We start from the raw sequence: 115,343 nt of genomic DNA, 5'->3' as shown, positions 1-115,343 counted from the left end.
GGCGCTGGGCGGAAATCCAAACGGATTCGAGGAAGGCTCCTGGATTCCCTACCTGATCGTGAAATACGAAGTGAGCAAGAGCGGCTCCAGCCAGAAGGTGAGCGGCGAATTCATGCCCATGGTCGCCAACGACGGTCCGCATTACGGCGACAACATCAAGCTGTTTGGCCCCGGCAAGTATCACGTCAAGTACACCATTCTTCCGCCGTCGGAAAACCAGCACGCGCACTTCGGCCGCCATACCGACCGCCTCACCGGCGTGCGACCATGGTTCAAACCCTTCGACGTGGAATATGACTTCACGTACGTGGGAATCGGCAAGAAAGGCGGCTACTGAAAATGGGCCTGCGTTTCCAATTGAAGCCGCTGGCCGTCGCGGTCGCATTGATCTGTGCCGCAGGCGGCGTCCATGCGGCCCCGCAGTCGCAAGCCGAATTGATCAAGCTGATTGAAAAGCTCAACCAGCGCATGGAACGCCTGGAACAGCGCAATGCAGCACTGGAACGCGAGCTGCGCGACAGCCGCAAGCAGTCGCAGCAAGCCCCCGCAGCCGAGGTGGAAAAACGCCTGAAGGCGCTTGAGCAACATCAGGAAGGCATCGCCATGGGTCTGGAAAGCGACACCATCAGCGAAAAGGAACCGGAGCTCACCAGCCGCCTGAAGGCTGTCGAGGTGCAGGCACAGGGCATGCAGTCAACGGTGAAGAAGGTCAGCGCGCTCGACGGCCTGACGGCCGGGCTCAGCCTGACGACGGTAGCGCAACGGCCGTCGGGTATCGCAGGCTTTGGCAGCCAGCTCAACTACCGCGCCGATGCCACTGTGGAACTGCCGCTGGAGGCCATTGGCGACATTGAACACAAGATCTTTGCCCATGTCCGCCTCGGCCAAGGCGCCGGTCTCAACGACCTGCCCACGTTCTCCAAGGCGAATGCAACGGCCTTCCGGCTGGACAGCCTGCGTCATGACGACGCGGTCGCCTTGCTGGCGGAAGCCTGGTATCAGGCCAATATCCCCCTGCCCTTCGGCGGATTCAAGCCGCAGTCGAAGGAAACGCTGGAAGTCACGTTCGGCAAGATGGACCCGTTCGGATTCTTTGACCAGAACGCAGTCGCTGGCGACGAAGCGCGCCAGTTCATGAATCTGGCCTTCGTGCACAACCCACTGCTCGACGCGGGTGGCGACATCGGCGTGGATGCGAACGGATTCACGCCGGGCTTGCGCCTGTCGTACGTCAATGCCACGCAAAAGCCGCAAACCTGGCGCGTCTCGATGGCTGTGTTCGGCGCGGGCGACAAGGGCTCCAACTATCAGCGCAGCCTTGCCTCGCCGGTGGTGATGCTGCAAGCGGAAACGGAGCAGCGCCTGTTCGGCGGCCTGCCCGGCAATTACCGTGTCTATGCATGGAACAATCCACGCGCCAGTCATTTCGACGCCAACGTTACCGACACCGAGCGGCACAGCGGCTGGGGCATTTCCGCCGATCAGCGCGTCGGTGACGGCTTCACGCTGTTTGGTCGCTACGGTCATCAAATGCGAGGAAACGTGAGCTTCGATCGCGCTCTCACGCTCGGCGCGGAATTGAACGGGTCGTACTGGAACCGCGGCGGCGACGTGTTGGGCCTGGCCGCCGGTTGGCTGAGAACAAGCCGGGATTACCGGAGCTTTGCAAGCGTCGGCAATGCGGAACGTGTCGGTGAACTGTATTACCGCTATCGCATCAGCAAACAGTTCGAGCTGTCGCCGAATCTCCAGTACATCGGGCATCCGGGCGGCGACAGTACCGCCGAAGCCATCAAGGTCCTCGGGCTGCGCGCCCAACTCAACTACTGAGGTACGCAATGTCTCTCTCTCCGCGCCGATTTTTCGGCTCCTTGCTGGTCCTGATCGCCCTGCTCGCACATGCCTCATCGTTTGCCGCGGACCTGCCGACCTTCAGTCTGGTGATCCGCAACGGGCACTTCGTTCCGGAAACCACGGAAGTGCCGGCCAATACCAAGTTCCGCTTGTTGATCAAGAACGAAGGGCCGGGCGCGGAGGAGTTTGAAAGTGCTGAACTGCACAAGGAAAAAGTGCTGGCACCCGGCGCCTCCAGCTTTCTCATTTTCCAGCCGCTCAAGCCGGGAACCTACAAGTTCTTCGGCGAGTTTCATCCGGACACCGCACAAGGCCGGATCATCGCCAAGTAAGAACTGATCCGCATGCACATTCCTTCTGTCTCAAGCGGCTGCGCAAGCGCCGCGCGGCCGGCCCCCGCCCGCCGCGGCCTGGTCGCGAAAATCGGCAGCGCGATGCAGCGCAATCGGCGCGTGATTCTCGCGATTCAATGGGTCGTTGTGTTCTTTTATCTGCTGTTGCTGATCGTACCGGCTTTCATGCCGATCCCGCCGGACGACGCGCATATCTACAACAACCTGCGCTTGTTCGCGCAATTCCTGTTCTGGGGCATCTGGTGGCCCTTCGTCATGCTGAGCACCATGCTGCTGGGCCGCGTCTGGTGCGGCGTGTTCTGCCCGGAGGGAGCGCTGACGGAAATGGTGAGCCGGCATGGGCTCGGCCGTCCGATCCCGCGCTGGATGCGCTGGGGCGGCTGGCCTTTCGTCGCCTTCGTTTGCACGACCATATACGGCCAACTGGTCAGCGTTTACGAATATCCGCAAGCGGCCTTGCTTGTATTGGGTGGCTCGACCGTGGCGGCCGTCGCGGTCGGCTTCGTCTATGGCAAGGGCAAGCGTGTCTGGTGCCGTTACCTGTGTCCGGCCAATGGCGTTTTTGCGTTGCTCGCGAAAATCGCGCCGCTGCATTTCCGTGTCGATGAAGAAGTATGGAAGCGCAACACAGAGCGCATGCCCATGGTCGATTGCGCACCACTGATCGACATCCGGCACATGAAGAGCGCATCGGCTTGCCATGCCTGCGGGCGTTGCAGCGACTATCGCGGCGCGGTGCAGCTTGCCGTCCGCAATCCGGCCAGCGAGATCCTCAATACGCGCAGCAAGGATGTGAACCACGGCGAAGCGTTGACGCTCATTTTCGGCGTGCTCGGGATTGCCACGTCGGCATTCCAATGGTCTTCCAGCCGGCTGTTCGTGCACATGAAAACTGCCGCGGCAACCTGGCTGGTGGAACATGATGCGTTCGCGCTTCTGCAAGACAATGCGCCGTGGTGGTTGCTCACACACTATCCGCAAGCCAATGACGTCTTTACCTGGCTCGATGGCTTGTGCATCCTCGCGTACATCCTCGGCGGCGGTCTGGCCCTGGGCTCGGCTGTGCTGGCACTGATCTGGCTGGCAGCACGCATTGCCAACCTGCCTGCACTACCCTGGCGGCGCTTGGCAATGGGCTTGGTGCCGGTGGCCGGAATGAGCGTATTCCTCGGGCTGTCCATGCTGACACTGGGCCATCTGAAAGCCGAAAGAGTGTCGCTGGAATGGGTGGCGCCCGTGCGTATCCTGTTGTTGACGGCGGGAAGCGGTTTTTCGGCCTTGCTCGGCTGGCGCCTGCTTGCATTGCGGATTTCGGTCCGGCGCTTGCTGGCCTTCGCCGCCTATCTCTTGCCGGTTGCCTTGATTGTGCTGGTCTGGGTGATTGCGTTTTTCGTCTGAGGCTGCAAGGCGGCCCTGATCGCAATCACCGATCATTGACCGCACGTTCCTCCATTGTTATTACAAGGAAGAACAATGTTGTTACCGGGAACTCACACGGCCTGCTGACGAGAAATGTCGCAGGCCGATCAATTCCACTTTCCGCCGACTCCGAAACGGCCGCCGCCAAGCAGCATCACGGCAATGGCGACAATGAAGTACATGCCCTGCAGTTCAAGCGCCCAGCCGCCCGTCTTCGACAAAGTGAAAAACTGCGTCGTGTGCGCCAGCAGCACCGCGACAACCATGTTGACTGCAATCACGAATGCAGCCGGCCGCGTCCATGCGCCGACCAGCACCAGCACAGGCGCCAGCACTTCTCCGATAAATACCAGATAGCCCAGCGCCGGCGGCATGCCCACCTTTGCCACCATGCCTGTGATCGGGCCTATCCCGCCCAGGATTTTTGACACGCCATGAAAAAGAATGAGGATTGCGAGCGAAACCCGCAGCAAGAATTTCGCCATGTCCTCCGATATGCCGCCTGCCTGGATCCTGTACATGGAAGTTCCTTTCGATTTGTTGTTCTCCGTAGATTATGCCTTCGAAATTATTCCCGCATCGGTTCAGATACTTTTTGAAATGAAATAGTTCTGCGCGCTGAATATGCCGGCGCTGATCGAATCGGACCGAGCGCTGTCTATGTTGATGTGTATGTCAGGTCAACCAGCCGTCTCAAACCGAAAGGATCACTATGAGTACCAGCAAGAACGTTGCCATTTTCGTCGGCAGCCTGCGCAAGGAATCCCTGAATCGCAAGCTGGCCAATGCGCTGATCGCCATGGCGCCGGACGGACTCAAGCTCGACATCGTCGAGATCGGCAATCTGCCGCTGTTCAGCCAGGACTTTGAAGCCGATCCGCCGCAGACCGTGCGCGACTTCAAGCAGCGGGTGCAGGATGCGGACGCGGTGCTGTTCGTCACGCCGGAATACAACCGTTCGGTGCCGGGCGTATTGAAGAACGCGATCGACGTCGCGTCGCGCCCCTATGGTCAAAGTGCATGGAGCGGCAAGCCGGGAGCGGTGATCAGCCTGTCGCCCGGTGCCATCGGTGGCTTCGGTGCCAACCAGCACTTGCGCCAATCCATGGTGTTTCTGGATGTGCCGATGATGCAGCAGCCCGAAGCCTACATCGGCAACGCATCCAAACTGTTCGATGACAAGGGCGAAATCACGAACGATTCGACGCGCGAATTCCTGCAGAAATTCCTGCAGTCCTTCGCGCAATGGATCGAGCGCAATTTGCCGAAAAAGTAAGGCCTGTTATCTCAAGGAGAAATGCTCAGGCTTCCAGCTTCGCGTCCATCGTTATCTTCGCGTTGAGCAGTTTGGAAACCGGGCATCCCTCCTTGGCTCTGTCGGCCGCTGCCTGAAACGCCTTCGGGTCAGCGCCGGGAATTTTCGCTGTGAGGTTCAGGTGGATGGCGGTGATTGCAAACCCGTCGTCCACTTTGTCCAGCGTCACTTCGGCACTCGTGCGCAAGCTTTCCGCCGTCATGCCGGCCTCACCCAATTGCGCAGACAAAGCCATTGTGAAGCAACCTGCATGGGCCGCTGCAATCAGTTCTTCCGGATTGGTGCCCGGCTCGTTTTCGAAGCGCGTCGTGAAGCCGTAGCGCGTATCTTTCAAGATGCCGCTTTGTGTCGAGATGCTGCCTTTTCCATCCTTGAGGCCGCCAGTCCATGCGGCCGATGCTGTGCGTTTCATGTCACCTCTCCTAACGTGAGAAAACCTTCGATAGCACCGTCTTTCGTCATCGGCGCCGCTTCTTCTTTTTCGGCGGCGAAGCAAGCCATGCACCGCTCCAGAGATCGGTAATCTGCTGGACATTCTTCTTCATCACGGTTGCGGCCTGACGTTTGCCTTCGGCCGTGGCACGGCTGCGCGCCGAACCGGCGATCGCGTTGGCACCGCTCAACCACATGCTCATCCAGGGATTCTTCTTGGTCCACGGATTCTTCATCGCTGCTCCTTGCTGTCCGGCACACTCGCTGCGCATTGTGCGCTGCGAAATGTGCAATTCATTAGGACACAGGCGAACGCGAAAGTTCGACCGGCCCCGGCAATGCACCAGAGCATGAATAGAAACTTTTGGTTGATAAGCTGCGTCGAACGAATGTCGTTCCATAAGTTGATCGGAGGATTCGCGTCATTTGTTTTTTTCATGCACTTTAATCAGGCAACACGTATTCGGAGACACGCAATGGGATTTGCAAACAAGAACAAATTGTTGATTACCTTGGCTGCGCTCTCTTTCTGCAGCACCGTCGCAAGCGCGCAGCAAACGCCCTCACCCGACGCCAAGCCAGCGGCAAAACAAGCTTCAAAGAAATCGAGTATCGACCATTCGGGCAAGGCACGCCGTGGCAAAGCCTCGTACTACGCGAAGAAATTCCACGGCAAAAAGATGGCCGACGGCACGCCGATGAATCCGCAATCGAATGTGGCCGCCAGCAAGACACTGCCGCTAGGCACCAAGGCGAAAGTCACCAACCTGGAAAACGGCAAGAGCGACGTCGTCGAGATCCGCGATCGCGGTCCCTATGTGGATGGCCGCATCGTCGACCTGTCGCCGAAAACCGCCGAGAAGCTGGGCATCAAGGAAGAAGGCGTTGCCCCGGTGGAGGTCAAGCCGCTTGAAGTGCCACAGCCCGACGGCAGTGTGAAGCTGGGTGTAGCGGAATCCGAGAAGAGCGAACCGAGCGAACACTGAAGCTCGCGCGCCGCGTTCATTCCACCTCAGAATGTATTGAAGAGGAACTTTGCCGTGCCCGCGATATCGGGCAGGAGATAGATGGAGAGCGCGGCGCAATTGAGAACGACCGTCAGCCAGAAAATGCTCCGGAACGATCGCTTTGCCGATTTGTGGCGGAACAAGCCTTGCGCGATCATCGCGCCCGGCCAGCCGCCCGCCAGGCCGAACAGGTGGAGCGTACGCTCGCTGGTGCGCCACTGGTTCCGCTGGGCCGCCGATTTGTCGACGGCATACACGACAAAGGTCGCCATGCTCATGGCGAAATAGGCGATCAGCACGAACGACGGCAACTTGTCCGAAACGACAGCCGCGAGCATCACTGCGAAGAAGGATGCGGCGAAAATCATGCGCGTCGTCGGTCCGTTTCACAGGCTTCAGGTGTTAGTGCGAATGGTCCCATTCCGTATTCCTCCTGTTATCGTGCAAACAAGGGCAGCACGATCACCGCCCACGTCACGCCGGCGAGCGCCAATGCAAGAAACACCGCCGCACTGCCAAAGTCCTTTGCGTTCTTTGACAAGGGATGATGTTCGAATGAAACGCGGTCGACCACTGCCTCGATCGCCGAATTGAGCAACTCAACGATCAACACCAGGATCAGCACGGCAATCAGGGCAAGCTTCTGCAAGGCCGGCAGCGGCAGCAGCAATGCAATCACAACACCGGGAACCACGAGCATGAGTTCCTGGCGGAACGCGTGCTCGCTTCGCCATGCGGTCCTGAATCCATGCATCGAATACAAAAGAGCGGCGTAAATTCGCTTTACGCCGCTCTTGCTCTTGAATTCGCTGGTTTGGTGATGTCCTGTCATCTTCGTTCTTTATATAACTCGCGGAATGTCTTGCCGGACGGCGCGGGCATCTCGCGGTAATCGGTCCAGCCGCTGGCACCTGGAAGCTTCGAAATCGTCTTCTTGCCGCCAGCCATGAAGCGCATGAAGCGTACACCGATTCTGGTTGCGAGTCGATACAAGGCCGGCCGCTTGGCGACAAAGGCCCAGATCATCAAGCCGAGGCGCTCCGATCCGGGGCGCAAGTGCTCGTCGACCTGCTTTTCACGCAACTTGCGCAGCAAATCGGGCAGTGGGATTTTAACAGGGCAGACGACATGGCATTCGCCGCACAGCGTGGATGCCTGCGGCAGGTCGAGAGCGTTTTCAATGCCCGCATAGGAAGGCGTGAGCACGCTGCCCATCGGCCCTGGATACACCCAGCCGTAGCTGTGCCCGCCGATTTTCTGATACACCGGGCAGTGATTCATGCAGGCGCCGCACCGTATGCAGCGAAGCATTTCCTGGAACTCGGTGCCCACCAGTCCGGTACGGCCGCCATCGACCAGGACGTAATACATGTGCTGCGGACCGTCGACGTCGCCTTCGCGTTTCGGGCCGGTCAGCAACGAGACATAGTTCGAAATCGACTGGCCGGTTGCCGAGCGCGGCAACAAACGCATCACGGTCGCGAAATCTTCCAGCGTCGGCAGCACCTTTTCGATACCGGTGACCACCACATGCACCTTGGGCGGCAGGATGGTGCACATGCCCTCGTTGCCTTCGTTGGTGACAATCGCCACCGACCCAGTTTCGGCAATCAGGAAATTGCCGCCGGTGATGCCCATGTCGGCCGAAAGAAACTGCGGGCGCAGCATTTCCCGCGCCTCGCGCGTCATCTCGGGGATGTCGGTCAGACGCGGCCTCTTGTGCACGCGGGCAAACAGGTCGGAAATCTCTTCCTTGTCCTTGTGCACGACCGGCGCGATGATGTGCGACGGCGCTTCGTTGTTGTTGATTTGCAGGATGTATTCGCCGAGATCGGTTTCAATCGCCTGCACGCCGGCTGCTTCCAGCGCATGGTTGAGCGCCATTTCTTCCGACACCATCGACTTCGACTTGGTCGCCTTCTTGACGCCGTGCTTCTTTGCGATCTCGACTACCAGGCGCGAGGCCTCTTCCGCGCTCTCCGCGAACAGCACGGTCGCTCCGCGGCGCGTGGCCTCGGTTTCGAAGGTTTCCAGCCATACGTCGAGGTTTTCGATGGCACGCATGCGACGTTCGATGGCTGCATCGCGCGTGCCTTCGAAGTCATCGAGTTCGGTGATCGCGGATGCGCGCCCGGTGACGAATTTGGTGGAAAGTTTTTTCAGGTTTTGCTGCAAGCGCTTGTCGGCCAGTTTTTCACCGACACGGGCCTTGAAGTGCATCGATTGAATCTGCATTACGCGTCTCCTGCCAGGACTTGCGCGACGTGCAGCACCTTCGTTTTGTCATCCCCGGTGCGGCGCAGTCGGCCTTCGATATTCAACATGCAGCCAAGGTCGCCCAGGACTACCGCTTCCGCACCCGATTCATGGATGTTTTCGCATTTCTCGTCGACGATGGCCGAGGAAATGTTGCCGTATTTGATGGCAAAGGAACCGCCAAAGCCGCAGCACTGACGGTGGTCTTTCATTTCCGTGACTTCCACGCCGACCTTTTCGAGCAGCGCGCGCGGCTGTTTTTCAACACCCAGTTCGCGCAAGCCGCAACAGGAATCGTGATAGGTCACCTTGCCCTTGATGCTGCATTTGCCTTCGCCGGGAAGCTTTTCAAGCTTGACAACGTTGCACAGGAAATCGGTCAGCTCATAAACACGCGGCGCCAGGCGCTGCATTCGTTTCAGCCAGGCAGGATCGTCCGAAAACAGGTCAAGATAGTGCACCTTGACGTTGCCTCCGCAGGAACCTGACGGAATAACGACATAGTCGAATTGTTCAAACTCCTCGACGAATTTCTCTGCCAGCGCGCGCGCGGCCTTGCGGTCGCCCGAACTGTAGCCTGGTTGGCCGCAGCAGGTTTGCGATTCCGGCACGACGACTTCACAGCCGGCCGCTTCCAATAGTTTGAGCACCGAAAAACCGATTTCCGGACGCATCATGTCAATCAGGCAAGTATGAAAAAATCCGACGCGCATGACGCTGTCTCCTCAGGTTGGCATGGCTCTCATTATGACGTGACCGGAAAGAAAATAAACGACGAATACGGATGAAATAAATTCGAGCTTGGTCCCCAAAATTTTTTGCACGACTTTTTCATTTTTTCACAATGTGGTATAAGATATCTTATTGCAACGCACCAAGCCCGATATGAAACCTGAACAACCATCCGAGAACAGTCAAATTTCGATCCAGGTGATCGAGCGCATGATTTCGCTTCTGGATGCGCTCGCGCAGTATCCGGATCCGGTCAGCCTGAAGGAACTCTCCAGCGTCACAGGGTTGCACCCCTCAACCGCCCATCGCATTTTGAATGACCTGGTGGTCAAACGCTTTGTCGATCGCGCCGAGGCCGGTTCATATCGCCTCGGCATGCGACTGCTGGAACTGGGAAACATCGTCAAGAGCCGCCTGAACGTGCGCGAAGCGGCGCTCGATTTCATGCGCGCCCTGCACCGCAAGACGCATCAGACGGTCAATCTGTCCGTTCGACAGGGCGACGAAATCGTGTACATCGACCGCGCCTTTTCGGAACGCTCGGGCATGCAGGTGGTTCGCGCGATCGGCGGCCGCGCTCCCCTGCACCTGACATCGACCGGCAAGCTGTTCCTGTCGATCGACGACCCCAAGCTGGTTCGCTCCTATGCGACGCGCACCGGCCTGGCCGGTCATAACAAGAACTCGATTACCGATCTTGCAAAACTGGAACGGGAATTGAGCCTCGTGCGTGCACGCGGTTTTGCGCGCGACAACGAGGAGCTGGAACTCGGCGTTCGCTGCATCGCAGCCGGCATCTATGACGACTCCGGCAAACTGATTGCCGGCCTGTCGATTTCCGCACCGGCCGATCGTCTGCAGGAAGAATGGGTGGAAGATCTGATCACCACTGCGAACCAGATTTCCGCCGTACTCGGTTACGTACCGGAAGGCGCGGCGGCCTGAAGCCCGCTTCGCGCTGTTGACAAGCCCACAAAGAACCGGGGGGAGCCAGCCTCGCCTCCGTATTTCATCGGTCAGTCAGACCACACGCCGATAAAGCCCCTGCTCCGGCGCGATCGCCTTGTAGCGCGACGTCAAGTGCGCGGCATCCAGCCCGCCATCCGCGTCGACACTCAGGATTCCGAACAGCGGCATGCTGTCGTAAAAGAGCTGTAGCGCGCGACCGCGCAACATGGTGCCAAAATCGGCCAGCGCCTGCCTGCAGATAATCAGCTGGAATTCATTGAACGACGCATTGGTGGCAAGACTATACTGCGCCCAGGTGATATTGCTGCGCAATGTGTCACTGAAGACGGCTTGCCCGTCTTCTTCACGACAGTAACCGCGCAAGTCCGACTTGCCGCCGCTCTTGCGATAGCTCTCCGCATATTCCTCCAGGCGGTTGATCGCGAACCGTCCGCTGCTCGCTTCCTGCACCAGCGATTCGTTTTCGGCCGTCGCAAATATCTGCGTCTTCTCCAGGAGATCTTCGTCGGCCAGAAGAACCGACAGCGCGCAGGCATCCTCGGCGGACAAGCATTCCGCGATCCATATTCTGGGTGAAGCGCACGAGCGGAGCAAAGGCACCAGCGCTGCCCGCAATGCATGCAGATAGCCCGGATCGTCGAGCAAGCCCGCAGAGCGCGCGCTCAGTTCGCGCAGCAAGCTGTCCGCCGCCCCCTCCTCATGCATCACGCGCTCCTGGAGCGCAGACACAGTCTGGACGCCAAGCCTTTGCATCAGGGCGTGCAATTTGCGTTGAAGGGCCGCGCGCCGGTAGCCTCGGAAGTCGTGCCCGAAGCGTCGGAAAACGCCTTCGAGCAAGAGGTCCGTCTCGAGATCCTCGATCGACTCCACGCGGGCCGCCAGGGCTTCTACTGATGCAGCCATACGCGCATCAGAGACAGCAGTTGCACCACGTCTACCGGCTTGGTGATGTAATCCGATGCGCCGGCAGCCAGGCATTTATCGCGGTCGCCCTTCATCGCTTTCGCGGTCAGGGTAATGATCGGCAGCGACTTGAACTTGGGGATGGAACGAATCACGCGCATCGTGTCGTATCCGTCCATTTCCGGCATCATGATGTCCATCAGGACGATTTCAATGCTCGGATCCTTTTCCAGCACTTCGATGCCATCCTTGCCGTTCTCGGCGAACAGCACTTTCATCTGCTGACGCTCCAGCACCGAACTCAGCGCGAAAATATTGCGCAAGTCGTCATCCACGATCAGCACCGTGCGCCCGGCCAAACCGCCATCGGCCACCTGGATGTCTTCCAGCATGCGGCGTTGCAGCTCCGGCAGGCTGGTCGGCGAACGATGCAGGAACAGGGCCGTTTCATCCAGCAAGCGCTCGGGAGAACGCGCATCCTTGACCACAATCGTCTTGGCGATGCGCTTCAGGCGCGTGACCTCCTTGCGCGTCAGATCCTTGGCGGTGTAGACGACGACCGGCAGGTCGCGCAAGGCGGCATCGTCACCGATCTTGTCGAGCAGTTCAAAGCCGTTGATGTCCGGCAGCGTGAGATCCAGCACCATGCAGTCGAAGTGCGTGGAATGCAATGCGTCGAGCGCTTCCTTGCCGCTTCCGACGGCAACGATGTGCACGTCGTTGCTGCCGATCAGATCGACGATGGCGCCCTGCTGCAGCACATCGTCCTCCACCACCAGCAGGCTCGACTTCCCGCGCATCAGGAATTGCTGAATGCGCGTGAATTCTTCCTGCAGTCTGTCGAGGCTCACCGGCTTGTGCAGATACGAGATCGCTCCCTGTCGCAATACGCGCTCACGCTCCTTCAGGTTGGTCAATACATGCACCGGGATATGGCGTGTCGATGGATCGCGCTTGAGACGCTCAAGCACCGTAAAGCCGTCAATGTCCGGCAAATCGATATCGAGCAAGATTGCCGCCGGCAGGTAATCGCGTGCAAGCGTGAGTGCGGAATCCCCTTGATGGGTAACGATGCCCTTGAAATTCTTCTCGCGCGCGTGGTCGAGCAATATGCCGGCAAAGCGCGTGTCGTCCTCCACGATCAGCACCGACGGATCGCCCGGCGCAATGAGAGCCCGGTCGTCCGGCGAAGCTTCGTATGGCAGGCGCGGCGGATCGATATTCACCGCGGAAACATCCAACTCGTCGACGTCCGACACATCTGCCGCTTGCGTCATGCGCGATACGCCGGATACGCGCGAAGGCGACGTGGACTGGTCATAATTGACGAAGCCGGCGCGGTTATGCGGGAGGAACAGCGTAAAGGTACTGCCCACCCCGATCATGCTCTCCACCCGGATCTCGCCGCCCAGCAAGCGCGCCAGCTCGCGGCTGATGGAAAGGCCGAGGCCGGTGCCACCGTACTTGCGCGCGGTACTGCCGTCGGCTTGCTGGAAGGCTTCGAAAATCAGCTGCAGCTTGTCGGCCGCGATGCCGACGCCGGTATCGGCCACCGAGAAGGCAAGCACGGCATCGGCCTGATTGAGATACGGGTGATCCGCCGACCAACCGCCGTTGGCCATGCCGATGCGCAGCGATACCTCGCCGTGGCTGGTGAACTTGAACGCGTTCGACAGCAGGTTTTTCAGGATCTGTTGCAGACGCGTGGTATCGGTCATCATCGCCGTCGGCAAATTGTCGGCCAGCTCGACCGAGAAGTTCAACTGCTTGGCCTCGGCCATGTGACGGAAGGTGCGCTCCACGTAAGCGCTCAGCGTGCGGAAGCGGTATTCGCTGACTTCCAGCGTCACCGTGCCCGACTCGATCTTCGACAAGTCGAGGATGTCGTTGATCAGAGTCAGCAGGTCGCTACCCGAACCGTAAATCGTCTTGGCAAACTCGACCTGGCGTTCGGTCAGGTTGCCTTCCGGGTTGTCGGAAAGCTGCTGCGCCAGGATCAGCAGGCTGTTGAGCGGCGTGCGCAATTCATGCGACATGTTGGCGAGGAACTCGGACTTGTACTTCGACGACAAGGCGAGCTGCGTGGCCTTTTCCTCCAGCGCCAGCTTGGCCTGTTCCACTTCGCGGTTCTTGCGTTCCACCTCGATGTTCTGCTCGGACAGCAAGCGCGCTTTTTCCGCCAGCTCCAGGTTGGTCTGTTGCAGCTCCTGCGCCAGCGACTGGGACTGCATCAGCAGGCTTTCAGTGCGACTGTTGGCTTCGATCGTGTTCAGCACGACGCCGATGGTTTCCATCAACTGATCGAGGAAAGACAAATGCGTTTCGGTAAAGCGGTCGAGCGATGCGATTTCAATGACCGCTTTCACCTGCTGTTCGAACAGGATGGGCAGCACCACGATATTGTTCGGCGGCGCGGCGCCAAGGCCGGACGATACCTGGATGTAGTCGCGCGGAACGTTGGTCAGCCAGATACGCTGCTTTTCCAGCGCACACTGTCCCACCAGTCCCTCGCCCCGCCGGAATGAAGTCGGCAACCTGCGGCTGGAACGGTAGCCGTAGCTGGCGATCATGCGCAAGCGCTCATCGTGGTCCTGCGAGTCCATCATGTAGAACACGCCATGATGCGCGGAGACCAAGGGCGCGAGCTCGGAAAGAATCAGCGTCGTCACCGCCGTCAGGTCGCGCTGCCCCTGCAGCAGACGGGTAAAGCGCGCCAGGTTGGTCTTCAACCAGTCCTGCTGCGCGTTCTTCTGCGTGGTTTCCTTCAGGTTGCGGATCATCTCATTGATGTTGTCCTTCAGGTCCGCCACTTCGCCGCGCGCCTCCACCTGGATGGAACGCGACAAGTCACCGCGTGTCACCGCCGTCGCCACTTCCGCGATGGCACGCACCTGCGTGGTGAGAGTCGCCGCCATCCGGTTCAGGTTTTCGGTGAGGTCCTTCCAGGTACCGGCGGCGCCCGGCACCGATGCCTGGCCGCCGAGTTTGCCTTCCACGCCCACTTCGCGCGCCACCGTGGTCGCCTGGTCGGCGAACACGGCCAGCGTGTCGGTCATTTCATTGATGGTGTTGGCCAGTGCCGCAATCTCGCCGCGGGCCGCCACGGTCAGTTTCTTCTTCAGATCGCCGTTCGCCACCGCCGTCACCACGCCGGCGATACCGCGCACCTGCGCGGTCAGGTTCGCCGCCATGAAGTTCACGTTGTCGGTCAGGTCCTTCCAGGTGCCGGCTGCACCCTCCACCTGCGCCTGTCCGCCCAGCTTGCCCTCGGTGCCCACTTCGCGCGCCACGCGTGTCACTTCCGACGCGAACGACGAGAGCTGGTCCACCATCACGTTGATGGTGTCTTTCAGCTCGAGAATTTCGCCCTTCACGTCCACGGTGATCTTTTTCGACAAATCACCGCGCGCCACCGCTGTGGTCACTTCCGCGATGTTACGCACCTGACCCGTCAGGTTCGAGGCCATGAAGTTCACGTTATCTGTCAGGTCTTTCCACGTACCCGACGCGCCAGGCACATTCGCCTGGCCGCCGAGACGGCCTTCGGTGCCCACTTCGCGCGCCACGCGCGTCACTTCCGACGCGAATGATCGCAACTGATCCACCATGGTGTTGATCGTGTCCTTCAACTGCAGAATCTCGCCGCGCACGTCCACCGTGATCTTCTTCGACAAGTCGCCATTCGCTACCGCCGTCGTCACATCCGCGATGTTGCGTACCTGCGATGTCAGGTTGCCCGCCATCGAGTTCACCGAGTCGGTCAGGTCCTTCCAGGTGCCGGCCACACCCGGCACGTTCGCCTGTCCACCCAGCTTGCCCTCGGTGCCCACTTCGCGCGCCACGCGTGTCACTTCCGACGCGAACGACGACAACTGGTCCACCATCACGTTGATGGTATTTTTCAGCTCGAGAATTTCCCCCTTCACGTCCACGGTGATCTTCTTCGACAGATCGCCGCGCGCCACCGCCGTCGTCACTTCCGCGATGTTACGCACCTGGCCTGTCAGGTTCGAGGCCATGAAGTTCACGTTGTCTGTCAGATCCTTCCACGTGCCGCCCACACCCTTCACCTGCGCCTGTCCGCCCAGCTTGCCCTCGGTGCCCACTTCGCGCGCAACGCGCGTCACTTCCGAAGCAAAGGAGTTCAACTGGTCCACCATCACGTTGATGGTGTTTTTCAGCTCAAAGATTTCGCCGCGCACGTCCACGGTGATCTTCTTCGACAAGTCGCCATTCGCCACCGCGGTTGTCACGTCCGCGATGTTACGCACTTGCGATGTCAGGTTGCCCGCCATCGAGTTCACCGAGTCGGTCAGATCCTTCCAGGTGCCGGCCACGCCCGGCACGTTCGCCTGTCCGCCCAGCTTGCCCTCGGTACCCACTTCGCGCGCCACACGCGTCACTTCAGATGCAAAGGAGTTCAGCTGGTCCACCATCACGTTGATGGTGTTTTTCAGTTCGAGAATTTCACCCTTTGCGTCGGCGGTAATCTTTTTCGACAAGTCGCCGTTCGCCACTGCGGTCGTCACGTCCGCGATGTTACGTACCTGCGATGTCAGGTTGCCCGCCATCGAGTTTACCGAGTCGGTCAGATCCTTCCAGGTGCCTGCCACGCCCGGCACGTTCGCCTGTCCACCCAGCTTGCCCTCGGTGCCCACTTCGCGCGCCACGCGCGTCACTTCCGAAGCGAACGACGACAACTGGTCCACCATCACGTTGATGGTGTCTTTCAGCTCGAGAATTTCGCCCTTCACGTCCACGGTGATCTTCTTCGACAGATCGCCGCGCGCCACTGCAGTCGTCACTTCCGCGATGTTCCGCACCTGGCCTGTCAGGTTCGAGGCCATGAAGTTCACGTTGTCTGTCAGATCCTTCCACGTACCGCCCACACCCTTCACCTGCGCCTGTCCACCCAGCTTGCCCTCGGTGCCCACTTCGCGCGCCACGCGCGTTACTTCCGACGCGAAGGAGGAAAGCTGGTCCACCATGGTATTGATGGTGTTTTTCAACTCGAGAATTTCGCCCTTCACGTCCACCGTGATCTTCTTCGACAAGTCGCCGGTTGCCACTGCCGTCGTCACGTCTGCGATATTGCGCACCTGCGATGTCAGGTTACCCGCCATCGAATTCACCGAGTCGGTCAGGTCTTTCCACGTACCCGCCACGCCTTTCACCTGCGCCTGCCCGCCCAGCTTGCCCTCGGTACCCACTTCGCGCGCCACGCGTGTCACTTCCGATGCAAACGAGGAAAGCTGGTCCACCATCACGTTGATTGTGTCCTTGAGCTGCAGGATTTCGCCTTTTGCATCCGCGGTAATCTTCTTTGACAAATCGCCATTGGCCACCGCCGTCGTCACTTCCGCGATGTTACGCACCTGACCCGTCAGGTTCGAGGCCATGAAGTTCACGTTATCGGTCAAGTCCTTCCATGTGCCGCCCACGCCGGGAACATAGGCCTGGCCGCCCAGCTTGCCTTCCGTACCCACTTCGCGCGCCACGCGCGTCACTTCCGATGCGAACGATCGCAACTGGTCCACCATGGTGTTGATCGTGTCCTTCAGCTGCAGAATTTCGCCGCGCACGTCCACCGTAATCTTCTTCGACAAGTCGCCATTCGCTACCGCCGTCGTCACATCCGCGATGTTGCGCACCTGCGATGTCAGGTTGCCCGCCATCGAGTTCACCGAGTCGGTCAGGTCTTTCCACGTACCCGCCACGCCCGGCACGTTCGCCTGTCCGCCCAGCTTGCCCTCGGTACCCACTTCGCGCGCCACGCGTGTCACTTCCGATGCAAACGACGACAACTGGTCCACCATCGTATTGGCGGTCGCGGCCGCGCGCAGGAACTGCCCCTTGAGCGGGCGTCCGTCCACATCCAGCGCCATGGTCTGTGACAGGTCGCCCTTCGCGACAGCACCGATCACGCGCGCCATTTCGGTTGTCGGCCGCACCAGGTCATCGATCAACGTGTTGACGGACTTGACGATGGTCGACCAGCCGCCTGCCACGCTAGGAACAGCCGCCCGTTGCGTCAGCCGCCCCTCACGCCCCACGACACGACTGACCTCGGTGATTTCCTCGGTCAACTGCTCGTTGGTTTCCATGATGTCGTTCAGCGTATCGGCGATCTTGCCCGCGAGTCCTGTCCAATCGGAGGGCAGGCGAACGGTAAAATCGCCTTTCTTCAGCGCTGTCAGTACGCCAAGCAACAGCTTTGCGTCCACTTCATCGTGCAGGCTCATTGTCAAATCCATGTGTTCGTCTCCATTTTTTGATTCTGGCACAATCTTTTAGTCGTGTTCAGGCAGGCTGCGGGCATTGAGTTCATCGCGAAAAAAGCGAATGCTGCCGCGCTGCTTCTTCTTTGCCTTGTACATCGCTATGTCTGCGTTCTTCAGCAATGCCTGGGCATTGTCTCCATCCCGCGGATAGAGACCGATGCCGATACTGGTCGAAACCGATATCCTGTGTTCTCCGATCTCCCGTATCTCGGTAATCTCCTGCGCAATTTTCTGCGCAACAAGGCCGGCGTGAGAAGCGTCTGGCAAGCTTTCCAGCAACACCACGAACTCGTCGCCACCGAGGCGTGCCACCATGTCGGATTCGCGCAGGCAGGACGTAATGGAGATGGCAGCCCGAATCAGCAATTCGTCTCCCGCTTCGTGGCCAAGCGTATCGTTGATTTCCTTGAACTTGTCGAGATCGAGAAACAGCAATGCCAGGCATTCGCCATGACGCGCAGCGTGCGCAATCGCATGCGTCAAGCGCTCGATCAGCGAGCGCCGGTTCGGAAGTCGCGTCAGGGCGTCGCGGGTCGCGAGTTCATGCGCGCGCTGTTCCGCCCGCCTGCGTTCGATGACTTCGGCTTCCAGCGCGGCGTTGATGCGTTTGAGTTCCCTCACCTGTTGCACGCGCAGATCCCGATTCAGCATTTCAAGCGCCTGCGTCTTGAACTGCAATTCCAGCCGGGTCTTCGCCATTTCGACAAACACCGACACCTTGGTTTGCAGTACCTGCGGAATGACCGGGGCCAGTAGATAATCGACCGCGCCGCTCTGGTAGGCCCTCAGGCGGTGATATTCATCGCCCGAGTAGGCCGTCGTAAAAATGATGGGGACCGATGCCGAGCGCGGGTGCGAATGAATCGCTTCCGCTGTTTCAAAACCGTCCATGCCCGGCATCTTCACGTCCAGCAGGATGACTGCAAATTCATGCTGCAACACCTCGCGCAGCGCTTCCTCGCCCGAATGAACGCACACTGTCTGGTAGCCGTCCCGATTCGCGGCGTCCGTGAGCAAGGACTGCAGCGCCAACAAGGTGGCAGGATCGTCATTGACGACAAGGACTTTTGGCGTAAGCACGTCGCGCACTCGGGATGATTAAACGAAATTGCGGCGAAGAATGTGCCGCAATCAGATGCGGGTTTCGAAAGTTCCCCGAGAGAAACAGGGAAAATATTGTGTTCCGAAACATCAGAGGTAAGCAATCGCTAAAATCCGCATTCTCAAGGGGATGTGAATCACTGTTGAGAAATATCAAACCAACGGCCTTGGCGCGTTGGAAACGCGATGAGGATTTAGCAACTCCTGTGCGAACAGCGAACGCGCCATGCGTAGTGTGCTGAATGAAGTCCTGTCGCCGTGCAGTCGCTCAGGTCAGCTCATTTAGCTTGGCCGGAAACTCTTTTTCTTTCCTGCGCCTGGACGTAGCCGGTGCTTTGATCGACGCTGCGATATGTTTCACACCGTCCGAAGCTCGCCTTTCCATGAACGGATACTCGTCCTCGGCAAAACCGCCATCCAGTCCGGCTCCCGGCGCATCGCCTCCAAGCGGAATCGAAATCTTGATGGATGTGCCTCTGTCCTGCGCGGTGTCGAGCACAAATTCGCCGCCCAGCGCGCTGACACGCTCCTTGATGCCAACCAGTCCGAAGGAGTTGGCCTTTCTCCGGCATCCAGGGAAGATGCCGACCCCGTTATCAGCGACGGTCATGATCAGACGGTTATCCTGCGTATGAAGCTCGATGGTGGCCTTGCTTGCCCTGGCATGGCGGAACACGTTATTCAGGGATTCCTGCAAGATGCGGAACAGCGCGGTCGCACGATTGTCATCGACCATCAATTCTTTTTCCGACATCACCAGTTCGCAGCTAATGCCGGTGCGCCGCTGGAATTCCTTCACCTGCCACTCGATTGCCGCGCTCAAGCCGAGATCGAGCACCGTAGGCCGCAGGTTGTTGATGATCGCGCGCATGGCTTTCATGGTGGCGTCGATATGATCGAGCACTGCATGCACCTTCTGGTTGAGCTTGGGGTGAGTCGAACCGGTGCGCGCATGCAGCATGGCGATGTCGATACGCAGTGCAAGCAGGTTCTGCCCCAGTTCATCGTGAATCTCGCGTGCAATGCGCTTGCGCTCATCTTCCTTGATGCGTTCCTGATAGCTGGCAAGCTGGCGCAATTCTTCCTGCGATTGACGCAATGCTTCTTCGGCTTGCTTGCGCTCATTGATATGCAAGAGATCCTGCTTGCGCTGTTCCTGCAGCGTCGCATTCAAGCGTTCGAGCTCCAGCGTCTGTCGTTTCAATTGCAGGTTCTTCTTCGCAAGATCGACAAAAACCGCCACCTTGGTTTGCAGTATCTGCGGAATGATCGGCGTGAACAGATAATCGACCGCCCCGCGCTGATAGCCCTTGAGACGGTGCATTTCGTCAGCAAAATGTGCCGTGACGAAAATGATTGGAACGGATGCCGAACGCGGATGGGAGTGGATTGCTTCAGCGGTTTCAAAGCCATCCATTCCCGGCATGCTGACGTCGAGCAGAATAACTGCGAAGTCGTATCTGAGCACCCAACGCAATGCCTCTTCGCCGGAACGTGCGGTAATGACCTCAAAGTCGCCGCGACCTGATAAAAGGCTCTCCAGCGCGAGAAGATTGGCCGGGTCATCGTTAACAAGCAGAACTCTTGGCGTAAACATGGGCGGGATTACTCTTTGAAGAACGCAAGCCCCTGTCTTGTCGGCAATCAGCTACGTCAAGCTGCACACCGTCCCCGAGGCCGTCATTCCAGGACTGTTAATACGAGCCGTTCATCTATTTCCGCGCGCTCGCGCCAACTTTCATGTCGCTTCGGCATGCTGATTTGCAAACATGCCGTGGATCAGTTCAAACCCCAATGTAGCATAGAACAATAAAAACGGCTGCGCCAAGGAGCGCAGCCGGGAAATATGCAATGTCGATTGCCGGCAGGACAGAAACTACCTGTCATCTTTCATGCGAAACCGCTCGTCAGCCTTGATGCGCTGCTGCCGGTGTCAATGCTTGCGGCTTCGAGATTTCCAGCCACCTGCGTACGCGACCTGCGTCGGCAAGACGCGAGTCCTTGCCCTTCGAATCGAGGAACACCATGACCACGCGGCGGCCATTGACCGTCGTCTGCATAAGCAGGCAACGCCCTGCTTCCGCAATATAGCCGGTCTTTTGCAAGCCGATCTCCCAGCCCGGATTCATGACCAGGCGATTCGAATTGATATATTGCAGTTGGCGATGTCCGCCGGTATCGACCACATAACGCGTATCGGTTGAATACTCGCGAATGATCGGATGCTGATAGGCTGCAACAACCAGCCTGGACAGATCACGCGCGCTGGACACGTTCTGGCTGGACAAACCGGTCGAATCCACATAACGCGTGTCGTTCATGCCCAAGGCTTTTGCTTTCGCATTCATCGCGGCAACAAAAGCCGGCAGGCCGCCCGGATAGTTTCGTCCAAGGGCCGACGCCGCACGATTTTCAGAACTCATGAGTGCGATATGCAGCATGTTCGAGCGCGTCATCTTTGAGCCGACTCGCAGGCGCGAAGTGCTGTTCCTTTCACGGTCGATGTCGTCCGAAGTCACTTCCAGCACTTCATCCATGTTCTGATGCGCTTCCACCACGATCGTCGCGGTCATGAGTTTCGTCAGCGATGCGATCGGAAGTGCAACTGCGGAATTCTTGTCGAACAAGACTTGTGAGGTAGCCTGGTCAATAACGACCGCTGCATTGGATCTGAGCGCAAGCGGATCGTGCGTCAGATTCAGTCCGGCCAGGTCGCCTGCTGTCATCACCGGCGGTGCGGCATGAACTTCAGGCGCCGGAGAGAAGGCAACGTGCTGGTATCCGGATTTGTGATTGCCGTGGGCCGTTTTGGCTGCTTTCGAACTCCCGGAGGATGTCCTGGCGCTTGCGTGGTGCGCGTGCCCGGCTTTGTACCTTGCGTGCGACTTTTTGACGGAGTGCTTCTTTGATGATGTCTTGGTGGCGGAACTGGTCGCCGCCTGCGCTGCAGGGGCAGCAACAAGCAACGCAACGACAGAAACGGCTATCCCTAGCGCGGACTTGATCATCAGCACTCCTCCCATATTCTTGCAAAACGATTATATCTTGCAGTCTAGCAAAATAATGAAATTCAGCAAGTGAATTAGAGAGTTAGCGCTGGAAATTAAACAATTTTCTTATCGCCGTTTGAGGACACGCAAAGCCGTTTCCGGGCTTCGGGCAATGACACCTCAAAACTCATGATTAATTGATAACAATCGTCGAGTCGTCCGCAGTCCGGCCGCCGTCGCGCCTTCAAGAAAAACTAGTCCATGAATTTCGCAAATCCCGAAACAGGCACGCGTTCCGTCACCAGGGTGTTTTCGATCTTGCTGTTGTCCGCAAACCCGAGAGACATACCGCACACCACCATTTCATTTGCTGGCATTTGCAGTACGTCGCGAATGATCCGATGGAACTGCGCGAACGCTGCTTGGGGACAGGTGTCCAGGCCGCGTGCGCGCGCGGCGAGCATGACGTTTTGCAGAAACATCCCGTAATCCAGCCACGAACCCTGCTCCATGATGCGATCGATGGCAAAGATGATGCCCACTGGTGCATCGAAAAACCGGTAATTGCGGCCTAGCTGTGCATGCATGCCGGCCTTGTTTTCACGCGTAATCCCGAGCAGCGAATAGAGATCCCAGCCCACCTTTCGGCGACGCTCGAGAAAAGGCGATGTCCATCGGTTCGGATAGTAGTTGTACTCCTCCGTGTGCTGCCGGCTGATCTCGGGGTCGTTATACGCGCGCAGTATTTCCAAAGACAGCTTTTCCTTGCTGGCGCCGGTCAACACATACGCCTTCCACGGTTGGGTATTGGTGCCGGAAGGTGCGCGGGCGGCGATTTCCAGAATGGCCTCGACATCTTCACGCGCTACCGGCGTGGGCAGAAAGGCGCGAAGCGAACGGCGCGAAGCGATGACAGCATCCACAACTTTCTGCTCGGGCGTCTCGATCATGGCTGCGACACTTCGATCGTTTGCAACAGACTCCGCATGTCGTCCGGAATCGCACTCGGCTTGCGCGAGTCACGGTCAACGTAGACATGGACGAAATGACCTTGCGCGGAAGCGCTCTCTTCGCCTTCGCGAAAAATGCCAACCTCGTAACGCACGCTCGACTTGCCCAGTTTCGTGACGCGCAATCCTGCGGTCACGCGTTCAGGAAACGCCACTGATGCGAAGTAATTGCATTGTGTTTCAATGACCAGTCCGATCACCGGGCTGCGTTCAATGTCGAGCACATTGTTAACAATCAAGAACTGGTTCACGACTGTATCGAACCAGCTGTAATACACCACGTTATTGACATGCCCGTACGCGTCGTTGTCCATCCAGCGCGTCGTAATCGCATGAAAATATTTAAAGTCGCTTCGACTCTTTGCCTGCGGTCGCATAAATCACTTTCTCACTACCAAAGCCACACCGATAACGGCCAGCGCCATGCCCAACATGCCGACAACGCTGAATGCCTCCCCAAACATGACCCACGCCATCACTGCCGTAGTGGGTGGAGTCAAGTACAACAAGCTTGTCACCTGTGTCGCGGCGCTCTTGCGAATCAGCGCAAACAGCAGAAAGATCGCACCGATCGACAACGCGAGAACCGCCCACAGCAAGGCCCCGATGAAACGCGGCGTCCACTGCACCGTCTCCAGGGCCGGCGTCAAGTGTTCGAATGCGATCGCAAAAGGCAGCACGACGACAATCGACGCCGCAAACTGGATGATGGTGCCGGTACGCAGATCGAAGCTCGCGCAATAGCGCTTCTGATACAGCGTGCCGATGGTGATCGACAGCAGGGCGAACACACATAGCGCAATGCTCTGCCATGACAGGCCCACCAGCGAAATCTTGTTGGCGACAACCAGCCCGACACCGCACAGACCAAAAATCAGCCCAATCCATTGACGCCGCCGCACGGACTCACCGATAAACGGCGCCGCAAACGCCGTCAGAATCGGTTGCAAGCCGACGATCAAGGCAGACAAGCCGGCGGGCATGCCGAGCTTGATTGCGCACCACACCCCCGCCAGGTAACCCGCCTGCACCAGTACGCCAGCGATTGCGATGCGCCAGATGCGCCCGAACGGCCACGGGGCGCGCATCACCAATACGATGGGTAACAGCACCACGAGCACGCCGGCGAAACGCAGCAACAAAAACGTCAGCGGCGGCGCATAGGGCAGCCCGAATTTCGCGACGGTGAAGCCCGTACTCCAGATGAGCACGAAGAGAAAAGGCATTGCCGTGGTCCATCGGGCCGGAACGCTTTGCTGAATGCGGGAAGATGAGGATACGGTCGTCATTGAGTTGCAATCGCAGGCTTGCGAAAGGAGTAGTGAGAAGCGATGGCAATAGTCTGCACGTGTACCGCGACAGTATCTTGGATGTTCTTGCCATAGCCGCCGGCCATGGCAAGCGCGACTGGGATGTCTCGTTCGCGCGCGCGATCGAGCACCATGTGGTCGCGCGCGGCCAAGCCGTCGAGCGTGAGCTTGAGCCGGCCCAGGCGATCGCCTTCGTGCGGATCCGCGCCGGCAAGATAGATCAGGAGTTCCGGTGAAAAGCGCGCAAACATCCCGTCGAGCGCGGCGTGCAGCGCACTCAGATAATCCGCATCGCCCACTCCGTCGGCCAGCGCAACGTCCAGATCGCTGCGCTCCTTCTTGAACGGGTAGTTGTTTTCCGCGTGCAGCGACAAGGTGAATATCGAATCGTCCTGTGCCAGGATCGCAGCCGTGCCATTTCCCTGATGGACATCCAGATCGACAATCGCGACTTTCCGGACGCGTCGTTCGGCCTGCATCAGGCGCGCGGCAATCGCCGCATCATTGAATACGCAAAATCCCTCGCCGTGATCGGAATACGCATGATGCGTCCCGCCCGCGAGGTTGGCCGCCACCCCGCACTCCAGCGCTGCACGGCACGCTGCAATGGTGGCGCCGGCGGAGCGGCGTGAGCGCTCGACCATCTGCGAGGACCAGGGAAAACCGATCGCTTTCTGCTCCGGCGGAGTGAGTTCGCCGCGCGACACGCGCTCTATGTAGGACGGATGATGCGCAAGCGCCAGCACGCCGTCGCTCGTAAATGGTGCCTCATGAAACGCAATTTGAGGGACGGTGGCAAGCACGGCTTCACGCACCATGCTGTATTTCTGCATCGGGAAGCGATGGCCCTCGGGAAGCGGCAAGACAAAATGATCGCTATAGAAGGCTTGCACGAGTTGACGTGTACGTAAAGTGGAGGAGCGAGTTTAGCATGCACCAAATTTCCCGACCGAGAAGCCTGGCGTTGCAAAACCGCCAAGAAAAAGTTGCCTCATTCCAATTTCTTGATCTGGATGCCATCTTTTTTGTGCTACGCAACAATATTTGTTGACACGACACGATTTGACCGTAAAATATGCATTGTTGCGTCGCACAAAATACCTTGTGATGCCTATCGCAGAATTATCTGGCCAATAACCTTTTCCCGAAGGAGATCAACATGTTCACGATTCCCGAGCAATTTTCCGCCGCATCGAAAGCCAACCTCGAAGCCCAGCTGGCGCTCCTCACCAACTTGACCAACAAGACGTTTGAGGGTGTCGAGAAAATGCTTGATCTGAATCTGAACGTCGCCCGCGCATCACTGGAAGAATCCAGTGCTGCAGCGAAGCAATTCCTCTCGGCCAAGGATCCGCAAGAGTGGATCGCGGTCGCTGCTGCACAAGCACAACCGAACGCGGAAAAAGCGCTTTCCTACGGCCGTCATCTGGCCACCATCGCTTCCGGCGTACAGGCCGAGTTCAACAAGGCCACCGAAGCGCAAATCGCCGAAACCAGCCGCAAAATGCTTGAACTGGTTGAGGAAGTGACCAAGAACGCCCCGGCCGGCACGGAGAACGCAGTTTCCCTGTTGAAGTCCGCCATCGGCAATGCCAACGCCGGCTACGAGCAGCTGAGCAAGTCCACGAAACAAGCCGTGGAAGTACTGGAATCCAACCTGAACAACGCCGTCGGCCAGTTTGCGCAAGCGGCTCCGAAGGCAGCTTCCCGCGCCAGCAAGAAGTAATTCCCGATTCCCGGCGTCATTGATCGATGCCGGGAATCTGCAGTTTTAGCAGCGATCTCCTCGGTACCTCACGCACCTCCTCCAATCTGGTACCGCTTCGAATGCCTCGGTTTTCCGAGGCATTTTTTTATCCGAACCGGTCGTTCGTCATCGCGGCCGACGCCAGCCGCGAGCGTGCTGCTCAGATGCGCTGATATTCGGCCTTGAATGCATCCAGGCCATTCAACATCTTTTCAAATGCGGCATTGACTTGTAACGGCTCGCCCTTCACGCCGAGCTCAATATGTCTGCGGACGGTGGCGCTGCCCACGCTCGGCAGGCTGAACACTTTGACCTGCGGGAATTCCGCCTCGATGGTTTCCATCAAGGGCGTCAAGGTTGATTCCGCAATTTCGTAAACGAGTACCGCCTTCTCCAGCCGCGGCACACGCTGGAACAGATGCGGGTACTGCGTTTCGAGAACCCACTCGATCATCGGCCAGGCCATTTCCGGAAATCCTGGAACGAAATAGTGTGCGCCGCCGCCATGACGTACGGAGAATCCCGGAATCTTGTTGTATGGATTGGGAATGATTTCGGCGCCTTGCGGGAACTCTCCCATCTTCAGACGATGCGCCATGTCCGGCTTGCTGAAATCAGGCTCCTTGCCCGCTTCACGCGCCATGTCCGCAATGCGTTCCTGAATTCTCGCCTTTGCTTCCGGATGCAGCACCAGCGGAACGCCCAGCGCCGCTGCCGCGCATTGGCGCGTATGGTCGTCCGGCGTGGCTCCAATGCCACCGCAGGAAAACACGATGTCGTTGCTTGAAAAGGTACGCTGAAGGACCGAGGTGATCCGTTCCCGATCGTCGCCGACATATTCCGCCCACGATAATTGCAGGCCGCGCGCATTCAGCAGTTCGACCACTTTGGGAAAATGTTTGTCGGTCCTTTTGCCGGACAGGATTTCGTCGCCGATGATGATGAGCCCGATAGCCATAGGAATGAATGCGATTGACAAAATCGCATTATGCCTCAGGCGACGCATTCCTTCCGCGCTACTACCTCAATTGATGTCCTTGATCGGCTGCGAAGCGTCGACGCGCGTCGCTTTCAGAGCGCGGTACTGCGCGAGTGCTTCGAGACAGTAGTACTGGAACCACAAGCCGGTAAACACGAACACCAGTACATACAACCAGATGGCGCCGGCGGCCAGCACGGGGAAGAAGATGACTGACAGCGCACCACCCAGCCACAGCAAGGTCGGCGCCGCGCCCATCGCGCCGGTGATTGCGCCGATCACGAACAAGGGCCATCGATGGATGTACAGGAGGTCCTTGCATTCCTGCGCGCTCGCGTGCTCGGCGAGTGCGTCGTAGGCCATCACGCGATAGGTCAGCCATCCCCAGAGCGCAGGCTGCACCACGAAGGTCAGTGGTGGAAACATCGACAGCGGCAAAGTGATCAGCCATAACACGGCAAACACAATGAATGATGAGATCGCAATCCAGACGCTGCCCCATACGCTGCCACCCCTGCGGCGCTCCAGATCCGGATAATGCCGGTTCCCCACATGCCGGACGATCATCGGCATCGCCATCGTTCCGACGAAAATCAGTGCTGTCAGGATCATCAGCGGCAGCAGCACCCACATCGCAATCAGCGGAACCAGAACGGTCTTGATGGCCCCCAGCCCGAACCAGCCAAGCACGTCGCCCGCGACACTGAAGCCGCCATGATCGGCGAAGTATGCGTGCAGCCAATCGATCATGGGCTGCAACCCGAGCCACAGCAACACGCCCCACAGTACGACGGACAACACAAATGGCAGCACCGTCAGCAACAGCATGCGGAAATGCAGTTGGGACAATACTGCTCGCCCGAAGGCAATCAATACAGGACGCATCAGGAAACCTTTCTCTTTGCGAAGTTCAACATGCGCGGCAGGTCAGTTCAACCCAAGAATCGGACGCTGCTCATTCATCGCCCATTCGTCACGCATGATTGCGCCGGCGTGGATGATCCGCTTCGAGGCAGCCTTCGTCAAGCGAGTACCCGAGCCCGGCGCTGGCATCGCGTCTCGGAATCCCATGCAGCCCATGCTGTCAAAGCGCTGCGGCGGAGGCTCGTGACAATGGAATTCGGCAACACTTGCCTACGCCTGCTTGTTATGGCGTTGGCACGCATCCTACCTGCTAGAATTTCTATCTTTTCAACGAAACAACAAAGGAAAACCATGTCCACCATCATGACCGCCTCCGGCCTGCAATATGAAGACACCACGATCGGCTCCGGCGACGAAGCCAAGGCGGGCCAGCACGTCACCGTGCATTACACCGGATGGTTGCAAAATCCCGACGGCAGCGCAGGCCGCAAGTTCGACTCGAGCAAGGATCGCAACGATCCCTTCGATTTTCCGCTCGGCGCCGGCCATGTGATCAAGGGTTGGGACGAAGGCGTTCAGGGCATGAAAGTCGGCGGCGTGCGCAAGCTGATCATCCCCTCCTCGCTCGGTTATGGCGCGCGCGGCGCCGGCGGCGTGATTCCGCCAAATGCAACATTGATTTTCGAAGTGGAACTTTTGGGCGTGTAATGACTCTTTCTCGAGAGCATTAAATGTCCTGAAGCCGGTGGAATGAAGGCTGGCCTCATCTGAATTGCCTGGCTGGCTATGCGGTAGCTACCAGCGACGTGACAAACAGCTTTCACCACATAGCGGTCGCAGCGCGATCGCTCACCGGATTCAGGGTTCATGCATTCGAAAAAATTTCTTGTCGGCGGCGCTTGTGCAGCGCTTCTGCTTTTGGTCAGCGGATGTACGGTGATCACCGTCGCCACCACCGCGGCATCGATTGCCGGCACCGCGGTGAGCGTCGGCGTGACGGCGGGATCCGCGGCAGTCAGCGCGACTACCGCGGTTGCCAAGGGAGCGGTAAACGTCGGCAGTGCCGTCGTCGGTACGAGTGAGGACTAGCCGGCGGAGAATCCTGCCGTTGCGCGGGCTACCATTCCGACATCAACGCAAGCAGCACCAGCTTTTCGAATTCCGGCGCAAACCGTTGAATGATCGCATGCGGATCGCTCGCAATGGCATCGTCGGTAACAAGGCCAAACTGCACGCATCCGTTGTAGCTCAGAATGGATACGCCCAGGCCGATATCACCCGACTGCGGCACCCAGAACATGATCTGGTCAAGCTGGCTGCCGGCAAGGTATAGCGGTGTCTGCGGCCCAGGCACATTGCTCATGACTGCAGTCGCTTTTTTCGCAAAATAATTCTGGATTTCGTTTTGCATCTGCTTGGGCGTCGCACCCAATACGCCGAGCACCGCCATCGCGACCAGTGCCTGGTACCCGCCTTTCAGCTCATCCATGCGCCGCCGTACTTCGTTCAGGCGCTCGATCGGATCTTCCATGCCGATCGGCAAAACCAGCGGCACCAACCCGAACGCGTTGCCGAGTTTATGCTCATCGCCTGCCTTGCGCAGGTTCACAGGCACCATCGCGCGCAAATCGGTTTTTCCCGGCACAGAGTCGCCCTTGGAACGCAGATACGCTCCGATCGCGCCGGCGACGCTGGCCATCAGGATATCGTTCACCGATCCGCCAAGCGCCTTGCCGATCACCTTGATCTCATTCAATGGCACCGGCTCGCTCCAGGCGACATGCTTGGTTCCCTTCGGTTTCCCTTTCAAGCGGGTGCGGGAATCATCCGGCATGGCCAGAAGCTTGATCGCATCAATGGTCAAGCGGCCGGCCTTGTTGCCCATGTCCGACAGACGGCCCATCAGCTTGTTCGAATCGGCCAGCATCCACATGTATTTGCTCCACACGCTCGCCGACAAGTTGATCGCAGTGACCATGCTCTTGGTCACCGGCTGCATGAGATGCATCCAGGGATTGTCTTCCTCATCAAGGGCGACCGCGCTCTTTGGCGCACGGCGGTCGACGGCATCCGGCGCCTGGTCGAACATCGACAGCAACACACCGACCAACGCAATTCCGTCGGCAATGCAGTGATGAATGCGAATGACGATGGCCTGCCTGGTCTTGCCGTCCTCGCCAATGCAGTTGTCGATCAAATGCATCTGCCACAAAGGCCTGGCGAGGCTGAGGGGTGTTGCCGACAGCCGGCTCACCATCTGCTCCAGCAATGCCTTGTTGTTCGCACCTGCGGATCGCAAGCGGTAGTGCAGGATGTGATGATCAAGATCGACCCGCTGCTCCTCCCACCACGCACCGCCGGTCATGTCGCGCACGACCTTGCTGCGAAAACGGCTGTAGGAAAGCAGGCGCGTCTGAATGATTTCCCGGAAGCGGCGCGTGTCCATCGGCTTGTCGAACATCAGCACCGCAACAATCATCATCAGATTGCTGTCCGAATCCATCCGCAACCATGCGGTATCGACAGTGGACATCTTTTCCCGGCGCAGCGCCGGCACAGCTTCAGACAACATCGAGTACCCCCTCTAGAGCTTTTCTTTTTTGGCAGATTTTTCTATGTTATGTTGTTCCGCACTCTCGGCGCTTTTAGATAACGCAAGAGATACGACACTAACACCGTTTTATTTACATCCACAAGGAGAACGTGATGAGCCTGCAGGCCCTCTTCGACAAGGCGGTAGCCGAATCCAAAAATCTGCCCGAACGTCCGGACAACATGACGCTGTTGAAAATCTACGCCTTGTTCAAGCAGGCCAGTACGGGCGATGTCGAAGGCAAGCGCCCCGGCTTTACCGACATGGTCGGCCGAGCAAAGTACGATGCATGGGATGGACTCAAGGGGACGTCGAAGGAAGAAGCGATGCAGCAGTATATCGACCTGATCGCGGAGTTGAAGGGTTGAGATCTCCAGCGCGCAAATGATGCTTGATGAGCGATACAGGTGCGTGCCTGCCTCATGAGATGTCAGGCCTTTCCGCTGAAGACCTTCTTCATTTTCGCTGAAACTTTTTCTTCGATCGCCGGCGCGAATGCCTTTAATAGAAATCCCAGCTGGATTTCGATTGTCGCCTCCTGCGAGGAGATCGTCAGCGATCCCGAGATCCCGGTGCGCCTGAAGATCAACACGTCGCCCTCCCACTCGGAAGCCATGTCGTATTCCTCGGCCAATTGTTCGGCCACTTTTTGCGCTGCGGCTTTTGCTTTCTTGTGGGGTAACTTATGCGTGTGGGTGATGTTGATATCGGCCATGCCCTATCCTCTTGATTAAACCCTGTTAAGGATATTCGGAGGAGCATAGCCAGTCAACGCGGCGATCGGTTTATCCGTCGGCCGCGTTGTTCGCCGGCGTACCGGCAAGTCCGTCTTACTGTTTGATTCCCGAGGCCGGTGCTGCCTGCACAGTCGTGCCACCACCCAGCGCCGAGACCGTCTTCGCCTCATGCGCCGGCTGCACCGCGCCGCGCAACTGCGAACCCGGATGCCAATGCCATACCGTCAGCAGCACAAAGAAACCGACCACGTAAGCAGCCAGAACGTGCCAGCCATGCTTGAGCCAGAGCGTTACCGATTTTGCTTCCGGGTACATGTTGGACAATGCAACTCCCGCGGACGAACCGAACCAGATCATCGAGCCGCCGAAGCCGACGGCATATGCCAGGAAGCCCCAATCGAAACCGCCTTGCTTCAAGGCCAATGCCGTCAAGGGAATGTTGTCGAACACCGCGGACACGAAACCCAGCGCCAACGCGCTCATCCAGGAAGCTTCGGGCAGTTTCTCAACCGGCATCATCGATGCGCACCACACCAGCGACAACAGAAAAATCGAGCCGCGCAAGGCACCCGGCAACTCGTTCCAGTCGGGGCGGCGCAGCGGCGCGCTCAGCAAGATCGCGAGCCAGACCGCGAGGCCGAGGAATGGGAACGCATCGGACCATTCATTGAATTTCAAATTCAGCAACAGGTTGGCGCAGATCGCTGCAACAAGAATGAAGGCAACAATCGCCACGCGAGTCCAGTCAACGCGCGCGCCTTTCTGCGCATCCTTCGTGATCGGCGAATAAGCATGCTGCTGCAGCGATGCCGGAATAGCGGTGATCAGCAGGGCAACGGTCGCCGCGATATAGGCTTCAAACACTTCGGCTGGCGCAACACCGGCAATCCACATCATTGTGGTGGTCGTGTCGCCGACCACGCTGCCGGCTCCGCCGGCGTTCGACGCTGCGACAATGCCCGCAAGGTAACCGATGTGCACCTTGCCGCGGAAGACGGTGTGCGCGACCGCACCGCCGATCATGGCCGCCGCGATGTTATCCAGGAAGGATGAAATGATAAACACGAGGACCAGCAATACGAACCCGCCCTTCCAGTCGTCCGGCATGTAGTTGGGCAAAACAGCGGGAATCTCGCTGCGTTCGAAATGCTTGGCCAGAAGCGCAAAGCCCAACAGCAATGCGAGCAGATTGCCGAGGACGACCCATTCATGCCCGAAGTGTGCCACCAACCCGCCGACGCCAGTGCCTTCGCTGAATGGCGAGAACACGATCTTGTAGACGGAAATGACCAGCGCGCCCGTCACTGCTGTCACCATCGTGTTGACATGCACGAATGCGATGAAAAACAGGACAGCCGCGAACAGGATGAATTCCATCGGAATGTTCGCGACGACGGGCCCCGTAAACCCTCCTGCGGCGAACGCGACAGACGGACAGGCAAGCTGGGCAAGCAGCAGAACGCAAAAGGCTGACAATGCAGTGAAATGTCGCAAGACCGGTCTCCTTGGAATCATTGGAATATTTATTCTGAGAAATGACAATTTTAGCGGGAATGTCTTTGCGCGCAATCAGCAATAACGCGTACACGCGGCCAGCGCAGCGCCTACTCTGCCCCGAGGTCCTGAAACCGGCCTTGTGTTCCGCAAGTCACCGGGCCTGCGTGCCAGCGATGAACGCCGGCCGGGTTTGCCGGTCAGGCGGCGCTAACGACGATGACGTGAACGCGGTAAGGACCATGCGCGCCCAGTACGATGGTCTGCTCGATATCGCCGGTGCGGGACGGTCCGGAAATGAAGTTGACGGCACGCGGCAATTCACCGTGTTCGTTGCGGGCCAGGGCAAATGCATCCTCCATGGCGCCGACGATGCGGGATGCAGCGACGATCGCAATATGCGTCTCCGGCAAGAGGCTGGCAGACGAATAGGTGTCAGGCCCGGACAGCACCATCAGGCTGCCCGTTTCCGCGACGGCGCAAAAGGCGCCGGTGATGCCGACCAGGTCTTCGTTGCGCGGCGCGCGAAATTCCACCTGCACCCCGGCCTCGCCCCACGCAAAACTGTCGAGGGTTTTCCATGCAATCGCCTGCTTCGCCACGCCGACACTGTCCAGATAGCGCGCGACCGCGGCCGGCACCTCATTGAGAGATACCACTTCATCAACCGTGTCTGACATGCGGAGCGCTTGCTGCTTGAATCGCTCGATCAGATCGGAGCCGATCGACGGCCGTGGACCTTGCGAATGCGCGTTGATGTAGTCGCGGACGGCATCACGCTCGGCTTGTGTCGGCTCGACAGGTCGATTCTGCGCCTGGCGAATACGGCTGAAAATGGCTTTGCGTGCTGCTGAAGTGTCCATGAATGTCCCCTTGATGACAGGTTTCAGAGTCTACCCCAATCGCACCGGCATCATGTGCGCTTTCCGCTTGATTTAATTTCAAATGGCCACAGCAAATAATTCAACTGTATGGAGGTCTCGATGTCCATGTTTTCTGCCGATCTTGTAGGAGGATTGCCGACTTGCGACAAATAAAACGATGCGGAATTGTCATAGCTGCAAAAAAAAGCGCGATGGACAGGACCCCGCAGGCAACCAATAACCCTTTTCGCCTTGGTAGCTTCCCGAATTCGTCACATTTGCTTATTCGTATTCTGTCTAACTTCGGTTTGTTAGAAACACCCGATTGTCTTAAAATACAAGGCTTTGCAGCGGGTTGTGTGTGCAGGGCATGGTTATGTCCCTATCGTCCCCGTCCTTCACCCCGGCTTCAAATCAGACCAGTTTCAAAAAATTTACAGATAGGACTGTTATGACACACGTTGTGACCGAATCCTGCATCCGCTGCCGTTACACCGACTGCGTGGATGTATGCCCGGTAGACTGCTTTCGCGAAGGCCCGAACTTTCTCACGATCGATCCCGATGAGTGCATTGACTGCGCCGTATGCGTAGCCGAATGCCCGGTCAATGCCATCTTCGCTGAAGAAGATGTGCCGGCAGACCAGCAGCAATTCATCAAGCTCAATGCCGAGCTCGCCCGCAAGTGGCCGTCGATTACCAAGACGAAGGATCCGCTGCCGGACGCCGACGACTGGAAGGACGTCAAGGACAAGATGCAGCATCTGGTCAAATAGCTGTTTGCCGTTCCGGGCTTGCAGCAGACAGGCTCAGAATAACAACAGGGCAAAGCCCACAAGCCGATCGCCGTCGAAAAGGAGCGCCGGCATTTTGTGGAAACCTTGAAATGAAACAGGAACTGAATAGTCGTATGGAAACCAGCAACGGCATCAACGCATCCACCCAAGTCCCCGATACCTCGAACAAGGCAGGTAAAGGGCCGATCGAGACCGATGCGGTGATTGTCGGCGCCGGGCCGGTGGGCCTGTTCCAGGTATTTGAACTGGGACTGCTGGAGATCAAGGCGCATGTGATCGATTCCCTGGCTGCAGTCGGCGGACAATGCGTCGAGCTGTATCCGGACAAGCCCATCTACGACATTCCGGCTGTGCCCATGTGCACGGGTCAGGAGCTGACCGACAACCTGCTCAAGCAGATCGAGCCGTTCGGCCCGACTTTCCACTTGAACCAGGAAGTGACCCTGGTTGAAAAGCGCGACGACGGCCGCTTCAACCTCGAAACCTCGGCCGGCACCCGTTTCATCACCAAGACCATTTTCATTGCCGCCGGCGTCGGCTCGTTCCAGCCGCGCACCCTCAAGGTCGATGGCATCGAACAGTTCGAAGGCAAGCAACTGTTCTACCGTGTCAGGGATCCGTCCCGTTTCCATGGCAAGAACCTCGTCATCTGCGGTGGCGGCGATTCGGCACTCGACTGGACGCTGGATCTCGTCGGCAAGGCGGAATCGATCGTCCTGCTGCACCGTCGCGAAGAATTCCGCGCTGCTCCTTCATCCGTCGCAAAGATGAAGGAATTGTGCGAAAACTTTGAGATGCAATTCCTGGTCGGCCAGGTGACCGGCTTCGAATCGAAAGACGACAAGCTCACCGAGATCAAGGTTACCGGCGCCGATGGCGTGACCCGCCGCCTGCCGCTGGATGACCTGTTGGTCTTCTTCGGCCTGTCCCCGAAACTCGGTCCGATCGCCGAGTGGGGCCTTGAGATCGAACGCAAGCAGTTGAAGGTCGATACCGAGAAGTTTGAAACCAGCGTACCGGGCATTTTCGCCGTCGGCGATATCAACACCTATCCCGGCAAGAAAAAACTCATCCTGTCCGGCTTCCACGAAGCCGCACTGGCCGCGTTCGGCGCTGCGCCGTACATCTTTCCGGAGAAGAAGATCCATATGCAGTACACCACGACCTCGCCGAAGTTGCACAAGATTCTCGGCGTGGAAAGCCCGGTGTTCGATTAAGCGCTCCACAAGACGTCAAAAAAGCCCCGCACCTGCAACGGCCCGGGGCTTTTTTTCGACCAGCAACTTTTCCTCGCGCTGATCGTAGAGATTTCAACACCTCGGGACAGCGAGCGTGCATCGACGCTCCACCACGTAATTTTTACACGCTCCGACTCCTGCCCTTCCCCGATTGCAGATTCGCACAGCTCCGTTCGGCTGATTCATTCATCGCTTCCACATACAGTTCCGGCAGAGGCTATCGTCTGCTCTCTCGCCGCCGCATGGCCCGGCACGCTTAATGCTTTGCTTTCTATGCAGAACACGCTGCTTTCACACACCGGACAAACAGCTCTCGCAAGCGCGTTTTAACCTGTTCCGGTGGCCTCATTGTTGCGCTGGTCGACACTTTGGAGAGCGCCCCAAAAAGGGCGTGATGTCGATTCTTTTGCCCGGATATTTCGGTGCATGCGCGTGTGAGGGTGAAATCGGGTAAGTGCGGCATATCTGCCACGCGCAGATGGAAACCTTCAAGAATCTGTAACGTATTCGCCCGCAGGAACGCCTAAGTAAGGCATAAAGTGATCAAGAGCCTGTTGTTTTCGTTGAGCATGCATATATACGGAAAGAGCGTTGCAGCCGATGCGACAGGTGTGCCAACAGTCGCTTCGTGACAAACAGATGGAGTTTGTGCGATGTTTCTCATTTGCAAATTCGAACCATGATTTATTGGCAGGAATACAGCCGAAAGCCGAAAACAGTCACACTCGACAACACTTCGGAAATATTTTTCTTGCGGAAATTTCCGAAAATTGCATATGATGCATTGCAGCAACGGATGTTTATCTGGAGAATCAAGCGCCACTGGTACCACTAGAAAGAGGCCACTATGCTTTACCAATTTCACGAGCTGAACCGTACTTTCCTGAATCCGCTCATTCAATGGGCGGAGGCTTCTGCCAAGCTGTTCACGAATCCGGTTTCCCCGCTCGCCCACACGCCGTTCGCGCAGCGTATCGCGGCTGGCTACGAATTAATGTACCGACTCGGCAAGGACTACGAAAAGCCGGAGTTCGGAATCAAGACCGTTCCCGTCAACGGCAAGTCCGTCGGCGTGTTTGAAGAAGTCGCGGAACAAAGACCCTTCTGCCGTCTGATTCACTTCAAGAAGGACATGAGCGACAAGCAGGTCGCACAACTGAAGCAGCCGACCGTGCTGCTGGTCGCTCCCTTGTCGGGCCACCATTCGACGCTGTTGCGCGATACCGTGCGCGCCCTGCTGTCGAATCATGACGTGTACATCACTGACTGGACCGATGCGCGCATGGTGCCGGCGAGCGAAGGCGCGTTCCACCTGCATGACTACATCTACTACGTGCAGGACTTTATCCGTCGCCTCGGCCCGGATCTGCACGTGATCTCGGTATGCCAACCGACCGTGCCTGTGCTCGCAGCGATTTCGCTGATGGCCACCGCCAACGATCCCAAGTTGCCGAAGACCATGACCATGATGGGCGGCCCGATCGACCCGCGCAAGTCGCCGACCGAAGTCAACGACCTCGCAACCAAGCGTCCGTATTCCTGGTTCGAGAATCGGGTGATCTACAGCGTGCCGCCGAATTACCCCGGCTTCGGCCGCAAGGTCTATCCGGGCTTCCTGCAGCATGCCGGCTTTATCGCGATGAACCCGGGCCGTCATGCACAAAGTCACTGGGACTTCTACATGCACCTGCGCGAGGGCGACAACGAGTCGGCGGAAGAACATCGCAAGTTCTATGACGAGTACAACGCCGTGCTCGACATGCCGGCCGAGTACTACCTCGAGACCATCAAGACCGTGTTCCAGGAGTTCCGCCTGCCGCTCGGCACCTGGGAAGTCGAAGGCAAGCTGGTGCGTCCGCAGGACATCAAGAACGTGGCGCTGCTGACCATTGAGGGCGAACTGGACGATATTTCCGGCGTCGGCCAGACGCAGGCGGCGCATGATCTGTGCTCCAGCATTCCGAAGTCGAAAAAACATCACTTCACTGCGGAAAAATGCGGTCACTACGGTATTTTCGCCGGCCGCCGCTGGCGCGAAATCATTTGCCCGAAGATCGGCGAATTCATCAAGACGAATTCCTGATCAGTACTTCCTCGCAGGAGAAAGCCGTTCCCCGACCGGGCGAACGGCTTTTTTATTTATAGCCTGCGTGGTTTGTCGGATAATCCTGCTTTTATTTCCTGCAAAACCTGCCGTGTCATCAAACGCCAAATCGCTGGCCGACCAGATCGAAGACCTGTTGCCGCAAACGCAATGCACCAAATGCGGCTATCCTGCCTGTCGTCCCTACGCGGAGGCTGTCGCGAGCGGCGCAGCGGGATACAACCAGTGCCCTCCCGGCGGCGCCGAGGGCGTCGTCCGGCTCGCCAAACTGCTGGGCAAGCCGGTCATTCCACTCAATTCCGTCAATGGCGTGGAACGGCCGCGCCCGGTCGCCGTCATCGATGAATCCTTGTGCATCGGCTGCACACTCTGCATCCAGGCCTGTCCGGTTGACGCCATCATCGGCGCAGCCAAGCAGATGCACACCGTCATGGCGGACCTCTGCACCGGTTGCGACCTGTGTGTTGCGCCCTGCCCGGTCGACTGCATTGCGATGGTCGATGTCACGCCAGGGAAAACCGGCTGGGATGCATGGTCTCAGGTGCAGGCGGACGCGGCACGCGCGCGCCACAACACCCACGTGTTCCGCCTGCGGCGCGACAAGGAAGAAAACGATGCGCGCCTCGCTACCAAGGCCGCAGCCAAACTCAAGGCGGTCGAAGCCGAATCGACGCTGACGCCGGATGAAAAAGCGGCACAGGAGCGCAAGAAAGCGATCATTCAGGCGGCGATGGAACGTGCACGCCAGAAGAAGGAGCAGATGGCCGCACCGGCCGCAGGCGCGACAGGCACCATAGGCGTAAGTGATGTCTCGCGCTCGGTGAGGAAGCAGATCGAAGAAATCAACGCCAAACTCGAAGAAGCGAAAGACAAATCATGAACGCCGAAAAGCGCCTTGAGATTTTCAAACGTTTCCGCAAGGCGAATCCGCATCCGACAACGGAGCTGGAATTCACGACGCCGTTCGAACTGCTGATTTCCGTGATCCTGTCGGCGCAAGCGACTGACGTCTCGGTCAACAAGGCCACGCGCAGGCTATACCCGGTTGCCAACACGCCTGCGAAGATCCACGCGCTGGGAGTCGAGGGACTGACCGAATACATTCGCACCATCGGCCTGTATCGCACCAAGGCGAAGAATGTGATCGAGACCTGCCGTATCCTGCTTGAACAGCATCATGGCGAAGTACCGCGCTCGCGCGAAGCATTGCAGGCCCTGCCCGGCGTAGGCCGCAAGACCGCCAATGTGGTCCTCAATACCGCGTTCGGCGAGCCGACCATTGCTGTCGATACGCATATCTTCCGGGTATCCAACCGCACCGGCATCGCGCCGGGCAAGAACGTCGATGAAGTCGAGCAAAAGCTGCTGAAATACGTGCCGGAAGAATTCCGGCACGACGCACATCATTGGCTGATCCTGCATGGCCGCTACATCTGCATTGCACGCAAGCCGCAATGCTGGAACTGCCTCATCGCCGATCTATGCGAGTACAAGGACAAGACGCCCTTGCCGGAGAAAGGCGTTTGACCGCGCAGACCGACACTGCAAGCTTCCCTTAATCGATCCTGCACGCTTCCTCGAACGCGAGGCGCGGTCCTCTGAGGTGCAGCTTGCTTGTGTCGCCGTAGCCCAGGCTGCACACGAAGTTCGCCTTGATCGAGGTGCCGGAGAAAAAGGCTTCATTGATCCTGGCCGCGTCGAAGCCCGACATCGGCGCGCAATCCAGTCCGACCGCCCGTGCGGCCATGATAAGGTAAGCACCCTGCAACGATGAATTGCGCATTGCAGTGCTCGCGATCACTTCCGGTTTGCCCGCGAACCACGAACGTGCGCCTGGATTGTGCGGAAACAATTGCGGCATTTTTTCGTAAAACTCCATGTCCATGCCGATGATCGCGGTGACGGGCGCCGTCCTGGTCTTTTCAAGGTTTCCCGAGTCCATGCAAGCCAGCAGTTTTTCCTTCGCCTCCGGCGACTTCACGAAGACGATCCGTGCCGGGCTGCAGTTGGCCGAGGTCGGCCCCCATTTCATCAAATCGTAAATCTGGCGCAATTGCTCGTCGGAGACCGGCTTGTCGCGCCAGCCATTGTGGGTCCGCGCAGTGCGGAACAGAGTATCGAGTGCAGTGTCATTCAACATGATGAGTTCCATTTTTGATGGTTCGGATTTCCTCGCGCTCGTGATGCAAGGAATGTTTCCCATGTTATAGGAATCCGCGCTGCCGGGCTTGTGCCGGTACAATATGCGGCTTTCCTCAGCTCCATTTTCCTGAACGATGTTTAACCCTTCGCAGCACGACGTTCGACGCTTTTTTTGCGAAAGCTATCGCAAGGCCAGAGCCAATGAGATCCTGACGCCCATGGAGGCCATCGCGCGCGACTGGATCATGCAGCACGAGGAATATTGGGAAGCGCTGGCCGAGGTGGATGCGGCATTGGCGAAGGATTACTCTGTGGAGAGCGGGCAAACCAATCCGTTTCTGCATCTGGCGATGCATTTGTCGATCGCCGAACAGATCTCGATCGACCAGCCCAAGGGTATACGCGCCGCCTTCCTGTCGCTGGCGCAAAGGCTGGGTTCCGAGCATGAGGCGCATCACCAGATGATGGAATGCCTCGGCGAGATGATCTGGAATTCGCAGCGCAACGGTATGCCTCCGGATGGCGTCGCTTATGTCGAATGCGTGAAGCGCCGCTGAGCACAGCTCGGCGCAACAAGGGCGCTCCCGCAGGAACGCCCTCTGCAAACGTTTATCAATCGACCTTCACCGTCCACTTTTGCGGTTTGTCTTCTTCCATCTTGGGAAGTTCCACCCGCAACACGCCATTCTTGTAACTGGCCTTGGCCTGGTCAGCCAGAACAGGAGCATGCAGGGGGACGACACGCCGGAAGCTGCCGTACGCGCATTGCAGCACGCGATACCGCCCTTCCGTGTCTTCCCGCTCGAAGCGTTTTTCGCCTCGCACGATCAGGGCATCTCCCTGTACTTCGATGTCCAGGTCGTTCTTGTCCAGGCCAGGCACCTCAATGCGCACAACCAGGCGCTTGTCGTCTTCGAACACATCGCCGCCGAGCATCGACCAGCCCATCGAAGGAATGAAAAACGCATCGTCGATATCGCTCTTGGCGGGAAGATTGGTCTGTGCGCTGGGCTTGAATCCGGTAATCGCACTGGAGGCCGATTGACGCAGATGCTGCCAGCCTTCAGCGACCGAATCCCAGAAAGTCGACCAGCCTTGCTTGATCTCTTCGAGTCTCATCGCTTTCCTCCATTGAATCAAAAGACTGCCGCCGCAACGGCCGTCAATCAAGCAACCTTGATGTCGATCTTGCGCGGCTGGGCATGTTCGGCCTTCGGAATGCGCAACTTGAGCACGCCGTTCTTGAATTCCGCCGATGCCTTTTCGCTGTCCAGTTCGCGCGACAAGGTAAACACGCGGCGATAACGCGGAAGCCTTACCTCAACGTGGCTCGATTCGATTTCCGTTGGTGCGTTCAGCTCCACTTCGCCTTCGATCGTCAACGTTTCCGCTTCCAGCTGCAGGCTCAGCTTTTCCTTCGGCACACCCGGGAGATCGGCAAACAAGGTGATGCCGGAAGCGTCTTCGATCACATCGACCGGAGGCAGTAATGCCGCCTCGGAACGGACATTTCCGTTCGTCGTTTTCGTGACATTCGTGTTCTCGTTCATGATGTTTCCTCCTTGCTTACTGAATGGAAATACGGCGCGGCTGCGTCGATTCACGGCGCTTGACGCTGATGTGAAGCACGCCATCCTTGTATTGCGCGGAGACGCCGCTCGGATTGACATCGTCTTCCGGCAGACTGACCACACGCCGGAAAGGTCCGGCAAAGCGTTCGTTGATGTGTACCGCGGCCTTCTGGTCTTCGCCAGGCAGATCAGCCGCACGCTCGCCTGAAATCGTCAGTACGCCGCGCTCCAGCTGGACCTCGATGCTGGCCGGATCCAGCCCGGGCGCAAATGCGTACAACTCCACCGATTGCTGCGTGCCGCCCACGTTCAGGGCCGGGAAACCGCCTCGGCCGATACCGCGGATACTCGGACCGGTTTCAATCGCCTGCTGCATTTCACGTTGCAGCCGGTCAAGTTCGGCAAACACGTCGCGAGGGAATATCGATCGATACATCATTTCGTCCTCCTGTCATGTCGGGTTTCGTAAAGATGGCCGACTTCGCAGGCAGTCGACCGGTATGATCAACATATGTACCGATGAAAGGAATTCAATACCTTGATTTGAGGCTGGTCCGGCACCATTATGGAAACAGGCGAAGCAACAAAAGTAGAAGGAGAATCCGCTTGGAATTCAAGGACTACTACCAGACACTGGGCGTTGCCCGGGATGCGACGGCGGACGAGATCAAGAAATCTTTCCGCCGTCTTGCGCGCAAATACCATCCGGACGTTTCAAAGGAACCGGATGCGGAAGCGCGCATGAAGGAGCTGAACGAGGCTTTCGCGGTGCTGTCGGATCCCGAAAAACGGGTGGCCTATGACCAGCTTGGGCAGCGCCATCATGCCGGAGAGGAATTCCGTCCACCACCGGACTGGGATGCCGGCTTCGAATTCTCCGGACGAGGCTTTTCCGGCCCGGAAGGTGCCGATTTCAGCGACTTCTTTTCCGAGTTGTTCGGCGGCCGCATGCGCGGTGCAGGCGGTGCGCATTTCCACGCTCGCGGTGAAGATCATCATGCGAAGGTCATGCTTGACCTGGAAGACGCCTACCACGGTGCCTCGCGGACATTGTCACTGCGCGTACCACGCGTGGACCAGCACGGCCGCGTGATGCTGGCGGAACACACGCTCGATGTTCGCATTCCGAAGGGCGTTCGCGAAGGCCAGCTCATCCGTCTTGCTGGACAAGGAGCGCCTGGCTCCGGCGGAGGGCAAGCGGGCGATCTGTACCTGGAAGTGCACTTCAATCCGCATTCGCGCTATCGCGTCGAGGGACGGGATGTTTATGCAAGCCTGCCGATTGCGCCCTGGGAGGCGGCTTTGGGCGCAAGCGTCAAGGCGCCAGTTCCGGATGGCACGGTAGAGATACGCATTCCCGAAGGATCGCAGTCAGGCCGCAAACTGCGCCTGAAGGGCCGCGGAATCCCGGGGGCGCCGCCGGGCGACCTCTATCTTGTGATGGAAGTCGTCGTGCCACCCGCCGACAATCCAAAGGCGCGCGACTTTTATCAAACCATGGCACGCGAACTCGCGTTCAACCCACGTCAGGCATTGGGAGTGTGAACGATGGCGCAAGAACTGATTGGACTGCTCATGGAGGATGTCCGGCTCACGGTGGACGAGCTCGCGGCGAGTTGTACCGTCAGCCGGGAATGGATCGTCGAGCATGTGCAGGCCGGCGTGCTTGCTGCCCAGGGCGAGCAGGATCCGAGCCGCTGGTTCTTCACCGGACAAGACCTGCTGCGGACGCGCCGCCTTTATGAACTGGAGCGCAATTTCGACGCCAATCCCGAATTGGCCGGATTGGTGGCCGATCTCTTCGACGAACTGGAACGGCTGCGCGCGCGCCTGCGGGGAGCCGGATTGCCGATGGATTGAGCTCCCGCACGCTGCTCATTCCAGAAAACAAAAAGCCACGACAAGCGTGGCTTTTTGCTTAACAGGTGTGCGCGGACTTACTTGCGCAAGACCAGCGAGCCCGGCAAGCTGTGCAGGTAGGCGGCGATATTCTGGATATCCTCCTTCGACAGTTGCTTGGCTTGTCCGCCCATGATCGCGTTGCCGCGTCCATTGGCGCCGTCCGCGCCGCGCTGGTAGGCGATCAGCGCATGCTCCAGGTAATCCTGGTGCTGACCTGCCAGTTTCGGATAGCTCGGATCGACCGGCGAGTTGAAATCCTTGCCATGGCAGGCGGCGCAGTTGAATTTTTCCGTGGCAGCCTTGCCGGCGTCGATATGGCCGCCCGCAAAGGCGTTAAACGACATCAGTACGGCCGCGCCTGCGAGAATCTTCTTCATCATGGGTCCCCTTATTTCTGCTGTGCGTAATAAGCCGCGACGTCGGCGATATCCTGATCCGACAGGCCGGCCGCGATGCCGCGCATGCTGGGGTTCTTGCGATCGCCTTTCTTGTAGGCGTTGAGCGCGCTTTGGATGTACTTGGCGTTCTGGCCGCCCAGCATCGGAACCTGATAGACCTCCGGGAATGAGGCCTTGTAGCCCGGGATGCCGTGACATCCGATGCACATTGCAACCTTGTTTTCTGCTGCCTTGGCATTACCGACGACGTCCGCGGCTGCGGCGACGCTTGCAACACCTGCGAGCGCGAGGAACGCAAATAGTTTTTTCATGGTAGCTGGGAATAAATTAATACGAAATTCATAAACTTATCCGCAAGAAATCCGGACCGCGAAAACCGGATCGAAGCACTTACGGATAGGCTTTTGGCGCGTTTTGTAGGTGTTGCTCCGACGCACCAAATCGCCTAATTCTACATTGATATTGCCGGATCGTCCACGGCGCCCCTGATTCATGAGCGCCCGCTCTTGGATTGCCTGAGGTCTTCCTCCGCTTCGGCGGGAGCTACCGGGGCTGGCGGCGTTGGAAGCGCCGTCACGCTTGCCACGCTCTTCTCGGGAAGCAGGAAGAAACGCGGTGAGCCGAAAAAGCGCTTCAGCACTGCACGAAAAGCCACGCGCCTGACCCGCATTGGCACGTCGCGCGCATGCAAAGCCAGTCCCAATGCGCAGCCGAAAGCCACGCCGATGTTCAGTATTCCGGTCAGGGTAACGCCACCGACGGCCAGCCAGAAGTCCGCCGTGGTCACGGCACTCCAGCCAAGACTGCTGACTGCGGCTGCAAGCGTGCCCGTCGCCAGCGTCACATGCCGCACGTCGAGCGGCAGGCCGAAGAATTGAAGCAGTACCGGCGACATCCCCAATAGCAGCGCCAGAGAGACATTGCCGACAATGCCGGCCACATGCCGCTCCAGCCAGTTGGCCAGGCGCTCTGCCCTCACCTGACCGAGCGCGTGAACCAGGCGCCGATGATGCGCCAGCGCTTCACGCATGTTGCGCAGCGCGAACCAGTTGTCGGCGAATCCGGCGCTCAGGCTTGATAGCCAGAGCAATACGCCAGTGAAGGCGGCAAATACCGGCGTGACGCCAAACACCGACAGTCCCTGCAGGCTGGCATGGGCCTTTTCCGGCTGCATGATCGTACTTCCAGAGACCAGCCAGAACAGCAGGGAAACCGCGGTCATGGCAGGGGCGATGGACACCACGTTGCCGAACACCGCAGCCGCCTGCGCGCGCAACAGGCCGGCGATTTCACCGAGAAGCTTGCGCATGCCGTCTGCAGTGCCGAGTGCCTGCATCTTTGAAGCGAGCGTCGGTGCGGTAATCGCCGGCTGCCTGGCGGCCAGCGTCCCACCAAGCGCGGAAATTGCAAGAAAACCAGCCGCATAGTTCAGTGAAGCGAACACACCTTCGAAGAAACGAGCAACGCCGGCAGCGGGAAGCGCAGCCTTCAGCAGCACGGTACACACGCTGACCACGCCGCCGCGGCAGGCAGCCTTGAACATCGCCCAATACTCGGCGTGATCGCGCGCGACATATTGTTCGCCGTGGTCGGCATTGCGCTCGACCATCTTGCGTGCCAGCAGGGAAAAACTGCGGCTAATCAGGCCTCGAACCGACGAGCGCCGGTGATGCGCCTCGATCAGGTCGACCAGCAGCCCCTGCGCCGGCGCTGTTAATTGCGCGTCCGGCGGTGCCGAGCGCAAGTCGATCAGCCGCGCCATTCGCGTGAGCTGCGCCCGCATCCGCTCGACTCGATAAACCAGTCCGACCGATACGCCGTATTCGTCAAGATGCGTGTAGATGCGATCGGTTTGCGCCTGACATACAGCGACCAGCATGCGCACGCTGCGCAATGCCGCTTCATCATTCGCTCCGGCCATCAGGTATTTTTCCAGTTCGCGCTGCAGGGCCATGAACGGGGTCGCCTTCAAGGGTACGTGCGGCTCCAGTCGCTGCCGGAATTCCGGGCTGATGCCGACCGCGATGATCATCGATACCAGGTAGGTCAGCGCTTCATCGATCTGTTGAACAAAGTTGTGCGCGATGCCGTCGTCGGCGCAGAGCTTCCAGACGCGCGCCAGGGTCTTGTGGTCCAGTCCGATCAGCCAGTCGGCATCGGACGGGTCCGGGAACATCGCCGTAAACAAGGCGGACAGGTCACGCCGCGACGGCGCTTTTGGCAGCATCGCCTTGGCAACGCGTTCCGACAGTTCGCCAAAAAATGCCGGTTCGTGCGGCAAACCCGTGGCGCAGAACAGTTCCGGACCGACCGCTTCGCGCAAGGTCTTTTGCAGAGTCGTCTGCACCACGCGTCTTACCTCGCGGTGGCTGTCCAGCCAGTCGAGCAGGAAACGCGTGCGTTGATGCTTGATGCGTCTCCACGCGTGCGTATCCAGGTTCGATCGCGGCGGATCGCGTCTGAGCCAATCGGCCACATCGATCATCCAATTCGCGCGTTCAGTCCACGCGGCGAATGGATTGGCGCGCCGCATCAGTGCCTCGATCTGCGCAATGTATTGCAGATGATGCTCATTATGACGGGGTGATGTCCGGCGAAAACGTCGCCACATCACCCATAGCTTCAACAGGGAAATTTTCATGGAGTGCTTAAAATGCAGGGAAAAAAGGCGTGGCTGCGGTTCCAGCCTGGATTATCTTTCTCGCTTATACTTGCTTTTATTTTCATCTTGATGACACAACGCTATGCGACAAGAAACTCGCTTCGAAGGTTCCCAAAATTACGTTGCAACCAACGATTTGAAACTTGCAGTCAATGCTGCATTGACGCTGCAACGTCCATTGCTGATCAAGGGTGAGCCCGGCACCGGCAAGACCATGCTGGCCGAGGAAGTGGCCGCGGCGCTCGGCATGCCGCTGCTGCAGTGGCATATCAAATCGACGACCAAGGCGCAGCAAGGCTTGTATGAATACGATGCGGTATCGCGCCTGCGCGACTCGCAGCTGGGCGACGAGCGGGTAAAGGATATTCACAACTACATCGTCAAGGGTGTGTTGTGGCAGGCATTCACGTCGGAGCAGCAAGTGGTGCTGCTGATCGACGAGATCGACAAGGCCGACATTGAATTCCCGAACGATCTGCTGCGCGAACTCGACCGCATGGAGTTCTATGTGTACGAAACGCGCGAACTGGTGAAGGCGAAGAATCGCCCGTTGGTGATCATCACATCGAACAACGAGAAGGAATTGCCGGACGCCTTCCTGCGCCGGTGCTTCTTCCATTACATCCGTTTCCCCGACAAGGACACGATGCAGCAGATTGTTGATGTGCATTTCCCGCAACTGAAAAAGGATCTGCTGGCGCAGGCGCTGCAAACCTTCTACGAAGTTCGCGAAGTGGCCGGCTTGAAGAAGAAACCGTCCACCTCCGAGCTGCTGGACTGGCTGAAATTGCTGCTGGCCGAGGACATTCCTCCGGAAGCCCTGCGCAGCAAGGATACGAAAACCATCGTGCCTCCGCTGCATGGCGCGCTGCTGAAGAACGAACAGGATGTGCATCTGTTCGAGCGCCTGGTCTTCATGTCGCGCACGAATCGCTGATCGGATAGCAGTCATGGCCTTTGTCGATGCGGTCACGCTGAGCGGCCGGCATGCCACGCTGGAACCGCTGGCACTGGAACACGAAGAAGAGATCAGGCTGGCCGTTGCCGATGGCGAGCTGTGGAACCTCTGGTTCACGACTGTGCCAAGGCCGGAAGGCGTGCGCGACTATATCGAGCAATTGCTTGCGCAGCGAGAACGAGGCGAGGTGCTCGCCTTCGCGGTGCGCGACAACGAGAGCGGCCGGATCGTGGGCGGAACACGCTATCTGCATATCGACGAAAACAATCGTCGCCTTGAAATAGGCGGCACCTGGTACGCGCAACGGGCGCAACGCACGGCCATCAATACCGAGTGCAAGTTGATGCTGCTGGCGCATGCATTTGAAAAGCTGCGCTGCATTGCGGTGGAGTTCCGCACCGACTGGTTCAACAAGCGTTCGCAGGCGGCGATCGAGCGGCTCGGCGCCAAGCGCGACGGCGTATTGCGCAACCATATCATCATGCCCGACGGGCGCATTCGCGATTCGGTGGTCTACAGCGTGATCCAGAACGAGTGGCCCGGCGTGAAAAAAAACCTGCTGTACAAACTGGAAGCCGGAGGGCTGACATGTTGATCGATTTTTTCTTTACCCTCAAAGACGCGAAGATTCCGGTGTCGATCAAGGAATTCCTGATCCTGCTGGAAGCCATGCAGAAAAACGTCATCAGCCCGTCGCTGGACGATTTCTACTTCCTGTCGCGCACCACCCTGGTCAAGGATGAAGCCCATTACGACAAGTTCGACAAGGCATTCGGACTGTACTTCAAGGGCATCGATGCGATCTTCGAGAAGCATCCGGACATCCCGCTCGAATGGCTGAAGAAGCGCATGGAGCGCGATCTCACGCCCGAGCAGATCGCGGCAATCGAGAAGTTCGGTTACGACAAGCTGATGGACCGGCTGAAGGAATTGCTGAAGGAGCAGAAGGAACGCCACGAAGGCGGCAACAAATGGATCGGCACCGGCGGCACTTCGCCGTTCGGCAATGGCGGACAAAACCCGGAAGGCATCCGGATCGGCGGCGAAGGCGGCAATCGCACTGCGGTGAAAGTCTGGGAGGCGCGTGCTTATCGGGACTACGACGATGAGCGCGAACTCGGCACACGCAACATCAAGGTCGCCCTGCGCCGCCTGCGCAAATTTGCGCGCGAAGGTGCGGACGAAGAACTGGCGCTCGACGACACGATACGTGCGACCGCCAACAATGCCGGCTATCTTGACATCAAGATGCAGCCGGAGCGCAAGAACAACATCAAGGTGCTGATGCTGCTGGATGTGGGCGGCACGATGGATGACCATATCGCGCGTACTGAAGAACTGTTTTCGGCGTCGAAAACCGAATTCAAGAACATGGAATTCTTCTACTTCCATAACTGCGTTTACGACTACTTGTGGAAGAACAATCGGCGCCGTCACGCGGAACGTTTTCCGACCTGGGACATCCTGCGCAAATACACGCCGGATACCAAGCTGATTTTCGTCGGCGACGCGACGATGAGCCCGTATGAAATCCTGCAGCCGGGCGGCTCCGTGGAATACAACAACGAGGAAGCCGGCGCCGAATGGCTGCAGCGTTTTACCAGCACCTTCCCGAAATTCATCTGGCTGAATCCGGAACCGGAAGGTTTATGGCAATACCGTCAGTCGATCTCGATCGTCCGGCAACTGATGAACAATCGGATGTTCCCCGTCACGATCGAAGGGCTGGAACGCGGAATGCGCCTGCTGAGCAAGTAGCTGGATTGTCCACGGAAAGCACGGAAGACACGGAAAGAATTCAAGGCTGCGGATTGTGGCGATGCTCCGTACCCTGCGTCACATGCGGCGGCCTGGTCTTCCTTGAATATTTCCGTGTCCTTCGTGTGCTCCGTGGACCAATAACTATCAACGCGGAAACGGAAGAAATTTCCTCAGCGCAGTGATCAAGTGATGGCTGGCGAGCGGCTTGTTGAGGAAGCCGTCCGCGCCAACGTAATTCGCCTGCTGCAGGTCGTAAACAAAGGGTTTGCTGACCAGGAAAATCACCGCGATCTTGATCGGCGAGTCCTTTTCCTTGATGGCCCAGGACAGGCGGTAAGGATCAATACCGGGCGTGGAAGTATTAATGAGTACGGCCGAGATCGGCTCTTGCTTGCACAATTCAACCGCCTCGACTTCGCCATTGACCCACACCACCCGCGTCTGCTGGCGCGCCAGCAGGTCGGAGAGGTAGTCGCGCAGCGCGGGACTTTTATCGACAACCAGTACAACCCCGTCGCGGCGCACCTTGGAGCGCATTTTTTCGTATTCGGCGGGGTCGGTGAGATCCAGGTCCAGACGGTCGCGCCGCCGGCGTTCCGGCACGGTCACGATATCGGATGCTTCCAGTCGCGACAGCGCGTCGGCCCGCTTTTCGACCAGATTGTCGAGCGCTTCGAACAGCACCGGCCATTCGAACGGACGATCGATCCGCGCATACGGCAGCTCCACGCCTGGCCGGCCGATCAGCAGGGCCGGCCGGACATCGCTCGGTCGCAGGTCGGCAAGGCTGACCAATGCCTTCAATTCGTCCGCATTGGCGACATACAGGTCTGGATCCTGCAAGTTGCCGTCCTCGAGACGAAAATAGCCGTAGTTCTTGCCTTCCTCGTTTGCAAAGGCGTTTTCGAATGCCAGTATTTCCTGCAAGGAAAATCCGATCAGACGTACGGCGAAGGGAAAATTATGGGACGACATGGGCTTTCATTTTATAAAGATTTTGCCCTGTTGCACTACATTAATTGCAGGACAAACACCGCACCGGCCATATTCTTCGGCCAGAGTTTCCAAACTACAACATCGGGTCGCTCGCCGGCCTCTGGTCGGCACCCCGCCTCGCGGCTTTTCCCGTCCGTATTGGAAGTGGCGTCTTTGCCCCCACATTAGTTCACGCGCAGCCAGCTCTGATTTTTCATTAGAATGCTGTGACTTATGTTTAAATACATTCCCTCAAGCAATAACAGCATTTTTGGCATCCTCATCTGAATGGCAACTAGAAAATCCTCCGCATCCGACTACAGCGAATCGTCCATCCGGGTCCTGAAAGGACTCGAGCCGGTCAAGCAGCGCCCGGGCATGTACACCCGCACCGAGAATCCGCTGCATATCATCCAGGAAGTGATCGACAACGCGTCGGACGAAGCGCTGGGCGGCTTTTGCAAGAACGTCTCGGTGACGCTCAATACTGATGGCAGCGTCAGCGTCGAAGACGACGGACGCGGCATCCCGGTCGGCTTGCATCCGGAAGAAAAAGTGCCGACAGTAGAAATCGTGTTCACGCGCTTGCACGCGGGTGGCAAATTCGACAAGGGATCGGGCGGCGCATATTCCTTTTCGGGCGGCCTGCATGGCGTCGGCGTCTCCGTCACCAATGCACTATCCTCGCGCCTGGAAATCACTGTCTGGCGTGAAGGCGGCGAGCACAAGCTCACCTTTGGCGATGGTGACGTGATTGAAAAACTGAAGTCGCGCCCCCTGTCGAAGGACGAGCGGCGAACCGGCACGCGCGTCACGGTCTGGCCGAATCCGAAATACTTCGACTCATCCGCCATTCCGGGCGCGGAATTGCAGCGGCTGCTGCGTTCCAAGGCAGTGCTTCTGCCCGGCGTCAAGGTGACCCTCACCAATGCCAAGACCGGCGACACGCAAACCTGGCAGTATGATCAGGGCCTGCGCGGTTATCTGGTCGAATCGCTGGCGCAGTCCTCCAACGCCGACCCGCTGATTCCTTTGTTTGAAGGTGAGCAATATGCGAGCGGCGAGACCGATGGCTTCGCGGAAGGCGAAGGCGCGGCATGGGTGGTCGCCTGGACGGAAGAAGGCAATGTGGTGCGCGAGTCCTACGTCAACCTGATTCCGACACCGGCCGGCGGCACACACGAAGCCGGCCTGCGCGAAGGCTTGTTCGGCGCGGTGAAGAGCTTCGTCGAAATGCATTCGATGCTGCCCAAGGGCGTGAAGCTGTTGCCGGAAGATGTGTTCGCACGCGTATCTTTCGTGCTGTCGGCCAAGGTGCTTGATCCGCAGTTCCAGGGCCAGATCAAGGAACGACTGAATTCGCGCGACGCGGTGCGCCTGATTGCGACCTTCACCCGGCCCGCGCTGGAATTGTGGTTGAACCATCATGTCGACTATGGCAAGAAGCTGGCCGATCTAGTAATCAAGCAGGCACAATCCCGCCTGCGCTCGGCGCAGAAGGTCGAAAAGAAGAAATCTTCCGGCGTCGCGGTTCTGCCGGGCAAGCTGACCGATTGCGAATCGGATGACGTGAGCCGCAACGAACTCTTCCTGGTCGAGGGCGACTCGGCAGGCGGTTCGGCCAAGATGGGCCGCGACAAGGAATTCCAGGCCATCCTGCCCCTGCGCGGCAAGGTGCTCAATTCCTGGGAGACCGAACGCGACCGCCTGTTTGCGAACAACGAAATTCATGACATCGCGGTGGCTATCGGCGTCGATCCGCACGGACCGAACGACACACCGGACCTGACCGGTCTGCGCTACGGCAAGATTTGCATCCTGTCCGACGCGGACGTGGACGGCTCGCACATTCAGGTCTTGCTGCTGACCCTGTTCTTCAAGCACTTTCCGCAACTGATCGCGCGTGGGCACATCTGCGTTGCGCGCCCTCCGCTGTTCCGGGTCGACGCGCCAGCGCGCGGCAAGAAGCAGGCGCAAAAGCTGTACGCGCTGGACGATGGCGAACTGACGGCGATCGAAGACAAGCTGCGCAAGGACGGCGTGAAGGATGGCGCATGGACCATCTCACGCTTCAAGGGTCTGGGCGAAATGAATGCCGAACAGTTGTGGGAAACCACGATGAATCCGGATACACGCCGCTTGCTGCCGGTATCGCTGGGCGACTTCGATCTCGCTGCATCGGAGTCTCGCTTCAATATGCTGATGGGCAAAGGCGAGGCAGCCGCACGGCGCGCCTGGCTGGAAGAACACGGCAACGAAGCCGAAGCGGATATCTGATCCGATGCGACTGAAAAAGGCCATCGCCGCGCTATGTCTGGGTATCGCGTCCGCATTCGCGCACGCCGATATCTATGGCTATATCGACGCGAATGGCACGGGGCATTTTTCGACCGAGAAGATCGATGAGCGCTATCGGCTCTTCCTGCGCGGCAACGCTTCTTTCGATTCCTCGCAACTTGCGCCATCCGCTGTGCCTTCGCAACAAACACCGCTGTTTGGATATCTGTCGCGGCATCCGAATCTGCAAAAGTACGAGACGCTGCTCAATGCGGCGGCCCAGGAATTCGAAATCGATTCCGCGCTGCTGAAGGCGGTAATGGCTGCCGAGTCCGGCTTCGACACGCACGCCGTGTCGGCGAAGGGCGCCGTTGGCCTGATGCAGATCCTGCCCGCGACGGCGGAACGCTATGGCCTGCAGGGCGACAAAAAGAAAACGCTTGAGCAGAAACTGACCGATCCGAAGACCAACATCCGTCTCGGCGCACGCTACCTGCGCGACTTGCACAAGCTGTTTCCGTCCCGGCCGGAACTGGTGATCGCATCGTATAACGCGGGCGAAGGCGCGGTGCAGAAGTACAACAATGCGATTCCTCCGTACCCTGAAACCCGCAGCTACGTGCAGATCGTGAAACAGTTTTATCAGCTATACCGGCCCGCGGCGCAGGCGCTTGCCATCGCCGCGCTCACCGACAATGCGACGACCACCCGCCGTATCCACATGACGATTCCCGGACGCCGGAACATGCCGGCGCCCACACTCGAATAATTCGCACAACCGCAATGACTGAACAAGCCAACCTGTTTGAAGACATGCCGTCCGGAGACGGCGAAGCGCTGACTCTTGCCACCTTTGCCGAGCGCGCCTATCTCGACTACGCGATCTCGGTGGTCAAGGGCCGCGCCCTGCCCGATGTATGCGACGGCCAGAAACCGGTGCAGCGCCGCATCCTGTACGCGATGAACGAGCTCGGCCTGAATTCGACCGCCAAGCCGCGCAAGTCCGCGGCAGTGGTCGGCGATGTGCTGGGCAAATTGCATCCGCATGGTGACCAGTCGGTGTACGACGCGCTGGTGCGCATGGCACAGGATTTCTCGCTACGTTATCCGTTGATCGACGGCCAAGGCAATTTCGGCTCGCGCGACGGCGACGGTGCGGCGGCAATGCGTTATACGGAAGCGCGCCTGACGCCGATTTCCCGCTTGCTGCTCGATGAAATCGACATGGGCACCGTGGATTTCCAGCCGAACTACGACGGATCGACCGAGGAGCCGAAGCTGCTGCCGGCGCGCCTGCCCTTCGTGCTGCTGAACGGCGCATCGGGCATTGCAGTGGGTCTTGCCACGGAAATCCCGTCGCATAACCTGACTGAAGTCGCCAAGGCTGCGGTCGCGATGATCCGCAATCCGAAGATCACGCATGCGGAGCTGATGGAAATCATTCCAGGTCCTGATTTCCCCGGCGGCGGGCAAATCATTACGCCGACCTCCGCGATTGCGGAAATGTACGAGAATGGCCGAGGCACCTTGAAGGTGCGCGCTCGCTGGAAGATCGAAGACCTTGCGCGCGGCCAGTGGCAGGCGGTGGTCACCGAACTCCCGCCAGGCACCTCTGCGCAAAAAGTGCTGGAAGAAATCGAGGAGTTGACCAATCCGAAGGTCAAGCTGGGCAAGAAGTCGCTGCTGCCGGATCAACTGACGATGAAGCAGATGATCCTGTCGGTGCTCGACACCGTGCGCGATGAATCGGGCAAAGATGCGCCGGTGCGCCTGGTATTCGAACCCAAGTCGAAGAACCAGGACCAGACCGAATTCATGAACATTCTGCTGGCCCATACCTCGCTGGAGACCGGCACCTCGATCAACCTGGTGATGATCGGCGGCGACGGCCGGCCGCGTCAAAAGGGACTGGGCCATATCCTGCGCGAGTGGATCGAGTTCCGCTTTGCCACGATGACCCGCAGGACGCAATTCCGCCTGCAGAAGGTCGACGACCGCATTCATATCCTCGAAGGTCGCGAAGCTGTCCTGCTGAACATCGACAAGGTCATCAAGATCATCCGCGAATCGGATGAGCCGAAGCCCGCGCTGATGAAGGCATTCAACCTGTCCGACCGGCAGGCGGAAGACATCCTCGAAATCCGGCTACGTCAGTTGGCGCGCCTTGAAGCGATCAAGATCCAGCAGGAACTGGCCGAATTGCGCAACGAGAAGACCGGCTTGCATGATCTCCTCGACAATCCGTCTTCCATGAAGCGTCTCGTCATCAAGGAAATCGAAGCGGATGCAAAGCAGTTCGGCGACGCACGCCGCACGCTGATCGAGGAAGCCGAGCGCGCCGTGTTCGAGCAGAAGGTGCAGGACGAACCGGTCACCGTCGTCGTCTCGAAGAACGGCTGGGTGCGCGCACGCACCGGCCATGGCCACGACCCCGCACAGTTCACTTTCAAGGCTGGCGACAGCCTTTACAGCACCTTCGAATGCCGCACGGTGGATAACCTGCTCGCGTTCGGTTCCAACGGCCGCGTCTACTCTGTCGCCGTCTCTGTCCTGCCGGGCGCGCGCGGCGATGGCGTGCCGCTCACGAGCCTGATCGAACTGGCCAGCGGCACGCGTTTGCTGCATTACTTCGCCGGTCCGTCGGATACGCTGCTGATGCTCGCATCGACTGCCGGTTATGGCTTTACTGCAAAGGCGGGCGACATGGTCAGCCGCGTCAAGGCCGGCAAGGCATTCATGACGCTGGATGAAGGCGATGAGCCGGTGACGCCGCGCATCGTCGCCGCCGATGCCAGCGCCATTGCCTGCCTGTCCGAGAAGGGGCGCCTGCTGGTCTTCGGCCTTGATGAAATCAAGACCCTGTCCGGCGGCGGACGCGGCGTGATCCTGATGGAACTGGAGAAAAATGAAAAGCTGCTCGCCGCACAAGCGATCAGCCAGAAAGGCGTGATCGTGTCCGGCATCGGCCGTGGCGGCAAGGCACAGGAAGTCACACTGTCCGCTTCATCGCTCGGAAATCATATCGGCAAGCGCGCCCGCAAGGGCAAGGCGCTGGAGTCGAAGATCAAGCCGGCTGCGCTGGCGGCGGTGAAATAAGGGAGTACGCCTCGGCGATGCGCTGAACGGCGCGTCGCCGGTATTGCCGTTCAGGCGTAGGGTGTGTATTCGATGCCGTTCTGGATCACGCCGATCACCTGTGCGACGTTTTCAGCGCTCTCGCTGAAGTCGACAAGCACTTGAATCGGTGTCGCCTCCTGGTGGTCCAGCTTGTCCAGCCACCATGCATACCCGCCCGCATCGGGCGCGCGGTGGAGTACGTTCTGATAGTAGTGGGTAAGCAAGTCGGCGTTTGTTGGTGAAGGCCCATACAAGGATTTGAATTCCGCCGAGCTGTAGAAATCGTTCGCTACGCCCTGCAAGGTGGCGCCAACGTCCAACGCATTCATCCAGAAACCGATGCCAGGCAGATCCGGCGCGCGGTCAAACGCCGCTTGGTAGAGCCGGTATGCCTTCCCAGCATTGCCATCGATATCGAACGCCATTGCAGTGTCACTGAAAATAATCCGCTCGATATTGCTCAGTGTCGCCGTTTCCTGTGTGCCGCTATTGGCACCAATTATGATCCCGCCAGCATTCTTGCTGACCGCATAGTTGCTTCGCGCGCCAGAGAAGGTGGCGGAGTCTACGCCACTCCCCCCATCCATGATGTCATTTCCGCCTTGTCCAATCAGACGGTCATTGCCCGAATTTCCCGATATGCTGTCATCTCCCGCACTGCCAAAAATTGTGTCGTTCAACAAAGATCCGGTGAAAGTCTGACCGACGCTGGAATCGCTTGCCAAGACGAGAGACATGTTGGAAAACTGAACCGTTTCGACACCAAGCAAGGAATCGCTTCCTTCGGTGCCTGCCCGGTCAATAACTTCATATCCGGCAGCAGTTCTGACCACAGTGAAATTGCTTCGCAGTCCGTTGTAAACTGCGGCGTCGGCACCAGTCCCACCGTCAATGACATCATCACCACTTGCGCCTGTAATACTGTCATTTCCACCTGAACCCCAGAGATGGTTACCAATCGAATTTCCGATGATGATGTCGTTTCCACTTCCACCCTTTGCATCTTCGATCACAGTACCAAAATTCACTGTGATCTGGCCAGCGGATGAAATCAATGAGGCCTTCGAACCGATATAGCCCCAATAGCCTGGTTCAAGGTACAACGTAATGGGCTGAGCAATGGCCGTACCGTCAATGGTATCGCTGCCGCCGCCGTCCCAAAAGAAATTGGCGCTGGCGGTCCGCAGGGTGAATACATTGTTTGTTGTAATGGCAGTGCTCGGACCGTACAGATACTGAAGCGCGGCGATATCGAAGGAAGAATAATGCAGGTGATATTCCTGTGGTCGATCGGTATAGCTCATCACAGACCACTGCGTGCTTTCCTCCGCTGATGGTAGAAACGGACCTTCACCGTACGAACCATCTGCCGAAACATGGGAGAAGGTGTGCTTGAGGCCGAGGGCATGCCCAATCTCGTGAATCAAGGTTAAAGCGGAGTACTGACCGTCCTGTGGCGCCAGATTCCCTGGCGTCGTGTTATCCAGCAGGACGTCGCTGCCTGCCGAATCATCGTAAGGATAGTACGCGTAACCGACCGAAGTGCTCTGGATGTTATTTGCAAAAACGATGGTATTCAACGCGCTCGCATCGGTCGTTTCGACAAAATGCAGATCGATTACGCTCGATATGTAAGCCAGCGCCTGTTTAGCAAATGCCTTTTGCTGCTCGTTGAACGGCGTGAACCCATTCTTGTCTTCCGCCGAAAATTGTGATGGTGCCGATGTCGGAAAGGCGTAGTAAATTGTCTTGCTGCCCTCCAGCAGTGGCTGGAACCATGGAGCATCTCCAGGCAGCAAAGCGTCGATCCAGTATGGCAGACGCTGCACACCCGATGCCCATGACCAGTTCTCTACATCCGGATTGGTCTTGTAGAAATCCACATAGACAACGCCACTGTCCGTGCCCGCGCTGTCGTAAATACCTGCGTGCAGGTCACGAATGAGGTAAGTGTCATTCCCGGAGCCACCGGCGAGCAGATCGTTGCCGGTTCCGCCATCAAGTGTATCGTTGCCGGCCCCTGCCTGCAGGTAGTCGTCGCCACTTCCTCCTTGCAGCAGGTCATCGCCGCCCGCTCCGTAGAGCTCGTCGTTTCCGTCACCACCGTTGAGTGCGCCGCTCGCAGTGCCGGCAAGCACAAGCCTGTCATCACCTGCATCGCCATACAATGTGTTGATACCAGAGTCGTCGTACAGATAGTCGTTACCAAAACTGCCATACAAGACATCGTTTCCGCCACCGCCGTTCAGCGTATCGTTGCCGTTTATTCCATATAGCGAGTCATTCCCGTCGTAGCCGAAAAGCTGGTCGTCGCTTGCGGTTCCGACAAGCGTTTCACTTGAGTTTGTGCCTGAGATATTCATATTCGGACTTGTTTCTTGACGGCTTGCGACGTACCCCGTCGAGAGACGGGAAGGATGCACAACTCACAGTCGCAAAGCAACTCGGTGCACAGTTGCGCACTTGTGCGGGAAGCAAGTCACTTGAATGTTACTACAAGGGAAGAAAGAGCCGCAATTGAAGCAGGGCCGGGGCTCGGCCGAGAATAGCCGGTGTTGTATTCCCGCCTAAACAAAGTTGTACGGAAAGAAGGAAGTCAACGAGGAAGGTGCAGCGAACGCCGCAGCAATTACTTCACTGCGGCGAGATTCAACGAACGGTAGCGACGATCGATCGCGAATTTACATTTTCGCGGCAATCAATTTGCCAAGCCGTGCCACGCCTTCGCGAATTTTTTCAGGCGGGGTGACGAAGCTCAGTCGCAGCGTGTTGGCCTGCGGCGCGTTGGCGTAGAAGGGTGCACCGGGAACGAACGCGACATGCTCTGCAATCGCTTCATCCAGCAGTTTCATGCTGTCGATGTGCTTGGGCAGCGTGACCCAGATGAACATGCCGCCTTCCGGCTTGGTCCATGTCACCGACGAGGGGAAGAACTCCGTCAGCGCAGCCAGCATGGCGTCGCACTGATCCGAATACAACTTGCGTATCGTGGGAATGTGGTCGGTGAGGAAACCATCCTTCACGACTTCGTGCACCACCATCTGCGTCAACTGTGCAGTGTGCAGGTCGGCCGCCTGCTTGGCCTGCTCCAGCTTGCGGATCAAGGGCACCGGCGCCACCACATAGCCGAGGCGGATGCCGGGGGTCAGCACCTTGGAGAAGGAGCCCATGTAGATCACGCCATCGGGATTCATCGTCAGCATCTTCGGCAGCGGTTCGCCGCGATAGCAGAGCGCGCCGTAGGGATCGTCCTCGATCAAGGGCAGGCCGAGCCGCGCGCAGGTTTCGACGAGCGCAAGTCGGCGATCGACCGAGAGCGTGCGGCCGGTCGGGTTCTGGAAATTCGGCAATGCATACAACAGGCGCGCGCCCTGCCCGACGCTCGCCACCTGGTCCGGCAAGAGCCCGTGATCATCAGTCGCCACCGAGACAAATTGAGGACGATACAAGGAGAATGCCTGCAGCGCGCCCAGATAGCTCGGCGTCTCGACCAGCAGCTTGCTGCCCTCATCGACCAGCACCTTGGCCAGCAGATCGAGGCCTTGCTGCGAACCCGACACCATCAACACCTGTTCCGGGACGATCTTTGCACCATTCACCGACAGTGAATTGGCAATCCATTCACGCAATGGAGCATAGCCGTCGGTCGGGCCGTACTGCAGTGCGACCTTGCCCTCTTTCGACAATACCGTGTCGAATGCCGCGCGCATGCGCTCTACCGGAAAAGTCGCCGGGGACGGCAATCCACCCGCGAAGGAGATGATTTCCGGCCGCACGGTAACCTTCAGGATTTCGCGGATGGCCGAGCTTTGCAGTTGTTGTGCGCGCTCGGAGAATTGCCACTGGATGGGTGTCGGATTTTCCATTTTCATTGCTTGTCTCACTTTGTTGATGGCGGCATGTGCGGTGCATTGCGAATGGTGGTACACATCACATTGGCCTTGTTTTCAGGTTCGCTTGTGGCGACCTGCCGAAAAACGGCATCGGATACATGCCGTAAAAATACCGGATTGTAACGGCGTCCCGCGATCACGGGTTCTAGATTTGTGCGTCCGCGCCTCGTACGAAAAATTTTTCCGAAAGGCCTTTCTCGAGTTCGGCAATGCCCGACGGCAGGTCGAGCACCGCGCCCGCATATTGCATGCTCGATCCCAGCGCGTGCAGCGTCCTGAACAGATTGTGCGCGCGGCTCTGTTCGCCCATTTGTCCGATGCGCACGATGTTCAATCCGAAGGAGCCGGAAATTTCCACGCGATGCACGCGCGACATATGGGTTCTGACCGCGTCCGCCGACACGCCGTCGGGAATAGTGATGCCGACGACTGAATTCAGGCGCACGGGTTCCGGCACAAGCAGTTTCAGGCCCATGGCTTCGATGCCGCGCTGCAGGGCCTTGGAACAGAGTTCGTGACGGCGGAAACGGCGCGTCAGCGTTTCATCGCAAACCAGGCGCAGCGCCTCGTGCAGCGCGAGGATGCCGGATACCGGCGCGGTGTAGTGATAGGACTTCTGATTCCAGAATTTGTCGGCCAGCAGCGCATCGAGGCACCAGTGCGTAATCGGCTTCTCGCGCGCCTCAATGCGCTTCCATGCATTTTCCGAAAACGCGAGCAGGGAAACGCCGGGGATCGATGACAGGCCCTTCTGCCCGCCGGTGATCACGGCGTCCACCTTCCAGCGGTCCATCTCGAGCGGCATGGTGCTCAGGGTGCACACCGCATCGACGATCACCATGCAGCCGTACGAGTTGGCGAGGCGCGCAATGGCTTCCAGATGGCGGTTGAAGACGGTGTTGGAGGTCTCGCCCTGCACGATCGTGAGTGTCTGGTAATCGCCCTGCTTCAGGTGTTGCTCGATGATGTCCGGCTGGGCGGCTTCATTGTCAGGCACGGTCACGACGGTGACTTCCGCGCCGACGCGTGTTGCCATCTCGGCCATGCGGCGGCTGAAATAGCCGTTGCAGACAGCCAGCACCTTGCTGCCCGGCGCGACCAGATTGCAGATCGCCATTTCCATGGCCGCCGAGCCGGGGCCGGCGACGCCGAGCACATGTGTCGATGCGGTCTGGAAAACGTAACGACCCATTTCCTTCACCTGCTCGATTACCTTGTTCATCGTCTCGCCGAGATGATTGATGACGATCGAATTGGCGTAGGCGACCTTGTGCGGAATGGGCACCGGTCCGGCGCCCATCATCAGCAAGGGTTCTTCGGGAAGGATGTGGTCGAGCGAGACGACTGAGGGCGGATGATAGGTTTCCATGGAGCGGGCCGGTCAATAAAGGGGCGATGTGGTTGTTGCGGTTCAGGCGACTTCTGCGATCAGCTCGATTTCGACGCACGCGCCGAGCGGAATCTGCGCGACGCCGAAGGCGGAACGCGCATGCCTGCCCTGCTCGCCGAATACTTCGCCGAACAGCTCGGACGCGCCGTTGGTGACCAGATGCTGCTCGGTGAAATCAGCCGTCGAATTCACCAGGCTCATGACCTTGACGATGCGCTTGACGCGATTGAGGTCGCCGCCGCAGGCTGCCTGCAAGGTGGCGATCAGATCGACGGCGACAGCCCGCGCGGCCTGCTTGCCTTCGTCTGTGCCCATGTTCTTGCCGAGCTGGCCGACCCAGGGCTTGCCGTCTTTCTTTGCGATATGACCGGAAATGAATACCGTGTTGCCGGTTTGCACATACATCACATAGGCAGCCGCAGGTGAAGCGACAGCCGGCAGATCGATGTTGAGGGCTTTGAGTTTTTCGTAGACTGACAAGATGCACTCCAGGAATAAATGTGGCTGGCGCCGGTTACAGGCGTAAAAAGAGGATGATTTTACCTCTTGATCGTCATGCGGCGTCCAACGGCGACGACTGCAACGACGGCAATGGCGAACAAGACGGTATTTGCATCCATCTTCTCGCCGAGAATGAGTGCCGCGCCAATCAGCGTCAGGAAAGGTTGCAGCAATTGCACCTGCCCGACCCGCGCAATCCCGCCCAGCGCCAAACCTTTATACCAAAAGAAGAACCCAATAAACATCGAAAATAGGGAAACATAACCGAATCCTAGCCAGGCTTTCGGCGATGCATCGATGCCGTAGCGCCAGCCGAGCCAGACCGTGACCGGCAACAGAATCGGCATGGAAAGCAGCAATGCCCAGGAAATCACCTGCTGTCCGCCCATGGTTTGCGACAGGCGGCCGCCTTCGGCATATCCCATCGCTGCCGCGACCACCGCGCCGAACAGGGCGAAATCGGCGGCATGCAATGTGCCCCCGCCTTGCCACAATGCAAAGGCAATCACGAGGACGCTGCCCGCGATCGCTGCAATCCAGAATCCGACGGATGGCCTCTCACCGAAGCGCAATGCGCCGAACAAGGCGGTTGCCAGAGGCAAGACGCCAATCACGATCGCGCCATGCGAAGCTGGCACGTAACGCATCGCAATCGACGAAAGCACGGGGAAGCCGACCACCACGCCCAGCGAGATGACGGCAAGCGCACGCAGTTGGCTGCGCGTCGGACGCGGCGCACCCAGCCACCAGAGCAGCAAGCCCGAACCGATTGCAGCCACGACCGCGCGGCCGAGTGCCACCAGCACGGGATTCAGTTCCGCCACCGCCATCCGGGTGAACGGCAGGGTGAGACTGAAAATCGCGACGCCGATGGTGCCGAGCCACATGCCGCGGCTTTCCTGCCTGATGACTGCACTCATGCATCGATCTCCATCTCAGGAAAGGGAATCCGCAGCGAGGATCCGTGCGAACTGATCATGGTCGACATTGCCGCCGCATAGCGGCACGCCGATCTTGCGGCCGCGCAGGCGATCCTTCATCTGCATGGCGGCGGCCAGCGGCGCGGCGCCGGCGCCTTCGGCGACATTGTGCGTGGCGATGTAGTACAGCCGCATGGCCGCGGCCACTTCATCGTCGGTGACGGCTACGACGTCGTCAGCGTACTTCATGATGATGGCGAGCGACTCTTCGTCCGGCACACGACAGGCCATGCCGTCGGCGATCACCGCAGTCACCGGCGATTCGATCTTGCGCTTCTGATCGAAGGACAGCTTGTAGGCAAGCGCATGCGCCGACACCACGCCGATGATCCGGGTGCCGAGCCCCAATGCGTTGCGGGCGGCAATAGCAGCGCAAATGCCGGAGCCCTGACCGATCGGCACGAAGATCGTGTCGAGCTCCGGTTGCGCGCTCAGGAATTCCATCCAGTAGCTTGCGACGCCGCTCACGAGGTCATGGTGGAATGAGGGAATCATGTGCAGTTGCTGCTCGTCGGCGAGCCGCGCCGCATGCTCGCGACTCTCCTGGAACTCCTTGCCGTGTTCGACCAGGTTCACGCCGAGCGCGCGCATGGCGGCATTCTTTTCCTTGCTGTTCCCATGCGGAACGACAATCGTCGCTTGCAGTCCCTGGCGGCGTACCGCAAAGCCGACCGACTGACCATGGTTGCCGCGCGTGGCGGAAATCACGCCCTTGACCTGCGGAGCGCGCCTGGCAAGTTCGTGCATGTACACCAGCCCGCCGCGCACCTTGAAGGCGCCGGTCGGCGTGTGGTTTTCATGCTTGACCCAGACCTCGGTGCCAAGCGCTTCGCGCAGCAGCGGCCAGGCATATTGCGGCGTGGGCGGCATCGCGCGATAGATGATTTGCGCGGCGGCTTCAAGCGCGTTCCGGTCGGGAAGTTGATGTGTCATGGTCGAGGTTGCAGTTTGTTTGTGGTTGAACTATCCTAATCGACATCACCGATACAGTACCAGTACAGTTAATCAAATAAATTTGATCACTGTCACGGCAAAATGACCAATACAGCCCGCTCTCGTAAAGCTCCCGCCGAACTCAGTCTCGCTGCGCCGCAAGTGCTGTCGCGCCAGGCGGGGGAATCGCTGGTCGATCAGATCGTGCGCTCCGTCGAGTCGCGCATCGATGACAAACTGTTGCGCAGCGGCGCGCGCATGCCCTCGATCCGGCAATTCGCGGAGACCCACCGCGTGTCGCGCTTTACGGTGGTCGAGGCCTATGACCGCCTGGTAGCGAAGGGCTATCTGGAGTCGCGGCGGGGTTCGGGCTTTTATGTGCGGGAGCGCTCGCCGATGGCCGTGACGGGCAGCAGTCCACGCGCGATCGACGCGCTGCCGCAACAACTGGACGTGGTCTGGCTGGTGCGCAACATGTTTCGCCAACATCCTCCCGAGAAGATGCCGGGCTCCGGCCTGCTGCCGAGCGACTGGCTGGATGGCGAGCTGATCGCCAACGGGCTGCGCGCGATCAGCCGGCAACACCAGAACCTGCTGCTGCAGTATGGCAATCCGCAAGGCTTCCTGCCGCTGCGCCAGCAATTGCAGCTGAAGCTGGCCGAGCTGGAAATCGCTGCGATGCCGGATCAGATTGTCACGACCTCCGGCATCACGCAGGGGCTGGACCTGATTGCGCGCCACTTCACCCAGCCGTGCGACACCATCCTGGTGGATGATCCGGCATGGTTCCTGATGTTCGGCTCGTTCGCGACGCTGGGCGCCAAGGTGGTCGGCGTACCGCGCCTGCCGGACGGGCCCGATATCGCGAAGCTGGCCGAACTGGTGGCGGCGCACAAGCCGAAGCTGTATGTGATCAACTCGGTGCTGCACAACCCGACATCAACCTCGTTGTCGGCGGCAAAAGCCTTCCAGATCCTGAAGATCGCCGAGCAGCACGACGTCACCATCGTGGAAGACGATATCTACTGCGATCTGCACCCCGGCAGCGCGGTCCAGCCCGCAACCCGCATCGCGGCACTCGATCAGTTGAACCGCGTGATCTACCTTGGCGGTTTTTCCAAGACGCTCGCAGCCAATTTGCGCGTCGGCTTCATCGCCACCTCCGAGGAAATGGCCAAGCGCCTGTCCGACCGCAAGATGCTCACGACGCTGACCACCTCCGACCTGGGCGAGCGCATCGTGTACAAGATCCTGTCCGAGGGCCACTATCGCAAGCACGTCGACCGCCTGCGCGGCAAGCTCGACGCAGTGCGCGACAAGACCATCAAGCAAATGGAGCGCATCGGCGTGAAGGTCGACATCATGGCGCCGGCGGGAATGTTCGTCTGGGCGGATGCCGGCTGCGACACCAATGTGCTGGCCGAAAAGGCATTGCAGGAAGGCTACCTGCTGGCGCCCGGCAGCCTGTTCTCACCGAGCCAGCTGCCCTCCACGCGCATGCGGATCAATGTCGCGAACATGGCGCAGGGCGGCGTGCTGCGCATCCTTGAGCGGCATATCGGCGAGATCACCTGAACGCGTTTTGTCATGGTTCGGCGTGCCATCCGCCGCCCAGTGCCTGGATCAGTGCGATGGCGGCAGTCTGCCGGTCCGCCTGTGCCTGCACCAGTGCACGCCGCGAATTCAGGGCAGTCGCTTGAGCGCTGACCACTTCCGAATAAGAAACCTGTCCCGCGCGATAGCGATTCAGCATCAGTCGTTCCGCCTCGTCCGCAGCCTGCGATGCCTGCCGCCGCAAGTCCTGCTGACGGGCCAGCACCTGGGCTGCCGAGAGCTGATTCTCCACATCCTGGAACGCGACAAGCACCGTCTGCCGGTAGCGTGCCGCGGCCTCTTCCTGCGCGGCTTGCGCGCCCGCAACGCGCGCGCCGGTCGCGCCAGCATTGAACAAGGTCTGGGCGGCGGACAATCCGAGCGACCAGACCGTGGTGCTTGCGCTGAACAAGTCCGCGACGCGGCTGCCGGCCGAGCCGTAGGAAGCGTTCAGTCCGACATTCGGGAAGTAGGCGGCCCGCGCAATGCCGATCTGTTCGTTGGCTGCCGCGACGCGCCGTTCGGCGGCGGCAATGTCGGGCCGGCGTTGCAGCAGCGTGGACGGCACACCAGTCGGAACCTGCGGCACGACGGCCGACCATGCGGCTGGCGCGAGCGCAAAATCGGCCGGTGCCTTGCCGAGCAGGACGGCAATGGCATGCTCCAGCGCCGCACGCTGGCGCGTGACGCCGGCTTCATCTGCCTGCGCATTGGCGAGCTGCGTTTCTGCCTGCAGCACATCCGTCTTTGTCGCGACGCCGGCAGCATAGCGATTGCGCGCGATCTGCAATGCGCGCTCATAGCCGGCGATCGTGTCGCGCAACAAGGCTCCCTGCGCATCGGCCAGACGCAGTGAAAAATAGTTCGCCGCCAGTTCCCCCTGCGCAGACAGCCTGGCGGACGCAAGATCGGCGGCGCTGGCCTGCGCGCTTGCGCTGGCGCTGTTCGCTGCTCCGCGCAAGCGGCCCCAGACGTCGGGCTCCCAGCTTGCACCGATACTTACTTGCACATTGTTGCCGCTGCGGCTGCTGGCCGTGCGTGCGCTAGACGGTGCGCTCGAGGTGCCACCGCTTCCGGAGCGTGTCGCGCCGGCGTCCAGCGAAACGACCGGGAACAAGGCCGCGCGCTGCTGCTGCACCAACGCGCGCGCCTGCGCATACGCAGCGGTGGCAGCGGCGATGTTCTGATTCGACACTTCAACTGCTGATTCCAGCTCGTTGAGCACCGGATCGTTGAACAAGGTCCACCATGTGCCGCGGTCGAGCGCGTCGGACGGCGTGGCAGCGACCCAGCCCTGTGCTTCCTTGAATGCTGCGGGAGCCGGAGTAGCCGGACGTTCATACACCGGGCTGAGCGCGCAGCCGCCAAGCAGGAGTGGCAACAGGCTCAGGCAAAGCGTACGGCGGCGCAAGGACGGGAAAGAAGATGGCATGGTCGATCACTTCAAGTTGGTTCGGAGCCGGGCGACGGCTCGTTGGCGATCCGGCTCAGTTGGCGTTCGTCGGGTTTGCGGCGGCGCAGCTTGTCGAGCAGCAGATAGACGACCGGCGTGGTCAGCAGCGTCAGCACCTGGCTGGCGATCAGCCCGCCAATGATGGCGACGCCCAGAGGCCGGCGCAGTTCTGCACCTTCGCCGAATCCGATCGCCAGCGGCAGCGCGCCGAGCGCCGCCGCCAGCGTCGTCATCAGGATCGGCCGGAAGCGCAGCAGACAGGCTTCGCGCACCGCTTCGATCGAGGAGATGCCGCGCGCACGCTCAGCTTCGAGCGCGAAGTCGATGATCAGGATCGCGTTTTTCTTCACGATGCCGATCAGTAGGAATACGCCGATCAGCGCGATGATGGAAAACTCCATGTTGAACATCAGCAGCGCCAGCACTGCGCCCACGCCGGCCGACGGCAGCGTCGACAGCACGGTGATCGGATGCACCAGGCTTTCATACAGGATGCCGAGCACGATGTAGATCACGATCAGCGCAGCCGCAATCAGCATGGGCTGCTGCGATTGCGACTCCTGGAAACTGCGCGCGGTACCCTGGAAGCTGCCGCGCACATTGATCGGCACGCCGACATCCGCTTCGGCCTGCTGGATCGCCAGCTGCGCATCGCCGAGCTTGTAGCCGTCGGCGAGATTGAAGGAGATCGTCGTATCGAGTTCGGCATCCTCGTGCGTGATCGAACCGGGCGTGGCACGCTCGGAGAAGCGGGCAAACGCGGACAGCGGCACCATGGTGGACGGCGCGGTGCTGATCGCCTGTCCGCTGGATTGATCGCGCAGACCGGGATTGATCACTGGAGTCGCATTGCCGTTTGCGGCACTCACCTGCGCTGTAACGGAAGCATTGGCCTTGGAGGGCACGTAAATATCGCCGAGCGCCTGCGGACCGCGCGCATATTCCGGGGCGATCTCCATGATGACGTGATACTGGTTCAGCTCGTCATAGATGGTCGCGACCTGGCGCTGGCCGAATGCGTCGTACAAGGCATTGTCGACATCGCGCGAGTTGATGCCGAGCCGCGCCGCACTGTCGCGGTCGACATCGACGAAGCTTTCGACGCCATACTCCTCCTGGTCGGTATCGACATCGATCAGCGCCGGCTGCTGCTTCATCGCGTCGGCCAGGCGCGTCGCCCAGCGCTGCAAATCGGCCCGGTTGTCGCTCTTCAGGCTGTACTGGTAGGTGGACGTGGTCATCCGTCCGCCCATGCGCACATCCTGCACCGGATTCAGGAACAGGGTGACGCCGGTGACGCGCGCCAGTTGCGGACGCAGCCGCGCGATCACCGCCTGCCCGCTGTCCGTGCGCTCCGAGGCCGGCTTCAGATTGACGAACATGAATCCACCCCCCGTCCTTCCGCCTCCGGTGAAGCCAACCACCGTATCGACGGCGGGGTCCTTGCGAATGATGTTGACCAGTTGGCGCAGCTTGCCTTGCATCGCTTGAAAGGAAATGCTGCGGTCCGCGCGCAGGCCGCCGTTGAGCTGGCCGGTATCCTGCTGCGGGAAGAAACCCTTCGGCGCGGCAATGAACAGATACACGTTCAGCCCGATCACTGCCGCCAGGATCAGCAGGATCAGCCAGCGGTGATACAGCGCCCACTCCAGGCTGTGCGCATAACCACGATGCAGGTGACCGAAGCCGCGCTCGAAAAAGCGCGCAATCCTGCCCTGCGGTCTGTCTCCGGCATGGGGCTTGAGCAGCCACGCGCACATCATCGGCGTGGTGGTCAGCGAGATCACCATGGAAATCAATACCGCCGCCGACAGCGTCACCGCGAATTCCCGGAACAGTCGCCCGACCTGCCCGCCCATGAACAGCAAGGGAATGAAGACCGCCACCAGCGACAGGCTGATCGAGAGCACGGTGAAGCCGACCTCACGCGCGCCCAGCAGTGCCGCGCGGAAGCGGTCCATCCCGCCTTCGATGTGGCGTGCGGTGTTCTCCAGCACCACGATCGCATCGTCCACCACGAACCCGGTCGCCACCGTAAGCGCCATCAGGCTCAGGTTGTTCAGACTGAAACCCAGCAGGTACATGACGCCGAAGGTGCCGAGCAGCGATACCACCGTCGCCACTGCGGGAATGATGGTGGCGCGCGCGCTGCGCAGGAAGGCGCTGACCACCAGCACTACCAGCGCCAGCGCGATCAGCAAGGTGATTTCGATTTCCTTGAGCGAGGCGCGAACGGAGATGGTGCGGTCGGACGCAACCTGCAAGCGCACATCCGGCGGCAACTGCGCCTGCAGCGTCGGCAGCAATGCGCGCACGCTGTCCACCGTTTCGATCACGTTGGCGCCCGGCTGGCGGGTGATCAGCACGATCACCGCCGGCTGGCCGTTGAACAGGCCGAGCGTATGCGTATCCTCGACGCTGTCGATGACTTGCGCCACATCGGCCAGCCGCACCGCCGCGCCATTGCGCCAGGCCACGACCAGGCCGCGATAATCCGCGGCAGTGGGCCGGCGGCTGCCCGCGCCGGCCTGCGAATAAATCTGCAGCCGTCGCCCCTCGCCTTCTACTGAGCCCTTGGGCCGGTTGGCGGTGCTCGCCTGGATCGCCGCGCGCACGTCTTCCATGCTGATGCCGTTGCGGTTGAGCGCGAACGGCAACAGTTCCACCCGCACCGCCGGCAGCGAGCCGCCGCCGAGCTCCACATCGCCCACTCCCGGCACCTGCGCCAGCTTCTGTTGCACCAGGTTCGAAACTTCTTCATAGATCTGGCCGGGCGAGCGTGTCTGCGAAGTCAGCGCGAGGATCAGCACCGGCGCGTCGGATGGATTGATCTTGCGATAGGTCGGGTTGCTGCGCAGCGTCGCAGGCAGGTCGACGCGTGCCGCATTGATCGCGGCCTGCACTTCGCGCGCGGCGGAATCGATCTTGCGATTGAGGTCGAATTGCAGGCTGATGCGGGTCGAGCCGGTGCCGCTGCTGGACGTCATTTCATTGACGCCGGCGATGACGCCGAGCCTTCGCTCCAACGGCGTCGCGACGCTGGACGCCATGGTTTCCGGGCTGGCGCCGGGCAGCCGCGCGCTCACCGAGATGGCCGGGAACTCGACTTGCGGCAGCGGCGAGACCGGCAGCACGAAGAAGGCGGCAATGCCCGCCAGCGCGAGGCCGATGGTCAGCAGCACCGTGGCGACCGGGCGGCGGACGAAGGGCGAGGACAGGTTCACTGCGTGTCTCCGGCTGCCTCGGCGCGCGGACGCGACCAGCGGCGTCCGAGGCGGTCGAAGCCAAGGTAGATCACCGGCGTGGTGAACAGGGTGAGCATCTGGCTCACGATCAGGCCGCCGAAAATCGACAGGCCCAGCGGCCGGCGCAGCTCTGCACCGTCGCCCCAGCCGAACATCAGCGGCAAGGCGGCAAACAGCGCGGCCAGCGTTGTCATCAGGATAGGCCGGAAGCGCAGCAGCGCCGCCTGGTGAATCGCCTCGCGCGGCGACCTGCCCTCGTTGCGCTCGGCATCGATGGCGAAGTCGATCATCATGATCGCGTTCTTCTTCACAATGCCGATCAGCAGGATGATGCCGATGATGCCGATCACGCCGAGGTCATGCCCGGCAATGATGAGCGCTAGCAATGCGCCCACTCCGGCCGAGGGCAGCGTCGAGAGGATCGTGAGCGGGTGAATGTAGCTTTCATACAGCACGCCGAGCACGATGTAGACGCACACCACGGCCGCCAGGATCAGCCAGAGCTGGTTGGTCAGCGACGCCTGGTAAGCGCTGGCTGCGCCGAGGAAAGTGAGGCTGACTGAAGGCGGCAGCTTGACGTCTTTTGCAGCCTGCCGGATGGCATCGACAGCCTGGCCCAGCGATGCGCCGGATGCAGTGTCGAAGCCGATGGTGGTGGCCGGGTATTGCGCAACGTGCGTGATCTGCAAGGGAGCGCTCTGCTCGCTGATGCTGGCCACGGCATTGAGCGGCGTGGTCTTGCCGGAGCCGGTGCGCAGCGGCAGTTGGCCGAGCGAGCCTGGCGTCGCGATGTCGGGCCGCGCCTCGAGGATCACGCGGTACTGGTCGGTTTGCGTGAAGATGGTCGAGATAATGCGCTGGCCGAAGGCGCTGTAGAGCGCGTCGTCGATGGTGGCGGCCGAGATCGACAGGCGCGATGCGGTATCGCGGTCGATGTTGATATTGGCAGTCGTGCCGGTCACGCCGGCGTCGGACACCACGTTGCGCAGCTCGGCGCTTTCGCGCATGCGCTGCGCGAGCCGGCCGGCCCATTGCGTGACCGCGGCATTGTCCGCGCCTTCCATCGAGACGCGGTATTGCGTCGGCCCGGTCTCCGCATCGATCGTCAGATCCTGCGTCGGCTGCAGGTACAGCTTTAGGCCGGCGATGCGTCCGACGCGCTCGCGCAGCCTCTCCATCGTTTCCTGCTGAGGATCGCTGCGGCCGCGCTTGAGGTTGATCAGCATGCTGCCGGTATGCAGCATCGTGTTGCTGGCGGCATCGACGCCGACCAGCGAGCTGAGCGAGGCAACATCGGGGTCGTCGAGAATGGTCTTGGCTGCTTGCTGCTGGAGCTCGGACATGCGCGCGAAGGACACGTTTTCGGCGGCCTCGACCCGTGCCTGCAATTGTCCGGTGTCCTGCACGGGGAACAGGCCCTTCGGGATCAGCACATACAGCAGCACGGTGACCACCAGCGTTGCCAGCGCGACCAGCAGCGTGAGCGGCTGGTGCTCCAGCACCCATTGCAGCGCGGTGTCGTAACGATGGATGATGCGTTCGAAGGCCGCTTGCATGCGCGCGCCGAGGCCGTGACGACGGCTTTCCGGGCCGGAATACCAGCGCGCCGACATCATCGGCACCAGGGTCAGCGACACCACCGCCGAGATCAGAATGGTGATCGCCAGCGTCACCGCAAACTCGCGGAACAGCCGCCCCACCACGTCGCCCATGAAGAGCAGCGGAATCAGCACCGCGATCAGCGACACGGTCAGTGAAATGATGGTGAAGCCGATCTGCGCCGCGCCTTTGAGTGCCGCCTGCATCGGCGCTTCGCCGCGCTCCACGTAGCGCGCGATGTTCTCGATCATCACGATCGCATCGTCCACCACGAAGCCGGTCGCGATCGTCAGCGCCATCAGGCTCAGGTTGTTCAAACTGTAGCCGAGCAGGTACATCGCGCCGCAGGTGCCGATCAGCGAGATCGGTACCGCGAGGCTCGCGATCACCGTGGCGCGCAGGTCATGCAGGAAGGCGAAGATGACCAGCACCACCAGCACGACGGCGAGAATGAGCTCGATCTCCACATGCTCGACCGAGGCACGAATGCCGGCGGTACGGTCGCTCAGCACGTCGACACGCAAGGAGGCCGGCAGGCCGGCTTGCAGCTCAGGCAGGCGCGCCTTGATGGCATTCACGGTCGCAATCACGTTGGCGCCCGGCTGGCGCTGCACGTTCAGGATGATGGCCGGCTTCAGGCCCGACCACGCGGCCAGACGGACGTTTTCCGCGCTGTCGACCACTTGCGCAACGCTCGACAGCCGCACCGGTGCGCCGTTGCGGTAGGCAACGATCAGATTCTTGTAGTCATCGACGGTCAGCAGCTGGTCGTTGGCATTGATCGAGAAGGCGCGGGTTGGCCCGTCCAGGCTGCCTTTCGCGCTGTTGGCGTTGGCGGCACTGATCGCAGTGCGCAGGTTGTCGAGGCCCAGTCCGTAGGAAGCGAGCAACTGGGTATCGGCCTGGATGCGCACCGCCGGCCGCTGGCCGCCGGAGAGCGTGACGAGGCCGACGCCGGACACCTGGCTGATCTTGAGCGCGAGGCGCGTATTGACGAGGTTCTGCACTTCGGTCAGCGGCAGCGTGTCGGATGTGATCGCCAGGGTCAGCACCGGCGCATCGGCCGGGTTGACCTTGGCGTAGACCGGCGGCGCGGGCAGGTCGGCCGGCAGCAAGGAGCCGGATGCGTTGATGGCGGCCTGCACTTCCTGCTCGGCCACATCCAGCGTCTGACCCAGCCCGAATTGCAGGGTAATGATGGAAACACCGGCGGCACTGGTGGAACTCATGCGCTGCAGGCCGGCCATCTGGCCGAACTGGCGCTCCAGCGGCGCGGTCACGCTGCGGCTCATGACTTCCGGACTGCCGCCCGGATACAGTGTCTGCACCTGGATGGTCGGGAAATCGACCTGCGGCAGCGCCGACAGCGGCAGGAATTTGTAGCCGATGATGCCGGCCAGGACGATGGCCAGCATCAGCAGCGACGTGGCAACCGGCCGCAGGATAAAGGGACGGGATGGACTCATGCTGTCAATTTGTTCGGAAAGGCGCTGCGCACGGCAGGGGATCGATCATCGCGCGGCCGCTCCTGGCCGGCTGCGCGGCTCGCCGGATGCGGGCGAGGACGAATTGCCGGAGCCTGCGCGGTTTCTTCCCTGCCCTCCCTGGCGTCCGCCCCGCTCGCCGCCTGGCCGGTCGCCCGGCAGACTTACATGGGCGCCATCCTTGAGACGATCGGCGCCTTCGGTAATGACCTGCTCGCCGGCATTCAGGCCCGAGACGATCTGCACCTTGTCGCCCGCGACCGCTCCCCGCGTCACCGGGCGCTGTGCGACGGTACGCTCGGCGGAATTGAGCACGTAGACGTAATCGCCGCTGTTGCCGTGCCGCAGGGCATTGATCGGTACCAGGATCGCGCCCTCGACCTGGCGCACCAGCAGGCGCACGTTGACGAACTGGCTGGGAAACAGGCTGTGTTCGCGGTTGGCAAAGCGTGCCTTGGCCTTCACCGTCCCGGTCTGTACATCGACCTGGTTGTCCATGGCGAGGAAGCGCCCGGTTTCCAGTGCCACGCTGCGGGTGCGGTCGAGTGCCGTGACGGGCATTTTTGCATCCTCGTTGATGCGGGCACGCAATTCCCCGATGCGGTCCTGCGGCACGGCGAATTCGACATCGATCGGCTCGGTCTGGGTTATGACGACGATGCCGTTGGCGTCGCCCGGCCCGACCACGTTGCCGATGTCGACCACCCGCAAGCCGACACGACCGCTGATCGGCGCCGTCACCCTGGTATAGCCCAGGTTAAGGCGGGCGGTGCCTTCATTGGCGCGATCGCTGATGACGGTGCCTTCCAATTGCTTGACCAGCGCGGCCTGAGTCTCGACGTCCTGGCGCGCGATCGAATCCTGCCCGAGCAGCGTGCGATAGCGCTCCAGCACCAATTTCGCGTTTTCCAGCTGCGCTTCGTCGCGCTGGCGCTGCCCGCTTGCCTGCATCAGCGTCATTTCGAACTGGCGCGGGTCGATCAGCGCCAGCAGCTGGCCGGCCTTTACCATCTGCCCCTCGTGGAAGTGCACTTCTTTCAACACGCCCGACACCTGCGGACGGACGGTCGCGGTGGCGGCCGCCATGACCGTGCCCAGCGCCTCGACCGTAACCGGCAGGTCGGTCCGTTCGGCGCTTGCCACGCCCACCGTGGTCGGCGGCGGCCCGCCGCGACGTCCGCCGGATCCCGCACCGCCTTGCGCGGACGGGTGCGTGAGGTGCCATGCCAGCCAGCCCAGTGCCGCCAGTGCCAGCAGCGCAAGGAGCACGCCGATGAAGGATTTCCGCCCGGCGCGCCTGGATGGCGATCCGGCCCGGTGTTTTTCTGCTTGTGAATCCATGAAATTCCCTTAAATACGGCGGACGGACACCATGGTATCGCTGCGCCTGGAACTTGCGTATAGGCATGTGTCTGTTTCGATCCGCAAAACTTGCCTAATATTCTCGTCCTTTTGTATCCGGCACTTGTCAGCCGGTCAGAGATTTGTATCGAAATGTCCGCTTCCGATCGGCAACACGCTGAACTTGCCCGGCGGGCCTTGAAATATTTCAACCTGCCCCAATAATTGGTAAAAAATTATCGTTCCATCATCGACTTTTGAGGAAAAAATGGCTGTCACCGAAAAGCAAACCCTGGGTTTTCAGGCAGAAGTCAAGCAACTGCTGCAACTGATGATTCACTCCTTGTACTCCAACAAGGAAATTTTCCTGCGCGAATTGATCTCCAACGCGTCGGACGCCACGGACAAGCTGCGTTTCGAAGCAATGAACAACGCCAGCCTGTTTGAAAACGATCCGGACCTGAAGATCAAAGTCACCTTCGACAAGGCCGCGCGCACCATCACCATTTCCGACAACGGCATCGGCATGAGCCGCGAGGAAACCATTGAACACCTCGGCACCATCGCCAAGTCGGGCACCAAGGAATTTTTCTCGAAATTGTCCGGCGACCAGCAGAAGGACGCGGCGCTGATCGGCCAGTTCGGTGTCGGCTTCTATTCCGCCTTCATCGTGGCCGACAAGATCACGGTGGAAACCCGCCGCGCCGGCCTCACCGCCGCACAGGGCGTACGCTGGGAATCGGCCGGCGAAGGCGACTTCAGCGTCGAGCCGATCGACAAGCCGTCGCGCGGCACCGACATCACGCTGCATCTGCGCGAAGGCGAGGACGAATTCCTGTCGTCCTGGAAATTGAAATCGATCATCCGCAAGTATTCCGACCACATTTCCCTGCCCATCCTGATGCAGAAAGAGGAATGGGACGAGGAGAAGAAGGAAACCGTCATCAAGGACGAGTTCGAAACCGTCAACCAGGCCAGCGCCCTGTGGTCGCGCAGCAAATCCGACATTACGCCGGAGCAGTACGAAGAGTTCTACAAGCACGTCTCGCACGATTTCGAAGGCCCGCTCGCCTATACACACAACCGCGTCGAAGGCCGCAGCGAATACACCCAGCTGCTGTACATTCCGAAGCGCGCCCCCTTCGACCTGTGGGACCGCAACAAGCGCAGCGGCATCAAGCTGTATGTGAAGCGCGTATTCATCATGGACGACGCCGAGCAGCTGATGCCGATCTACCTGCGCTTCATCAAGGGCGTGATCGACTCGGCCGACCTGCCGCTGAACGTCTCGCGCGAGATCCTGCAGGAGTCGCGCGACATCCGCGTCATCCGCGAAGGGTCGACCAAGCGCGTGCTCGGTTTGCTGGAAGAACTGGCCAACAGCGAGGACCAGGAACAGAAGGACAAGTACACCACTTTCTGGAAGGAATTCGGCCAGGTGCTCAAGGAAGGCATCGGCGAAGACCAGGCCAACAAGGATCGCATCGCCAAGCTGCTGCGCTTCGCTTCCACGCACAACGACAGCGACGTGCAGAACGTCTCCTTCGCCGACTACATCGGCCGCATGAAGGAAGGCCAGGACAAGATCTTCTACATCACCGCCGAATCCTACGCGGCGGCGAAGAACAGTCCGCATCTCGAAATCTTCCGCAAGAAAGGCGTCGAGGTACTGCTGATGACGGATCGCGTCGACGAGTGGATGCTGTCCTTCCTGCATGAAGTGGAAGGCAAGGAACTGGTGTCGGTGGCCAAGGGCGATCTGGACCTCGGCAAGCTGGAAGACGAGGCCGAGAAGAAGCAGCACGAAGAAACCGAGAACCAGTACAAGGAACTGGTCGAAAAGATGAAGACGGCGCTGGGCGACAAGGCGAAAGACGTGCGCGTCACCTTCCGCCTGACCGATTCGCCGGCCTGCCTGGTCGCGGATGAGCATGAACTGTCCGGCAATCTGCTGCGCATGCTGAAGGCCGCGGGACAGAACGCGCCGGAGAACAAGCCTATCCTCGAAATCAATCCCGACCATCCGCTGGTGCAGCGCTTGAAGTACGAGGAAGCGAAGTTCGACGACTGGTCGCACATCCTGTTCGATCAGGCGATGCTGGCGGAAGGCGGCAATCTGAACGACCCGGCAGGGTTCGTGAAGCGCTTGAATCAGATGCTGTTGGATATGCCGGGCCGCTAAGGTCTCGCCAAGATCCCAGGGCAACGGGCTGCCGATTTCGGCAGCCCGTTTTTTCATCGCGACTCGTCGCCCATCTGCGCCAGCCGGTTGATGTCCTCCCCCTTCACCAGCGCAAATTCGCTGCTTGCTCCCGCCATACGGCTCATGCGATAGGGCCGGTACTGATCGCTCTCATAGAAGGCCATCGCTGCCTCTCTCGACGGCCATTCGATGATCAGGAAAATCTGGGGCGGCTTCCGTTGCCCCTCGATCTTCTCGGCGTTTGGCGTGCGCGCCAGATAGCGGCCACCAAAGCGCTCGACCAGCGGCGTGACGTCGTTGACATAGGCAGCAACCCAATTCCGGTCGGTGATGTCGATTTCTGCGACAGAATAGTGCTTCATGAAGTCTTCCTTCCTCCTGGGGCTCGGGCAGATCCTGCATGGCTCAGTGCACGATTCAACGCACTTTGCTACGCGCAGTCATGCCAGACGCGAGCTGCGGAAGTCCGTATGCCGTGCACGCTGCTCCAACCACTCCAGTGCCTGCTTCCACAATGTCGACTGAAACTCCTGGCGGAAGAAACCGAAGTGACCGATGCGCTTCGCCTGTATGGTTTGCGGCGCGATATGCCAACGCTCGACCGGCGCGTTGCTGTAAAAATCGTGCAGGCTGTCGATGCTGCGCCGGCTCATCATTTCATCGTCGGTAAAACTGATGGAAAGAAGCGGAACGCGAATGTTCTCGAAGCCGGCCCGAATCGGTGCGCCCTTGCCGTCGACCACGTAGTGCGGGCTCTTGCACCACCGCGCCCACTGGAAAATCACGCCCTTCGGCAGATCGCCGACCTTCTTCAGCTTCTTGCCGGGAAAATAGCCGAACAAGCGCGTGTACACCGGCACCGCGAAATACCACATGATCCACACGAAGCGCTTCAACTGCGGCGCGTTGTCGCGCCAATAGCCGCTGCCGGCGGCGACGGTGATAATGCCGTCGATCAGGTGGTTATCCGGCAGCAGGCCGGGCAACTGGCCGCCGAGCGAGTGGCCGATCACCAGCAACGGCATATCGCGCTGCCATTTCTTGGCTGCGCGCACGGCGGTGTTGTAGTCCTCGGCCCAGTCGAACAGGTCTGCCTTGAAACCGCGCAGCGAGTGTCTGAACCGCGCGGGCACCGACGCTCCGGCGCCGCGATAATCGAAGGTCAGGACGGCGAAACCCTGCTGCGCGAGAAAGCGCGCAAAGGGGAAATAGAATTCCTGCTTCACGCCCATCGCGGCCGGCAACACGATCACTGCTTTGGCCCTCCCTGGCGGCGCGAAGCGGTGAGCGGCAAGATTGAATCCATCCTTTGCGCTGAGAATGATCGGTTCCATGGTCAACTCCAAGTATGAATTAGTCAGAAACGCGACTTACTTCAGGTTCATCATGATCCGGGCCGTGAAGACATGCCGCCCGTCCGTATCATAGGCGTCGACCGGCACCTCAACATTGCCTGTCTGCTCCCAGGCCACGTTTTCCCCGTCGGCGACGACCCGCACATCGGTCTTTGCCTTGGCAAGGTATTGCACCGTCATGCCGACCGGGATCCATTGGCGACCGTCGGGAATCGATACCGTTGTCATGGTGCCCGCCGCCAGTTCGGCCGCATTGCAAAGTGCGATCGCATGCACGGTACCGAGATGGTTGTGCACCGCGCGGCGATTGGCGAAAGTAACCTCCGCAAAGCCGGGACGCAGTTCGGTAAACGTCGGATCGATGGTGGCAAAGTACGGCGCAAATTCAGTGACCGCCTTGCTGAACGCCTGATTTCCCATCTTTTGGTACATGCCTAATGTTTGATTCATGGTCGTCTCCTTTGGTTGATATGGCCAGGGGCCGGGCTTTTAGTCGATATAGCTTTACCGCACCAGTTTTCCTGGGCTAAGGTGTTCTCTTGAAACAGCTCAACTAGAACATTATTCTAGAATATAATTCTAGTCAAATGACTCTAATCGCCATGACGACAGCAAAGAAAAGCAGAAAACAGGAAATCCTGGACGCAGCGTTGAGCTGCTTTACGGAACACGGCATCGAGGCAACGACAATCGAAATGATCCGGGAGCGCTCGCAAGCCAGCGTCGGCAGCATGTATCACCACTTCGGCAGCAAGGAAAGTATTGCCGCCGCACTCTATGTCGACGCGCTGGCCAGCCACGCTGAATACCAGCAGCGCCTGATGGCATCGGCGAAAAACGTGGAAGGCGGCGTCAAAGCCATCGCCTATGCCTACATCGACTGGGTTTCATCCCATCCGGAGAAGGCGCGCTTTGTGCTGTACAACCGGGGCGTATTGGCCAAGAGCGAGATGGCAGCCGAACTGGAAGCGCGCACCCGCAGCCATATATCAAATGTGCTGCGCTGGTTCCAGCCGCATATCGAGAGCGGCGGGCTGAAAAAGCTGCCGATGGAATGTTATGGATCAATCATCATCGGCCCGGCGCATGACTATGCGCGCCTATGGTTGTCGGGACGAGCCAAGACGGACATCAAGGCCTACCGCGAAATTTTTGCGGACGCGGCATGGAATGCACTGAAGCCTTAGAGCGCCGGCAGGATTTGTGCAGCAGTAAAATGCCTGCATGACCGTACCATCCGCCTTGCTCGCCGGCTTCCCGCCGGTACTCGACCGCTCCACCCGCATCCTGATCCTCGGCAGTTTTCCCGGCGAGGCCTCGCTGGCGGCGCAACAGTACTACGCCCATCCGCGTAACCAGTTCTGGCGCCTGTTATCGGCCGTGCTCGGCGAGGAACTCGTGAGCTTGCCTTATCCGCAACGGCTGCAGCGACTCCTCGCGCATCGCATCGGCCTGTGGGACGTGATTGCCGCCTGCGAACGCGAAGGCAGCCTCGATACCGCCATTCGCCGCGCGCAAGCCAATGACTTCGTCATGTTGAAACAGCAATGTCCTGCGCTGGAAAGGGTTTGCTTCAACGGCAAGACCTCAGGCAGGTACGAGGTCCAATTCGCGGCAGCCGGCTTCGAAACACGATTGCTGCCCTCCTCCTCGCCGGCCAATGCACAGCTGTCCTTCGAACAGAAACTGGCGCTTTGGAGCAACATCATTCTGTAGAATGACGGAAACTCGCTGTCACCCTTCTTCCCCATGCTGATCAAACGAAAGTCCATCGAAGCGCAATCCAACCGCAAAGACGGTCCGCGCGCAGGTTCGACAACCAAAGCCGCCCCCAAGCCGCGCAAGCCCAAATTCGCCCCCATCACGCTGTCCGAAGAAAACGGCGTGGTCTATCTGCACTTCGGCAACGAATGGGTGCAGGGCGCAATGCGCATCCGCAAGCCCGACTGGATCGAGCTGGAATACGCCCAGCAAATGATGGCGTGGATGCTGTTCATCCGGGAACCGCAGCATATCGTCCAGCTCGGCCTCGGCACGGGTGCATTGACCAAGTTCTGCTACCGCCAGTTTCCGCAAGCGCAAGTCACCGCGGTCGAGCTGAATCCGGCGGTGATCATTGCCTGCCATTCCATGTTCCGCCTGCCCCTCGACGACGAGCGCCTGTCGACCATCGAAATGGACGCGATGGATTTCGTGGTGGATGAAGCCAATCACGGCAAGATCGATGTCATTCAGGCCGACCTGTATGACGCCACGGTAAAGGGCCCGGTACTGGATACCGCGGAGTTCTACCAGGCTTGCGAAGCCTGCCTGACGCCGGAAGGCATCATGACCGTCAACCTGTTCGGCGACCATCCTAGCTATGGGAAAAACCTGAAGGCAATGCGCTTTGCCTTCGACGAGGTGATGTGCCTGCCTCCCGTGCATGAAGGCAATGTGGTCGCCATCGGTTTCAAAAAGGCGCCGAAACTTGACTTTCCGGCACTTTACGAACGGGCCGCCGAGATCACCGACGCCACACGATTGCCCACAAAATCCTGGGTAAATGGCCTTAAGGCCTGGCAATTGGTACGATAGGAAAATATTTCCAGGAGTAACCGCCATGAATGCCAGACTCGAGCAGCACGAATCTCCTCCGCACAAGGCATCGAAGGCGCTCGACCTGCACCAGGTCTTCAGTTGGCTGCTCGCCGACGGAATCGTGGAAAAGCCGACCGCGAAAACCGCCTACAACCAGGCGCAGGCACTGCTCAGGAATGCGTCGATCGCGATGCACCCCTTGAGCGCGGTGGCGCAATGCAAGTTGCAGTCGGCGCTGCCGCCGCACAAGCTGCTGACGCTGGACTGGCTGAGCGAATGGATGGCAGCCAAGGTCAAGCTGCCGTTCTACCGCATCGATCCGCTCAAGATCGACTTCACCAAGGTGGCGGATGTCATGTCGGCGACCTATGCCACGCGCTTCAACATCCTGCCGGTGGAATTGACGATGACGGAAGTCGTGATCGCGACTTGTGAGCCGTTTCTCGTCGAATGGGAAGCGGAAATCGCCAAGATCACGCGCCGCAACGTCAAGCTGGTCATCGCCAATCCGCTCGACATCGCGCAGTACACCGCGCAATTCTTCACCCTCGCGAAATCGATCAAGGGCGCGAACAAGTCCAACACGCACGACCTCGCGCTGCGCAACAACTTCGAGCAACTGGTCGAGCTCGGCAAGAGCGACAAGCAGCTCGACGCCAACGACCAGCACATCGTCAACATCGTCGACTGGTTGTGGCAGTACGCGTTCGAACAGCGCGCGTCGGATATCCACCTCGAACCCAAGCGCGACCTCGGCGCGATCCGCTTCCGCATCGACGGCGTGCTGCACCAGGTGTACCAGGTCCCGGCCGCCGTCATGATCGCAATGACCGCCCGCATCAAGCTGCTCGGCCGCATGGACGTGATCGAAAAACGCCGCCCTCAGGACGGCCGCATCAAGACCCGCACGGCCGGCGGACAGGAAATCGAATTGCGCCTGTCCACCATGCCGACCGCCTTTGGCGAAAAACTGGTGATGCGTATTTTCGACCCGGAAGTCGTGGTGAAGACACTGCCGGAACTTGGCTTCCCTCCGGACGATGCCAAGCGCTGGGACGGCCTCACCACGCGCCCGCACGGCATCATTCTCGTAACCGGGCCGACCGGCTCCGGCAAGACCACCACCTTGTACACCACGCTCAAGGCGCTGGCGACATCCGAGGTCAATGTCTGCACGGTGGAAGACCCGATCGAAATGGTGGAAGGTTCCTTCAACCAGATGCAGGTTCAGCACGGCATCGACCTGTCCTTCGCCGACGGCGTGCGCGCGCTGATGCGGCAGGATCCCGACATCATCATGGTCGGCGAAATCCGCGACCTCGAAACCGCCGAAATGGCCATCCAGGCCGCACTGACCGGCCACCTGGTGCTGTCCACCCTGCACACCAACGATGCGCCCTCGGCCGTCATGCGTCTGCTGGAACTCGGCGTCCCGTATTACCTGCTTGAAGCAACCCTGATCGGCATCATGGCGCAGCGCCTGGTGCGTACGCTGTGTGTCGAATGCAAGAAGCCGGACGGCGAACTGTCCGATGAAGTGTGGGACGGACTGACCGAAGGCTGGAAGCTGCCCAAGCCGGCCAGGATCTATCGCCCGGTCGGCTGCCCGGAATGCCGGCAAACCGGTTATCGCGGCCGCACCGGCCTGTATGAACTGTTGACCATCACGCAACCCTTTACCAAGCTGATCAAGCAGGAAACCGATATCCACGCGCTGACACAGCAAAGCATCAAGGACGGCATGAAGCCTTTGCGGGTGGCGGGCGCGCTCAAGATCAAGGAAGGCGTCACGACGGCCGATGAAGTGCTGAAGGTGACGGCGGCCTTGACCTGATGCACGAAGAGAACTTTTTCACGGCAGGGAGTAGACCGAAACACGCTCCATTGATATAATCTTGTCCTCGTTGGGTCGTTAGCTCAGCTGGTAGAGCAGCGGACTCTTAATCCGTTGGTCGTAGGTTCGATCCCTACACGGCCTACCAACGAATTCCATTGCAAAGCCCAGTCCATGTGACTGGGCTTTTTGCTTTCCGAGACGCTTGCAGGCCGGATTGCAGAATGGCTTTTGCACTTGCCCGGCCAGCGTTCCACCGGCTGCCCGTTTTCAATCCCGACAAGGATTGCAGCGCCTTGCCTCCCAAAAATTGACCCAAGCCACCCTTTGCCAAAATACCCATTTTCAACATAGGGGAATAAGTTATACTCGCAACTACTTACCGGCTGTCCACATTTGGAGGCGTAATGTTTCTTTGCACACAGCTACTTTCAGGCTTCGTAGAGAGCACTGCCAAGTCCCCCGAATATCCTCTTCCGGTGAAGATCGTTTTCATTCCCTTTTATCTCCCCTTGTTCGCGCTGGCCATCCTTGTCGACGTGTGCGTTCTGCCGTTCTCTCTGGCATCACGCCTATCGGTAGGCAGCAAAGAGAAGGCAGGAAAATAAGCGAGGCCTGGCCCGACGATCATCCCCTTTGTCGCTGGCGGCACTGTCTCTTCACGAAATCGAACTGCACACTGCCTGCCGATGAATTCGCAGGCCCGAGCCCGGTCTGATGCAGCAGTCTCCTGCCGTCCTGTTGTGCGAGCGGTATGTCAGAAATTCTTCGCACGCAATTTGGCTTGCCGCGGAAACCCGCATGTCGGGATTCCAAATAATGAATCCCGTCTCTCCGAAAACCATTAATATGTTGGCGCCAAGCATGGCATCCCCTGTTGGGTACAGGCGCGCAACTCATTCGGCGGAAGAGACGCGCAGCTGTCTGCTAAATTAGCTTCTAATGCCGCACCAATCCGCCTGAGCTGCCCCAAGAACGCTCTCATATTGCGAATACTGTCATGAAACAAGATCCCCGCTTTCCGAATCTCTATATCCTCGATCACCCGCTGATCCAGCACAAGCTCACCCACATGCGCGATCGCGAGACATCGACCCGCACCTTCCGCGAGCTGCTGCGTGAGATCACGCTGCTGATGGGCTACGAAATCACCCGCAACCTACCGCTGACGACAATGCGCATCGAGACGCCCCTGCAGAGCATCGACGCTCCCGTCATCGCCGGAAAAAAACTGGTGGTGGTGCCGGTGCTGCGTGCCGGTATCGGCATGAGCGACGGCTTGCTGGAACTGGTGCCGTCGGCGCGCGTGGGCCATATCGGCGTCTACCGCGATCCGGAAACGCATCGTCCGGTCGAATATCTGGTACGCCTGCCCGATCTGGCCGATCGCAACTTCATCCTCTGCGATCCGATGCTGGCAACGGGCAATTCCGCCGTGCATGCTGTCGACGTGCTGAAGAAGCGCGGCGTGTCCGACCAGCAGATCACCTTTCTTGCTCTGGTCGCGGCACCGGAAGGCGTGCAGGTATTCCAGCAGGCGCATCCGGACGTGAAGGTGTATGTTGCCTCGCTCGATTCCCATCTGAACGATCATGCGTACATCGTTCCCGGCCTGGGCGATGCGGGAGATCGCTTGTTCGGGACAAAGTAATTTGAACCGGCACAACGGAATGGCACTTGACCTTCCCACGTTGGAAAGCTCTACGCTATCGATATCTCTTATTCATCAGGAGCAAACATCATGTACGAACTGAAAGTCGAAGGAATGAGCTGCGGCCACTGCGTCAATGCGGTGACCAAATCGGTGCAGGCAGTGGATTCCACGGCAAAAGTGGAAGTGGATCTGGCGACGCAGAAGGTGCGCGTCACGTCATCCGCGAAACTGGACGACATCAAGTCGGCAGTGAGCGAAGCGGGATATCCTGTGCTGCAAAGCAGCGCATCCTGAAAAATGGGGCAGTTCCCTGCCCCCCCATCCTGCCTCATCACCGTCAATGGCAGTGATGCTCCTCGTCCGCTGAGGCCGCGAGGCCTTGCAGAATCGGGCATTCCGGCCTGCTGTCTCCCGAACACGCATGCGCAAGATGCTTGATCGTGTCACACATCTCCGTCAGTTCCTGTATGCGCTGCTGAAGCTGGGCAACATGCTCTTGCGCAATCGCCTTCACGTCCGCGCTGGCACGATGCGGATCCTGCCACAGCGACAGCAAATCCTTGATCTGTTCCAGTGAAAACCCGAGGGAGCGCGCGCGCCGGATGAAGCGCAGCGTGTGCACGTCGCTGTCGCCGTAGGTGCGGTATCCGGAATCGCTGCGATGGCTGGCCTTGATCAGATGGATGCTCTCGTAATAGCGAATCATCTTGGCCGATACGCCGGACGCCTTGGATGCCTGTCCGATGTTCATGATGCCCTCTTCGCGTTGGCCGGCGTCCAGCGGCGCAGCAGCAGCGCATTGCTGATCACGCTGACGGAGCTGAATGCCATGGCCGCGCCGGCGACGACCGGATTGAGCAGCCCGAATGCCGCCAAGGGAATCCCGATCAGGTTGTAGATAAACGCCCAGAAGAGATTCTGGCGAATCTTGCTGTAGGTCCGACGCGAAATGTCGATCGCGTCGGCCACCAGCGCCGGATCGCCCCGCATCAGGGTGATGCCGGCCGCGTGCATGGCCACATCGGTGCCGGTCGCCATCGCAATGCCGACATCGGCTGCCGCGAGTGCCGGTGCATCGTTGATACCATCGCCGACCATGGCGACCACCTGGCCCTTGCCCTTCAGGGCAGCGACCTTGTCAGCCTTGTCCGCCGGAAGCACTTCGGAAACGATGTGATCGATGCCGAGAGCACCACCGACCGCTGCCGCACTGCCCTTGTTGTCGCCGGTCAGCATGACGGTTTTTGCGCCTAGTGCATGCAAGCGCGTGACTGCTTGCTGCGCGCTGGGTTTGAGCTGATCGCCAAAGGCCAGCAAGCCAAGCAATTGATTGCTTCCATCCTCTGCGAGCCACGAAATCGTGTTGCCCTTTCCCTCAAGCTCGGATGCGCGTTCGGCAAGCGGACTCAAGTCGATCCCAAGCTCCTGCATCAGACGCGTGCTGCCGAGCTTGAGTTGGCGGCCGTCCACGATCGCTGCCAATCCGCGTCCCGGAAGCGCGGTGACTTCAGTGGCGGCTTGCGCATCAATGCCCTTTGCCTTCGCGGCATCCACCACTGCATGCGCCAACGGATGTTCGCTGCCCTGCTGGACGGCCGCGGCGAGGCGGAGCAGTTCATGCTCCTGGATCCCATTCGGGACCGCTTGCGTCAATGCAGGTTTGCCGATTGTCAGCGTACCCGTCTTGTCGAATACGACGGTGGTGACAGAATGCGCAATTTCCAGCGCTTCGGCATCCTTGATCAGAATGCCGTTCCTGGCGCCGACGCCGGTGCCTGCCATGATCGCTGCCGGCGTTGCCAGCCCGAGCGCGCAGGGGCATGCGATCACCAGTACGGCCACCGCATTGATGATCGACCGTTCGATGTCGCCGCCATAGAGCCACCAGCCGATCATGGTCGCCAGCGCAATCAGCAGCACGATCGGGACGAAGACCGCACTGACCTTGTCGACCAGATGTTGAATTGGCGCCTTCGCCGCCTGTGCACTCTCGACCAGGCGGATGATGCGCGACAGGGTCGTCTCCGCGCCAACCGCGACCGTTCGCACCAGCAGCAGACCCTCTGCGTTGATCGAACCGCCGGTCACTTTCTCGCCGGCCTGCTTGGCTACCGGCAGGCTCTCGCCGGTGATCAGCGATTCGTCAATGTGACTCATACCCTCGACGACAATGCCGTCAACCGCGACCCGCTCGCCGGGACGCACCACGACGATGTCGCCCAGTCCGACCTGCTCAATGGCCACATCGATGTCCGCACCCTCACGCCGGACGCGGGCAAGGTCGGGGCGCAATACCTGCAATGCTCGAATCGCTTCGGTGGTCTGGCGCTTGGCACGCGCCTCCAGCCATTTGCCGAGCAGGACCAGGGTAATCACCACCGCCGAGGCTTCGAAGTACAGGTGTGCCATGCCGTCTTCGCCGTGCGCGAGCAATTGATAGACGCTCAAGCCGTACGCAGCACTTGTGCCCAGCGCAACCAGCAGGTCCATGTTGCCCGCCCCGGCCTTCACCGCCTTCCATCCGGCACGATAAAAACGCGCACCGAGCCAGAACTGCACCGGTGTCGCCAGGGCAAATTGCACCCAGCCGGGCAGCATCCAGTGCTGGCCGAACAGGTCGAGCAGCATGGGCACGATCAGCGGCAAGGACAGCAGCGCGGCGAACACAACATGCAGCAATTGCTTGTCATGGGGTTTTGCCGCCTGCTCGCTGGCACTTGCCGCGCGATGCGGGCGTGCATGATAGCCGGCCGCTTCGATGGCGGCGGTCAATGCATTCACCGGCAAGGCCGCGCTGGCCCTGACGTGGGCGCTTTCAGTGGCGAGGTTTACGCTCGCATCGACGACCCCGCTGACCTTGCGCAGGGCCTTTTCCACGCGCCCGACGCAGGACGCGCAGGTCATGCCTTCGACATCGAGATCGATTTCCTGCTGCGCCACGTTGTAGCCGGCTTTCTCGACAGCTTGTTGCAATGTGGTGAAGCCGACGTCCCGACCGGCAAGCACCGTCGCGCTCTCGGTGCCCAGGTTGACGCTTGCATCGATAACGCCGGGAAGGCCACGCAGGACTTTTTCAATTCGTGCAACACAGGACGCACAGGTCATTCCCTCGACGTTGAAGGTAAATTCCTGTGAATCGGATTGCTTGGCGTGCGGAAGCGCGCTCATGCTTGCTCCTTGATCATCATATTGACTGCATTATCGGCCTTACCATGATGGGAAGGTCAAGCAGGCAAATCAAGGCAGGCCGAAGATTTCCTTCAGCGCGTCGTTGACAGTCGGATAACGCAGCCTGACGCCGAGTTCCGCCTTCATCCGCGTATTGGACAGCCGCCGCGATTCGGACATGAAGGACAGCAACATCGGAGAGACCGCTTCCTGCAATTTCTCTCGCGGCAGGCGCAGCGGCCTCGGCAATCCGGCCGCATCGGCGACCGCGTCGAAGTAATCCGCCATCTTCATGTCCGAGTCGTCCACCGCGTGATACACCCGGCAGGAACGTGCGCGGAACAAGGCGCGCGCCACGATGCGGGCGAGGTCATCGGCGTGGATGTGATTGGTATACACATCGTCCTCGGCGGCCAGTGCCGGCGTGCCCTTCTGCAGACGCTCGACGGGCAAGCGGTCCGCCGCATAAATTCCCGGCACGCGCAGGATGGCGAGCCGCGATTCGGAGCGCCGCGCCCATGCACGCAAGACGCGTTCCGCATCGACCCTGCGCCTGGCGCGGGCATTTTGAGGATGAACCGGACGCGTCTCATCCGCCAGCGCGCCGCCGCAGTCGCCATACACGCCGGTCGTGCTCACATAAACCAGGGTCGCATGGTCGGGTAAAATGGCGGTCAAATGACGCGTGCGCCGGTCCTTTATCCCCTCGGATTGAGGTGGTGCGAGATGCACGATGCAGGACGCGAGCCGCGCAAGACGCGCAAGGCTTGCAGGCTGGTCGAGGTCGGCGATGACCGGCACCGCGCCGGCAGCGCGCAATTCAGCGCGGCGCGACTCCTGGCTGGTGACTGCAAAGATGCGGAAACGTCCGCGCAACAAGGGCAAGAGACGCATCCCGACATCGCCACATCCGACGATCAGCACGCGTGGCAGTTCGATTTTTTTATTGTTCATCATCAGGATTGTATGACTTTCCAAGTTACTGTTCAGCCGAGTGGTCGGCAATTTACCTGTGAAGAAGGCGAAACCGTATTGACTGCCGCGATCCGCGCCGGCGTGGGTTTGCCCTATGGTTGCAAGAACGGTGCGTGCGGCACCTGTAAAGGTAAACTGGTCGAAGGCTCGGTCACGCATGGCGCGCATCAGGAAAAAGCCCTGCCGGTGGCGGAGGAAGAAAAAGGCCTCTCGCTGTTCTGCTGCGCGACGCCGCATTCGGACATCGTGATCGAAGCGCGCGAGGTGCTTGGCGCGGGCGAATTTCCGATCAAGAAACTGCCGACCCGCGTCGCCAGGCTCGACCGCGTCGCCGACGACGTGATGGTGGTCTCGCTGCAGTTGCCAGCCAACGAACGCCTGCAATACAAGGCCGGCCAGTACATCGAATTCCTGCTGAAAGACGGCAAGCGCCGCAGCTACAGCATGGCCAATGCGCCGCACCAGGACGAGCATCTCACGGTCCACATCCGCCACATGGACGGTGGCCTGTTCACGGATCATGTATTCAACAACATGAAGGAGCGCGACATCCTGCGTTTTGAAGGACCGCTTGGCACCTTCTTCCTGCGCGAGGATTCCGACAAGCCTATCGTGCTGCTCGCCTCCGGCACCGGCTTTGCGCCGATCAAGGCCATCATCGAGCACGCGATTCACAAGAAGACGCAACGCCCGATGGTGCTGTACTGGGGCGGCCGCCGACCGAAGGACTTGTACATGCATGCCCTGTGCGAGGAGTGGGCGCGCACGGTGCCGAACTTCAAGTATGTGCCGGTGATTTCAGACGCGCTGCCGGAAGACGGCTGGACCGGGCGCACCGGCTTCGTACACTGTGCCGTGATGGAAGACCTGCCCGACTTGTCCAGCCACCAGGTGTATGCCTGCGGCGTCCCGGTCATGGTCGATTCTGCCAAGCGCGATTTCGTGTCGCAGTGCAAGCTGCCGGAAGAGGAATTTTATGCCGATGCCTTCACCTCGGAAGCCGATGTGGCATCCGACCTGGCCGGAAAATAGTTTTTGACGCACTGCGCAAAAAACCTTAATATTGATTTCATGAATACGACAGCCAAACCATTGCGACGCCGTTCCCTGCTGCCTCAGCCAGGGAAGCCGTGCCTGTAAGCGTTTGCGCTCACTAAGCCACAGGCCCGCCCTGTGGCTTTTTTTTTGACTCACCCCATTTGCCTTTTTCGAATTCAGGAGCCCCGACATGGAATTCAGCCAGTACGACATCAACGCCCTCATGAAAATCACCAACCGGCCAAACCTGGTGTTTACCGAGGGCCGCGGCATGTGGCTGACGGATCATACCGGCAAGCGCTACCTCGACTACCTGCAAGGCTGGGCGGTCAACTGCCTCGGCCATTCGCCGCAATGCGTCGTCGATGCGGTTACCGCCCAGGTCGGCAAGCTGATCAATCCGTCGCCTGCCTTCTACAACGAGCCCTCGATCGTGCTGGCCTCAATGCTGACCCAGCACTCCTGCTTCGACCGCGTGTTCTTCGCCAACAGCGGCGCGGAGGCCAACGAAGGCGCGATCAAGCTGGCGCGCAAATGGGGCAAGCTCAACAAGAATGCCGCCCGTGAAAACCGCTACGAAATCATTACCTTCAACCACGGTTTCCACGGTCGCACACTGGCCACCATGTCGGCCAGCGGAAAGACCGGCTGGGACACCATGTTCGCGCCGCAGGTGCCGGGCTTCCCGAAGGCGGAACTGAATGACCTCGCCAGCGTCGAGAAGCTGATCACCGACAAGACCGTCGCCGTGATGCTGGAACCGGTGCAAGGCGAAAGCGGTGTCATTCCGGCCACGCGCGAATTCATGCAAGCGCTCCGCGCGCTGACCAGGCAGCACAACCTGCTGCTGATCGTCGATGAAGTGCAATCCGGCATGGGCCGCACCGGCGAGTTGTTCGCCTACCAGTTGTCGGATATCGAACCGGACATCATGACGCTTGGGAAAGGCATCGGCGGCGGCGTGCCGCTGTCGGCATTGCTGGCGCGCGAGGAAATCGCATGCTTCGAGCCCGGCGAACAGGGCGGCACCTACAACGGCAATCCTGTGATGACGGCTGCGGGCATCGCCGTTCTCACCGAATTGTTGAAACCCGGCTTCCTGCCTGCGGTGCGCGACAAGGGCGAGTATCTGGGCGCCGAGCTGCGCAAGCTCTGCGTCAGGCACAGCCTCGACGGCGAACGCGGCGAAGGGCTGCTGCGCGCGCTCAAGCTCGGCAAGGACATCGGCCCGAAGATCGTCGAAGCTGCGCGCGACCTGAATCCGATCGGCCTGCTGATCAATTCGCCGCGCCCCGACTTGCTGCGCTTCATGCCCTCGCTGAACATCACGACAGAGGAAATCGATCACATGATCGCGATGCTGTCGGAAGTGCTGACGTCGCTCGGTCATTGATTCGATCGCACCCGGCAGATGTCTGTGCGGCTTCCCTCCTTGAGTGACTTGGGCGTCACGCGAGGCAGCTTCGCATTCGCCATTGGATACGAAACATGACGCAAGACATCTGCTATCTGAGTGCGACGGACATGGCCGCCGAAATCCACGCAGGCCGTCTGTCCGCACGTGAAGTGATGCAAGCCCACCTGGCGCGCATCGACAGCATCAATCCCAAGGTGAATGCGATCGTCACGCTGCATGCGGAACAAGCCTTGTCTGGCGCCGCTGCCGCCGACGAAGCGCAGGCGCGCGGCGAGCCATTGGGCCCGCTGCATGGCTTGCCGGTGGCGCACAAGGACTTGCTGCTCACCAAGAGCATGCGCACCACCTTCGGCTCCAAAGTGCATGAAAACCTCGTTCCGAGCAGCAGCGCGCTGATCGTCGAACGCCAGCAGCGCGCAGGCGCCATCAGCATCGGCAAAACCAACACACCCGAATTCGGCGCCGGCTCACAGACCTTCAACGCGGTATTCGGCGCCACGCGCAATCCCTACGACCTGTCGAAGACCTGCGGCGGTTCAAGCGGCGGCTCGGCCGTGGCACTGGCGACCGGCATGGTTCCGCTGGCCGACGGCACGGACATGGGCGGTTCGCTGCGTTGCCCTGCCAATTTCTGCAATGTCGTCGGACTGCGCCCTTCGGTCGGACGCGTGCCGCAGTTCCCCGCCCTGAATGGCTGGGACAGTCTGTCGGTGAGCGGACCGATGGCACGCACCGTCGCCGACCTCGCGCTGTATCTTTCCGTGATCGCCGGACCGGATGCACGCGATCCGCTCGCCATTGCGGAAGATGGATCGCGCTTTCGCGCACCGCTCGCGCGCGACTTCGACGGCATTCGCATAGCGTGGAGTCCCGACATGGGCGGCCTGCCGGTGGACAAGCGCGTCGTGCGCGCCATCGATGCGCAGCGCCGTGCTTTCGAAGATCTCGGCTGCGTGGTCGAGAACGCCTGCCCCGATTTTCGCGATGCCCACGAAGTGTTCATGACGCTGCGCGCCTTTGCCTTCGAGTCCGGTCTCGGCGCAGTGATGGACCGGCATCCCGGCGTGCTCAAGGACACGGTGGTGTGGAACATCGAGGAGGGGCGAAAGCTGAACGGGACGCAAATCGCGCGCGCCAACAAGTTGCGCACCTCTTTGTTTCAGCGCATGCATCGCTTCATGCAGAACTACGATTTCATCGTGCTGCCGGTGAACCAGGTTCCGCCCTTTCCGATCGAACAGCCCTACGTCACTGAAATTGAAGGCATCCGAATGGGAAGTTACATTGAATGGATGCGATCCTGTTACCTGGTGACGGCGACCGCGCATCCCGCGCTGTCACTGCCTTGCGGCTTTACCGATGACGGGCTGCCGGTGGGAATGCAGATTGTGGGGCGCCATCAGGGCGAGTTCGCGCTGCTGCAGATTGCGCATGCACTGGAACAAACGATGGGCGTATCGGGGCGGCGCCCGATGATCTGAGATGACAGTCTGAGAAAAAAGACGGACCGCCACATCCATGACGGTCCTGCCTTCGGTCTGAAGAGACTACAGCTTGGTTGCTGTAATGATCTGGAAGTTTCCGAAGAAGTAGGTGGTGCGTTCGCACTTCCATCCACCCGTCTGTTCCAGGTAATTGAGCGGGTCATGGGTACTCCACAATGCCAGGCCAAGCGGCTCGAAGACCTTGAAGTAGGTCCAGCTCAGCAGGCGCAGGATCGGCAGCTCAGGCCGGTGGAATTCCGCAAGAAAGAGCTTGCCGCCAGGTGCGAGCATGCGTCCCGCCTCGTTCAGCGCCTGCCCCTTCAAGTGGTGCGGCAATTCGTGCAGCAGGAAGAAGATGACGTTGGCGGCAACATCGCCGTCGACCCGCTTCATGGAAACCGCATTGTCTTCAATGAACTCCACTTTCTCGGCGAAACTGCGCAGCTTGGTTTTCGCATGCGCGAGTTCATTGGGAATGATGTCCGCGATCAGGACGCGCTCAACGCCTCTCTGAACCGCTGCATTTACCACGCGAGGAATTACGTTGCCGAACGCGCATGAGGTAATCAGGATCTTCTTGTTTCGCAGATCCATTTGATTGAGTTCGGAAACAATTTTCGAGACCAGATGAGGATACTGAAACAGCAGTATCGCCGAGATGATCGGTTGAAAATCGACCATCTTGATGAGGCCCATGTTCGAATAGATCGGATAGACATGCGCCTTTTCACTCAGCGGGCCGGAAGACAGCCCGCGCATCAGCAATGCCCCTCTGGTAACCACGAAAAAGAACAGGCCGGTAGATACCAGAACAGCAAACAGAACCATAGCCCCATTGATCATCCACGTATCCATCTTATTTCCTCACTGGTAGAAAATCCGATACACATTTATCCGTTCGGAACCCTACAGACCGTTGTTGCCGGTGGGTAGATTTCACCTTCAGACTATCACTTATTGTTGCGTCGCGGTAACCGCTACGGATCCCGTTGACATGAGTCAAGTTAATCGGACCCGCTCTCAAAAATGGGATTGGCTTGAAGAGAAATCATTCTTCGCCGTCGCAGTTTTTGGCCTGAAAAAATGTCTGCAATGAGATGCGACTCTGTGCCTTACGCGATTTGTATTCGGCGAAGAGTCGATTCAAAACAATATAAAGTTAACAACAGTTTCGCAACAGTTCGCACGACGTGTCCGGTCCGCGCCACATTGTCGTCATCGCAGTTTCAGAGGCGAAGGTAATTCATGCCTTTCAACCTAAAGTCGTGTAAATTGAATTGAAGAAAACCTCTTTCCGCGCCTATGAGAGAAAACCAGTCAATCCAGGCCTTGGTGGCACTTGCGTTGATTGTTCTTGGCCTGGAAATCATGTTGGGCTGGGTGCTGCAAATCACACCCATCGTTCAATTCCGTCCCGGTTTTGCCGGCATGGTATTCAACTCTGCGCTGTGCTTCGTGCTGGCGGGGATCGCTCTGATACTGCCCGTTTTCAAGCTGCCGCAATGCGAGCGGAAGCAAACCGCGATTGGCTGGACAGTCATCGCCATTGCATCGATCAGCCTGCTTGAGAGCGTCTTCGATACCAGTCCGCTGATCGATTTTCCCTTTCTCCATTCCTGGCTGCAGGACTTCAATCCCCGGCCGGGGCGGCTGCCGGCCGTGACCTCGGTCGGATTCATGCTGGCGGGGTTTGTCATCGTCTTGATGCCCCGCGTGCGATCGAGGGCGGCAGGTGCGGTGATCCTGGTCTCGACCTTCAGCATCCTTATCCTTGGCATCGGCGGCGTAGCCGGACGCGTGCTCGATCTGCATCTGATTTACCCGGAAATTCGCGTGGTGCGCATGGCAGCCCAGGCGGCGGTCGCCATGATTGCGCTTGCCATCGGTCTCTGGGATAGCTGGCGGCGAGACGACTGGTACTGCACGCAACGTTTTTTCAAGGATGACGAGAAAACCGGCTATATGAGTGCGACCATCATGAGTGCCACCGCGCTCACGGCCGGCATCATCGGCTTCGGCATCCAGCAGGATGTATTGCAGAGAACGTTGAGCTCCAACCTCGAGTCGCGCCTGAAAAATCACATTTCCCTGTTCCATGCCGAGGTCGACCAGAGCATCAGGCATGCAGACGATGTGACGAGACATGCGGATTTGATTCAGCTTGTCCGTGCCGCCAACATGCCCGGCGCAACCGTCCGCAATGACGATGCGCGGGACCGTATCAGCAGGAACCTTCTTGCGGAAGGGTTCAACGGTATCGCGGTGTACGACGCCGGCAACCGCGAGATACTTCGCGCCGGGCGTATTTCGCGGCGTCCGCCGATCGAGAAGGAATTGTCATCGGCGCCGCCGGTGACGCTGCGCTGGGATGGCACGCTCCTGCTCAGCAGCCGATCCGCCATCCTCGACAACGGACGCACCATCGGTGTACTGGAGCTCGAGCAGAGGCTTCCCTTGAACGCAGAGCAGTTCGCGAAAATCGAAGGTCTCGGCGCCACTGGCGAGATGGGCGTGTGCTTTGGCGAACGCGATGATATCCGCTGCTTTCCGCAGGGCCGCAATCCGACGATCCACTGGTTCCCCCGTGTCGGCGCGTTCGGAAAACTGACCGCCATGGGACATGCGCTCGAGGGACGCAGCGGCATTTTCATCGGTCCGGACTATCGCGGACATGATGTGATCGCCGCCTACGCGCCCTTGACCGACACCGGCCTCGGCATTGTCCTCAAGCAGGACGCGGCAGAGCTGTATCATTCGATACGGCAGCAGCTGAACTGGTATTTTCCGCTGCTGATGATCCTGGTTGCAGGCGGCGCGATAATGCTGCGTTCCGAAGTCAAGCCGCTGGTATCGAAGCTGCTCGCATCCGAGCAGACCGCAAAGGAGCGCGAGCTGCATGTCCGCACCGTCGTCGATTCCGTCGGCGAAGGCATCATCACCATCAGCAAGAACGGCACGATCGAGTCATTCAATCGCGCAGCCTCTCGCATTTTCGGCTATTCGCCCGAAGAAATCATCGGCGGCAACATCACGACACTGATTCCGCCGGAATTACGCCCCTTGCACACCGAAGGCATGCGGCGCTATGTGCAGACGGGAGAGACGAAGGTCATCGGCAAGCGAAGTCTGGAATTGTCGGGCTTGCACAAGAGTGGCACAACATTCCCGCTTGAACTGGCAATCAACGCAACCCGCATCAACGGCAATCATATTCTGGTCGGTGTCGTCCAGGACATCACCGAACGCAAGAAAGCGGAACTGGCCTTGCAGGAAAGCGAGGCGCGTTCGCGGGAAATTGCCGAGACGCTCGGCGAAGGCGTCTTCGTGACAGGCCGACAAGGAGTCATCGTATTCAGCAACCCTGCCGCGCAACGACTTCTCGGCTGGTCGAAAGAGGAGTTGCTGGGTCAACGCGCGCACTTGCTGTTCCACCATACGCGCGCCGACGGCTCCGCATATCCGGAGGAAGTGTGCGATATCACCCGGGTTGTGTCGTCCGGCCAGAGTTTCCGCGGACATGATGAAATGTTCTGGCGCAAGGACGGCAGCATGCTCCCGGTATCGGTCAGTTCCACGCCCATTATCCGCAATGGCAAAGTGACCGGCGCGGTCGTTGCGTTCCATGACATTATCGAACGCAAGAAGTCTGAAGAGCGGATGCATCATCTCGCCCATTTCGACATCCTGACCGACCTGCCCAACCGCGCGCTGTTGCGCGATCGACTGCAGCGCGCACTCGCCGCTGCAGACCGTAACAAGCATCGGGTTGCGGTGATGTTCATCGATCTGGACAAGTTCAAGCCGGTCAACGATACGCTCGGACATGATGTCGGCGACCTGCTCCTGAAGCAAGTTGCGCATCGCCTGCGCAACAGCCTGCGCGAATCCGACACGGTCGCGCGCGTCGGCGGGGATGAATTCATCGTGCTGCTGCCGATTGTCGAGTGCGAGGGCGATGCAGTGGGTGTGGCGAACAAGATTCTCGACACGCTCAACCAGCCCTTCATGCTCGACGCGCACACCGTTCATATCTCCGCCAGCATCGGCGTCGCTGTGTATCCGGAGCACGGCGAGGATCTGGAACAGCTCATGAAAAACGCCGACGACGCGATGTACCGCGCAAAAGAAGGCGGCGGCGCTTCGGTTCTGGCATTCAGCCAGATGGAAAATCTGCCGCTGCAGCAAGCCGAGCCCTGATTCGTTGAAGAGTCATCGGCAGGAGCAATAAAAAAGGCGCCGGACCTGACGCCGGCGCCTTTCACACATCGCCTGCAGCGATAGCCTATTTCTTCCTGGCCGGCGGCAAATCCGTACACACACCTTCGAAGGCTTCCGCGGCCATGCCGATCGATTCGCCCAGCGTCGGATGCGGATGAATCGTTTTGCCGATATCGACCGCATCAGCGCCCATTTCGATCGCCAGCGCGATTTCACCGATCATGTTGCCCGCATCCGTGCCAACGATGCCGCCGCCGACAATGCGATGCGTCTCGGCGTCGAACAGCAGTTTGGTGAACCCTTCGTCGCGCCCGTTGGCTGTGGCGCGTCCGCTCGCCGCCCATGGGAACAAGCCTTTCTCCAGCTTGATACCCTTGGCCTTGGCTTCGTCTTCGGTAATGCCGACCCATGCCACTTCCGGATCGGTATACGCCACCGACGGAATCACGCGCGCGTCGAAATACGACTTCTGTCCCGCGGCGGCTTCGGCGGCGACGTGCGCTTCGTGCACGGCCTTGTGTGCCAGCATCGGCTGGCCGATGACGTCGCCGATGGCGAAGATATGCGGCACGTTGGTGCGCATCTGCGAATCGACCTGGATGAAGCCACGGTCGGTCACCGCCACGCCCGCCTTGTCGGCGGCGATCTTCTTGCCGTTCGGGCTGCGACCAACAGCCACCAGCACCATGTCATACAGTTGCGGCTCCGGTGCCGTCACTGACGGATCCGCGCCTTCGAAGCTGACCTTGATGCCTTCCTTCAAGGCTTCGACCGCGACCGTCTTCGTCCTGGTCATGACCTTGTCGAAGCGTTTTTCATTGAACTTCTGCCACACCTTGACCATGTCGCGGTCGGCGCCTTGCATCAGTCCGTCGAGCATCTCGACCACGTCGATGCGCGCACCGAGTGTCGAGTACACGGTTGCCATTTCCAGCCCGATGATGCCGCCGCCGATAACGAGCATGCGCTTCGGGATCTGGCGCAATTCCAGTGCGCCGGTTGAATCGACGATGCGCGGGTCTTCCGGCACGAAGGGCAATTTCACAACGGAAGATCCGGCCGCGATGATCGCCTGCTTGAACTGCACGGTCTTCTTGCTTCCGTCGGCAGCGGTAACTTCAATATGATTCGGGCTGACGAACTGGCCGATGCCCTGCACCACATTGACCTTGCGCGACTTGGCCATGCCTGCCAGGCCGGTGGTCATTTTCTTGACGACCTTTTCCTTGTAGCCGCGCAGCTTGTCGATATCGATCTGCGGCGCGCCGAAGGTCACGCCATGTGCCGCCATCGTGGCTGCCTCGTCGATGACCGCAGCAACGTGCAGCAGTGCCTTGGACGGAATGCAGCCGACGTTCAGGCAGACGCCGCCCAGTGTCGAATAACGCTCAACCAGCACTGTCGCCATGCCGAGGTCGGCGGAACGGAAGGCCGCCGAGTAGCCGCCGGGTCCGGCGCCGAGCACCAGCATGTCGCATTCGATGTCGACCTTGCCGGCGTAGCTGCCTGCAGTTGGCGCAGGCGCTGGAGCTGAAGCGGCGGGTGCAGGAACAGGTGCAGCCGGCGCGGGTGCGGCGGCTGACGTCGGAGCGGAAGCAGGTGTGCTTGCTGCAGCTTCCATCAGAAGCAGCAGCGAGCCCTCGGACACCTTGTCGCCGATTTTGACCTTCAGCTCCTTGACTACGCCGGCATGCGTCGACGGAATTTCCATGCTGGCCTTGTCCGACTCGACGGTCACCAGCGATTGCTCGACGCTGACAGTGTCGCCGGGCTTGACCAGCAACTCGATGACTTCCACTTCCTTAAAGTCGCCGATGTCCGGGACCTTCACTTCCTGCAAACTCATGGCTTTAGCTCCGTCTGTTCCCTTCCCCCGTCGAGAGGGAGGGAATATTCATGTTATTCATTTCATCGGGAAACTGTAAATCCTGAATGGCCCCGACGTACTCTTGTCAAACTCCGCACCCGCCTGCACACCGATCTCCGCAATTTCGCGCGCGTTGTGCTCGCGGTCATACGCCGCATACATTGCACCCAGCGCGAAATTACGTCCGCTGCCGATTCCCCAGAAGCGGTCGAAGCTGAACACCTCGCGATACGAATACACGCCGAAGATCCCGTGCGGATTGGCAATCAGCGCAGTAATCTGCGACGACTCATACGGGTCGTCTTCGTCTTCCTTCGTGTTCAGGAAATACTTTTCCTTGAGTATTTCGTGAACCTTCGAAAACGTCTCGAACACTTCGTCGCGGCCAGCCAGCCTGCACTCCTCACCCATGCCGGTCATCAGCTTGCGCATGACCGGAAAGTGCGCCGCGGTGCCGGCCAGCGTGATGTAGGAGTCGCCGACCTGGAGAATCTTTTCATTCACTTCGTACGCATGCGACAAACGGGTGTCGCCGAACGTCACGAGCGAATCGGATGCAATTGCGATTTCGTTGTTCTTTTTGACGACGACGCAAGTAGTCATTGTTGTTCTCCAGCAAGTAAAGGAAGCACCGAAGTCTTCAGTGAAAAGAGATGAATTTTCTCACTTTCCGTCGGTCCCGGAGCTTCCTTTCCGCTTATTGGATTACAGCAATGTCTTGCGCATGTCGCCCAGCACTTCCGCCAGATAGGCCGCGAAGCGTGCACCCATCGCGCCGTCGATCACACGGTGATCGTAGGACAGCGACAGCGGCAGCATCAGGCGCGGCGCGAACTGCTTGCCGTCCCACACCGGCTTGATGCTCGATTTCGACAGGCCGAGGATCGCGACTTCCGGTGCATTGATGATCGGCGTGAATGCGGTGCCGCCAATGCCGCCCAGCGAAGAGATCGTGAACGACGCTCCTTGCATGTCCGCCGGTTTCAGCTTGCCTTCGCGCGCCTGCGCGGACAGCTCGCCCATCTCCTGCGCAATTTGCGAAATGCTCTTCGTGTCGGCGTTCTTGATCACCGGCACGACGAGGCCGTTCGGTGTGTCGGCGGCGAAGCCGATGTTGTAGAACTTCTTGAGGATCAGATTCTCGCCCTTCTCGTCAAGCGAGGCATTGAAGGCGGGGAATTTCTTCAGCGCCGACACGCTGGCCTTGATCACGAAGGCGAGCATGGTCAGCTTAACGCCGGACTTCGCCAGTGCGGCATTCGAATCCTTGCGGAACTCTTCCAGTTCGGTGACATCGGCTTCGTCGAACTGCGTTACGTGCGGGATCATCACCCAGTTGCGATGCAGGTTCGGTCCACTGATTTTCTTGATGCGCGATAGCGGCTGCAATTCGGTCTCGCCGAACTTGGAGAAGTCCAGCGACGGCCACGGCAGCAAATCCAGCCCGATGCCGCCGCCCTTGCCTGCCGGCGCGACGGCGGTTTCGCCGTGGCCCGCCATGACGGCTTTCACATAGTTCTGCACGTCTTCGTGCAGGATGCGGCCTTTCGGTCCGGTGCCTTTCAGGCGCACCAGATCGACGCCGAGTTCGCGCGAGAACTTGCGCACCGAGGGCGATGCATGCGGCTTGAACCCGTTTTCTTCGCGCGGTTCGAGCGCAGCGGTGGGAACCGGCTTGGACTCGACCAGCGTCAGGTTGGGCGCAGGCGGTGGCGATGCAGGCGCCGACGCTACAGCGGCCGGCGCAGATGCAGCGGCCGCGACCGCAGGTGCCGGGGCAGGCGCGCCAGCCCCTTCCGTTTCCAACGTCAAGAGCAGCGTGCCCTCGGCCACCTTGTCGCCGATCTTGACTTTCAATTCCTTCACAATGCCCGCATGGCTGGAGGGGATCTCCATGCTGGCCTTGTCAGATTCCACCGTGATCAGGGACTGGTCGACCGTGATTGTGTCGCCCGGCTTGACCATCAGCTCAATGACTTCCACTTCCTTGAAATCGCCGATATCCGGGACTTTGACTTCCACCATACTCATAGCTTTAGCTCCGTTTGTTCCCTTCCCCTCTCGGAAGAAAGGACCAGGGACGGGGAGTTAATTGCGGTCAGACATGACCCACCCCGCCCTGGCCCTCCCCCCGAAAAGGGAGGGAATGTTGATCTTATTGACTGGAGTTACACCGTCACCGGGTTCGGCTTGTTCGGATTGATCCCGTACTTCGCAATGGCATCGGCAACAATGCTTGCCGGCACCGCACCTTCTTCGGCCAGGGACTTGAGCGCAGCAACCGTCACGAAGTGACGATCGACTTCAAAGAACTCGCGCAGCTTGGCACGCGTGTCGGAACGCCCGAAGCCGTCGGTGCCCAACACCTTGTAGGTGCGTCCCTTCGGCATGAATGCGCGAATCTGTTCGGCGAAGGTGCGCATGTAATCGCTCGACGCCACGATCGGGCCCTTGGTACCTTGCAGGGACTGCGTCACATGCGCCACGCGCTGTTGCTCGGCCGGGTGCAGCATGTTCCAGCGTTCCACATCCTGTCCATCGCGCGCCAGCAGCGTGAAGGACGGCGCGGACCAGACATCGGCTGCAACGCCCCAGTCGTTCTTCAGCAGGTCGGCGGCCGCGATCACCTCGCGCAGGATGGTGCCGGAGCCCATCAGTTGCACGCGCTGCTTGGCTTTCTTGTCGCCTTCCTGCAGCAGATACAGGCCCTTGAGGATGTTTTCTTCCTGGCCCGGCTGGATGCCCGGGTGCGCATAGTTTTCGTTCATCAGGGTGATGTAATAGAACACATCTTCCTGCTTTTCCATCATGCGATTCAGGCCGTCGTGAATGATGACGGCGACTTCATGCGCGAAGGTCGGATCGTACGGCAGGCAGTTCGGAATCGTCGATGCCAGAACATGGCTGTGGCCGTCTTCGTGCTGCAGTCCTTCGCCGTTCAGCGTGGTGCGGCCGGCGGTACCGCCGAGGATGAAGCCGCGTGCACGCATGTCGCCCGCTGCCCAGGCCAGATCGCCAAAGCGCTGGAAGCCGAACATCGAGTAATAGATGTAGAACGGGATCATGATGCGGTTGCTGGTCGAATACGAGGTCGCTGCCGCGATCCACGAACTCATGCCGCCCGCTTCGTTGATGCCTTCCTGCAGGATCTGGCCGGACTTGTCTTCGCGGTAGTACATCACCTGGTCGCGGTCGACCGGTTCGTACAACTGGCCTTGCTGATTGAAGATACCGATCTGGCGGAACAGGCCTTCCATGCCGAAGGTGCGGGTTTCGTCGACCAGGATCGGCACCACGCGCTTGCCGAGGTTGGCATCGCGCAACAAGGACGTGATGATGCGCACGAAGGCCTGCGTGGTGGAAATCTCGCGTCCTTCCGCGGTCGGATCGAGCACCGCCTTGAAGGTGGACAATTCAGGCACCGGCAAGGTCTCATCGGCCTTCATGCGGCGTTGCGGCAGGTATCCGCCCAGTGCCTTGCGGCGCTCGTGCAGGTACTTCATTTCCGGCGTGTCGTCGGAAGGCTTGAAGAACGGAATTTCCGGCAATTTGTCGTCCGGAACCGGGATGTTGAAGCGGTCGCGCATTTCGCGGATCGCCTCGTCGTCGAGCTTCTTGGTCTGGTGCGCGGTATTGCGGGCCTCGCCCGATTTGCCCATGCCGAAACCCTTGATGGTCTTGGCCAGGATGACGGTCGGCTGTCCGGTGTGTTCCTGCGCTTGCTTGAATGCAGCGTAAATCTTGTGCGGATCGTGCCCGCCGCGATTCAGGCGCCAGATATCGTCGTCCGACATCTTCGACACCATTTCCAGCAGCTTCGGATGCTTGCCGAAGAAGTGCTTGCGTACGTAGGCACCATCCTTGGCTTTGTAGTTCTGGTACTCGCCATCGACGGTTTCCATCATCACGCGTTGCAGGATGCCCTCCTTGTCGCGTGCCAGCAGCTCGTCCCAGTAGCTTCCCCAGATCACCTTGATCACGTTCCAGCCGGCACCGCGGAAATCGGCTTCCAGTTCCTGGATGATCTTGCCGTTGCCGCGCACCGGGCCGTCGAGGCGCTGCAGGTTGCAATTGACGACGAACACCAGGTTGTCGAGCTTCTCCCGGCCAGCCATGCCGATCGCACCCATCGATTCCGGTTCATCCATTTCGCCGTCGCCGCAGAATGCCCATACCTTGCGCTTGGCGGTATCCGCAATCTGACGTGCATGCAAGTATTTCAGGAAACGCGCCTGGTAGATCGCCATGATCGGGCCAAGGCCCATCGATACGGTCGGGAATTGCCAGAAATCCGGCATCAATTTGGGATGGGGATAGGAAGACAGCCCCTTGCCGTCCACTTCACGCCGGAAATTGAGGAGTTGTTCCTCGCTCAGGCGGCCTTCGAGGAAGGCTCGCGCATAAATGCCGGGAGACGAGTGGCCCTGGATATACAACAAGTCGCCGCCATGATCTTCCGTCGGTGCATGCCAGAAATGGTTGAAGCCGATGCCCAGCATGTTAGCCAGTGATGCAAAGCTGGAAATATGGCCGCCGAGGTCGCCGTCAACGCGGTTCGCCTTGACCACCATTGCCATGGCATTCCAGCGCATCCAGGAGCGCAGGCGTTCTTCGTATTCAAGGTTGCCCGGGCAGTGCTCGCCGAGGTGGGCGGGAATGGTATTGACGTAGGCGGTGTTTGCGGAAAACGGGATGTAGGCGCCGCGCCGACGTGCCAGGTCGACCATGCGCTCCATCAGGTAATGAGCGCGTTCCGGACCTTCGGTCTCGATGACAGCTTCCAGCGCATCAAGCCATTCTTGCGTTTCCATTACATCGGGGTCGTTGGCGGCTTGCGCCAACACTTGGTCGAGCTGGGCGGACATGTTACGTCTCCTAGATTGAAAAGGCTTGCCGGGCCCGGTATCACGTCCCGGAATTTTTTGACAAGATTTTGTCGCGTTTGTGCGCGTGAAAAGATTCTAACAGCACTTTTTCAACTTTTCAAATAGTGATACTAAATCTCATAATATGAAATTTACTGCGGCACTGCAGCAAATCGGACACGATTCATGACGGCCTGTACAAGCCGGCGACTTATAATTCCCCTAAATTTCCCTAAATTCCCATTTAAACCGCACTTATCCTCCCGACAACCATGCCTGCACAACTCATCAACGGAAACGAACTCTCCCAACAAATCCGCGCCGATGTGGCCAAGCGCGCCGCGGCTCTCACCGCCCGGGGCAAGCAACCCGGCCTGGCGGTGATTCTGGTCGGCGACAGCCCGGCCTCGCAAGTCTATGTCCGCAACAAGGTGAAAGCTTGCGAGGACAACGGCATTTACTCGGTGATGGACAAGTACGACGCCGACCTGAGCGAAGAAAAGCTGCTGGCGCGTATCGACGCGCTGAATCGTGATCCGAAGATCCACGGCATCCTGGTGCAACTTCCTTTGCCGCCGCATATCAATGCTCATAAGGTGATCGAAGCGATCGCGCCGGAAAAGGACGTGGATGGCTTCCACATCAGCAATGCCGGCCTGCTGATGACCGGCCAGCCGCTGTTCCGCCCCTGCACACCCTATGGCGTCATGAAAATGCTGGAGTCGATCAACTATCCGGTGCGCGGTGCAGTCGCCGTCGTGGTCGGGGCCTCCAACATTGTCGGCAAGCCGCAGGCAATGCTGCTCTTGCAGGCAGGCGCAACGGTCACCATCTGCAATTCGAAGACCCGGGATCTCGGCCATCACACGCGGCAGGCCGACATCCTCGTGGTTGCCACCGGCAAACGCAACATCGTCACCGCCGACATGATCAAGCCCGGCGCAGTCGTAATCGACGTCGGCATGAACCGCGACGATAACGGCAAGTTGTGCGGCGATGTCGACTTCGCCAATGCCAGGGAAGTCGCGGGCTACATCACCCCGGTGCCCGGCGGTGTCGGGCCGATGACGATTACGATGCTGCTCGTTAACACCATTGAGGCCGCAGAAAGAACATAAACTGATGAACTCCGCCTTGAATCCCCTGCTCGACTTCTCCGACCTGCCGCGCTTCGACGCGGTCAAGCCGGAACACGTGACCCCGGCCATTTCCGCGCTGCTCGATGAAAACCGTACGGTCGTCAAACAGCTCGAAGCGCCGATGCCGCAAGTGACATGGGATAACTTCGTCGAACCGCTCGACAACGCAACCGAAAAACTCGGCCGTGCATGGGGTATCGTCAGCCACCTGAACGCGGTGGTCGATACGCCCGAGTTGCGCGCGGCCTACAACGAGAACCTGCCCAAGGTCACCGAGTTCTGGACCGAATTGGGACAGAATCTCGCGCTGTTCGAGAAGTACAAGGCGCTCAAGGCGAGCAGCGAATACGCCACGCTGAATCCGGCGCGCAAGAAGATCATCGAAAACGCCTTGCGCGACTTCCGCCTCGGCGGCGCGGAACTGCCGGACGACAAGAAGGTGCGCTTCGCGGAAATCCAGGAAAAGCAGGCGGCGCTCTCCACGAAGTTTTCGGAAAACGTGCTGGACGCCACCAATCATTACGCGCTGTTCATCGACAAGGAATCAGACCTCTCCGGCCTGCCCGACGATGTGAAACAGGCAGCACGTGCCGCCGCGGAAAAGGATGGCAAGCCCGGCTTCAAGTTCACGCTGCACTTCCCATCCTACTTCCCGGTCCTGCAATACGCGGACAAGCGCGAACTGCGCGAGACCATCTACCGCGCCAACGTCACCAAGGCATCCGAACTCGGAGCCAATCCGGAATGGGACAACACGCAGAACATCGCCGAAATCCTGAAATTGCGCGACGAGGAAGCCAAGCTGCTCGGCTTCAGTAATTTTGCCGAAGTCTCGCTGGTGCCGAAGATGGCCGAAACACCGGAGCAAGTGATCGGCTTCCTCGAAGACCTCGCCAAGCGTGCCCGCCCATTTGCGGAAAACGACCTGGCCGAACTGCGTACGTTCGCAAAGAAGGAACTCGGCCTCGATACGCTGGAAGCCTGGGATGTCACCTATGCATCCGAAAAACTGCGCGAGCAGCGCTACGCGTTCTCCGAGCAGGAAGTGAAGCAATACTTCCCCGAGCCGAAGGTGATCGAAGGCTTGTTCCGCGTGATCCAGACGCTGTTTGGTGTCGACCTGAAACCGGATACCGCGACAGCGTGGCACAAGGACGTGAAGTTTTTCCGCATCGAGAAGGATGGCAAGCTCGTCGGCCAGTTCTATCTCGACCTGTATGCGCGCAATGGCAAGCGCGGCGGTGCATGGATGGATGATGCACGCGGCCGTCGCCTGACCAAATCCGGTGTGCAAACCCCGGTCGCCTACCTGACCTGCAACTTCACCGAACCCGCCGTGGTCGACGGCAAGGTCAAGCCGGCGCTGTTCACGCATGACGAAGTGATCACGTTGTTCCATGAAACCGGCCATGGTCTGCACCATCTGCTTACGCAAGTGGACGAGCTCGGCGTATCCGGGATTTCCGGCGTCGAGTGGGATGCGGTCGAACTTCCGTCGCAGTTCATGGAAAACTTTTGCTGGGAATGGGATGTGCTGCAGCACATGACCGCCCATGCCGAGACAGGAGAGCCGCTCCCGCGCGCATTGTTCGACAAGATGATCGCTGCGAAGAACTTCCAGTCCGGCCTGCAGATGCTGCGCCAGATCGAATTCGCATTGTTCGACATGCATTTGCATTTTGACCACGATCCCTACGGCAGCAAGATCGCCAAGGACGTGCTGGACGAAGTGCGCCACCGGGTTGCAGTAATGATTCCGCCCGATTTCAACCGATTCCAGAATTCCTTCGGCCACATCTTTGCCGGCGGCTACGCGGCAGGATACTATAGCTACAAATGGGCAGAAGTTCTGTCGGCCGACGCCTATGGCGCGTTTGAAGAAGCCGGCGCCGTCGGCGGCAATATCCTGTCGATTGAGACCGGCAGAAAATTTCAACGAGAAATTCTCGGCGCAGGCGGCGCGCGCACCGCGCTGGAGTCGTTCAAGGCATTCCGGGGACGGGAACCGAGCATCGATGCCTTGCTGCGCCACAGCGGCATGACATCGTAGGCATCGTAGTAATAGGGAGAAGAAATGAATCGTGTGCTGCAATCGTGTACGGCGCTGCTTTTGCTGGTCGCCGCAAGCGCTCATGCACAACTGTACAAATGGGTCGGACCGGACGGAAAGGTGACCTACAGCGATGTAGCGCCACCGGCATCGGCTTCGCGCGTGGAGACCAAGGACGTCGCACTCGGCAATGTCAGCACGGCGGGATTCCCGTTCGAGTTGTCGGAAGCGACGAAAAACCACCCGGTGACCCTGTACACGACACGAAATTGCGGCCCATGCGATGAAGGTCGCAAGCTGCTGACCACGCGCGGCGTTCCCTTCTCCGAAAAAACCGTCAACTCCGCGGAAGACGCAGCGCGCTTTCGGCAGGTCGCCGGAGAGGATGAACAGGTGCCAGTGCTTTTCGTCGGCCGCAACAAGCAGCGCGGCTTCGAGCCTGGTGCATGGAACAGTGCACTGACCGTGGCAGGTTACCCAGAAAGCAGCAAGTTGCCGAGTTCCTACCGCAATCCGCAGGCCGAACCTGCGGCACCCGCGCCGAAGCAGGCCGGCGGCAAGGCGCAGAATGCCGCGAGCGCCAACAAATCGACAGCGAACCCATCGGCGACCGAACTGCCGCCGGCCATCGGCAACGCACCTCCGGGATTCCGGTTCTAGTGTCATCATGACTCGCATCGATTTTCACAGCAACGTACCGGACAAGCTTGCCTACACCTGCCGCCTCGTGCGCAAGGCGCGTGCGGCGAATTGCCAGGTCGTGCTCCTGACCGGCGATCAAGCCGAACTGGCAGCGCTGGACCAGGCGCTCTGGTCATTTTCGGAGCTGGAGTTCCTGCCGCATGTGCCGCTTTCCGATCCGCTTGCGGCAAATACCCCTATCGTTCTCACCGCTGACGATCAGGCGGAAGTACCGCACTACCAGATCCTGGTCAATCTGTCGTCCCGCACACCGACACACTTCGCGCGTTTCGAGCGCATGTTTGAAATCATTTCCCGCGATCCGGACGATACCGCTGCCGGCCGCGAGCGTTACCGGTTTTATCAGCAGCGTGGCTACCCGCTGACGCATTTCACGGCAGATAAGGCATGAGCAATTCCTCGCTGGACGCCGGCATTCCGGTCCTGACAGAAATCATCCCGGCGCCGGCACCGGGCAGTGCCCCGGCACCGAAGCCGGCTGTCCCGCCGGCTCCATCCGTAGCGGCACAGAAAGATGACACCGCCGCCTTCGGCTCGCCAGCGCTCGCAGTGTTGGATGAAGAGCAATGGGAACGACTGGAACGCGAAGTCAGGGAGCGTGTCCTGGTGCAGGTGCTGGAGCGCGTCGACTTCGTGCTGGAGCAACGCGTTCGCGACAGCCTTGCAGATGTACTTCAAACCGCCGTTGGAAAACTGGCGGACGAAATCAAGGGCGGCTTGCACCACTCGATCAAGGACGCCGTTACACGCGCCGTCACCCAGGAAATTGCGAAGCTGCAGGCCGCGAAGAAACCGCTTTAATCAGCCCGGCCTGAAGGCATGGGCCGGCGCTCAATCGCATCAAGTTTGATCGTGCGCATGGCGCACGCTGCACAGAAAGGCGTACACAGGATGGCAGTGATGCGGAGGTAGATTCAACTCCAACTCCGCTCCTCCCATCATCTGCGACCACTACTGGAGAATCCGCTGTCATGAAGGTCATCGTACTGGGTTCCGGCATCATCGGCACCGCATCCGCATGGTTCCTCAACAAAGCCGGCCATGAGGTCACGGTCATCGAACGCCAGGCTGGCGTGGCACGCGAAACCAGCTTCGCCAACGGCTGCCAGATTTCCGTATCGCACGCGGAGCCATGGGCCAATCCTTCTGCACCCCTGAAGATCCTGAAGTGGCTCGGCAAGGAAGACGCCCCCCTGCTGTTTCGCCTACGGCCGGAATGGCTGCAGTGGATGTGGGGCCTGCGCTTCCTGCGCGAATGCACACCCGCGCGCGTGGCCGACAACATGCGCCAGATCGTCGCGATCGCCGAATACAGCCGACAGACACTGCAAGCGGTGCGTGCGGAAACCGGCATCGAATACGACCAGCTGACACGCGGCATCCTGCACTTCTACACCGACCGCACGGAATTCATGCATTCGCTGGAAGCCGCCAGGCTGATGCGTGAGTTCGGTTGTCCGCGCCAATCGATCAGCGCCGAGGAAGTGGTGAAGATCGAACCGGCGCTTTCCAGGATAGGGAACAGGATCGTCGGCGGCGACTACACCGCGACGGATGAGTCGGGCGACGTCTACAAATTCACCAGCAGCCTGGCCGACAAGGCCGCCGCCAGCGGCGCGCAATTCCGCTTCAATACCACAGTCACGCGCCTGCTGAAGGAAGGCAGCGGCGCCGGCGCGAAAATCAGCGGCATCGAAGTCATCAATCCGGATGGCAGGTACGAAGTCCTGCGGGCCGATGCCTACGTCATGGCGCTGGGCAGCTTCTCGACACCCCTGCTCAAGCCTCTCGGCATCAATCTGATGATCTATCCTGGCAAAGGCTACTCCGCGACATACGACGTCATCAGGCCGGATGCGGCACCGACCGTATCCTTGACCGATGACGGCTACAAACTGGTGATTTCCCGCCTCGGAAACCGCCTGCGTGTTGCCGGCACTGCGGAAATGAACGGCTACTCCCGTGAATTGAATATGGCACGCTGCGATGCCATCACGCGGCGCACGCGCGAACTGTTTCCGGATGCCTGCGATTACGATCATCCCGCCTACTGGGCGGGTCTGCGTCCGGTAACGCCGTCGAACGTGCCCTATATCGGCAAGACTCGCTTTGCCAACCTGTTCCTCAATACCGGACACGGCACACTGGGCTGGACCATGGGCTGCGGATCGGGGCGCGCCATCGCCGATATCATTTCCGGTCGCAAACCGGACGTGGACTTTGCATTTACCGGCATTCCCTATCGCAGACAGGGCGGAATTCCGAATACGCGCCCCGCGCAAGCCTGATCGCGCTTCGATGTGCGGGAACCTCCGGCCCTCTCGACGTTCGCGGCGAATGCCTTACTTCGGAACGCGCACCTGTATCTCGGCGAGTTTTTCATCGAATGCGATGCGCGTCGCGAATTTCGCGCGCTTCATCGGAAAGCGGGATTGAAAGTGGCGGACATTGCCTGAGCCGGAAATCACCTTCCGGACAAATTGATAGTAGGCGTCCATGTCAATCACGTGCACAACGAGGAAATAATCGTACTCACCCGAGACGAAGTAACACTGCATCACCTCGGTTTCCTTCGCCATGCGCGCCTCGAATTCCTGCATGTGCTCATCCGACTGATTGTTGAGCGACACCTCGAGAAAAGCCAGCATGCCGTAGCCGAGAGCAAACGGATCCACCATGGACACGTCCGCACTGATGATGCCCGCCTCTCGCAGATCGCGCACCCGCCGCAGGCAGGTCGGCTGGGAGATATGTACCTTCTCCGCCAGGGTCCGGGTCGGCATCTGATTATCCTTCTGCAGCAGGTTCAACAGCTTGCGGTCAACCTTGTCGAGTGCATGGAATTTAGGCATATAAAAATCGAAGAATGTCGGAAAAAACCACAGAAAAACTCTTTGCGAACGGTTTTTTCTGTTGTACCGTCTGCCTGTTCAGAAAACTGAATAGAAGCAAGGCTCTGAAAAGCGTCACGAGAAGTCCGAAAAAACCCCGCCCGTGCCGCCACGTTTCGGTAGCTTCCAAATAGGTGAGTGTTGCAGTAACCCTGTGTTTTTTCAATCCTTAGGAGGATATTTTATGCAGTTCAAAACAAAAATGATTCCGTTGGCCGGCGCGATTGCATTTGCCTTTGCAGGTGCCGCATCGGCACAGGAACTGGTCGTCAAGATCGGCCACGTCGGCCCGATCTCCGGCGCCATCGCCCACCTCGGCAAGGACAATGAAAACGGCGCGCGCATGGCCATCGACGAGCTCAACGCCAAGGGCGTGACCATCGGCGGCAAGAAGGCCAAGTTCGAACTGCTGGCCGAAGACGACGGCGCCGATCCGAAGCAGGGTACTGCAGCAGCGCAGAAGCTGGTCGATGCCAAGGTCAACGGCGTGATCGGCCACCTCAACTCCGGCACCACCATTCCGGCCTCCAAGATTTACTTCGACGCAGGCATTCCGCAAGTCTCCCCGTCCGCAACCAACCCGAAATACACGCAGCAAGGCTTCAAGACCGCCTTCCGCGTGGTGGCCAACGACGGCCAGCTGGGCGGCACGCTGGGCCGTTATGCCGTGCAGATCAACAAGGCCAAGCGCATTGCGGTGATCGATGACCGTACCGCTTACGGCCAGGGCGTGGCGCAGGAATTCATCAAGGGCGTCAAGTCCAAGGGCGGTGCCGCGGAAATCGTGGCCCAGCAGTACACGAACGACAAGGCAACCGACTTCAACGCGATCCTGACCGCGATCAAATCCAAGAATCCTGACACCGTGTTCTTCGGTGGCATGGACGCGGTGGCCGGCCCCATGCTGCGCCAGATGAAGGCACTGGGCATCAACGCCAAGTTCATGGGCGGCGACGGCATCTGCTCCGAAGGTCTGGCACAACTGGCCGGCGACGCACTGGGCGATGGCCAAGTGGTGTGCGCCGAAGCAGGCGGTGTGGAAGAAGCACAGAAGAAGGGCATGGAAGATTTCCGCGCCGCATACAAGAAGAAGTTCGGCACCGACGTGCAGATCTACGCACCGTACGTCTATGACTCCGTGATGGTGATGGTCGAAGCCATGAAAAAGGCCGGCTCGGCCGAACCGGCGAAGTACCTGCCGGAGCTGGCGAAGATCAACTACAAGGGCGTGACCGGCAATATCGCATTTGACTCCAAGGGCGATATCAAGGACGGCACCCTGACGCTGTACACCTACAAGGGTGGCAAGCGCGTCCAGGTGGCTGTGACGAAGTAATTCGCGGCACCTTCATGACAAAAAGCCCTGGCCTCGGCCGGGGCTTTTTTCTGCGCGCTGCCATTTGATCCGACGAACGTCGCGCAGCGCAAAAGCGATTCCCCAAAAAGAAAAGCGCCCTTGCGAGCGCTTTTCATTCGTGATCCGTTGCCGGATTATTTCTGCGACAGCACCCACTTCACCAGGGTGCGCGCTTCCGCTTCGTTCACTTGTGCGTTTGCAGGCATCGGGACTGCACCCCACACGCCGCTGCCGCCCTTCAGGACCTTTTGCGTCAGCTTGTCTTCTGCGTCTTTCTGACCTGCATACTTGGCGGCGACATCCTTGAATGCCGGGCCGACCACCTTGTTTGCCACTGCATGGCAAGCCAGGCAGTTCTTCGCTTTCGCCAGATCGGCATTCGCCATCGCAGCATTGGAAACCAGTACGCCTGCAGCCAGGAAAACCAACAATGAAGCTTTCATTACTTTCTCTCCATGAAAAAATCCGGACAAATTGCCGGTGAACTGGACATGCACCTTACCTGTTCCAGTGAAAAACGGCAAGTTGTAACGCGTGGTTGACAGCATGAATTGACCGTTACAATGTTTCACAATATCCTGCCAGAAAGCCTAGCCCGGAGCAGTCATGCCTATCATCATCGCCATTGTTTTATTGTCAATTCTGAAGTACTTCGAATTCGGGCTGGTGGCGGATCTTTCGTGGTGGTGGATTGTTGCTCTGCTCGGTGTGGCCTTCGTCTGGTTCGAATTCATCGAGCGCATGCTTGGCCTGGACAAGCGCAAGGCACATGAGCAACTGGAAAAAGCGCGCAAGGAACGCGTCAAGAAAACCTTCAAGAATTAATTACAAATGAACAAGGGCGGCAAAGTTGCCGCCCTTGTCACATCAATACAACAGCGCGACTATTTCTTTAACTGCGACAAATCGCGCACCGCTCCGCGGTCGGCGGACGTGGCCATCGCCGCATAAGCCTGCAGTGCCTGGGACACCACCCGCTCCCGATTTTCCGGCTTCCATGCCTTGTCGCCCTTGGCTTCCATGGCTGCCCGGCGTTGCGCCAGTTCGGCGTCGCTGATCTTCAGGTGAATGCGACGTTCCGGAATATCGATCTCGATGGTATCGCCATCGTTCACAAGGCCGATCGCACCGCCCTCCGCCGCTTCAGGCGATGCATGACCGATCACCAGGCCCGACGAACCGCCCGAGAAACGGCCGTCGGTAAACAGCGCGCAAGCCTTGCCCAGGCCCTTGGACTTGATATACGAAGTCGGGTATAGCATTTCCTGCATGCCTGGACCGCCCTTCGGACCTTCGTAACGAATGATGACGACATCGCCTTCCTTCACGACATCGCCAAGGATGCCTTCCACCGCTGCATCCTGGCTTTCGAACACGCGCGCCTTGCCGGTGAATTTCAAGATGCTTTCGTCGACGCCGGCAGTCTTCACTATGCACCCCTTCTCGGCAAGGTTGCCGTACAGGACCGCAAGACCGCCATCCTGCGAGTACGCATGTGCCTTGTCGCGTATGCATCCATGCTCTCGATCCGTGTCGAGCTTGTCGTAACGCTTGTCCTGCGAGAACGCAAGCTGCGTCGGCACGCCGCCGGGCGCAGCGAGGAAACGCTGACGCACAGCGTCGTCCTGGTTCAACATGATGTCGTTGGCCGCAATCGCGTCACCCAGCGTCTTGCTGTGCACGGTCGGCAGGCTCGCATCAAGCAGGCCGGCACGATTGAGCTCGCCGAGAATGCCGATAATGCCGCCGGCGCGATGCACGTCCTCAATGTGATAGTCCTGCGTCGCCGGCGCGACCTTGCAAAGGCAAGGCACCTTGCGTGAAATACGGTCGATGTCAGCCATGCTGAAATCCACACCCGCTTCCTGTGCAGCAGCCAGCAGGTGCAGCACGGTGTTGGTCGAACCGCCCATCGACACGTCAAGAGCCATCGCGTTTTCGAACGCAGCCTTGCTTGCGATACTGCGCGGCAGGATCGAAGCATCGTCCTGCTCGTAATAGCGCTTGGCCAGTTCCACCACCAGGCTGCCGGCCCGCAGGAACAACTGCTTGCGGTCCGCATGGGTCGCGACGGTCGTGCCGTTGCCCGGCAGGGACAGGCCCAAGGCTTCGGTCAGGCAGTTCATCGAATTGGCGGTAAACATGCCGGAGCAGGAACCGCATGTCGGACAGGCGGAACGCTCGATGTCGGCCACCTGCGCGTCGGAGACGGTCGGGTCGCCTGCCTGGATCATCGCGTCGATCAGGTCGACCTTGATGATCTTCTGCATGCCTTCCTGCTTGCCGTGCAGCGCCTCGATCACCTTGCCCGCCTCCATCGGACCGCCGGAGACGAACACGACCGGAATGTTCAGACGCATCGCGGCCATCAGCATGCCTGGGGTGATCTTGTCGCAGTTGGAAATACAGACCATGGCGTCGGCGCAGTGCGCATTCACCATGTACTCGACCGAGTCGGCAATCAGTTCGCGAGACGGCAGCGAATACAGCATGCCGCCATGGCCCATGGCGATGCCGTCATCCACCGCGATGGTATTGAATTCTTTCGCCACGCCACCGGCCGCTTCGATTTCGCGCGCGACCAGCTGCCCCATATCCTTCAGGTGCACATGGCCCGGTACGAATTGCGTGAACGAATTGACCACGGCAATGATCGGCTTGGTGAAATCGCTATCCTTCATGCCGGTGGCACGCCACAAGGCGCGGGCGCCGGCCATGTTGCGGCCGTGGGTGGTAGTACGGGAACGGTATTGCGGCATGGTCAGTCTCCAGAAATTTGTCTGCGCACAGGCGCCTGCTTCCTGCCGGAATCAGGCCAAACGCCTAGAGTGCCTTGCGCAAAGCCGCGTGTCAAATATATGATTCATTGCTCATTAATACGAATTGCATATGAATATTGAGTTGCGGCAATTACGCTATTTCGTCGCGGTGGCTGAAGAAAGCCACTTCGGACGGGCCGCCGCTCGCCTCCACATGACGCAGCCGCCTTTGTCGCAGACCATCCAGTCGCTGGAAGCGGCTCTCGGCGCGCAACTATTCGTGCGCACCAAGCGCAGCGTTGCGCTGACTCCTGCCGGCTTCGCCCTGCTGCCTGAAGCACGACGCATCCTGCAGCAGGCGGGCGCGCTGCCGGATCTGGTGCGGCGCGCAGCATCCGGGGAGTCGGGCCTGCTGTCGCTTTCCTTCGTGTCGACAGCCGATTACAGCGTCCTGCCGCCCTTGCTGCGGGAGTTTCGCGAGCGCTATCCGCAAGTGCATATCGAGTTGCGGGAAGCGACCACCGACGTGCAACTGGAAGACCTGATGCAAGGCCGTATCGATGCCGGGCTCCTGATACCGCCGCTGCCCGACAAGGCAAGAGCCGAGCTTGACTACCTGACAGTACTGTCCGAACCGCTGGTTCTGGCCGCCCCAAAGGGTTTGACGTCCTTGCGCGGCAAGAGCGTCGTCAATCTCAAGGCGGTGGCAGACATGCCATTGATCATTTTCCCCAGACGCATCGCCCCTGCTTTTCATGATGCGATCGTCGGCTGTTTTCGCGATGCCGGCCTGACGCCGCATATCGGCCAGGAGGCGATTCAGATGCAAACCATCGTCGGGCTCGTTTCAGCCGGCATGGGCATCGCGCTTGTGCCACAATCCGTGTCGAACCTCAAGCGTCCCGGTGTCGAATACAAGCCGCTGTCAGGCAAGACCGTTACCATCGAAACAGGTCTTGCCTGGCGGCGCGACAACATGTCACCGGTGCTGCGCACTTTTCTCGAATTATTGCGAAAGAAACGATAAATGCTGATCCATCCCCTTCCCGACCCGATTGCATTCTCCATCGGCCCGCTCAAGGTGCACTGGTACGGTCTGATGTATTTGTTCGGTTTCATCCAGTTCCTCGTTCTCGGCCGCATTCGCGCCCGCCAGCCGCACATGGCTGCCGCAGGCTGGAAACCGGAGCAACTGGATGACATGCTGTTCTACGGCGTGCTCGGCGTCGTCCTTGGCGGCCGACTGGGCGAGGTGCTGTTTTACCATCCCGAGTATTACTTCACGCATCCGCTGGAAATCATCGCCATCTGGAAAGGAGGCATGTCCTTCCATGGCGGATTTCTCGGCGTACTGATCGCCATGTCCCTATGGGCGCGCAAGGCGGGCAAGCATATCATCGACGTGTACGACTTCATCGCGCCGATGGTGCCGCTTGGTTATGCCGCAGGGCGCATCGGCAATTTCATCAATGCCGAACTGCCCGGCCGCGTCGCCGATCCCTCGCTGCCATGGGCAATGATCTGGCCGAACGTCGACAATCTGCCGCGCCATCCGTCGCCGATCTACCAGGCTCTGGTCGACGGCCTGCTGCTGTTCATCATCCTGTGGATTTATGCGCGCAAACCGCGGCCTCCGCTTGCCGTCGGCGCGATGTTCGTCGGGCTGTATGGCCTGGCGCGCTTCACGACCGAATATTTCCGTACCCCGGATTATGAAGTCAGTTTCGCAGGCATCACGATATCCGCCGGACAAATGCTGTCCCTGCCGATGATCGTATTCGGCGTGATTGCCTTGATCGTCACTTATCGCAAACATCGAAGCTAATGTCGGAAATCCGTATCGAAAAAAATGACGTCGTTGCCACCGTCGTCATTTCCAATCCGCGCAAACTCAACGCAATCAGCGTCGCAATGTGGAACGCGCTGACACATGCATTCACGGTCCTGTCGCAGGATGAGTCGCTGCGCTGCGTGATCGTGCGCGGCGACGACCACAATTTCGCGGCCGGCGCCGATGTAGAAGAGTTCTCCACTGTGCGCAACACCATGGCTCAGGGAATCCGCTATCACACCGAGACTATCGCGCAAGCATTGCACGCGATTTCGCACTGCCAGCATCCGACGATCGCCGCGATCGAAGGCATTTGCGTAGGTGGCGGGCTCGAGATTGCGTGCGCCTGCGACTTGCGCATCGCCGCGCCATCGGCACGCTTCGGCATTCCGATCAACCGCCTCGGCTTCCCGCTTGCCCCAGGAGAATTGCAA

102 protein-coding genes and 1 tRNA gene (2 of these 103 cut by a window edge) are annotated in these 115,343 nt (G+C 59.5%); 49 read left to right on the top strand and 54 right to left on the bottom strand.

Annotated features, from left to right (window positions below):
* The 4 genes in view from E6W33_RS17025 to E6W33_RS17010 are tightly spaced (at most 12 nt apart) and all read left to right on the top strand, a layout consistent with a single transcriptional unit that may run on beyond the window.
* Positions 1 to 337 carry the 3' portion of an iron transporter gene (locus E6W33_RS17025; RefSeq protein WP_136418501.1) on the top strand. It extends 221 nt beyond the left edge of the window, so 337 of the gene's 558 nt are visible here — the last part of the coding sequence; its start codon lies beyond the left edge, outside the window; the stop codon is at positions 335 to 337.
* Between the two features lie 2 nt (positions 338 to 339).
* Positions 340 to 1,830, top strand: a complete 1,491-nt coding sequence (locus E6W33_RS17020) for a carbohydrate porin (RefSeq protein ID WP_136418500.1) — start codon at positions 340 to 342, stop codon at positions 1,828 to 1,830.
* 8 nt (positions 1,831 to 1,838) lie between these two features.
* Positions 1,839 to 2,186, top strand: a complete 348-nt coding sequence (locus E6W33_RS17015) for a cupredoxin domain-containing protein (protein ID WP_136418499.1) — start codon at positions 1,839 to 1,841, stop codon at positions 2,184 to 2,186.
* A 12-nt stretch (positions 2,187 to 2,198) separates the two neighbouring features.
* Positions 2,199 to 3,605: a 4Fe-4S binding protein gene (locus E6W33_RS17010; RefSeq protein WP_136418498.1), complete on the top strand. Its 1,407-nt coding sequence runs from the start codon at positions 2,199 to 2,201 to the stop codon at positions 3,603 to 3,605.
* Positions 3,606 to 3,733: 128 nt separating this feature from the next.
* Here E6W33_RS17010 and E6W33_RS17005 read toward each other — a convergent pair whose 3' ends face one another.
* Positions 3,734 to 4,147, bottom strand: a complete 414-nt coding sequence (locus E6W33_RS17005) for a DoxX family protein (protein WP_136418497.1) — start codon at positions 4,145 to 4,147, stop codon at positions 3,734 to 3,736.
* A gap of 191 nt (positions 4,148 to 4,338) precedes the next feature.
* Between E6W33_RS17005 and E6W33_RS17000 the strand changes: the two genes are divergently transcribed.
* On the top strand, positions 4,339 to 4,902 hold the full coding sequence (locus E6W33_RS17000) for an NAD(P)H-dependent oxidoreductase (RefSeq protein WP_136418496.1): 564 nt from the start codon (positions 4,339 to 4,341) through the stop codon (positions 4,900 to 4,902).
* Positions 4,903 to 4,927: 25 nt separating this feature from the next.
* On the opposite strand, the gene E6W33_RS16995 is transcribed toward E6W33_RS17000, so the two are convergent.
* On the bottom strand, positions 4,928 to 5,353 hold the full coding sequence (locus E6W33_RS16995) for an OsmC family protein (protein ID WP_136418495.1): 426 nt from the start codon (positions 5,351 to 5,353) through the stop codon (positions 4,928 to 4,930).
* Positions 5,354 to 5,399: 46 nt separating this feature from the next.
* A complete protein-coding gene (locus tag E6W33_RS16990; RefSeq protein WP_136418494.1) occupies positions 5,400 to 5,609 on the bottom strand; it encodes a hypothetical protein in 210 nt (69 codons plus the stop codon).
* 240 nt (positions 5,610 to 5,849) lie between these two features.
* Between E6W33_RS16990 and E6W33_RS16985 the strand changes: the two genes are divergently transcribed.
* Positions 5,850 to 6,359: a septal ring lytic transglycosylase RlpA family protein gene (locus tag E6W33_RS16985; RefSeq protein ID WP_136418493.1), complete on the top strand. Its 510-nt coding sequence runs from the start codon at positions 5,850 to 5,852 to the stop codon at positions 6,357 to 6,359.
* Between the two features lie 26 nt (positions 6,360 to 6,385).
* Here the strand turns inward: E6W33_RS16985 and E6W33_RS16980 are convergent, their stop codons facing one another.
* The 4 genes from E6W33_RS16980 to E6W33_RS16965 form a co-directional block, all read right to left on the bottom strand.
* A complete protein-coding gene (locus E6W33_RS16980) occupies positions 6,386 to 6,748 on the bottom strand; it encodes a DUF1294 domain-containing protein (RefSeq protein WP_136418492.1) in 363 nt (120 codons plus the stop codon).
* A 68-nt stretch (positions 6,749 to 6,816) separates the two neighbouring features.
* The gene (locus tag E6W33_RS16975) at positions 6,817 to 7,212 is read right to left on the bottom strand and encodes a diacylglycerol kinase (protein WP_136418491.1); all 396 of its coding nucleotides are present in this window, start codon (positions 7,210 to 7,212) and stop codon (positions 6,817 to 6,819) included.
* Positions 7,209 to 8,615: a LutB/LldF family L-lactate oxidation iron-sulfur protein gene (locus E6W33_RS16970; protein ID WP_136418490.1), complete on the bottom strand. Its 1,407-nt coding sequence runs from the start codon at positions 8,613 to 8,615 to the stop codon at positions 7,209 to 7,211. The genes E6W33_RS16975 and E6W33_RS16970 overlap by 4 nt, the downstream gene beginning before the upstream one ends.
* Entirely contained in the window at positions 8,615 to 9,349 is a 735-nt protein-coding gene (locus E6W33_RS16965) for a (Fe-S)-binding protein (RefSeq protein WP_136418489.1), read from the bottom strand. Before E6W33_RS16965 ends, E6W33_RS16970 begins: the two co-directional genes overlap by 1 nt.
* A 172-nt stretch (positions 9,350 to 9,521) precedes the next feature.
* Between E6W33_RS16965 and E6W33_RS16960 the strand changes: the two genes are divergently transcribed.
* A complete protein-coding gene (locus E6W33_RS16960; RefSeq protein ID WP_136418488.1) occupies positions 9,522 to 10,313 on the top strand; it encodes an IclR family transcriptional regulator in 792 nt (263 codons plus the stop codon).
* Between the two features lie 75 nt (positions 10,314 to 10,388).
* Here the strand turns inward: E6W33_RS16960 and E6W33_RS16955 are convergent, their stop codons facing one another.
* From E6W33_RS16955 to E6W33_RS16915, 9 genes are all read right to left on the bottom strand, one after another.
* Positions 10,389 to 11,240: a CheR family methyltransferase gene (locus E6W33_RS16955; RefSeq protein ID WP_168798671.1), complete on the bottom strand. Its 852-nt coding sequence runs from the start codon at positions 11,238 to 11,240 to the stop codon at positions 10,389 to 10,391.
* Complete coding sequence (locus tag E6W33_RS16950; RefSeq protein ID WP_136418486.1) at positions 11,225 to 17,494, bottom strand: HAMP domain-containing protein; 6,270 nt, start codon at positions 17,492 to 17,494, stop codon at positions 11,225 to 11,227. The genes E6W33_RS16955 and E6W33_RS16950 overlap by 16 nt, the downstream gene beginning before the upstream one ends.
* A 36-nt stretch (positions 17,495 to 17,530) precedes the next feature.
* A complete protein-coding gene (locus tag E6W33_RS16945; RefSeq protein ID WP_136418485.1) occupies positions 17,531 to 18,601 on the bottom strand; it encodes a diguanylate cyclase in 1,071 nt (356 codons plus the stop codon).
* Between the two features lie 289 nt (positions 18,602 to 18,890).
* A complete protein-coding gene (locus E6W33_RS16940) occupies positions 18,891 to 20,219 on the bottom strand; it encodes a response regulator (RefSeq protein WP_136418484.1) in 1,329 nt (442 codons plus the stop codon).
* 310 nt (positions 20,220 to 20,529) lie between these two features.
* On the bottom strand, positions 20,530 to 21,348 hold the full coding sequence (pbpG, locus tag E6W33_RS16935; RefSeq protein ID WP_348983165.1) for a D-alanyl-D-alanine endopeptidase: 819 nt from the start codon (positions 21,346 to 21,348) through the stop codon (positions 20,530 to 20,532).
* A gap of 518 nt (positions 21,349 to 21,866) precedes the next feature.
* Positions 21,867 to 22,562: a nitroreductase gene (locus tag E6W33_RS16930; RefSeq protein ID WP_136418482.1), complete on the bottom strand. Its 696-nt coding sequence runs from the start codon at positions 22,560 to 22,562 to the stop codon at positions 21,867 to 21,869.
* Complete coding sequence (locus tag E6W33_RS16925) at positions 22,559 to 22,999, bottom strand: thioesterase family protein (RefSeq protein ID WP_136418481.1); 441 nt, start codon at positions 22,997 to 22,999, stop codon at positions 22,559 to 22,561. Before E6W33_RS16925 ends, E6W33_RS16930 begins: the two co-directional genes overlap by 4 nt.
* A 3-nt stretch (positions 23,000 to 23,002) precedes the next feature.
* Positions 23,003 to 23,848 carry a DMT family transporter gene (locus tag E6W33_RS16920; RefSeq protein ID WP_247869676.1) on the bottom strand — a complete coding sequence of 282 codons (846 nt, stop codon included), beginning with the start codon at positions 23,846 to 23,848 and terminating at the stop codon, positions 23,003 to 23,005.
* Positions 23,849 to 23,907: 59 nt separating this feature from the next.
* Positions 23,908 to 24,825 (bottom strand): histone deacetylase, encoded by a 918-nt coding sequence (locus tag E6W33_RS16915; protein ID WP_136418479.1) that lies wholly within the window; start codon positions 24,823 to 24,825, stop codon positions 23,908 to 23,910.
* Between the two features lie 266 nt (positions 24,826 to 25,091).
* Here E6W33_RS16915 and E6W33_RS16910 point away from each other — a divergent pair, with 266 nt between their 5' ends.
* Positions 25,092 to 25,658 carry a phasin family protein gene (locus E6W33_RS16910; RefSeq protein ID WP_136418478.1) on the top strand — a complete coding sequence of 189 codons (567 nt, stop codon included), beginning with the start codon at positions 25,092 to 25,094 and terminating at the stop codon, positions 25,656 to 25,658.
* Between the two features lie 181 nt (positions 25,659 to 25,839).
* On the opposite strand, the gene E6W33_RS16905 is transcribed toward E6W33_RS16910, so the two are convergent.
* Together E6W33_RS16905 and E6W33_RS16900 are read right to left on the bottom strand one after the other, a co-directional pair.
* The gene (locus E6W33_RS16905) at positions 25,840 to 26,637 is read right to left on the bottom strand and encodes a molybdopterin-binding protein (RefSeq protein ID WP_136418477.1); all 798 of its coding nucleotides are present in this window, start codon (positions 26,635 to 26,637) and stop codon (positions 25,840 to 25,842) included.
* A 66-nt stretch (positions 26,638 to 26,703) separates the two neighbouring features.
* Positions 26,704 to 27,543 (bottom strand): EI24 domain-containing protein, encoded by an 840-nt coding sequence (locus E6W33_RS16900; protein WP_136418476.1) that lies wholly within the window; start codon positions 27,541 to 27,543, stop codon positions 26,704 to 26,706.
* A gap of 330 nt (positions 27,544 to 27,873) precedes the next feature.
* On the opposite strand from E6W33_RS16900, the gene E6W33_RS16895 reads away from it, so the two are divergent.
* Positions 27,874 to 28,230, top strand: a complete 357-nt coding sequence (locus E6W33_RS16895) for an FKBP-type peptidyl-prolyl cis-trans isomerase (protein ID WP_136418475.1) — start codon at positions 27,874 to 27,876, stop codon at positions 28,228 to 28,230.
* Positions 28,231 to 28,389: 159 nt separating this feature from the next.
* Entirely contained in the window at positions 28,390 to 28,611 is a 222-nt protein-coding gene (locus E6W33_RS16890) for a hypothetical protein (protein ID WP_136418474.1), read from the top strand.
* A 28-nt stretch (positions 28,612 to 28,639) separates the two neighbouring features.
* Here E6W33_RS16890 and E6W33_RS16885 read toward each other — a convergent pair whose 3' ends face one another.
* On the bottom strand, positions 28,640 to 30,094 hold the full coding sequence (locus tag E6W33_RS16885) for a wax ester/triacylglycerol synthase family O-acyltransferase (RefSeq protein WP_247869675.1): 1,455 nt from the start codon (positions 30,092 to 30,094) through the stop codon (positions 28,640 to 28,642).
* A 134-nt stretch (positions 30,095 to 30,228) separates the two neighbouring features.
* Here E6W33_RS16885 and E6W33_RS16880 point away from each other — a divergent pair, with 134 nt between their 5' ends.
* Positions 30,229 to 30,483 (top strand): acyl-CoA-binding protein, encoded by a 255-nt coding sequence (locus E6W33_RS16880; RefSeq protein ID WP_136418473.1) that lies wholly within the window; start codon positions 30,229 to 30,231, stop codon positions 30,481 to 30,483.
* Positions 30,484 to 30,545: 62 nt separating this feature from the next.
* Here E6W33_RS16880 and E6W33_RS16875 read toward each other — a convergent pair whose 3' ends face one another.
* From E6W33_RS16875 to E6W33_RS16865, 3 genes are all read right to left on the bottom strand, one after another.
* Positions 30,546 to 30,830: a polyhydroxyalkanoic acid system family protein gene (locus tag E6W33_RS16875; RefSeq protein WP_136418472.1), complete on the bottom strand. Its 285-nt coding sequence runs from the start codon at positions 30,828 to 30,830 to the stop codon at positions 30,546 to 30,548.
* Positions 30,831 to 30,945: 115 nt separating this feature from the next.
* The gene (locus E6W33_RS16870) at positions 30,946 to 32,346 is read right to left on the bottom strand and encodes a citrate transporter (RefSeq protein WP_211097359.1); all 1,401 of its coding nucleotides are present in this window, start codon (positions 32,344 to 32,346) and stop codon (positions 30,946 to 30,948) included.
* Between the two features lie 200 nt (positions 32,347 to 32,546).
* Positions 32,547 to 33,209, bottom strand: coding sequence for a lactate utilization protein C (locus E6W33_RS16865; protein WP_136418471.1), 663 nt, complete (start codon positions 33,207 to 33,209; stop codon positions 32,547 to 32,549).
* 451 nt (positions 33,210 to 33,660) lie between these two features.
* Here E6W33_RS16865 and fdxA point away from each other — a divergent pair, with 451 nt between their 5' ends.
* The 5 genes from fdxA to nth all read left to right on the top strand — a co-directional run bounded on the left by fdxA (position 33,661) and on the right by nth (position 38,874).
* Positions 33,661 to 33,984, top strand: coding sequence for a ferredoxin FdxA (fdxA, locus tag E6W33_RS16860; RefSeq protein WP_136418470.1), 324 nt, complete (start codon positions 33,661 to 33,663; stop codon positions 33,982 to 33,984).
* A gap of 134 nt (positions 33,985 to 34,118) precedes the next feature.
* On the top strand, positions 34,119 to 35,222 hold the full coding sequence (locus E6W33_RS16855) for an NAD(P)/FAD-dependent oxidoreductase (RefSeq protein WP_136418526.1): 1,104 nt from the start codon (positions 34,119 to 34,121) through the stop codon (positions 35,220 to 35,222).
* Between the two features lie 868 nt (positions 35,223 to 36,090).
* Positions 36,091 to 37,326: a polyhydroxyalkanoate depolymerase gene (gene phaZ / locus E6W33_RS16850; protein ID WP_136418469.1), complete on the top strand. Its 1,236-nt coding sequence runs from the start codon at positions 36,091 to 36,093 to the stop codon at positions 37,324 to 37,326.
* A gap of 112 nt (positions 37,327 to 37,438) precedes the next feature.
* Positions 37,439 to 38,227, top strand: coding sequence for an electron transport complex subunit RsxB (gene rsxB, locus E6W33_RS16845; RefSeq protein WP_247869674.1), 789 nt, complete (start codon positions 37,439 to 37,441; stop codon positions 38,225 to 38,227).
* Positions 38,224 to 38,874, top strand: a complete 651-nt coding sequence (gene nth / locus E6W33_RS16840; protein WP_136418468.1) for an endonuclease III — start codon at positions 38,224 to 38,226, stop codon at positions 38,872 to 38,874. Before rsxB ends, nth begins: the two co-directional genes overlap by 4 nt.
* Before the next feature lie 28 nt (positions 38,875 to 38,902).
* Here the strand turns inward: nth and E6W33_RS16835 are convergent, their stop codons facing one another.
* The gene (locus E6W33_RS16835; protein ID WP_136418467.1) at positions 38,903 to 39,487 is read right to left on the bottom strand and encodes a malonic semialdehyde reductase; all 585 of its coding nucleotides are present in this window, start codon (positions 39,485 to 39,487) and stop codon (positions 38,903 to 38,905) included.
* Positions 39,488 to 39,623: 136 nt separating this feature from the next.
* Between E6W33_RS16835 and E6W33_RS16830 the strand changes: the two genes are divergently transcribed.
* Complete coding sequence (locus E6W33_RS16830) at positions 39,624 to 40,046, top strand: DUF1841 family protein (protein WP_136418466.1); 423 nt, start codon at positions 39,624 to 39,626, stop codon at positions 40,044 to 40,046.
* Positions 40,047 to 40,101: 55 nt separating this feature from the next.
* On the opposite strand, the gene E6W33_RS16825 is transcribed toward E6W33_RS16830, so the two are convergent.
* The 3 genes from E6W33_RS16825 to E6W33_RS16815 are packed head-to-tail and all read right to left on the bottom strand — an operon-like array spanning position 40,102 to position 41,496.
* The gene (locus E6W33_RS16825; protein ID WP_136418465.1) at positions 40,102 to 40,608 is read right to left on the bottom strand and encodes an Hsp20/alpha crystallin family protein; all 507 of its coding nucleotides are present in this window, start codon (positions 40,606 to 40,608) and stop codon (positions 40,102 to 40,104) included.
* A gap of 47 nt (positions 40,609 to 40,655) precedes the next feature.
* Positions 40,656 to 41,039 (bottom strand): Hsp20/alpha crystallin family protein, encoded by a 384-nt coding sequence (locus tag E6W33_RS16820; RefSeq protein WP_136418464.1) that lies wholly within the window; start codon positions 41,037 to 41,039, stop codon positions 40,656 to 40,658.
* Between the two features lie 16 nt (positions 41,040 to 41,055).
* Complete coding sequence (locus E6W33_RS16815) at positions 41,056 to 41,496, bottom strand: Hsp20/alpha crystallin family protein (RefSeq protein ID WP_136418524.1); 441 nt, start codon at positions 41,494 to 41,496, stop codon at positions 41,056 to 41,058.
* A 170-nt stretch (positions 41,497 to 41,666) separates the two neighbouring features.
* Here E6W33_RS16815 and E6W33_RS16810 point away from each other — a divergent pair, with 170 nt between their 5' ends.
* Both E6W33_RS16810 and E6W33_RS16805 read left to right on the top strand, forming a co-directional pair.
* Positions 41,667 to 42,605, top strand: a complete 939-nt coding sequence (locus tag E6W33_RS16810) for a DnaJ C-terminal domain-containing protein (RefSeq protein ID WP_136418463.1) — start codon at positions 41,667 to 41,669, stop codon at positions 42,603 to 42,605.
* 3 nt (positions 42,606 to 42,608) lie between these two features.
* A complete protein-coding gene (locus E6W33_RS16805; protein ID WP_136418462.1) occupies positions 42,609 to 42,920 on the top strand; it encodes a chaperone modulator CbpM in 312 nt (103 codons plus the stop codon).
* 77 nt (positions 42,921 to 42,997) lie between these two features.
* Here the strand turns inward: E6W33_RS16805 and E6W33_RS16800 are convergent, their stop codons facing one another.
* From E6W33_RS16800 to E6W33_RS16790, 3 genes are all read right to left on the bottom strand, one after another.
* Positions 42,998 to 43,339 carry a cytochrome c gene (locus tag E6W33_RS16800; protein WP_136418523.1) on the bottom strand — a complete coding sequence of 114 codons (342 nt, stop codon included), beginning with the start codon at positions 43,337 to 43,339 and terminating at the stop codon, positions 42,998 to 43,000.
* Between the two features lie 11 nt (positions 43,340 to 43,350).
* Entirely contained in the window at positions 43,351 to 43,671 is a 321-nt protein-coding gene (locus E6W33_RS16795; protein ID WP_136418461.1) for a cytochrome c, read from the bottom strand.
* 179 nt (positions 43,672 to 43,850) lie between these two features.
* Entirely contained in the window at positions 43,851 to 46,001 is a 2,151-nt protein-coding gene (locus E6W33_RS16790; RefSeq protein WP_136418460.1) for a site-specific recombinase, read from the bottom strand.
* Positions 46,002 to 46,104: 103 nt separating this feature from the next.
* Here E6W33_RS16790 and E6W33_RS16785 point away from each other — a divergent pair, with 103 nt between their 5' ends.
* The 3 genes from E6W33_RS16785 to E6W33_RS16775 are packed head-to-tail and all read left to right on the top strand — an operon-like array spanning position 46,105 to position 48,738.
* On the top strand, positions 46,105 to 46,959 hold the full coding sequence (locus E6W33_RS16785) for a MoxR family ATPase (RefSeq protein WP_136418459.1): 855 nt from the start codon (positions 46,105 to 46,107) through the stop codon (positions 46,957 to 46,959).
* A 13-nt stretch (positions 46,960 to 46,972) separates the two neighbouring features.
* Positions 46,973 to 47,575, top strand: a complete 603-nt coding sequence (locus E6W33_RS16780) for a GNAT family protein (protein WP_136418458.1) — start codon at positions 46,973 to 46,975, stop codon at positions 47,573 to 47,575.
* Positions 47,569 to 48,738 carry a hypothetical protein gene (locus E6W33_RS16775; RefSeq protein ID WP_136418457.1) on the top strand — a complete coding sequence of 390 codons (1,170 nt, stop codon included), beginning with the start codon at positions 47,569 to 47,571 and terminating at the stop codon, positions 48,736 to 48,738. The genes E6W33_RS16780 and E6W33_RS16775 overlap by 7 nt, the downstream gene beginning before the upstream one ends.
* Before the next feature lie 147 nt (positions 48,739 to 48,885).
* Here the strand turns inward: E6W33_RS16775 and E6W33_RS16770 are convergent, their stop codons facing one another.
* Positions 48,886 to 49,716, bottom strand: a complete 831-nt coding sequence (locus E6W33_RS16770) for a response regulator (protein ID WP_136418456.1) — start codon at positions 49,714 to 49,716, stop codon at positions 48,886 to 48,888.
* A gap of 288 nt (positions 49,717 to 50,004) precedes the next feature.
* On the opposite strand from E6W33_RS16770, the gene E6W33_RS16765 reads away from it, so the two are divergent.
* The 3 genes from E6W33_RS16765 to parC are packed head-to-tail and all read left to right on the top strand — an operon-like array spanning position 50,005 to position 55,089.
* Entirely contained in the window at positions 50,005 to 51,993 is a 1,989-nt protein-coding gene (locus E6W33_RS16765; protein WP_136418455.1) for a DNA topoisomerase IV subunit B, read from the top strand.
* A 4-nt stretch (positions 51,994 to 51,997) separates the two neighbouring features.
* Positions 51,998 to 52,762 carry a transglycosylase SLT domain-containing protein gene (locus E6W33_RS16760; protein ID WP_136418454.1) on the top strand — a complete coding sequence of 255 codons (765 nt, stop codon included), beginning with the start codon at positions 51,998 to 52,000 and terminating at the stop codon, positions 52,760 to 52,762.
* Positions 52,763 to 52,776: 14 nt separating this feature from the next.
* Positions 52,777 to 55,089, top strand: a complete 2,313-nt coding sequence (gene parC, locus E6W33_RS16755; RefSeq protein WP_136418453.1) for a DNA topoisomerase IV subunit A — start codon at positions 52,777 to 52,779, stop codon at positions 55,087 to 55,089.
* Positions 55,090 to 55,139: 50 nt separating this feature from the next.
* Here the strand turns inward: parC and E6W33_RS16750 are convergent, their stop codons facing one another.
* From E6W33_RS16750 to E6W33_RS16725, 6 genes are all read right to left on the bottom strand, one after another.
* Positions 55,140 to 57,473 carry a DUF4214 domain-containing protein gene (locus E6W33_RS16750; protein ID WP_136418452.1) on the bottom strand — a complete coding sequence of 778 codons (2,334 nt, stop codon included), beginning with the start codon at positions 57,471 to 57,473 and terminating at the stop codon, positions 55,140 to 55,142.
* A 318-nt stretch (positions 57,474 to 57,791) separates the two neighbouring features.
* Entirely contained in the window at positions 57,792 to 58,982 is a 1,191-nt protein-coding gene (locus E6W33_RS16745) for a PLP-dependent aminotransferase family protein (RefSeq protein ID WP_136418451.1), read from the bottom strand.
* Positions 58,983 to 59,148: 166 nt separating this feature from the next.
* Positions 59,149 to 60,372 carry an aminotransferase class V-fold PLP-dependent enzyme gene (locus E6W33_RS16740; protein WP_136418450.1) on the bottom strand — a complete coding sequence of 408 codons (1,224 nt, stop codon included), beginning with the start codon at positions 60,370 to 60,372 and terminating at the stop codon, positions 59,149 to 59,151.
* Positions 60,373 to 60,414: 42 nt separating this feature from the next.
* Entirely contained in the window at positions 60,415 to 60,873 is a 459-nt protein-coding gene (locus tag E6W33_RS16735; protein ID WP_136418449.1) for a RidA family protein, read from the bottom strand.
* A gap of 59 nt (positions 60,874 to 60,932) precedes the next feature.
* The gene (locus tag E6W33_RS16730) at positions 60,933 to 61,814 is read right to left on the bottom strand and encodes a DMT family transporter (RefSeq protein WP_247869673.1); all 882 of its coding nucleotides are present in this window, start codon (positions 61,812 to 61,814) and stop codon (positions 60,933 to 60,935) included.
* A gap of 15 nt (positions 61,815 to 61,829) precedes the next feature.
* Complete coding sequence (locus E6W33_RS16725; protein WP_136418448.1) at positions 61,830 to 62,807, bottom strand: threonine dehydratase; 978 nt, start codon at positions 62,805 to 62,807, stop codon at positions 61,830 to 61,832.
* Positions 62,808 to 62,909: 102 nt separating this feature from the next.
* Between E6W33_RS16725 and E6W33_RS16720 the strand changes: the two genes are divergently transcribed.
* Positions 62,910 to 64,382, top strand: a complete 1,473-nt coding sequence (locus E6W33_RS16720; RefSeq protein ID WP_136418447.1) for a PLP-dependent aminotransferase family protein — start codon at positions 62,910 to 62,912, stop codon at positions 64,380 to 64,382.
* A 10-nt stretch (positions 64,383 to 64,392) separates the two neighbouring features.
* On the opposite strand, the gene E6W33_RS16715 is transcribed toward E6W33_RS16720, so the two are convergent.
* The 4 genes from E6W33_RS16715 to E6W33_RS16700 are packed head-to-tail and all read right to left on the bottom strand — an operon-like array spanning position 64,393 to position 73,522.
* Positions 64,393 to 65,832 carry an efflux transporter outer membrane subunit gene (locus tag E6W33_RS16715; RefSeq protein WP_136418446.1) on the bottom strand — a complete coding sequence of 480 codons (1,440 nt, stop codon included), beginning with the start codon at positions 65,830 to 65,832 and terminating at the stop codon, positions 64,393 to 64,395.
* Between the two features lie 11 nt (positions 65,833 to 65,843).
* Positions 65,844 to 69,077 (bottom strand): efflux RND transporter permease subunit, encoded by a 3,234-nt coding sequence (locus E6W33_RS16710; RefSeq protein WP_136418445.1) that lies wholly within the window; start codon positions 69,075 to 69,077, stop codon positions 65,844 to 65,846.
* On the bottom strand, positions 69,074 to 72,163 hold the full coding sequence (locus tag E6W33_RS16705) for an efflux RND transporter permease subunit (protein WP_136418444.1): 3,090 nt from the start codon (positions 72,161 to 72,163) through the stop codon (positions 69,074 to 69,076). Before E6W33_RS16705 ends, E6W33_RS16710 begins: the two co-directional genes overlap by 4 nt.
* Positions 72,164 to 72,208: 45 nt before the next feature.
* A complete protein-coding gene (locus tag E6W33_RS16700; protein ID WP_136418443.1) occupies positions 72,209 to 73,522 on the bottom strand; it encodes an efflux RND transporter periplasmic adaptor subunit in 1,314 nt (437 codons plus the stop codon).
* Between the two features lie 268 nt (positions 73,523 to 73,790).
* Here E6W33_RS16700 and htpG point away from each other — a divergent pair, with 268 nt between their 5' ends.
* Positions 73,791 to 75,704, top strand: coding sequence for a molecular chaperone HtpG (gene htpG, locus E6W33_RS16695; protein ID WP_136418442.1), 1,914 nt, complete (start codon positions 73,791 to 73,793; stop codon positions 75,702 to 75,704).
* Positions 75,705 to 75,757: 53 nt separating this feature from the next.
* Here htpG and E6W33_RS16690 read toward each other — a convergent pair whose 3' ends face one another.
* From E6W33_RS16690 to E6W33_RS16680, 3 genes are all read right to left on the bottom strand, one after another.
* Positions 75,758 to 76,087, bottom strand: coding sequence for a DUF1330 domain-containing protein (locus E6W33_RS16690; protein WP_136418441.1), 330 nt, complete (start codon positions 76,085 to 76,087; stop codon positions 75,758 to 75,760).
* A gap of 78 nt (positions 76,088 to 76,165) precedes the next feature.
* On the bottom strand, positions 76,166 to 77,059 hold the full coding sequence (locus E6W33_RS16685; protein WP_136418440.1) for an alpha/beta fold hydrolase: 894 nt from the start codon (positions 77,057 to 77,059) through the stop codon (positions 76,166 to 76,168).
* A gap of 36 nt (positions 77,060 to 77,095) precedes the next feature.
* Positions 77,096 to 77,530, bottom strand: a complete 435-nt coding sequence (locus E6W33_RS16680; RefSeq protein WP_136418439.1) for a hotdog fold domain-containing protein — start codon at positions 77,528 to 77,530, stop codon at positions 77,096 to 77,098.
* A 137-nt stretch (positions 77,531 to 77,667) separates the two neighbouring features.
* Here E6W33_RS16680 and E6W33_RS16675 point away from each other — a divergent pair, with 137 nt between their 5' ends.
* From E6W33_RS16675 to E6W33_RS16645, 7 genes are all read left to right on the top strand, one after another.
* Complete coding sequence (locus E6W33_RS16675) at positions 77,668 to 78,267, top strand: TetR/AcrR family transcriptional regulator (protein WP_247869672.1); 600 nt, start codon at positions 77,668 to 77,670, stop codon at positions 78,265 to 78,267.
* Between the two features lie 55 nt (positions 78,268 to 78,322).
* A complete protein-coding gene (locus E6W33_RS16670; protein ID WP_136418520.1) occupies positions 78,323 to 78,796 on the top strand; it encodes a DNA-deoxyinosine glycosylase in 474 nt (157 codons plus the stop codon).
* A gap of 33 nt (positions 78,797 to 78,829) precedes the next feature.
* Positions 78,830 to 79,657, top strand: a complete 828-nt coding sequence (locus E6W33_RS16665) for an SAM-dependent methyltransferase (protein ID WP_136418438.1) — start codon at positions 78,830 to 78,832, stop codon at positions 79,655 to 79,657.
* 25 nt (positions 79,658 to 79,682) lie between these two features.
* The gene (locus E6W33_RS16660) at positions 79,683 to 81,494 is read left to right on the top strand and encodes a GspE/PulE family protein (RefSeq protein ID WP_136418437.1); all 1,812 of its coding nucleotides are present in this window, start codon (positions 79,683 to 79,685) and stop codon (positions 81,492 to 81,494) included.
* A 72-nt stretch (positions 81,495 to 81,566) separates the two neighbouring features.
* Positions 81,567 to 81,642, top strand: a tRNA-Lys gene (locus tag E6W33_RS16655).
* Between the two features lie 852 nt (positions 81,643 to 82,494).
* A complete protein-coding gene (gene upp / locus E6W33_RS16650; RefSeq protein WP_136418436.1) occupies positions 82,495 to 83,145 on the top strand; it encodes a uracil phosphoribosyltransferase in 651 nt (216 codons plus the stop codon).
* A gap of 90 nt (positions 83,146 to 83,235) precedes the next feature.
* Entirely contained in the window at positions 83,236 to 83,442 is a 207-nt protein-coding gene (locus tag E6W33_RS16645; RefSeq protein ID WP_136418435.1) for a cation transporter, read from the top strand.
* A gap of 43 nt (positions 83,443 to 83,485) precedes the next feature.
* On the opposite strand, the gene cueR is transcribed toward E6W33_RS16645, so the two are convergent.
* The 3 genes from cueR to E6W33_RS16630 all read right to left on the bottom strand — a co-directional run bounded on the left by cueR (position 83,486) and on the right by E6W33_RS16630 (position 87,270).
* Positions 83,486 to 83,899: a Cu(I)-responsive transcriptional regulator gene (cueR, locus tag E6W33_RS16640; RefSeq protein ID WP_136418434.1), complete on the bottom strand. Its 414-nt coding sequence runs from the start codon at positions 83,897 to 83,899 to the stop codon at positions 83,486 to 83,488.
* Positions 83,896 to 86,316: a heavy metal translocating P-type ATPase gene (locus tag E6W33_RS16635; protein WP_136418433.1), complete on the bottom strand. Its 2,421-nt coding sequence runs from the start codon at positions 86,314 to 86,316 to the stop codon at positions 83,896 to 83,898. Before E6W33_RS16635 ends, cueR begins: the two co-directional genes overlap by 4 nt.
* Before the next feature lie 69 nt (positions 86,317 to 86,385).
* Positions 86,386 to 87,270: an SDR family oxidoreductase gene (locus tag E6W33_RS16630; protein ID WP_136418519.1), complete on the bottom strand. Its 885-nt coding sequence runs from the start codon at positions 87,268 to 87,270 to the stop codon at positions 86,386 to 86,388.
* Positions 87,271 to 87,282: 12 nt separating this feature from the next.
* Here E6W33_RS16630 and E6W33_RS16625 point away from each other — a divergent pair, with 12 nt between their 5' ends.
* The 3 genes from E6W33_RS16625 (at position 87,283) to E6W33_RS16615 (ending at position 91,227) form a co-directional block, all read left to right on the top strand.
* Positions 87,283 to 88,323 carry a CDP-6-deoxy-delta-3,4-glucoseen reductase gene (locus E6W33_RS16625; protein WP_136418432.1) on the top strand — a complete coding sequence of 347 codons (1,041 nt, stop codon included), beginning with the start codon at positions 87,283 to 87,285 and terminating at the stop codon, positions 88,321 to 88,323.
* A gap of 196 nt (positions 88,324 to 88,519) precedes the next feature.
* Entirely contained in the window at positions 88,520 to 89,722 is a 1,203-nt protein-coding gene (locus tag E6W33_RS16620; RefSeq protein WP_136418431.1) for an acetylornithine transaminase, read from the top strand.
* A 95-nt stretch (positions 89,723 to 89,817) separates the two neighbouring features.
* Positions 89,818 to 91,227: an amidase gene (locus E6W33_RS16615; RefSeq protein ID WP_136418430.1), complete on the top strand. Its 1,410-nt coding sequence runs from the start codon at positions 89,818 to 89,820 to the stop codon at positions 91,225 to 91,227.
* Between the two features lie 66 nt (positions 91,228 to 91,293).
* On the opposite strand, the gene E6W33_RS16610 is transcribed toward E6W33_RS16615, so the two are convergent.
* Entirely contained in the window at positions 91,294 to 92,085 is a 792-nt protein-coding gene (locus E6W33_RS16610; protein WP_136418429.1) for a class I SAM-dependent methyltransferase, read from the bottom strand.
* Between the two features lie 447 nt (positions 92,086 to 92,532).
* On the opposite strand from E6W33_RS16610, the gene E6W33_RS16605 reads away from it, so the two are divergent.
* The gene (locus E6W33_RS16605) at positions 92,533 to 95,427 is read left to right on the top strand and encodes a diguanylate cyclase (protein ID WP_136418428.1); all 2,895 of its coding nucleotides are present in this window, start codon (positions 92,533 to 92,535) and stop codon (positions 95,425 to 95,427) included.
* A gap of 85 nt (positions 95,428 to 95,512) precedes the next feature.
* Here the strand turns inward: E6W33_RS16605 and lpdA are convergent, their stop codons facing one another.
* The 4 genes from lpdA to aceE form a co-directional block, all read right to left on the bottom strand.
* Complete coding sequence (gene lpdA / locus E6W33_RS16600) at positions 95,513 to 97,294, bottom strand: dihydrolipoyl dehydrogenase (protein WP_136418427.1); 1,782 nt, start codon at positions 97,292 to 97,294, stop codon at positions 95,513 to 95,515.
* A 57-nt stretch (positions 97,295 to 97,351) separates the two neighbouring features.
* Entirely contained in the window at positions 97,352 to 97,918 is a 567-nt protein-coding gene (locus E6W33_RS16595; RefSeq protein WP_136418426.1) for an MFS transporter, read from the bottom strand.
* 102 nt (positions 97,919 to 98,020) lie between these two features.
* Positions 98,021 to 99,346, bottom strand: coding sequence for a dihydrolipoyllysine-residue acetyltransferase (aceF, locus tag E6W33_RS16590; protein ID WP_136418425.1), 1,326 nt, complete (start codon positions 99,344 to 99,346; stop codon positions 98,021 to 98,023).
* A 137-nt stretch (positions 99,347 to 99,483) separates the two neighbouring features.
* Positions 99,484 to 102,180, bottom strand: coding sequence for a pyruvate dehydrogenase (acetyl-transferring), homodimeric type (gene aceE, locus E6W33_RS16585; RefSeq protein WP_136418424.1), 2,697 nt, complete (start codon positions 102,178 to 102,180; stop codon positions 99,484 to 99,486).
* A gap of 272 nt (positions 102,181 to 102,452) precedes the next feature.
* Here aceE and folD point away from each other — a divergent pair, with 272 nt between their 5' ends.
* The 6 genes from folD (at position 102,453) to E6W33_RS16555 (ending at position 108,359) form a co-directional block, all read left to right on the top strand.
* Entirely contained in the window at positions 102,453 to 103,298 is an 846-nt protein-coding gene (folD, locus tag E6W33_RS16580; protein WP_136418423.1) for a bifunctional methylenetetrahydrofolate dehydrogenase/methenyltetrahydrofolate cyclohydrolase FolD, read from the top strand.
* Between the two features lie 4 nt (positions 103,299 to 103,302).
* On the top strand, positions 103,303 to 105,369 hold the full coding sequence (locus E6W33_RS16575) for a M3 family metallopeptidase (protein WP_136418422.1): 2,067 nt from the start codon (positions 103,303 to 103,305) through the stop codon (positions 105,367 to 105,369).
* A 24-nt stretch (positions 105,370 to 105,393) separates the two neighbouring features.
* Positions 105,394 to 106,029 carry a glutaredoxin family protein gene (locus E6W33_RS16570; RefSeq protein WP_136418421.1) on the top strand — a complete coding sequence of 212 codons (636 nt, stop codon included), beginning with the start codon at positions 105,394 to 105,396 and terminating at the stop codon, positions 106,027 to 106,029.
* Positions 106,030 to 106,036: 7 nt separating this feature from the next.
* Positions 106,037 to 106,462, top strand: a complete 426-nt coding sequence (locus tag E6W33_RS16565) for a DNA polymerase III subunit chi (RefSeq protein WP_136418420.1) — start codon at positions 106,037 to 106,039, stop codon at positions 106,460 to 106,462.
* The gene (locus E6W33_RS16560) at positions 106,459 to 106,872 is read left to right on the top strand and encodes a hypothetical protein (protein ID WP_136418419.1); all 414 of its coding nucleotides are present in this window, start codon (positions 106,459 to 106,461) and stop codon (positions 106,870 to 106,872) included. Before E6W33_RS16565 ends, E6W33_RS16560 begins: the two co-directional genes overlap by 4 nt.
* Before the next feature lie 170 nt (positions 106,873 to 107,042).
* Positions 107,043 to 108,359, top strand: coding sequence for a D-amino acid dehydrogenase (locus E6W33_RS16555; protein WP_136418418.1), 1,317 nt, complete (start codon positions 107,043 to 107,045; stop codon positions 108,357 to 108,359).
* 54 nt (positions 108,360 to 108,413) lie between these two features.
* Here the strand turns inward: E6W33_RS16555 and E6W33_RS16550 are convergent, their stop codons facing one another.
* The gene (locus E6W33_RS16550; protein WP_136418417.1) at positions 108,414 to 108,923 is read right to left on the bottom strand and encodes an Lrp/AsnC family transcriptional regulator; all 510 of its coding nucleotides are present in this window, start codon (positions 108,921 to 108,923) and stop codon (positions 108,414 to 108,416) included.
* A gap of 223 nt (positions 108,924 to 109,146) precedes the next feature.
* On the opposite strand from E6W33_RS16550, the gene E6W33_RS16545 reads away from it, so the two are divergent.
* Positions 109,147 to 110,298, top strand: coding sequence for a branched-chain amino acid ABC transporter substrate-binding protein (locus E6W33_RS16545; RefSeq protein WP_136418416.1), 1,152 nt, complete (start codon positions 109,147 to 109,149; stop codon positions 110,296 to 110,298).
* Between the two features lie 155 nt (positions 110,299 to 110,453).
* Here E6W33_RS16545 and E6W33_RS16540 read toward each other — a convergent pair whose 3' ends face one another.
* On the bottom strand, positions 110,454 to 110,762 hold the full coding sequence (locus E6W33_RS16540) for a c-type cytochrome (RefSeq protein WP_136418415.1): 309 nt from the start codon (positions 110,760 to 110,762) through the stop codon (positions 110,454 to 110,456).
* Positions 110,763 to 110,925: 163 nt separating this feature from the next.
* On the opposite strand from E6W33_RS16540, the gene E6W33_RS16535 reads away from it, so the two are divergent.
* Positions 110,926 to 111,144, top strand: a complete 219-nt coding sequence (locus E6W33_RS16535; RefSeq protein WP_136418414.1) for a TIGR04438 family Trp-rich protein — start codon at positions 110,926 to 110,928, stop codon at positions 111,142 to 111,144.
* Between the two features lie 59 nt (positions 111,145 to 111,203).
* Here the strand turns inward: E6W33_RS16535 and ilvD are convergent, their stop codons facing one another.
* The gene (gene ilvD / locus E6W33_RS16530; protein WP_136418413.1) at positions 111,204 to 113,078 is read right to left on the bottom strand and encodes a dihydroxy-acid dehydratase; all 1,875 of its coding nucleotides are present in this window, start codon (positions 113,076 to 113,078) and stop codon (positions 111,204 to 111,206) included.
* Positions 113,079 to 113,208: 130 nt separating this feature from the next.
* On the opposite strand from ilvD, the gene E6W33_RS16525 reads away from it, so the two are divergent.
* The 3 genes in view from E6W33_RS16525 to E6W33_RS16515 are tightly spaced (each overlapping or abutting the next) and all read left to right on the top strand, a layout consistent with a single transcriptional unit that may run on beyond the window.
* On the top strand, positions 113,209 to 114,105 hold the full coding sequence (locus tag E6W33_RS16525) for a LysR substrate-binding domain-containing protein (RefSeq protein ID WP_136418412.1): 897 nt from the start codon (positions 113,209 to 113,211) through the stop codon (positions 114,103 to 114,105).
* On the top strand, positions 114,106 to 114,903 hold the full coding sequence (lgt, locus tag E6W33_RS16520) for a prolipoprotein diacylglyceryl transferase (RefSeq protein ID WP_136418411.1): 798 nt from the start codon (positions 114,106 to 114,108) through the stop codon (positions 114,901 to 114,903).
* Positions 114,903 to 115,343, top strand: partial view of an enoyl-CoA hydratase-related protein gene (locus E6W33_RS16515; protein WP_136418410.1) — the 5' portion only. It continues 333 nt past the right edge of the window; 441 of the gene's 774 nt are visible here — the first part of the coding sequence; its start codon is at positions 114,903 to 114,905; the stop codon falls past the right edge of the window. The genes lgt and E6W33_RS16515 overlap by 1 nt, the downstream gene beginning before the upstream one ends.

This window comes from Herbaspirillum sp. ST 5-3 (genome assembly GCF_004804275.1).
In the GTDB taxonomy this organism is placed as follows: domain Bacteria; phylum Pseudomonadota; class Gammaproteobacteria; order Burkholderiales; family Burkholderiaceae_D; genus Noviherbaspirillum.
The sequence above is the reverse complement of the archived record's forward strand: the minus strand, read 5'-3'. Positions and strand labels throughout refer to the sequence as shown.

Coding starts and splice junctions, on each gene's coding strand:
- E6W33_RS16745 (WP_136418451.1), bottom strand. CDS start 58,982: ATGAAAATGGAAAATCCGACACCCATCCAGTGGCAATTCTCCGAGCGC.
- E6W33_RS16905 (WP_136418477.1), bottom strand. CDS start 26,637: ATGGCTATCGGGCTCATCATCATCGGCGACGAAATCCTGTCCGGCAAA.
- E6W33_RS16605 (WP_136418428.1), top strand. CDS start 92,533: ATGAGAGAAAACCAGTCAATCCAGGCCTTGGTGGCACTTGCGTTGATT.
- E6W33_RS16555 (WP_136418418.1), top strand. CDS start 107,043: ATGAAGGTCATCGTACTGGGTTCCGGCATCATCGGCACCGCATCCGCA.
- htpG (WP_136418442.1), top strand. CDS start 73,791: ATGGCTGTCACCGAAAAGCAAACCCTGGGTTTTCAGGCAGAAGTCAAG.
- E6W33_RS16805 (WP_136418462.1), top strand. CDS start 42,609: ATGGCGCAAGAACTGATTGGACTGCTCATGGAGGATGTCCGGCTCACG.
- E6W33_RS16660 (WP_136418437.1), top strand. CDS start 79,683: ATGAATGCCAGACTCGAGCAGCACGAATCTCCTCCGCACAAGGCATCG.
- pbpG (WP_348983165.1), bottom strand. CDS start 21,348: ATGACAGCAGGCGACCTGGCCGGACTGAATCTGACGCACGATCCGCTT.
- E6W33_RS16575 (WP_136418422.1), top strand. CDS start 103,303: ATGAACTCCGCCTTGAATCCCCTGCTCGACTTCTCCGACCTGCCGCGC.
- E6W33_RS16800 (WP_136418523.1), bottom strand. CDS start 43,339: ATGAAGAAGATTCTCGCAGGCGCGGCCGTACTGATGTCGTTTAACGCC.
- E6W33_RS16765 (WP_136418455.1), top strand. CDS start 50,005: ATGGCAACTAGAAAATCCTCCGCATCCGACTACAGCGAATCGTCCATC.
- E6W33_RS16545 (WP_136418416.1), top strand. CDS start 109,147: ATGCAGTTCAAAACAAAAATGATTCCGTTGGCCGGCGCGATTGCATTT.
- E6W33_RS17000 (WP_136418496.1), top strand. CDS start 4,339: ATGAGTACCAGCAAGAACGTTGCCATTTTCGTCGGCAGCCTGCGCAAG.
- E6W33_RS16785 (WP_136418459.1), top strand. CDS start 46,105: ATGCGACAAGAAACTCGCTTCGAAGGTTCCCAAAATTACGTTGCAACC.
- E6W33_RS16885 (WP_247869675.1), bottom strand. CDS start 30,094: ATGTTGTCTGAAGCTGTGCCGGCGCTGCGCCGGGAAAAGATGTCCACT.
- E6W33_RS16820 (WP_136418464.1), bottom strand. CDS start 41,039: ATGAACGAGAACACGAATGTCACGAAAACGACGAACGGAAATGTCCGT.
- E6W33_RS16970 (WP_136418490.1), bottom strand. CDS start 8,615: ATGCAGATTCAATCGATGCACTTCAAGGCCCGTGTCGGTGAAAAACTG.
- E6W33_RS16875 (WP_136418472.1), bottom strand. CDS start 30,830: ATGGCCGATATCAACATCACCCACACGCATAAGTTACCCCACAAGAAA.
- E6W33_RS16975 (WP_136418491.1), bottom strand. CDS start 7,212: ATGACAGGACATCACCAAACCAGCGAATTCAAGAGCAAGAGCGGCGTA.
- E6W33_RS16615 (WP_136418430.1), top strand. CDS start 89,818: ATGACGCAAGACATCTGCTATCTGAGTGCGACGGACATGGCCGCCGAA.
- E6W33_RS16540 (WP_136418415.1), bottom strand. CDS start 110,762: ATGAAAGCTTCATTGTTGGTTTTCCTGGCTGCAGGCGTACTGGTTTCC.
- E6W33_RS17010 (WP_136418498.1), top strand. CDS start 2,199: ATGCACATTCCTTCTGTCTCAAGCGGCTGCGCAAGCGCCGCGCGGCCG.
- aceF (WP_136418425.1), bottom strand. CDS start 99,346: ATGAGTATGGTGGAAGTCAAAGTCCCGGATATCGGCGATTTCAAGGAA.
- E6W33_RS16980 (WP_136418492.1), bottom strand. CDS start 6,748: ATGATTTTCGCCGCATCCTTCTTCGCAGTGATGCTCGCGGCTGTCGTT.
- E6W33_RS16645 (WP_136418435.1), top strand. CDS start 83,236: ATGTACGAACTGAAAGTCGAAGGAATGAGCTGCGGCCACTGCGTCAAT.
- lpdA (WP_136418427.1), bottom strand. CDS start 97,294: ATGAGTTTGCAGGAAGTGAAGGTCCCGGACATCGGCGACTTTAAGGAA.
- E6W33_RS16960 (WP_136418488.1), top strand. CDS start 9,522: ATGAAACCTGAACAACCATCCGAGAACAGTCAAATTTCGATCCAGGTG.
- E6W33_RS16825 (WP_136418465.1), bottom strand. CDS start 40,608: ATGAGACTCGAAGAGATCAAGCAAGGCTGGTCGACTTTCTGGGATTCG.
- E6W33_RS16990 (WP_136418494.1), bottom strand. CDS start 5,609: ATGAAGAATCCGTGGACCAAGAAGAATCCCTGGATGAGCATGTGGTTG.
- E6W33_RS16630 (WP_136418519.1), bottom strand. CDS start 87,270: ATGAACAATAAAAAAATCGAACTGCCACGCGTGCTGATCGTCGGATGT.
- E6W33_RS16690 (WP_136418441.1), bottom strand. CDS start 76,087: ATGAAGCACTATTCTGTCGCAGAAATCGACATCACCGACCGGAATTGG.
- E6W33_RS17020 (WP_136418500.1), top strand. CDS start 340: ATGGGCCTGCGTTTCCAATTGAAGCCGCTGGCCGTCGCGGTCGCATTG.
- E6W33_RS16665 (WP_136418438.1), top strand. CDS start 78,830: ATGCTGATCAAACGAAAGTCCATCGAAGCGCAATCCAACCGCAAAGAC.
- E6W33_RS17015 (WP_136418499.1), top strand. CDS start 1,839: ATGTCTCTCTCTCCGCGCCGATTTTTCGGCTCCTTGCTGGTCCTGATC.
- nth (WP_136418468.1), top strand. CDS start 38,224: ATGAACGCCGAAAAGCGCCTTGAGATTTTCAAACGTTTCCGCAAGGCG.
- E6W33_RS16730 (WP_247869673.1), bottom strand. CDS start 61,814: ATGAGTGCAGTCATCAGGCAGGAAAGCCGCGGCATGTGGCTCGGCACC.
- E6W33_RS16950 (WP_136418486.1), bottom strand. CDS start 17,494: ATGGATTTGACAATGAGCCTGCACGATGAAGTGGACGCAAAGCTGTTG.
- E6W33_RS16795 (WP_136418461.1), bottom strand. CDS start 43,671: ATGAAAAAACTATTTGCGTTCCTCGCGCTCGCAGGTGTTGCAAGCGTC.
- E6W33_RS16815 (WP_136418524.1), bottom strand. CDS start 41,496: ATGTATCGATCGATATTCCCTCGCGACGTGTTTGCCGAACTTGACCGG.
- aceE (WP_136418424.1), bottom strand. CDS start 102,180: ATGTCCGCCCAGCTCGACCAAGTGTTGGCGCAAGCCGCCAACGACCCC.
- E6W33_RS16610 (WP_136418429.1), bottom strand. CDS start 92,085: ATGGATACGTGGATGATCAATGGGGCTATGGTTCTGTTTGCTGTTCTG.
- E6W33_RS16725 (WP_136418448.1), bottom strand. CDS start 62,807: ATGACACATCAACTTCCCGACCGGAACGCGCTTGAAGCCGCCGCGCAA.
- E6W33_RS16565 (WP_136418420.1), top strand. CDS start 106,037: ATGACTCGCATCGATTTTCACAGCAACGTACCGGACAAGCTTGCCTAC.
- E6W33_RS16790 (WP_136418460.1), bottom strand. CDS start 46,001: ATGAAAATTTCCCTGTTGAAGCTATGGGTGATGTGGCGACGTTTTCGC.
- E6W33_RS16685 (WP_136418440.1), bottom strand. CDS start 77,059: ATGGAACCGATCATTCTCAGCGCAAAGGATGGATTCAATCTTGCCGCT.
- E6W33_RS16680 (WP_136418439.1), bottom strand. CDS start 77,530: ATGAATCAAACATTAGGCATGTACCAAAAGATGGGAAATCAGGCGTTC.
- E6W33_RS17005 (WP_136418497.1), bottom strand. CDS start 4,147: ATGTACAGGATCCAGGCAGGCGGCATATCGGAGGACATGGCGAAATTC.
- upp (WP_136418436.1), top strand. CDS start 82,495: ATGAAACAAGATCCCCGCTTTCCGAATCTCTATATCCTCGATCACCCG.
- folD (WP_136418423.1), top strand. CDS start 102,453: ATGCCTGCACAACTCATCAACGGAAACGAACTCTCCCAACAAATCCGC.
- E6W33_RS16900 (WP_136418476.1), bottom strand. CDS start 27,543: ATGCGTCCTGTATTGATTGCCTTCGGGCGAGCAGTATTGTCCCAACTG.
- E6W33_RS16855 (WP_136418526.1), top strand. CDS start 34,119: ATGGAAACCAGCAACGGCATCAACGCATCCACCCAAGTCCCCGATACC.
- E6W33_RS16955 (WP_168798671.1), bottom strand. CDS start 11,240: ATGGCTGCATCAGTAGAAGCCCTGGCGGCCCGCGTGGAGTCGATCGAG.
- E6W33_RS16525 (WP_136418412.1), top strand. CDS start 113,209: ATGAATATTGAGTTGCGGCAATTACGCTATTTCGTCGCGGTGGCTGAA.
- E6W33_RS16965 (WP_136418489.1), bottom strand. CDS start 9,349: ATGCGCGTCGGATTTTTTCATACTTGCCTGATTGACATGATGCGTCCG.
- E6W33_RS16890 (WP_136418474.1), top strand. CDS start 28,390: ATGCATTCGAAAAAATTTCTTGTCGGCGGCGCTTGTGCAGCGCTTCTG.
- E6W33_RS16895 (WP_136418475.1), top strand. CDS start 27,874: ATGTCCACCATCATGACCGCCTCCGGCCTGCAATATGAAGACACCACG.
- E6W33_RS16835 (WP_136418467.1), bottom strand. CDS start 39,487: ATGTTGAATGACACTGCACTCGATACTCTGTTCCGCACTGCGCGGACC.
- cueR (WP_136418434.1), bottom strand. CDS start 83,899: ATGAACATCGGACAGGCATCCAAGGCGTCCGGCGTATCGGCCAAGATG.
- E6W33_RS16865 (WP_136418471.1), bottom strand. CDS start 33,209: ATGGACACTTCAGCAGCACGCAAAGCCATTTTCAGCCGTATTCGCCAG.
- parC (WP_136418453.1), top strand. CDS start 52,777: ATGACTGAACAAGCCAACCTGTTTGAAGACATGCCGTCCGGAGACGGC.
- E6W33_RS16705 (WP_136418444.1), bottom strand. CDS start 72,163: ATGAGTCCATCCCGTCCCTTTATCCTGCGGCCGGTTGCCACGTCGCTG.
- E6W33_RS16535 (WP_136418414.1), top strand. CDS start 110,926: ATGCCTATCATCATCGCCATTGTTTTATTGTCAATTCTGAAGTACTTC.
- E6W33_RS16675 (WP_247869672.1), top strand. CDS start 77,668: ATGACTCTAATCGCCATGACGACAGCAAAGAAAAGCAGAAAACAGGAA.
- E6W33_RS16985 (WP_136418493.1), top strand. CDS start 5,850: ATGGGATTTGCAAACAAGAACAAATTGTTGATTACCTTGGCTGCGCTC.
- E6W33_RS16625 (WP_136418432.1), top strand. CDS start 87,283: ATGACTTTCCAAGTTACTGTTCAGCCGAGTGGTCGGCAATTTACCTGT.
- E6W33_RS16940 (WP_136418484.1), bottom strand. CDS start 20,219: ATGTTTACGCCAAGAGTTCTGCTTGTTAACGATGACCCGGCCAATCTT.
- lgt (WP_136418411.1), top strand. CDS start 114,106: ATGCTGATCCATCCCCTTCCCGACCCGATTGCATTCTCCATCGGCCCG.
- E6W33_RS16775 (WP_136418457.1), top strand. CDS start 47,569: ATGTTGATCGATTTTTTCTTTACCCTCAAAGACGCGAAGATTCCGGTG.
- E6W33_RS16720 (WP_136418447.1), top strand. CDS start 62,910: ATGACCAATACAGCCCGCTCTCGTAAAGCTCCCGCCGAACTCAGTCTC.
- E6W33_RS16560 (WP_136418419.1), top strand. CDS start 106,459: ATGAGCAATTCCTCGCTGGACGCCGGCATTCCGGTCCTGACAGAAATC.
- fdxA (WP_136418470.1), top strand. CDS start 33,661: ATGACACACGTTGTGACCGAATCCTGCATCCGCTGCCGTTACACCGAC.
- E6W33_RS16770 (WP_136418456.1), bottom strand. CDS start 49,716: ATGTCGTCCCATAATTTTCCCTTCGCCGTACGTCTGATCGGATTTTCC.
- E6W33_RS16925 (WP_136418481.1), bottom strand. CDS start 22,999: ATGCGACCGCAGGCAAAGAGTCGAAGCGACTTTAAATATTTTCATGCG.
- E6W33_RS16830 (WP_136418466.1), top strand. CDS start 39,624: ATGTTTAACCCTTCGCAGCACGACGTTCGACGCTTTTTTTGCGAAAGC.
- E6W33_RS16750 (WP_136418452.1), bottom strand. CDS start 57,473: ATGAATATCTCAGGCACAAACTCAAGTGAAACGCTTGTCGGAACCGCA.
- E6W33_RS16715 (WP_136418446.1), bottom strand. CDS start 65,832: ATGCCATCTTCTTTCCCGTCCTTGCGCCGCCGTACGCTTTGCCTGAGC.
- E6W33_RS16780 (WP_136418458.1), top strand. CDS start 46,973: ATGGCCTTTGTCGATGCGGTCACGCTGAGCGGCCGGCATGCCACGCTG.
- E6W33_RS16550 (WP_136418417.1), bottom strand. CDS start 108,923: ATGCCTAAATTCCATGCACTCGACAAGGTTGACCGCAAGCTGTTGAAC.
- E6W33_RS16700 (WP_136418443.1), bottom strand. CDS start 73,522: ATGGATTCACAAGCAGAAAAACACCGGGCCGGATCGCCATCCAGGCGC.
- E6W33_RS16570 (WP_136418421.1), top strand. CDS start 105,394: ATGAATCGTGTGCTGCAATCGTGTACGGCGCTGCTTTTGCTGGTCGCC.
- ilvD (WP_136418413.1), bottom strand. CDS start 113,078: ATGCCGCAATACCGTTCCCGTACTACCACCCACGGCCGCAACATGGCC.
- E6W33_RS16620 (WP_136418431.1), top strand. CDS start 88,520: ATGGAATTCAGCCAGTACGACATCAACGCCCTCATGAAAATCACCAAC.
- E6W33_RS16920 (WP_247869676.1), bottom strand. CDS start 23,848: ATGCCTTTTCTCTTCGTGCTCATCTGGAGTACGGGCTTCACCGTCGCG.
- phaZ (WP_136418469.1), top strand. CDS start 36,091: ATGCTTTACCAATTTCACGAGCTGAACCGTACTTTCCTGAATCCGCTC.
- E6W33_RS16740 (WP_136418450.1), bottom strand. CDS start 60,372: ATGGAAACCTATCATCCGCCCTCAGTCGTCTCGCTCGACCACATCCTT.
- E6W33_RS16595 (WP_136418426.1), bottom strand. CDS start 97,918: ATGACTACTTGCGTCGTCGTCAAAAAGAACAACGAAATCGCAATTGCA.
- E6W33_RS16880 (WP_136418473.1), top strand. CDS start 30,229: ATGAGCCTGCAGGCCCTCTTCGACAAGGCGGTAGCCGAATCCAAAAAT.
- E6W33_RS16910 (WP_136418478.1), top strand. CDS start 25,092: ATGTTCACGATTCCCGAGCAATTTTCCGCCGCATCGAAAGCCAACCTC.
- E6W33_RS16995 (WP_136418495.1), bottom strand. CDS start 5,353: ATGAAACGCACAGCATCGGCCGCATGGACTGGCGGCCTCAAGGATGGA.
- E6W33_RS16930 (WP_136418482.1), bottom strand. CDS start 22,562: ATGATCGAGACGCCCGAGCAGAAAGTTGTGGATGCTGTCATCGCTTCG.
- E6W33_RS16635 (WP_136418433.1), bottom strand. CDS start 86,316: ATGAGCGCGCTTCCGCACGCCAAGCAATCCGATTCACAGGAATTTACC.
- E6W33_RS16760 (WP_136418454.1), top strand. CDS start 51,998: ATGCGACTGAAAAAGGCCATCGCCGCGCTATGTCTGGGTATCGCGTCC.